Below are 115,343 nucleotides of genomic sequence, written 5' to 3'. Positions count from 1 at the left end.
GCGGCGGGTGAATGTTCCGGCGGTATGCACGGCTCGAACCGGCTCGGCGGCAACTCGCTGTCGGACCTGTTGGTCTTCGGACGCAGGGCCGGACTCGGCGCCGCCGCCTATGTGGAGGGTCTGCGGGACCGGCCGTCGGTGGCCGATGCCGATATCGCCGCGGCGGCGAAAACCGCGCTCGCGCCGTTCGATCCGCCCGCCACGGGCACCGGGGAGAACCCCTACACCCTGCACACCGATCTCCAGCAGACCATGAACGATCTGGTCGGCATCATCCGCAAGGAACACGAGGTGCGCGAGGCCATCGACACACTGGCCGAGCTGCGCACCCGGTACCGGGCGGTGACCGTGGAGGGGCACCGCCAGTTCAATCCCGGCTGGCACCTCGCCCTCGACCTGCGCAATATGTTGCTGGTCAGCGAATGTGTCGCCGATGCGGCGCTGCTGCGCACCGAGAGCCGCGGCGGACACACCCGCGACGATCATCCGGCCATGGATCCACAATGGCGCAACAAACTGCTCGTCTGCACGCTGGATCCGGCGCGGTCCGACGCCGCCGTGCCAGGTGTGGCGGTGACCGTCGAGGATCAACCGCCGATGCGGCCCGAACTGCTGGCGCTGTTCGACCTGGCCGAACTCGAGAAGTATTACACCCGAGCCGAACTCGCCGGGCACCCGGCGACCGGTGTTTCCACCGACGGAGAGGCCTGACCATGGGTTACGACGCCAGGTTCCGCATCTGGCGCGGCGATATCGACGGCGGCGAGCTGCACGACTTCACCGTGCCCGTGCACGAAGGCGAGGTGGTGCTCGACATCATCCACCGGTTGCAGGCCACCCAGGCGCCCGACCTCGCGGTGCGCTGGAATTGCAAGGCGGGTAAATGCGGTTCGTGCTCGGCCGAGGTGAACGGCAGGCCACGGCTGCTGTGCATGACCAGGATGTCGACCTTCACCCAGGACGAACTCATCACGGTGACGCCGATGCGGTCGTTCCCCGTCATCAAGGATTTGGTGGCCGATGTGTCGTTCAATTACGAGAAGGCCAGGCAGATACCGTCGTTCACACCGCCCCCGGATCTGAAGCCGGGCGATTATCGGATGAAACAGGTCGATGTGGAGCGCTCACAGGAGTTCCGCAAATGCATCGAATGTTTTCTGTGCCAGAACACCTGTCATGTCGTGCGCGATCACGAAGAGAACAAGCAGGCGTTTTCCGGTCCGCGTTTCCTCATGCGAATCGCGGAACTGGAGATGCATCCGCTCGATGTCGCCGACCGTCGCGATATGGCCCAGGATGAACACGGACTCGGCTACTGCAATATCACCAAATGCTGTACCGAAGTGTGCCCGGAACACATCAAGATCACCGACAATGCGCTCATCCCGATGAAGGAGCGGGTGGTCGATCGGAAGTACGATCCACTGGTCTGGCTGGGTAACAAGCTGTTTCGCCGCTGAGCCGACCTCAGAGCAGGGCTACCACGCCCGCTGCCACCAGCCATACCAGGCCGCCGACGAACAATGCCGACGCCAAAGAGCCGGTGAGTACATAGATACCCACCGCCGACACCGCGAAAAGCAGCGCGATGATGAGCCATTCGACCCAATCGTGCGGCCGCAATCTGCGGTACAGGAGGTGGGAGTTTTTCAGCCCACGGTCCACAAGTTGTTGTCTACCCGTTATCTGAACGGTCAAACCCCAGGCAGACCGTGGGCTCTCGGTGCGGCAGAGTCAGGAACGACCCGGCCGGTCGAATTCGCCGTCCAGCACGCCCGCGGTGAACGCGGCCCATTCACCCGGCGTGAAGATCAAGGCCGGGCCGTCGGGATCTTTGCCATCGCGCATGCCGACATGGCCGTCGGCCAGCAGCGCGATCTCGACACTGTCGCCGCCCTCCCCTTCACCGGCCCGCAACCAGGTGGCGCCGGTCAGGTCGATGTCGGCGCCCTTGTCGATACTCATGCCAGGAACTCCTTCGCAAGCTGCCGCAGCAGGTGCCTACTGGATTGACCGTCCAGCGCACATTGCTGGAGGTTCTCGTGCGCACGATGGTACCGGCGCACATCGACCGGCCGTTCCAGATACAGATCCCCGGTCAGCCCCTCGGCGTGCACGACCGGCGGTTCCAGTGGCCGACCCGCGCGGTCGGTACCGAAGTCGAGGATGGTGAACGCGCCGACGCCCACCCCGAGCGGGGCACCGGCGGCGAACGGTAGCACCCGAACGGTGACATTGTCCCTGGTGCCGATGTCGGCAAGATGGCGCAGTTGGGCCGCCATCACCTTGGCGCCACCGACCATCCGGCGCAGCACCGACTCCGGCAAGACCACGTCCACCGTCGCGGGTGCGACCCGGCGGGTGATCAGCGCCTGACGTTGTAGCCGCAGCTGCACCCGCTGCTCCAGCGCGGCCTCGGTTTCGCCCGGATGGGCGAGGCGGTACAGCGCACGCGCGTAGTCCGCGGTCTGCAACAGCCCGGGAACGATCTCGGGGTGATAGGCGGCGACGCGTTCGGCGGCGGCCTCCAAACCCACATAGACGTCGAAGGTTTCGGGGATGACATCGCCGAAGGCATGCCACCAGCTCGGGGTGTCGGCCTGCTGGGCCAGTCCGGCCAGGCCTTCGGCCAGTCGATCGGGAACACCGTAGATCCGGCACAGCTCCCGGATATCGATGGTGCGAATCCGGTCGGCCTGCCCCTTCTCCAGCCGTTGCAGGGTGCTGGCGCCCCATTCCATCAGGCGAGCCGCCTGCGCGATGGTCAATCCCGACTGGGTGCGCATATCGCGCAGATACCGGCCGAGCTGACGCCGCGGCAGACTCGTGGTCTTACTTCCCGAACTCACCGAACCAGCTGGCACCGCATGCTCCGTTCTGCTCTGGGATGGCCCCGCGCCGTCGATCAGGGGGAGCCACGAGCGCGGTCCCCCGTCACACTTCGCCTGGGCTTATGGATCTTTCGTCCACTATGGGCAATCCTGCACTCCAGAACGGATCTTGTGCTGGGAATTCGCGCGAAAAGTGAGCAGATCCGAAAACTGCCCCTACGGGGGCGGTCCGCGGTGGTGTGCTGGAAGTGTGCCAGGCCGTAAGGTCGCCTCGCGCAAGGGATATCACGAAGGACAGGTAGTCGAGCACCAGGTATCGCACGCAGAACGGGGAGAGTCATGACCGTACACCTCACCGAGTCGTCGCCGATGTCAGGCGATCCAGCCGCCCCCGGCGCCCGCCGCGCCGCGCGGACGGAGGTCGCGTAAATGCAACTGACCAACCTCAACATGCACGTCGCATCACTACTCGCGTGCCGCAACGATCCCGGCGTCATGACATCCGAACAGGCCCACGCGGCAATGCAGTTACATCTGGACTGCACCGTCGACGAATGCCGGGTGCGACGGCGCGCGCGGGCGACACTGGTCGAGGCGGGCCGGTGCGTCCTCGATGATCGAGCGCTGCGGTAGTGAGGGGGCAGCGCTCGTTCGCCGCTCGGTGAATCAGTGCCAGGAATGGTCGGTGATCGGGGTGCGCGGGCCGAATTTCGGCTTGCGGGCCTGACCACTGACCGACAGCAGCCGCACCGAGCGATAACGGTGCGGCCGTAGCGGTTCCAGATATTCCACCATCGCGGCATCGTCGAGTGGACGCCCGAGCAGGGTCCATCCGACGATCGCCGCGAGATGGAAATCTCCGACCGACAGGGCATCGGCATCACCGAAAGCCCGCTGCGCGATCTCGGCGACCGTCCACTCGCCGATCCCCGGCACGCTGCGCAACAGCCGGGCCGCCGCAGCGGGCTCCAGCTCGGCGCCACGCTCGAGCGATTCGGCCATCCGGGCCGCCCGCACGATGGTCTGTGACCGCTGCGGGCCCACATTCGCGCGGTGGAAGGTCCAGGACGGGATGCGGCGCCAACCATCGGCGTCCGGGGCCACCCGCATACCCTCGGGCGCCGGGCCCGGCGGTGTCGCGCCGAACTGATGCACCAGCCGCCGCCACGACGCATGCGCCGAGACAGTGTGCACCTTCTGTTCCAGCACCGCGGGAACCAACGCCTCGAACACCAACCCGGTGCGCAGCATGCGCAGGCCAGGATGGCGGCGATGGGCTTCGGCGATCTTGGGATGGGTCGGCGCGAAGTCGGACAGATCCTCGTCCAGGCACAGCATCCACGGCAGGCGATCGAGGAATTCGACCGCGCCCGGACCCCAGGCTCGGGCATCGACGGCACCGGGACCTGCCTGAACGAGCCGATAGGTCACCGGGCCGGTGGGCATGCGGGCGGTGCACCAGTGCGCGCCGTCGCGGGTCACCTGATAGCAGGGGTCGCCGGGCCCACGGCGCAGCGGCGCGAGGGTGTGCGCGAGATCGACCGACCGGTCGGAGGTGACGGTGCGGGTCGAGCCGGAGTCTGCTTCCTTTTCCACCGTCGCGTCGCGCACGGGTTCATTGTGCGCTCCGGGACACGGCTGTCCGCGATAAGGGTGGTCGGACGGCGTGGCCGGACCGCGCGCCACCCCTGCCCACCTGGCGACCGCAACGTACTCGCAGGTCAGGGGGCATTTGTAACAGTTTCGGAATATTCGGCGATATGAACCCGAATTGGCAAACAGCCGGCAGTCACCACTACGGAGGTTTTCGACAATGATCACCAATGCGCTCAACTGGTTGCTCAACGCCTGGGGCGGGGTCTCCGCGGGCAGCTCCGGCTACCAGATTCCGCCGGGCACCCTGCCCTTCGGCAGCTGAGCCACACTGACCCTCTTCACGCACTCGGGCCCACGAACCCGGGTGCGTGAAAGCGTCAGTCGTCCAGCAGGAACTGGACCAGATGCCTGCTCCGACGCCCGGCCAGCTGCGTGGCCTGGGTGCGGCAGGAGAAGCCGTCGGCGATCAGGGTCGAATCGTCCTCCGCGCGGTCGAGCGCTGGTAGCAGTCCGTTGCCTGCCACCGCGACCGATATGTCGTAATGGTCCTTCTGCATTCCGAAGTTTCCGGCCAGTCCACAGCAGCCGGTGATTTCAGTCATTCGGACGCCGGTGCTGGCTAATATCCGGCGATCGGAATCGAAGCCGAGAACCGAATGCTGGTGACAATGCGGCTGCACCACCACCGCCCGGCCCGCGCGGTCGGGCGGAGTCCAGTCCGGATGCTCGGTCAGAAACTCCGCGAGGGTGCGCACCGCGGCAGCCGTCGACGCGGCGCGTGGATCGTCGGGCAGTAGTTCCGGCAGATCGGCGCGCAATGCGGCGGTGCACGACGGTTCGAGGCCGATCACGACGCCACCGGCTCGGATATGCGCGTCGAGCGTGTCGAGCGTCGCGCGCAGTCGAGCGCGGGCGCCGTCGAGCTGACCGGTACTGATCCAGGTCAGCCCGCAGCAGACCCGCTCACCGGGGATGCGGACGCGATAGCCGAGCGTCTCCAGCAGCCGCACCGCGGCCAGCGCGATCTCGGGATCGAACGCATCGGTGAAGGTGTCCACCCACAGCATCACCTCGGGCGCATCGGCCGGGCCAGCGGGCGGTGTCGAGTCCCGCCAGATCCGGCGGAAACTCCGCGGCGCCAGCGGCGGCACCTCGCGGCGCGGATCCAGGCCACCGGCGCGCAGACCGAGACGACGCAGCGGCGCGATCCCGGCGGCCGCGTTGACCAGCCGCGGCGCACGCCCCACCAGCGCGAGCCAGCGTGGCAGCCAGCCGAGGGTGTAGTGATCGATCGGGCGCGGCCGATGCCGGTACCGGCGATACAGCGCCTCGGATTTATAGGTGGCGATATCGACACCGGCCGGACAATCCGAACGGCAGGCCCGGCACGACAGACAGAGGTCGAGCGATTCCGCCACCGCGGGCGACGACCACGGCAGCGCACCACGCACCACCTCCTGGAGCACCCTGGCGCGGCCGCGGGTGCTGTCCTTCTCATCGGCGGTCGCCAGATAGGACGGGCACATGAATCCGCCCGCGCTTCTGGTGTCGGCGCGGCACTTTCCGACGCCGACGCAGCGGTGCACGGCCGTGCCGAGATCGCCGCCGTCGTGCGGATAGGCGAAACCTTCGGCGGTGATCAGCGGTAGTCCGGTCAGGCGCAGGTCACGGTCGATCGGCGCGGGATCGACGAGCACACCCGGATTCAGTACGCCGTCCGGATCGAACAGCGCTTTGAAACCGGCGAACGCGTCGAGGACGGCGGGGGAGTACATCAGGGGGAGCAGTTCCGAGCGGGCGCGGCCGTCGCCGTGTTCGCCGGACAACGATCCGCCATAGCGCACCACCAGTTCGGCGGCATCGAACAGGAAGTCGCGAAACCGTTGCGGCGCATCGGCTATCGGCAGATCGAGTCGTACGTGGATGCAACCGTCGCCGATATGCCCGTAGAGCAGCCCGTCGACCCGGTGCTCGGCGGTGAGGTCGGCGAAATCACGGAGATAGGCGCCGAGGTGTTGTGGCGGGACCGCGGCGTCTTCCCAGCCGGGCCAGGCCGGGCGGCCGTCGGGGGTGCGGCCCGCGAGGCCGGCTCCGTCGGCACGGATCCGCCAGAGTGCCGCGGCGGCAGCGGGATCGGTGACGATGGTGGTGTCGAGGGCGTCCGCCGAACGGCACAGCGCTCGCGCCGCCGCATGGGCCTGTTCCGGTGTCTCGCCCGCGAGTTCGACGAACAGCCAGCCATCGCCGCGGGGTAGGTCGGGCACGGTGCCGCGGTGGGTGCGGACGATATCGACCAGCCGGGCGTCGATGCCTTCGACCGCGATCGGGGCGCAGGCGGTGATGGCGGCGATATCGTCTGCGGCGGTGGCCATATCGGGGTATCCGAGTACCGCGAGGACCGTCGCCGCCGGTATCGGAACCAGCTCGACCGTCGCCTCCAGCAGCAGGCCACAGGTGCCTTCGGTGCCCCCGAACGCCTTGGCGACCGACGAACCGCGTTCGGGCAGTAGATGTTCCAGACCGTAACCGGACGCCTGCCGATCGAAGCGGCCGAGATCGGTGCGCAGTACGGCCAATGCGTCCCTGGTGAATTCGGGGAGTCCGGGGACGGCGGCCGGATCGGCGGCGAGGTGTCGTTCAGTACCGGTGCCGTCGATGATGCGCAGCTCACGGACGGTATCGGAGGTGCGACCCCACGACAGTGCGTGCGGACCGCAGGCATTGTTGCCGATCATGCCGCCGAGGGTGCAGCGGTTCTGGGTGGACGGGTCGGGGCCGAATCGGAGTCCGTGCGCGGCGGCACGGCGTTGCAGCGCGGACAATACGAGCCCCGGTTGCACCTTCGCCGTGCGCTGATCGGGATCCAGTGCGACGACGGCGTGCAGATACCTGCTGAAGTCCAGCACGATGCCAGGACCGATCGCATTGCCCGCCACCGATGTTCCCGCACCGCGCGCGGTGACCGGCACGCCCTCCGCCCGCGCGAAGTCGAGCACACCCGCGACATCGGCCTCCGCACGCGGAAACACCACCGCCGCGGGCAACACCCGATAGTTCGACGCATCCGAGGAGTACTCGGCGCGCCGCCGATCCGATACGTCGACCTCACCGTCGATCCGGCGGCGCAACGCCCGCGCCAACCGAACCCGCCCGTCGTGCTCGTCGGTCACACCGCTCAGCCTAGGCGGATACCGCGCTGTCGCTCGACCGGGCGCCGCGGAAACAACTTGATCTCAACCTTTGTTCAGGTCTTAGTGTCGGTGGCCTGAGGTTGACTGGCGGGGAGTGGAAGGACGTGTCGAGGTGAGCATCGAATCGGTGGCCTGGAACCAGATGTATCGGCGGATGAACGCGCCGGACGAGCAGCGGCCGTTCAGCATGGCCACAGCACGGCGGATCCTGCGCTTCGCGGCGCCGCATAAGCGCCGATTGGGTGCGTTCCTGCTGTTCAGCGTGGTGTCGTCGTTCCTGGCGGTGGCGACGCCGCTGCTGGCGGGGCGGGTGGTGAACGGCATCGTCGACGGTGCCGCGCCGCGGGTGGTGCTCATCTTGGCGGTGGCCATCGGGGCGCTGGCCATCGTCGACGCCGCGCTCGGGCTGGCCATCCGCTGGCTGTCGTCCCGCATCGGTGAGGGCCTGATCCTGGATCTGCGTACCGCCGTCTTCGACCATGTGCAGAAGATGCCCATCGCGTTCTTCACCCGCACCCGCACCGGCGCGTTGGTCAGCCGGTTGAACAATGACGTGATCGGCGCTCAGCGCGCCTTCAGCGACACCCTCTCCGGCGTGGTCGCCAATCTGGTGACGGTCCTGCTGACGCTGGTGGTGATGATCCAGCTGTCCTGGCAGATCACCCTGCTCGCGCTGCTCCTGCTTCCGGTGTTCGTCATCCCGGCACGGCGGATGGGTGATCGACTGGCCGATATCCAACGCGAGGCCGCCGGGCTGAACTCGGCGATGAGCACCCAGATGACCGAACGGTTCTCCGCGCCGGGTGCGACGCTGGTCAAACTCTTCGGCAGGCCGCATCAGGAATCCGATGAGTTCGCGCTGCGCGCGCGGCGCGTACGCGATATCGGGGTGCGCACGGCCATGTTGCAGACCGTCTTCGTCACCTCGCTCACGCTGGTCTCGGCGCTGGCCATCGCGCTGGTCTACGGGCTCGGCGGCTGGTACGCGCTGGTCGGTCGGCTGGATGCGGGTGCGGTGGTGGCGCTGTCGCTGCTGCTCACTCGCCTGTACTCGCCGCTGACGGCGCTGGCCAGTGCGCGGATGGAGATCATGTCCGCGCTGGTGAGCTTCGAGCGGGTCTTCGAGGTGCTGGATCTGAAGCCGCTGATCGAGGACGCGCCGGATGCGGTCGCGGTGCCCGAGGGCCCGGTGACGGTCGAACTCGACGGTGTGCGGTTCGGCTACCCCTCGGCGGACAAGGTGTCGCTGGCCTCGCTGGAAGAAGTGGCGACCCTCGACACCCGTGGCGGAGTCGAGGTGCTGCACGGTATTTCGCTGCGTGCCGAACCAGGTCAGGTGGTGGCGCTGGTCGGATCGTCCGGTGCCGGTAAGTCGACCATCGCCCAGCTGGTGTCGCGGCTGTACGACGCGGACGACGGCGCGGTCCTGATCAATGGCGTCGATGTGCGTCAGCTGAGCACACGGTCGATTCAGCAGACCGTCGGCCTGGTCACCCAGGACGGACACCTGTTCCACGACACCATCCGCGCCAACCTGCTGTTGGCCCGGCCCGAGGCCACCGAGGCCGAACTGTGGGACGCACTCGAACGGGCACGGCTGCGGGATCTGATCGCCTCGCTGGCCGATGGGCTGGACACGGTGGTCGGCGAGCGCGGGTACCGGCTGTCCGGCGGTGAACGTCAGCGGCTGACCATCGCCCGGCTGCTGCTCAAACAGCCACGCGTGGTGATCCTCGACGAGGCAACCGCCTCACTGGATTCCACCTCGGAGGCCGCGGTCCAGGAGGCGCTGACGGAGGCCTTGGAGGGCCGCACCGCGCTTGTCATCGCGCACCGGCTGTCCACGGTCCGCGCCGCCGATCAGATCGTGGTGCTGGAAGACGGACGCATTGTCGAACGCGGTACCCATCCGCAATTGCTGGCCGCCGGTGGCCGGTACGCGGAGCTGTACCGTACGCAGTTCGCCGAGGAACCGGCGCCGGTTGCCGCCTGACCCGGTTCCGCCGGTCAGAATTCCCCGGCGACGCCGAAGACCGTCCGACCCGAGTGGGTGCCGTCTCCGAGGGAGCGCAGCACCCGCTCGGCGTCGGTGATCGGGGCGAAGTTCTCGATATCGGACAGATGGCGCGGACGCAGTTCATTGGCCAGCCTGGTCCACAGCGCGCGACGCTTGTCGATGGGGTGGTTGACCGAGTCGATACCGAGCAACGCCACATTGCGCAGGATGAACGGCATAACGGTGGTCGGCACCTCGGTGCCGCCGGTGAGTCCGCTGGCCGCGACGGCGCCCCCGTATCCGATCGCGCTCAGCACATAGGCGAGGGAGGCGCCGCCGACGCTGTCGACCGCACCGGCCCACCGGGCCTTGGACAGCGGACGCACCTTCGCATCCGGTTCGGGCAGCCGTCCGATCACCTCGTTGGCACCGAGTTCGGCCAGCTGGTCGGCGGCGTCGGTCTTACCCGTGGAGGCGATGACCTCATAGCCGAGACCGGACAGGATGTCGATGGCCACGCTGCCGACCCCGCCGGTCGCTCCGGTTACCAGGATGGCGCCGTCGTCGGGGGTGAGACCGCGGTCGAGCAGGGCCTGCACGCTCAGCGCAGCGGTGAATCCGGCGGTGCCGAGGGCAGCGGCGTCGCGGGTGGACAGACCATCCAGCCGCACCACCCATTCGGCGGGCACCCTGGCGTATTCCGCGAAACCGCCGTTATGCGAGACGCCGATCTCGTAGCCGTGGGCGACCACCTGATCACCGGGTGCGAAATCGTCGGATTCGGATTCCACGACCTCGCCGGTGATATCGATGCCAGGAACGATCGGATAGTTGCGCACCACCCCACCACCCGGGGTGATCGCCAGCCCGTCCTTGAAGTTGGCGCTCGAATAGTGCACCTTGATCGTCACCGCACCCGGTCCGAGGAACTCCGCCCCGACCTGCTGTCGCGCGAGCACGACGCCACTGTCCGATTCGTGTGCCACCATCGCCCAGAATTCCATGTGCCCGAGCATACGAGCGTGCGCCGGGGCCTGCGGTCAGACCGGGACCAATTCGAGCCGCACCCCGAGCAGCCGGACCGGGCGATCCAGCTCGAAGCGGTCGATGATGCGCAGCGCGGTGTCGATGATGGCGACACGGTCGGTGGTGGGCTCCGGCAGCTTCGACTGTTTGCTGCGGGTATAGAAGGTATTGGTGCGCACCGTCACCGACACCCGGATGGTGACGCGGCCCGCGTCGGCCATCTCATCGGCCACCGCACCGGCGATCCGCTCGACCTGGGCACGGATCTCCTCGCGTTCGGTGAGGTCGTGCGGGAAGGTCTCGGATTTACTGCGGCCCACCGGAATTCGCGGTTCGGTGACGACCTCGGTATCGCCCGCGCCTTTACCGAGAACCCACAGGTAGGGGCCGGTATTCGGGCCGAACGCGGCGGCGAGGCGATGCCGGTCGGCGGCCATCAGATCGCCGACCGTATTGATATCCAGTTCGGCCAGCCGGGCGGCGATCCTGCTGCCGATACCCCACAGCGCACTGGTCGGTCGATGTGCCATCACCTCGGTCCAGTTGGCCGCGGTGAGCCGGAACATACCCGCCGCCGCACCCGCGCCCGGTTGCGCGGAATCCTTACCGGAGGATTTGGCGAATCCGGTGGCGAGTTTGGCCGTGAGCTTGTTGTCGCCGATGCCGACCGAGCAGGTCAGGTCCAGTTCGGCGATGGCGGCGCGGATCTCGCGGGCCATGGCCTCCGGATCGTCGGTATCGGCGGCCACGAACGCCTCGTCCCACCCCCACACCTCCACCGGGCCGAAGGTCCGCAAAACGGCCATCACCTCGTCGGACGCCTCCTCGTAGGTGGTCATATCCAGCGGCATGAACACCGCGTCCGGACATTTCCGCGCCGCCGTGCGCAACGCCATCCCCGCCCGCACCCCATAGGCGCGCGCCGGATACGAGGCGCAGGTGACCACCTTCCGCGGCTCCTCCGGATCACCGTTCCCACCCACGATCACCGGCAGCCCACGCAGTTCGGGATGACGACGGAACTCCACCGCCGCCTGAAACTGATCGAGATCGACATGCAACAGCCACCTGGGCATATGTCCGTCTTACCGCACAGCACCGATGCCTGACCGCATTCCGCGCCGTACACGCGGTATTACATTGGTGGCCGAGCAGGCTTGCTGTGATCACCGACGGCCGCAAGGAGATCCGCTGATGACCACCACCGAACTCGATATCGAACAAGCTCGCCAGGTGCTGGCTGCGCAGCCGTTCGCGCAGTTGGTCGGGACCGAACTCACGGCGTTCGGGGGTGGGGCGGCGACGCTGGTTATTCCGTTGCGGGCCGAGTTGGGGCAGCAGTTCGGGTTCGTGCACGGGGGAGTGCTGGCGTATGCGGCCGATAATGCGATCACCTTCGCGGCGGGCACGGTGCTCGGGGCGAATGTGCTGACGGGTGGGTTCTCGGTGACCTATCTGCGGCCCGCGAGCGGAAGACTGTTGCGCGCCGAGGCGAAGGTGACCGGGTCTACGCGGCGGCAGGCGGTGGTGAGCTGCGAGATCTATGCCGAAGGCGATGACGGTGTGGCGGTGCTGTGCGCCGTCGCGCAGGGCACCACGCGCAGTGTGGAACGGGAGCTGAACAACGGCGGGTGACTGCCGGGCTTGCTGTCAGCGCTCGCACGGATGATCTGGTCTCGTACTTGCGCTGCGGGCAGCAACGACAACGAGCTGTGCCCATGGACCACGGGCACAGCTCGTTCGGTCTCCGGCCGTGGGGGCCACGAGCAGGTCGCGACCCCCACCACCGATCAGGCCGTCGCCGCCAACGGCCGCCCGTCCAGTGCGGGTTCGGCGACCGGCTCGATGGCGTAGGCCAGGATGTCGGCCACATCGGCGACGGGACGGACATCGAGTGCGGCGAGCACCTCGGCCGGGACATCGTCCAGGTCCGGCTCGTTGCGGGCCGGGATGAACACCGTCTTCAGGCCGGCCCGTTGGGCGGCCAGCAGCTTCTGCTTGACGCCGCCGATGGGCAGCACCCGGCCGTTCAACGTGACCTCACCGGTCATACCGACATCCGAGCGCACCTGCCTACCGAGAGCCAGCGAGACCAGTGCGGTGACCATCGTGACGCCGGCCGACGGACCGTCCTTCGGCACCGCGCCCGCCGGGAAGTGCACGTGGATATTGCGGTCGAGCACCGAGGGTTCGATGCCGATCTCGGCCAGATGCGAGCGCACGTAGGTGAGCGCGATCTGCGCGGATTCCTTCATGACATCGCCCAACTGGCCGGTGAGGGTCAGCGCGCGCTCACCGTCTACGGCATTGGTCTCGATGTAGAGCACATCGCCGCCGAGGCCGGTCACCGCCAATCCGGTCGCCACACCGGGGACGGCGGTGCGTTCCACCGAATCCGGGGTGAACCGTGGACGGCCGAGGTAGTCCTTCAGATCGCTGACGCCGATGGTCAGCGATTCACCGGAACGCCCTGCGGCCTCGCCCTTTTCGATCACCACATCGTCGTAGCCGAGTTCGGTGTCATAACCGAGTCCGATCGATGGCACGGAGTCGGCGGCCGCCGAACCACCCTCCGACAGTGTGGTGGCCGCCTTGCGCAATGCCTTGGCGATCAGCCGCTCCATCTGCCGGACACCGGCTTCCCTGGTGTAGTTCGCCGCGATCTCGCGCAGCGCCGCATCGGTGACGGTGACCTCCTCGGCGGTCAGCGCATTGCGTTCGAGCTGGCGCGGGACCAGGAAGTCGCGGGCGATGGCGACCTTGTCGTCCTCGGTGTAGCCGTCGACGGTGATCAACTCCATCCGGTCCAGCAGCGGGCCGGGGATGGTCTCCATGACATTGGCCGTGGCGATGAACAACACATCGGACAGGTCCAGATCCAGGTCCAGGTAGTGATCGCGGAAGGTGTGGTTCTGCGCGGGATCGAGCACCTCGAGCAGCGCCGCGGCTGGATCACCACGGAAATCGGAGCCGACCTTGTCGATCTCGTCGAGCAGCACCACCGGATTCATCGATCCGGCTTCCTTCATGGCCCGCACGATCCGACCGGGTAGCGCCCCGACGTAGGTGCGCCGGTGACCGCGGATCTCGGCCTCATCGCGCACACCGCCGAGCGCGACGCGTACGAACTCGCGACCGAGCGCCCGCGCGACGCTCTCACCCAGCGATGTCTTACCGACACCGGGCGGTCCGACCAGGACCAACACCGCGCCGGACCCACGACCACCAACGACCTCGAGACCGCGGGCGGCCCGCCGCGAACGCACCGCCAGGTACTCGACCATCCGGTCCTTGACCTCGTCGAGGCCGTGGTGATCGGCGTCGAGCACGGCGCGGGCGGTCGCGACATCGGTGCTGTCGGTGGTTTTCACCGTCCACGGCAGCTCGAGGACGGTATCGAGCCAGGTGCGGATCCAACCCGATTCCGGGCTCTGATCGCTGGCGCGTTCGAGCCGTCCGACCTCGCGCAGCGCGGCCTCGCGGACCGAATCGGGCAGATCGGCCTGTTCCACGCGGGTGCGGTAGTCGTCGGCGCCGTCGGGTTCGTCCTCGCCGAGTTCCTTGCGGATGGCATTGAGCTGCTGGCGCAGCAGGAATTCGCGCTGGCTCTTCTCCATACCCTCGCGGACGTCTTCGCTGATCTTCTCCGACACCTCGGTCTCGGCGATATGCGCCTTCGTCCATTCGATCAGTGAAGCCAGCCGCGCGGCCGGTTCGGGAGTCTCCAGCAGCTGTCGCTTCTGCTCGATGCTCAGGTACGGGGCGTAACCGGCGGTATCGGCGATCGCGGACGGCTCGCTGAGCTGGTTGACCGCGTCGATGACCTGCCAGGCTTCGCGGCGTTGCAGCACCGAGACGACGAGCTTCTTGTATTCGGCGGCGAGTTCTCTGGTCCGGCCGTCGACGGGGGCGTCATCGACCGGTTCGGCCTCCACCCACAGCGCGGCGCCCGGTCCGGTGACACCATGACCGATCTTGGCCCGCCGCTCGGCCTTCAATACCGCGGCCGGTGCGCCGCCACGCATCCGACCGACCTGTTCGATGGTGGCGACGACGCCGTAGGCGGCGTAACCCTCATCGAGCCGGGGCGCGACCAGGACCTGATCGGTGTTCGCTGCGCGCGCGGCGTCGATGGCCGCCTGCGCCGATTCGTCGAGTTCGATGGGCACGACCATGCCCGGCAGCACGATCGGATCGGTCAGGAACAGCACCGGCAAGTTCTGAGCTGTAGTCACTTGTTCGACCCTTTCAAAGTTGAGCGATGCCTACTCAACCCCGGGGTATTCGGGTTTGTTCCAGCCGAGTGGCGACGTTCACTCACAGCGAATCGCGATGAGCGATACGGCTCGACAACAACGCCGCTCGCAGCTACGGTGACGGCAGTTCGTTTTTACGGAATTACAGAATTCAGGAGAACAGCTGTGGTGCGTAGGGTGGCGATGGTCGTGGCCACAATGATTCCGCTGATCGCGGGATGCTCGAGCGAGGGTGCGTCCGATGAGTCGTGTGGGCCGCTACCCGCGGCGGGCGTCACTTCGGCCGAGGAATGGCTCGGCCGGATACACGAGAGCCCGGACGACATCTCGGTCGCGGTCGACGACGGGCAGGGGCACAGCATCGAACGCCGGGCCGATGATCAGCAGCCCATCGCATCGGCGGTGAAGGTCGTATCGCTCGCGGCCTACGCGCGTGCGGTCGCGGCAGGCACGCTCGATCCACAGCAGCAGGTGCCGGTCGACGAATGGGAGCGCTGGTACCTGCCTGGAACCGACGGCGGCGCACATCCGGCGGCACGCGCTCGCCTCACCGGCGAGACCGTCACCCTCGATCAGATGGTGAGCGCGATGATCAGAGAAAGCGATAACGCCGTCCCCGACTATCTGCGCGACCGCCTCGGCGACCACGCGCTGATCGCCGCTGCCGAAGCGGGCGGATGGCGCGACTACACGCCCTCCACCCAGCTCGGCCAGATGATCCGCCTGCTCGACTCCGACACCGGCGACGATTGGGCGCTGGCCAGGCGTTACGCCGTCGACGACGCCTACCGAGCCACCATCGGATCGAAGACGATGCCGCCGTTCGACCGGCAAATGGCGTGGACCGAAACGACCGCGACCGCCTCGGCCCACCAGTTGGCGTCGATGCATCGCGCTATCGCGAGCGGCAGCTTCGGGCCGGGCACCGACGTGGCGCGCGCACACTTGGAATGGCAGCAACCGCCCGCCGGATTCGCCGCGATCGGATTCAAGGGCGGTTCCTATCCCGGCGTCCTGAGCGATGCCATCTACCTGCGCCGCGCCGACGGCACCGTCGCGACCGCCGTACTGCTGAACCGGCGCATGCCCGAGGCCACCTGGGCATCCGCGGTGACGACGCTGCGCGAACAGGAGGTACTGGTCAGGGCCATGACCGAACCGGCGATGTGGCGCCGGTTAGCATGCGCCACATGACCGATGTCGCTGCCAAACTGGCCGAGCTGGAGGCACGGATCGAGGCGCTGGAAGGCAAACCACCCGCCATGGAAGGCGAGCCGCGCACCGATGACTCCGCACGCGGCTATCTCGAATACGGCGGCAGCGTCGATTTCGGCGGTCCCATCGAATGGACCATCCGCTACAGCGCTGCCGCCGTACCGCGGCTCCCCGCACAGGCCCGCGTCGATGTGCTCGCGGCCCTCGGCCACCCCGTCCGCCGGGCCCTCGTCGAAACTCTGCTCGACGGCCCACGCACCGGCGCCGAACTGGCAGAAGCGGTTTCACTCACCTCCGCAGGCCAGCTCTACCACCACATCCGCGCCCTGACCTCGGCCAAGGTCATCGAGCAACACAGCCGCGGGGCCTACCGGATACCCGCCGAAAAGGTCGTCCCGCTACTGATCATGATGACCGCCGCCGCCGATATCGGCGAAGTGCTCCGATAGATGAGCCGAAGCGACTACCGGCCCACCCGGCTCGGATGCGCCGCGCACACGTGACGGCGCTACTTACCAGCCGAACAGCAGCAGATGTACGCCGCCGACGAAAATGCCGAGCAGACCGCCATGAACGTAGAGCAGCCAGGCGTCCTGTTCGACGGAGGCGTAGAACATCTCCATGAACTCGCCCGGGGTGAGTTGTTTGAGTTTGCGGGCGGCGAATTCGTCGATCTTCTTGGCTTGTTCCTCGGTGAACTCGGCGTCCTCGACGAGTGTCGGGGCCAAGCCGACCGCGGCACCGGCGGCGCCGACCTTCAGGTTGTCGAACTGACGACGGCCGAAAGCCGCGCGGACCATGGAGGTGGTGCGGCCGAGCTGGCGGTGGATCTCATCGGAGATCAGCCGTTCCAGCAGCTGACGGGTCTTGTCGCCATTGGGACCGTCGAGCAGTTCCTTCGACAGATTGGGCAGGGTGAGCACCTGATAGGCCAGGATGTGCGCCAGATCGACCGCGGCCTGCGGCTGGCGTTTGGCCAGCAGAGCCTGGCGCCACAGGTATTTGTAGCGCGGCTGCGGATCGCCCGGTTCGAACACCATCTTGATCGCGATCACATTGACCAGCACGCCGATGCCCGCCGATACCAGCAGCACGATCACCCAGGCCGGCACCCAGCCGAACACCGGAATACTGCTGTGCACATGCAGATACAGCGCGAGCAGCAGGCCGAACGGTGCGCCGAGCAGGCCGATTCGGACCATGAACTTCAGCTCGGGCGCGGCGATGGTGGTGGTCAGATCCTTCAGGATGATCGGATTGTCCTGGAGGTACCGGATGACGAAGCCCTTGACGTCGATCAGCTGGTCGACGTTGTCGCCGAGCGATTCGAACGCGCGCCGGCACAGCGTGGGCAGCTCCCGATCCACACGCTGATAGACCAGCTGCTTCATCGCCCGCGGTAGCGACCCCCACAGCTCCGGGTTCTCCCGGTACATCACATCGTCGACCATGCCGCGCACCTGTTTATGCGCCATCTCGGCGATATAGTCGGCGATCCCGTCGAGATCGAGTTCATGGATGAAATCGCGGGGGCTGCCGATCCGCATCAGCGCCTTGTCGACGCAGATGCTGGCCATCTTCTCCGCGCGGGCCGGGATGAATCCCTGGAATCCGAACCGCGAACCGTCCCCGGAGAAGATCGGCAGCACCTGCACCCGGCGCGGCAGATAGGGATAGAGCACCTTCAGACCGGGGATGCGGACACCGCGGAACTGAAGCGGCCAGAACAGCATCAGCACGCCGGTCCAGTTGGTGAGCCAGCCCGCGATTCCGGCGAAGATCGGGAAGCTGATCAGGTCGACCACGAACTTCGACTGCCCGGTCATCTGCTCCCAGTCGATGAACACACCGGATGCGAGTGTGACCACGCGGGCTCTCCCTAGGCCGGCCGGTACGAATGCCCGGAATGGTTGTCTGAGACATCGAATGAGACTCGAAGTCCCAACATTCTCATTGCCCCGTAGAGGTGTCAACGATTCCGGGCATCGCCTCGGGTCACCCACCCGAAATACAAGCACGCGTGCTTGCTTCTTTAATTCGAAGCTGCGATGCTGAATCGCGGCGTCACATCCCGTGGCACTCGGCGAAGACGATGCGTGCGCAAGGAAAATCATGGCTGACCTCGAAGGATTGCTCGGCGATCTGGCCGATGAGAGCAACGACCTGGAACGGCTGGTCACCCCGCTGACCCGCGAGCAGTGGGCCACCGCGACACCGGCCGAGGGGTGGTCCATCGCGCATCAGATCGGGCACCTGGCCTGGACCGACGAGATCGCCACGATCTCGGCCAGCGATGAAGAGCAGTTCGCGAAGCTGGTCGCCGAGGCCGGACCACGGGTGCTGACCTTCGTCGACGACGCCGCCGAGGAAGCCGCAGCCGAACCGCCCGCACAACTGTTGCAGCGGTGGCGACGCGGCCGGGCCGCATTGGCGGATGCCCTGCGCGCGGTGCCCGACGGCGCCAAAGTGCCATGGTTCGGTCCGCCGATGAGCGCCGCGTCGATGGTCACCGCGCGCACCATGGAGACCTGGGCACACGGACAGGATGTGGCCGATGCGCTCGGCATCACCCGCACCCCGACCGCCCGGTTGCGGACCGTCGCCCATATCGGCGCGCGGACCAGGAACTTCGCCTATATGGTTCGCGGCAGACAAGCGCCGAAGGAGGAGTTCCGCATCGAACTCACCGCGCCCGACGGGAGCCTGTGGACCTGGGGTCCAGCGGATGCGGCGCAACGCGTCACCGGGCCCGCCGTGGACTTCTGCCTGCTGGTCACCCAACGCAGACATCGTGACGATCTGGCGCTGACGGCGGTCGGCGCGGCCGCGGCCGAATGGCTGACGATCGCGCAGGCGTTCGCCGGTCCGAGCGGGAAGGGCCGGGCGGCGGGCCAATTCGCCTGATCCGGGCGGCCCACATCGCGACGCGAGGCGGGCGAGCGCCAGTCTTGGGTGCGTCGTGACGACGATCGGACGTCGTTGGCCGGGTGTCTCGATGTGGCAGTCGAGAATGACGCTCGCCAGCGGCTACGGAATACCCGCTCCTCGACGCCTCGAAACCTCGCCGACGCGGGCAGTTCACCACCGTGTCACACCGGCGAGGCCGACGACGCGTACCTGCTGTGATGCTGCTCTCAGCAATGCGACACACCAACCTTCCACACCGTAACCTGGACGGGCGTACGGCTTTCAACGATGCGGGCCGTCGACCCCAGGGAAACCAGGGCGGAGGGAAAGGAACGCATCGTGTCAGTATTCAAATCTGCTCAGATCGCCCGCCATACCGCCATCGTGCTCGCGGGCGCCGCCAGCCTCAGCCTCACCGTCGTCTCCGGTGCCTACATCGCCGCCAATATGCCCGGCCTGGAGCGTCCGGGACAGCTCGCCGCGCCATCGGCGCCGATCGACCGAGACGGCTCACCGCATATCGCACCGGCCCTGCGCACCGGGACCGTACTGCCAGGCGAGGGCTCGAGCCAGGCCGCCGTCTATCGCGACCGCCCCGCCACAGCGCCCGCCGCTCCCGCAGCCACCTCGCTGCCCGCCGACATCGCCCCCACCGACCGCTCCGCTGACGACCGCGCCGGCGTCGGCGGCCGAGTGGGAATCGGCACCACCTACGTCGGCGCCCGGGTGGCCCCGGCTCAGACCAACACCGTCTCCATCACCGTCGACACCAACGCCCTGACGGTGCTGAGCGGATTCCTGATGTCGGAGCCGATCCGCGAGCGACTCGGAGTCTCGACCGACCCATCCGGCGTCACCCAGATGCGCACCGACGTAGACACCCGCCGCGGCGAGGTGACACTGGTGTTCTCCGACCCCACCCTCGGCGAACACGCCCTCGAACTGGACCGCAACCCGGCACCGGGTGACGCGGGAAGAGCCGACACCGAAGCGGACAGCGGCGTCCGAGCCGCCGAGCCAACTCCCGCCGCGCCGGGAGCCCCGACCACCGGAAACGACGTCGTCACAACCTGATCGACGATCCGGTGCTCGCCTGGCATTCCCGACGTGGTCTGCATCGGGGGTGGGAAGCCCACAACGAATCGCCGTTCGTATCGCCTTGTTCGCAGCCGTCGGCGAATGAGCCGATGCCGACCGTTGGCAGAGTTCCGAGGACCGAGGACGCGGGACGGCGGGTATCGCGAATATCGTGCTCTGCATGTGGACAACGACCATCGCCCTGGCCCACCTCTGACCCCGCATGTACGACTTCTGTGTGATCGGTGGCGGGATTGTCGGTGTGGCTACCGCGTATCGGATGCTGCGGCGGTGGCCGGGGGCGAGGTTGGTGTTGGTGGAAAAGGCGGATGCGCTCGGCGTCCATCAGACCGGGCACAACAGTGGGGTCATCCATTCGGGCATCTACTATCCGCCGGGGAGTTTGAAGGCGACGTTGTGCAGGCGGGGCGCGCGGGCGACCAAGGAGTTCGCGGCCGCGCAGGGGATCGCGTTCGAGGAATGCGGCAAGTTGCTGGTGGCCACCGATGCCGCCGAGAAGGCCAGGATGCTCGCGCTCTATGAGCGTTCGACGGTGAACGGGGTGGTGGTCGAGCTGATCGATGCCGCGGAGCTGGCTCGGCGTGAGCCGCGTGTGCGCGGTGTCGGCGCGCTGTTCGTTCCGGATACCGGCATCGTCGACTACCGGCGGATCACCGCGGCTCTGGCCGATGAGGTGCGGGCGGCAGGTGGTGAGATCGTGCTCGGTGCGCGGATCGAGTCGGTCACCGAGACCGATACCGGTGTCACGGTGGCCGGTCCGGCAGGGAGCTGGACCGCGCGCGCGTTGGTCGCCTGCGCCGGGTTGCAGGCCGATCGGCTGGCCCGGCTCGCCGGACTGCGCACCGATACCAGGATCGTGCCGTTCCGTGGGGAGTACTACCAGCTACCGGAGTCGAGGGCCGGGCTGGTGCGCACGCTGATCTATCCGATCCCGGACCCGGAGCTGCCGTTTCTCGGCGTGCATCTGAGCCCGACCATCGACGGTGCGCTCACCGTCGGCCCGAACGCCGTGCTCGGCCTGGCGCGGGAGGGCTATCGCAAAGGCAGCGTCGATCTGCGCGACGCCCGCGAGATCCTCGGCTATCCGGGATTGCATCGGGTGGCGAAAGCCAATATCCGCACCGGGCTGCGGGAGCTGCGCAATTCGCTGTTCAAGCGCGGATACCTGGCCGAATGCCGTCGCTACTGCCCGGAGCTGACCATGGCCGATCTGCGGCCGCGGGAGGCGGGCATTCGCGCGCAGGCCGTCGCCCGCGACGGCACCCTGATCCACGACTTCCTGATCGAACGGACCCCGCGGATGGTGCATGTGCTCAATGCGCCCTCACCCGCGGCCACCTCGGCACTGCCGATCGCCGAGCACATCGTCGACCAGCTCGCGCCACCCGGCGACCAAGCGACCAATCGGTAGCAATCTGGAAATCCCCCTCGCCAAATCTGTCCACAACACTCCAATAAAGAGGAATGCTGTAGTACTTTTGTCGGAGCCGTGGAGGGAGGGCCCATGGGCCGCATCAGATACGCCAGCGACGTCGGCGCACCGGTCGAGGTCGCCTTCACCTACACGGACAACCATCTGTTCGTCCCGGACTGGATGTTCGGCATCGCCGAGTTCGTACCCAACGGTGAAGTCGACCGTGGTCTCGGCGCCCGCTTCCACACCGGCGCCAGACTCGCCCTGCTGCGCACCACACTCACCTGCGAGATCACCGAGTACCGGCGTAACGCCGTGATCGGGTATACGCTGCGTGGACGCTTATCCGGCACTCTGACACTGCGATTCGATCCCCTCGGCTACGGCCGCTCGGTGCTCACCTCGGAAGTAGAGTACGCACCACCGCGCGGGATCACCGGGCGCATGCTGGCCCGCCCGATCGAATCCGGTGTCCGCTCGGCCCTGCGCCGCACGGAGTCCCGGTTACGAAGGGAGATAGAGCAATTCCACGGTACCGATCTTGTCGGCCGGATTGCGTAGGGTGCGAGGCATGATCATCGTGAGCACCGACGGATCCTGCCTGCGTAATCCCGGCGGCGCCATCGGCTGGGCATGGGTCAATCATCAGGGGCCCGCCGACAGCGGGGGAGCCACGTCGGGCACGAATCAGATCGCGGAGCTGCGCGCTCTGTTCGAGGCGATCCTCGCCCATCCCGGCGAAGAGCCACTGCTGATCGAAAGCGATTCGCTCTACGCCATCAAATGCGCCTCGGAGTGGATCGCGGGCTGGCGGCGCAACGGCTGGCGTACCTCCACCGGCGGCGCGGTCAAGAACGCCGAACTCATCCAGCAGATCGACCGCGCCATCGCCTCCCGGCCCGGCCCCGTCCGATTCCGCTGGGTGCGCGGACACGTGGGCAACTACTTCAACGAACAGGCCGATACGCTGGCCGGTCAGGCCGCCCGCCGCGTCGCCGCCGATCCCGCTGCCGCCGCCGAGCCGCCGACGGTCGAGATCCCGACGACGATCCCCGCGCCAGCGGTGCGCGTGGACAAGCCCGTACGAACCGAAAAACCGGCTGCCTCGCGAAAGATCGCGAAGCAGCCGGTCGCTGGAACACTGACGCTGTTCTGAGCGCCGCACCGACCACCTGAATAGACCTCCGGCGGTGGTGGCTCGACCCACCGCCGGGGGTCGCTTTCCGTTATCGGATCAGTTGCCGGGTTCCGGGGCAGGCTGATCGGCCGGTGGTACCGGCTGATCACCCGGCGGAACGGGCTGATCGCCGGGCGGAAGGGCGTTCGGGTCGATGCCGGGCATCATGGCCAGCTCCCACTTGTTGACCAGCCACTTGTCACCCGATTTCTCCATGCCCGCGATGACGGCGATGTCCTGGCGCCGTGGTTCGGTGGTGACGGCGTTGGTCTTCATCAGGCTGATGTTCACCAGCACCTGGGTGTTCTCGGTGTCACCGGAACGGTAACCGCAGGTCGCCTCGTCCACCCAGGCCTTCACCTTGGATTCGACCAGGATCTGCCGCAGCGTCTCCCAGTTCTGCTCCAGGTCCGAGACCACATTGTCGGTGGCCCTCGCCTTCAGTTCGACGATGAAGTTGTCCAGATTGCCCGCGTAGTCGTAGGTATTGGTCGCGCGCGCGAAATCGCAGGCGGCCCGGCTCGAATCGTCCTGCGCGGACAGTTCATCGCCGTGCTGCTGCGCCTGCCGGAAGAACACGACGGCGGTGACGACCAGCGCCACCAGCACCACACCCGCCACGAACGCGAGGACGACGGGTAGCAGGCCGCGCTCATCGCCGCTGTTGTTGGCGTCTTCGACCATAGGTCCGGTCCCACTCTCTTTCATCACGCCGGTCGGCTACTGCATTGTCGGGAAGTCGAACTTCGCCACGAGCCAACGCCCGTCGACGTTTTCCATCTCGACATTGGCCGCCACCCGGACCTGGCCAGGGGTGGAGTTCGGAACATCCGCGGTGGAGAAGGTCTGGTCGATGATCAGGACCACGGTCGCCTTGGCGTCATCACCGGAGGAGAAACCGCACATCACCTCATCGGCCCTGGAGTCGACCTGCCTGCCCGAGAACCGGGCCTTCAGATCCGGGCCGAGCTGAGCGACCATCTGCTTCCACTCACCGGTGGCGCTGTCGTTCAACCGGCCGAGATAGTCGTCGACCTTGTCGCCGCTGTAGGTGGCGAACTGATTACCGAAATCGCAGGCCGCCTTGGTGGCGGCGGCGCGGGTGTCCAGCTCGTCCTGGCGGCTGCCCGATTGCAGGAAGAACACCACACCCGCGATCGCGGCGGCGATCGCCAGCACGAGTGCCACGCCCGCGGCGATGAACATCGGGTTGCGGCGGTTGGCGGCGTCGGCGGCCTTGGCGGCGGCCGGGGTGCGAACCTTGACGGTAGCGGCGTCATCAGCCTTCGCGGATTTGGCGGTCTTGCCGACCTTCACCGTCTTGTCGGCATCGCCCGCGTCGGCCTCGACCGTCTTATCGGCCCCGTCCGCATCGGCCTTCTCTACCTCGGCCTTTGCGTCCGCATCGGAGGCTTCGGCAGCCTTTGCGGTGGCATCCGCATCGGTCTCCGACTCTGCCTCGGTAGTCTCGGCCGTCACCGTCGTCCCGGCCCCGGACTCACCGTCGCCGGCCTCGGTCGCAGACGAACCGGCACCACTGTCAGTAGCGTCCGTGGACTCGGCGTCGACGTCACCGGCCGTTGTGGCGGCCTCGGCGGGTTCGGCGTCGCCCGCCGATCCCGTCGTCGCGCCATCCTGCACGGCGTCCGCGTCGGAAGCGGCGTCATCTTTGGACATGAGTACTGTTCACACCTTCCCGGCACACCCTTCGAGTGCGCCGTGTATTTCGTCCGGCCACGCGCGCGCCGGAGCCGCAGGCATTCATCTGCGAGTATGCCCCGGCGCACGCGGCACCGATCAGCCGGTCGGGGTTACCGCACCGGCGGCATGGTCCGTTCGTTCGGATCCACACCAGGCGGCATATGCGAGCCGTTGTTCGGAATGTTCGGCCGCGGCGCGTTCACCGCACCACGGACCTGCTGGCCCGGCGGCGGATTCTCACAGTAGTTCCACATCGGCATGGTGCCGTCGGAGACGACCTGCGGGCTCGCCGGAGTGGACTGGTACTGGCAGTAGGGCCGCAGCCAGATATCGAGGATGGTGTGGAATTCGTTGTCGTGCGCGGGCACGCCGAGCGCCGCACCACCGAGTTCGAGCGCCGGGAACAGCGCCTGCATGGCGGGCACCCGCAACTGCGCGGCCTTGGTGATGGCCACGAAGTTGTTGACCAGCCCGGTGATCGGATCGGTGGTGGTGTCGAGCACCGCGCCGAGGCTGGCGAACTGGCCGGGCGCCTGCGCGAGCACCGATTGCAGTTCGGCATTGGCATTGTTGAACTGTTCGAACAGCACACCGGAGTTGTGGGTCAGCGTGCCGAGGTCGGGCTGGGCGTTCGATGTGGTCGAGGCGATGGTGCGCAGATTCGCGATCAGGTTCGCGGTCTGCGGCAGCAGCGAATCCAGGCCGGCGACCACCAGGCTGACACCGTCGATCAACGACCGCAGCTGATCCGGGCCACCACTGAGCGCGATATCCAGCTCGTTCAGGATGACGTCGAAATGCTTCGGATCGATCTGCGCGATCAGCGCACTGGTGTCATCGAGCACCGCCCACACCGGAGTGGGGGTCTGCACGGTGTCCGGGTTGTACTCGATCACCGAACCGTTGGTCAGGAACGGAGCCTGATCGGTATCGGGTCGGAAGTCGATGTACTGCTCACCGGCCGCCGACAGCGCCTGCACCGCGACCACGGTGTCCACCGCGATGTCGTAGCGGTCATCGATCTCGGCGGTGGCCGCGATGGCCGAGCCGCCGTCGATCAGCTTGATCGAATCGACCTTGCCGACGCGGAAGCCGCGCAGGGTGACATCGTTGCCCGGTTGCAGACCACCGGAGCGGTCGAGCGTCACGGTGACCGAATAGGTCCCGCGGAACGGGTTGATCCGCATGACGTTGACCATCAGGTACGCGACGCCGATGATCAGGACGAGTACCAGGCCAGCGGTCGAGTAGAGGATCTTGTGGTTTTTCACCGGTGGCCTCCCGTCACCCGGCCGTAGACGACCTGGAGCACCTGGATCAGGCTGCCCGCGAAATCGTTCAGATCGTTGAGGTCGTAGAACTTGCTGGTGCCGGGTGCGGTGAGCAGGGCGATATCGAGGTTGGTGACGTTGACCTGCGCGGCAAGGCTGTTGCCGCGGAAGGTCGCGTTGACGCCGGGACGGATCTCGCGCAGGGCGTCGAGTACCGCACCGAAGTTGTCCCCGGTGGCGGCCAGCGCCCCCATCAACTTGTCCAGGTTGTCGAGCAGACCGGCCAGCTCGCCGCCCGAGGTATTGGCATAGTCACCGAGGGCCGCGCTCGCGGTGCTGATCTTGGTGAGTAGATCGCCGATGGCGCGGTTGTTCTCGGCGACCGCGCCGATCATGTTCGGCAGGGTGTCGGCCACCTGGCCGAGGTCCGAACGCCTGGACTCCAGGGTGGTGGCCAGTGCGCCGAATTCCGACAGCACGCTGTCGATCCGGGCCGAGTTGTCGTTCATGCTGGTGACGACGCCGGTCATCTCGTTGACCAGATGCACGACCTGGTCGCTGCGCCCGCCGACGATGGAATCGAGTTCGGCGCCGAGCTTGGCGAGATGGGCGATACCGCCGCCGTTGAACATCAGCGACACCGACAGCAGCAGCTCCTCGACGGTGGCGCCCGCCGAGGTCTGCTCCAAGGGCAGGGTGTCGCCGCTCTGCATCATCTGGGTGCCGGGCTCGGCGGGCGGCATCGACAGCGCGACGAATACGTCACCGAGTGGCGTGGCCTGGCGCAGTTCCGCGGTGCTGCCGACCGGGAGTTGGATATCGGTGCTGATATCCATATCCACGATCGCCTGGAAGTTCGAGGTCTTGATCCCGGTGACCACACCGACATCCGAACCGCCGACCTTCACCTTCGCCTGATCGGGCAGGTTCAGCGCATTGTCGAACACCGCGGTCAGGGAGTAGGTGTCGCCGGAGGCGCCCGGCTTGGGCAGCGGCAGTTTCTCGACTGTGAGGCCACAGCCTGAGGTCACCGACATGGCGCCGACCGCCGCGACCGCAACCATGGAGCGGCGGGCTCGTCTGCTGATTCGATTCATCATTTCGTCAGTCCAAGCAGTGCGGCGGTGAGTCCGAAGTCGGGACCGAAGTCCTCCATCCGGCCGGTGCGGCAACCATCGGCTCGCATCTGGATGCGCTCACAGAACAGGCTGATCTGCTCGCCGGCGAGGGTGGTGCCGACGATGCCGTGCAGCCGGATGTAGCCGAGTTCGTGGTTCATCGACTTATCGATGCTCTGCAACAGCATCGGCGCGACGTCGATGACCTCGGTGAGCCCGCGTGCGTTCTGGCGCAGCTGATCGGTGACCGCGGTCATCCGGGTGAGGGTGTCGGAGATCTGATCCTGATGGTCGGCGAAGATCGAGCTCGTATTGGTGAGGAAGCTGTTGAGCTGGTTCAGCGTGGCCTGAAGACCCGGCGCCTGCTCGGCGAGCAGCGTTGTCATCTGGGTGGCCTGATTGCTGAAATCCCGCACCGACTGATCGTTTTCGGCCAGCATCGTGGTGAGCTCGTTGAGCTTGATGATGATGGTCGAGATCGCGTCCTTGTTGTCCAGACCGACCTTGAGCGCACTCGACAGCGCGTTCAGCGTGTCGCGGATGTTCTCACCGTTGCCGTCGAGCATCGGATACAGCACCCGGCCCGACAGCGGGCCGAGACCTTCCTGGCCCTCCTCCGGTTTGAGCGCAGCGGCGAACTGATCGATGGTCTTGATCATCGTGTCGAGTTCGACCGGGACGTCGGTACGTTCCAGCGGCAGATGATCGCCGTCGGACAAGGTCTCGCCCTCGGTGAACGGCGGAGTGATCTCGATATGGCGGTCGGTCACGATCGACGGCGAGATCACCACGGCCATGGCGTCCTTGGGGAACTTCACATCACCGTCGAGGGTCATATGCACCTCGACGAAGGTGCCGCGCGGCACGATCTTGTCGACCTTGCCGACATCGATGCCGAGCACCTGGATGCTGTTGCCCTCGTACATACCCGCGATGTTCTCGAAATCCGCGGTGATCTTGATGTCGTTGTTCAACGGCCCTGGCAGCAGCGAGCAGCTGCCGACCATGAGCGCGCTGGCACCGACGAACAAGGATTGGGCGATCGTCCTGAGTCTCATCACGCGCACCCCTCGGCGACTTGGGCGAAGCACAACCAGTTGTCCGGGAACAGCCACGGGATGCCGACCTCGGCGTAGTTGCCGTTACCCCAGGCATTGGCCAGATACCGCACCGCAGGCGGCATGATCGACAGCAGCCGGTCCAGGTTGTCCTTGTTCTTCTGTAGGCCCGCGGCCATGGTGTTGAGCTGATCGAGCGTGCCGGAGAACTGATTGTCGTTCTGTGCGCCGATCTGCTGGAGCTGCGCGGTCAGGGTGGCGACATTGTCGAGCAGCTGACGCAGCAGCCCCTGTCGCTCCATCACCCGGCTGGCGATCGCCTCACCCTGGGTGACCACGAGCAGCACACTGTTGCGGTTGTCGGCCAGGATGGTGGTGACCCGATCCAGATCCTTGAGCAGCGAATCGACCTGGGTCTTACGCGAGTCGATGGTCTTGGCCAGGGCACCGACGCTGTTGAGCGCCTGCGCGATCAGCTCTGGTGAACCGCCGAGCTGCTGGTTGAACAGGTTCAGCGATTCGGCCAGCTTGGCGGTGTCGAGTTCCTCGAACTTCGGGGTGCCGCGCTGTACGACATCGGCGAGGTTGTAGGGAACGGTGGTGTTGGTCTTGGGAATCCGGTCGCCGTCGAGACCGGAGCCGTCGCCCGGCTCCAGATCCACATAGCGGGCGCCGAGCAGCGTTGCCATCTTGATGGAGGCGTGCGCATCCGGGCCGAGCTTCACATCGTCGTTGATCTGCAAGGTGATCACCACGTGATCGCCCTCGAGTTCGGCGGCCGCGACCCGGCCGACCGGGACACCGGCGACGTCGACCTTGTCGCCGACCTTGATACCGGCGGCCTGGACGAACTCCGCTTCGATCTTCTGCTCACCGATGCCGAGGCTCTGGAAGCCGGAGGACACGATCACCAGCAGCGCGACCAATGCGGCGCCGATGATGCCGAGCCCGAAGTAGCGGTTGGCGTTGAACCAGGTTTTGATCTTGGTCATGGGCGGCACACCGCCGACTGTCCGTTGCCGCCGATCTGCGAGAACAGCCCGCGCGGGAAGAGGATTCCGTACAGCGAGACGTCGAGGCGGCAGATGTAGGCGTTGGCGTAGGCGCCCTCGGAGGTGAACCGGCCCACATCGGCGAGCACCGACGGCAGGTCGATCGCGGCCTGGTCGAGTTTGGCGCCATTGGCCAGCAGCAGCGTCAGCGCGTCGCGGGTCGAGTTCTGCGCGGCATCGAGCTTGGGCTGGATGGTGCCGACCATATCGACCAGTGCGGTGGTGGCGTCGGCGATCTGCACGGTGGACTGTTGCAGCGACTGGCCCTGTTCATAGAGCCCGCCGATCAGCGCTCGGGTCTGGGTTACCAGCGTCTCCAATTCGTCCCCTCGTTTTGCCAACCCCGACATGACACTGCTGAGGTTGGTGATCACATCGCTGAGAATCGCGTCTCGGCGCTCGAAATCGGTGGCCAGCGTCGCGGCCTGGGTGATGAACGCGCTCAGCGAGAGCCGATCACCCTGCAATGCCAGCACGAACGTCTCCGACAGGCGGTTGACCTGCTCGGGCTCGAGCGCCTGGAACAACGGCTGGAATCCGTTGAGCAGCGCCGAGATGTCGAACGACGGCTCGGTGCGCTCGAGCGGGATGGTGGCGTTGTTCTCCATCGGAGTGGCGTCACCGCCGGTGCCGGGCGCCAGCGCGATATAGCGCTGACCGATCAGGTTCTGGTAGCGCACCAGAGCCTTGGTGTTGCCGTACAGGGTCTGCTCGTCCTGGACGATGAACGAGACGTGGGCGTCGTTGTTGTCGTCGAGTTCGATCTTCTCGACCTTGCCGACCCGGACGCCGGCCATGCGCACATCGTCACCCTCGCGCAGACCGAGCACATCGGTGAAGGTCGCCGAATAGGTCTTGGTATCGCCGTCGACGGTGCGGGCCAGCGTGTTCCAGATGACCACGGTGACCAGAATCGATACCACGGCGAAGAGACTGAAACCGATCAGCGGTCTACGAATGCTCATCGGCGGGCCCCCTCTTCGGTGACCTGCAACGTTCCGCCTTCCAGGCTCGTGCTCAACATCATGTACTCGAGGGTGGAGGCCTTACGGCCGAGCAGCGCGGTCAACGCCTGATCGTCGGTGTAGGCGATCGGCCGGGCCGCGGGCTTCACACCGGGACGCTGGGTGTCGCCCGCCGGCGCCGGTGCGCCCTGCTCGGGCTGCGCCGCGGGCGCGGCTCCCGGCTGCGGCGCGGCCGGTGCGGGCGCACCTGGCGGCACCAGATTCGGGAACAGACCCTCGAGCGGGGTACCGGCGAACGGGTTCGGCAGTGCCGCCGTGGGCGCGGCCGGCGCGGGCGCGGTGACCTGGGTGGTCACCCCGGGGATGGCGGGCATACCCGGCAGTGGTGGCAGCACGGGCAGTCCGTCGGCCGACTTCAACCGGCCGGGCCGCATCGATTCCGGGAGCACACCCGGATCGGCGACCGCGGGCGCGGTGCCACAGCTCGGACCGGCGAGACTGCCGTAGCGCGGGCAATCCTCGATGGTGTTCGGCTTCCACGGGGTGAAGGTGACGCCCGCGTTCCACACCATCTGCCGCTGCGGACCCCAGGTGAAGACCGTGTTCAGCTTCCGGGTGGAGCTGTTCAGATTGGCGATCGAGTTGGTGATCGCGCTCGGGTCGGAGGCGAGCGCACCGATGGTGGCGTTCAGACCCGCGGTGACCTCTTTACCCGAGTTCGGGTTGGCCGCGAACAACGCGTTGACCTTGTCCGCCGTGCTCGACGCACCGCTGATCAGGGCGGCGAGTTCGGACCGACGGTCGGCGATGGTGCGCGCGGTGGTGACCGAGCTGGCGAGCACGTCCATCAGTTCGGGCGCGGACTGGTTGAGCGCGTTCGCCGAGGCGGAGAAATCGCCGAGCAACGCACCGAGATCCGGGATGGACTCGTCGACCGTGGTCAGCCAGCGGTCCAGACGTTCGATGGTGGAGCCGGGCACCCGGCCGCTGCCGTCGAGCGCGTAGGACAGTGTGCCGAGCACTCGCCCGAACTGCATCGGGTCGATCTGGTCGAGGATGTTCTGCACCGTGGTGAGGGTGTCCTGCAATGCGACGGTGCCCTTGCTCCGGTCCTCCTCGATGACCGAGCCCTCTTCCAGGTGCCCGTCGGAGGTGCCGTTGAAGACCAGTTCCACCGAGGTCACCGCGAACAGGTTGCTCGGCACCACGCGTGCGGTGACCGTGTCCGGGATGCCGTCGACGAACTCCGGCTTCAACTCGATATGGACCTGCTGTAGTTCACCTTTCGCGGCGACCGAGACATCGTCGACGGCCCCGACCAGCACACCGCGGAATTTGACGTCGGCGTCCTGCGGCAGCCCGTCACCGGTGGTGGTCAGATTCGCGGTGACCTTCACCTTGGGCACGAAGTACCCCTGATAGCGCGCCATCAGGAAGCCGAGGATGACGGCGAAGACGACGAGCCCACACGTACCCGCGATGAGCAGTTGCCGCATGGTGGGCCCGCGCCCACTCGGATCGATGATCATTGCCTACCCCGAGATCCTGATGCCGGGGTTGACACCCCAGATGGCCAAGGTCATGAACAGGTCGGCGAACACGACGATGATGATGCACATCTTGATCGCGCGGCCCGCTGCCACACCGACACCCTCGGGTCCACCCGAGGCGAAGAAGCCGTAGTAGCACTGGATGAACGTGGTGATCGCGACGAAGATGATCGCTTTGAGCAGCGAATACAACACGTCGGTCGGTATCAGGAATTGGTAGAAGTAGTGCATGTAGGTACCGCTGTCGGTACCGCCGATCGCCTGCACGGTGAGCGCGCAGGAGATGTAGGCCATGGCAAGGCCGAGGCAGTAGAGCGGGACGATGGTGATCATCGCCGCGATCATCCTGGTGCTGACCAGATAGGGCAGCGGGCGGATCGCGACCGATTCGAGCGCGTCGATCTCCTCCGAGATACGCATGGCGCCGAGCTGGGCGGTGAAACGGCAGCCAGCCTGCGCCGCGAACGCCAGCGCCGCGAGCAGCGGGCCGAGTTCACGGGTGGTGGCGAAGGCCGAGATGGCACCGGTGATCGGGCTGAGCCCGAGCAGGTTGAGCGAGGTGTGGCCCTGGATGCCGACGGTCATACCGCCGAAGGCGGACAGGATCAGGATGACGCCGATCGTGCCGCCGCCGACGACGAGATTGCCGTTGCCCCAGGTGACATCGGACAGCAGCCGCCAGACTTCTTTCGGGTACTGCTTGAACGCCAACGGCATCGAGCCGATCGAGCGCAGGAAGAAGAACACCTGGTGGCCGAGGCGGGCCAGCATGTCTTTCGGCGCGTTGGCGGCGGACTTGAGCTTCTGGAAGGGCCGCAGCAGGGGCGGCACATAGGTCGCGGACACCGGCTACACCACCGTCGGGGGGAAGAGGGTGTTGTAGACCTGCGTAAAGATCACGTTCACGCCGAACAACATCACCGCGGACATGACGACGGCCGTGTTCACCGAGTTCGCGACACCGCCGGGGCCGCCGCGGGTGTTGAGCCCGGTATCGCAGGCGATGATCGCCGCGAGCAGACCGAACAGCAGCGATTTGATCAGTGCCACCAGCAGATCCATGGTCACCGCGAACGAGGAGAAGGTCGCGATATAGGAACCGGGGGTCCCGCCCTGGGCGAAGATGTTGAAGATGTAGCCGGTCAGGAAGCCGACGAAGACGACGAAGCCGCACAGCAGCACGCTGACGATCATCGCGGCGCCGAGCCGGGGGGCGACCAGCCGCCGCATCGGATCGACGCCCATCACCTTCATGGCGTCGATTTCCTCACGAATGGTGCGGGAACCGAGGTCGGCGCAGATGGCCGAACCGACGGCTCCGGCGATCATCAGCACGGTGACCAGTGGCGCGCCCTGCTGGATGATGCCGAGGCCATTGGCCGCGCCGATGAAGGAGGTGGCGCCGACCTGGCTGGCGACCGCACCGACCTGAATCGAAACGATGACGCCGATCGGGATGGCGACCAGCAAGGTCGGCGCGGCGGCGACACTGGCCATGAACGCGCACTGCCGGATGAACTCGTCGAACGGAAACCGACGGCGGAAGATGGCGACGACGAGTTCCGTGATCGCCTGCGCGCCCATGGTCATCTGACGACCGAGCGTTTCCAGCGACTTTTTGGGATGGTCGCGCCAGTAGTCCTTCGTCCACTCGACCGCATCGCTCAACCGCGAACCTGCTGGTGGACTCTTGGTCGACTGCACTGACTAACCCCTCTCGACGTCGGTTTACCTGCCCCGACGACTTGTTTGCTTGACGCACCTTACTACGGAGTAGCGCAGAACACACCATAGACATGTGATTGCGGTCATAGACGGTTGTCACTATCCATCGCGACCACTGAGTTATCGCTCTCTGGTTGGTATTGGTCCCAATCTTTCACGAAAATGAACTGGAACGAGTTACAGCTCACCAGCGCGAACGCCGATCCCGACGCGGAGGCTGTTCCTAATTAATAGGGAAACTATTCATTCAAAATTGCTGGATTCAATTCTGGACGACCGACCATGACCGAACGCGGTTTGTAAAGTTCGATCCGAATAATGCGAGCACTGATAGCGAATTGCTATTCCAGGCGAATGGGACGCGCACGCTGATATGTATCGAAACCGTCGTGTGGCCGGAGACCGCGCGGCCGATGACGCGCCCGAGCACAAATACTGACACGATGGGTGCCACAGATTGATATCGTGCGGGCTTCCGACGTCTGGAGGGACATGTTCAGCAAACTCGCCAAGGCGGCCAACGCCGTCCTCGCCGTCGCCATCGGAGCGGCGCTGCTCGGGACCGGCACCGGCGCCGCGGGCGCCGCACCAGGCGCGCCGGTCATCGGCGGTGGATCTGGAATCGTGATCGACAATCAGTTCGAGTGCACGGTGACCACGGTCGGCCACGATGGGGCGGGACGCCTGGTCGGGCTGACCGCTGGGCACTGCGGCGACGCGGGCGCGCAGGTGTACTCCGAGGTGGACCGCGGTTACGGCCCGATCGGCAAGTTCGTCTTCTCCAATCACGAACTCGACTACGCCGTCATCCAGTTCGATCCGAACCGGATCACCCCGGTGAACCGGATCGGCAATGTCACCATCACCGGGATCGGCGCACCGCCGCAGTTCCCGACCATCGTCTGCAAGGAAGGCCGGACCACCGGCAATACCTGCGGCGTCACCTGGGGCGATATCTTCCAGACCAATTACGAGACCTGGTCCCAGATGTGCGTGGTCGAAGGTGATTCCGGTGCACCGGTCGTGGTGGGATCCACCCTGGTCGGCATGGTCAACGCGTACCTGGCCATCGCCTGCTTCGGCCCCGAGGTCGGCACCAACCTGACCGCGATCATGGACGACGTCAACGGGCGTGGCGGGGTGGGCTCCGGCTTCCGGCCGATCTGAGTTCCTCCGGACGGATACTTCGAATGAGCGGGCAGAAATGCCCGCTCATTCGGCATTTCAGGGCAGGTGACCGCAGCCGCCGCTCCAGCCGGGCTACGTGCCGCGATCGATGGCGGGCGACAGCGCGGGCGCGGCCACACCGCACTGTGGCAGACAATCCACGGTGTCCAGCGTCGGCGCGCGGCGACGCGGCGCGCGCAACAACACCGCGGCCAGCAGCGCGCCGACCAGCAGCAGCCCGGCACAGATCCACATGGCCACCCCGAAACCGGAATCGAACTGCTCCGGATCGCCGAGCGCACCGGAGATTCCGGCCAGACCGGGCAGCGCGGCCACCGAGAGCAGTTGCGCCGTACGAGCCACGGCATTATTGACCCCGGAGGCGATCCCCGCCTCGCTCGGTGCGACCGCGCCGAGGACGGCCCCGGTGAGCGGGGCGACCAGCACCGCGAGCCCGAGACCGAACAGCAGCACTCCCGGCAGTACATCCACCGGATATGCGGAGCCGGGACCGATGCCGAGCAGCAGTACCAACCCGAATGCGGCCAGCACCGGACCGAACGTCATCGGCAGACGCGGCCCGTGCCGCTGTGCCCACCGGCCCGCTGGCGCGGACAGCAGCAGCATCAGAATGGTGACCGGCACCGTCGCCATCCCCGCCTGCAACGGTGAATACCCGGCGACCACTTGTAGTTCCAGTACCAGCAGGAAGAACACTCCGCCCAGCGCCGCGTACACGGCCAGCGTCACCAGATTCGCCACGGTGAACACCCTGGAGGCGAACAAGGAGGGCGGTACCAGCGGATGATCGCTGCGCAGTTCGATCACCACGAACGCGCCGAGCAGCGCCACACCGGCCACCACCAGCCACGGCATGGCATCGATCAAGCCGAGCGTGAGTGCGGCCAGCGCCACCGCGACGACGAACGCGCCGGGTATGTCGAGCCTGGCGTCCGCCTGTGGATCGCGGCTCTCCGGCACATGCCGTACGGCCACCAGCACCACGATCACCGTCAGCGGGACATTGAGGAAGAAGATCGACCGCCATCCGGCCAGCTCGATCAACCAGCCGCCGAGCAGCGGGCCGAAGGCACCGGCCACCCCACCGAAACCGGACCACAAACCGATCGCCGCGCCCTGATCGCGGGAATCGATGGACGAGGAGATCAACGCCAGACTGCCCGGCGTGAGCATCGCGCCCGCCACACCCTGGAGGACCCGCGCGGCGACCAGCATCTCGATGCTGGTGGCGGCACCGCACAGCACCGAGGTGATCGCGAATCCGATGGCGCCCCAGACGAACACCTTGCGTCGACCGAGCCGGTCACCGAGCGAACCGCCGAGCAGGATGAACGAGGCGAGGGTCAGGGTGTAGCCGTTGAGCGTCCATTGCAGGCCCGCGACATCGGTGTCGAGCGATTCGCCGATGCGCGGCAGGGCGATATTGACGACGGTCGCGTCCAGCGACGCGACCGACGACCCGAGCACGGTGGCCAACAGAATCCAGCGACCGGTACCCGAGCGCAGACGTGGCAGCTCAGCGGTGCTCACCGCTCCACGATACGGGTGTCGCTACAGCTGTTCGACGCACACCACGAAGCGGCGTTCCGGGTAGACGTAGCCGCTGCCGCCGTCACCGCAGGCGTTCGCGTCGTCGGCGTTCTGTTCGATCGAGAGCACCTTCACCCCGTCGATGGTGGGTTCGGTGCAGTCCACCCGCTTGGGGTCCTCGCCGCCGACATCCATGCACCCGCCGACGACCCAGTCGATATCGAGGCACAGCGCACCCTGATCGATACCATCGGCGGTCTCGGCGTAGTAGCTGTCGGCGTCGCTGACACATTCGGATCGGCTGGCCACCTTGCCGATGACCTTGTAGTTGGCGGCGCGGCTGCCGCAGGAGGCCTTGTTGATCTCGGCGGCGGTGGTGGTGCCGCCGAGGGTCACGCAATCGCCGATCTCGGCCTCGAATTCGGTATTGCCCCCGGTGGGTGCGGCGCTCGTGGTCGAACGGGGCGTCCGGGTGCTCGTCGGCTCCGAACCCGACGATCCTGGGCTGTTCGTGCTCGATACGGCGTTGTCCAGCGCGGGCTGCGCAGTGCCGGAAATGGTGGTGCTACACCCTGCGGCGAACGGTACGACGAGCGCCGCCGCGACGGCGCAGGCCGCGAGCGCACGATGAGCGAGGGTCGATCGACCAGACACGAAAAGTCCTCCCGAGCAGCAACGCCGAACTCCCACCCCCGGCAGAATCCGAAGTCCACAACAGTGCATGAAATACCTCGAAATGAATACACCACAGCTGGGGCCAGGTCGAGTCGAAGGGCACGGCGCGCGTCGTCGACAGGCGCGGAACCGCCCCCGCAGCAACAATCTCGCCTATGGTGAGAAGGCCGGTGCGAGAGGAGTCGGACATGAAGCTGATCAGCGCGATCACCTGCGCCACCGCCGCGGCCGGTGCCTGCCTCGCGGCACCGGCGGTGGCCTCGGCAAACACTGTGCAATGCGTCGCGGACAATGGCGCAGACATCATGATCCTCGACGGCGACCACGGATGCCGCGCGCGCACCGGCGAACTCGGCAGTGCGCGATCGGCGGGCGTCGACGGCATCGGTTACGCCGTGGCGACATCCGGCGCCACGGCAGTCGGGATCGGCGCGGCCGGTGGCCTCGGCGCGAGCGAGGGGGTCGGTGGGATGCCGATCGCGGTCGGCCTCGGACCGGATGCGGTGGCATTGACCTCGCTGCTGCCCGCCGGCGGCGCGTCGACCGCCTCGGCGGTGGCGGTATCGCTGGCGTTGGACGGATCGCGCGCCCAGGTGCTCTCCGGTGAGGACGCCGTGGTGTGCCTCGGTGTCGCGGCGTTCGCCTGGAACGCCGGTACGGGGGATGCCTGCCTGGCGACTCCGGTGGGCCGCTGGCAGCGGTCGTGAACGCGGCGGAACCGGCGCGCGGGCTCGCGGCACCGCGCGCGATGGTCGTCGATCCGCGTTTCATCCGGTTGGCCGACCATTTCTTCGCCATGTTCGCCCAGCCCAGCCGGGGCGGTGGTGCGTTGGCGATCTATCTGGACGGTGCTCCGGTCGTCGATATCTGGGCAGGCTGGGCCGCCAAGGACAAACGCTGGACCGGCGAGAATGTGGCGCTCACCTTCTCCACCGGTAAGGGCGTCGCCTCGACGGTGCTGCACCGGATCGCCGAACGCGGGCTCATCGATTACGAGACGCCGGTGGCCGAATACTGGCCGGAGTTCGCCGCGCACGGCAAGGACGACATCACCGTGCGCGATGTGCTCTCCCATCGCGCGGGCCTGCACCGGGTGCGCGGACTCGTCCCCGGCCGCGAGGGCATCCTCGACTACGACTCGGTGGTGCGCGCGCTCGCCGACAGCCCACCGGATCCGCGGCGCATCCGCACCTCGGGCTATCACGCCATCACCTTCGGCTGGCTGGTCGCCGAGCTCGTGCAGCGGGTGACCGGTGATCCGTTCACCGAGGTACTGCGCCGCGAGATCGCGATTCCACTCGGGATGGACGAATTCTGGTTCCGGGTACCGGAGTCCGAGCGATACCGGATCGCCAAGACCTTCCCGCATCTCGCGCCCCCCGGCATCCGCTGGAACACCGCGTCGTCGGTGCTGTCCTGGGTGCGGCCGGTGCGCGGGCTGGCCGAGGCCGGGATGCCGGAGAGTTTCGATGAATTGGTGCGTGATCCGCGCGTGCACGATGCGGTGATGCCCGGCTGGAACGGGGTGTTCTCGGCGCGGGCGCTGGCCAGGATGTACGGCGCGCTGGCCAATGGCGGACAGGTCGCCGGGCTCGGCGCCGACAGCGGCGACACGGTCCAGTTCCTGCGACCGGAGACCATCGACAAGATCAACCGGGTGCAGCCGACCGAGAGCCGCGACTATGTGCTCGGCTTCCCGTTGCGCTTCACCCTCGGCTATCACCGTCCTGTGCTGATGACCAAACAGCAGCCGCGAAAGGCGTTCGGGCACTACGGTGTCGGCGGCTCCGGCGCATACGCCGATCCGTTGCTCGGGATGTCGGTCGCCTTCGTCACCAACCGGCTCGGCAATGCGGTCACCGCGCTGGGTGATGCTCGGCTGGCTCGACTGGCTGCGATGGCACGAAGTACGGTCCAAAAGATTCGGCCGGTCGACGACCTCGACGCCATCGGCGAACACTGAACCGCCACCGGCGCAGGTCCGTATCCAGCGGTATGGAACCGACGGTCCGCGGCGGCGCGGTCGCGTTACGGCGCCCACGCCCGGCGCTGGCGCATGCCGCGGCCGCGGGAATCGGTTTCGAACGGTATTTCCGCAGGCGGCGCGACCGCGACGGTGATCCGTTCCTGCTGCCCTTTCCCGGACTCGGGGAAGCGGTGTTCACCGGAACCCCGGAGGGCGTGCAGGAACTGTTCCGCGCCCCGGTCCGCGCGCTCGAACCGCCGCGACCGAACCCGATCGAACCGCTGGTCGGCACCGCATCGCTCATTCTCACCGGCGGTGAACGGCACCGCCGTGACCGCGCCCTGCTCGCACCGGCGCTACACGGGTCGCGGGTCCGCGCCTACAGCGCGCTCATCGAGGACTCGGTGCGCTACGAAATCGACCGGTGGCGGCCGGGAACCGTGATCGACGCGCGATCGGCCGCCACCGCCATCACGCTGCGGGTGATCCTGGACGCCGTGTTCGGCGTCGGCGGCGAACGTCGCGCCGAGTACACCGCCGCCATCGGCGCGTTCCTCGGCGGCTTCACCGGTCCGCTGATGCTGCTGCCCGCCCTGCGCCACGGCCTGTTCGGTCGGGCGCCATGGGATCGGTTCGTCGCGGCCCGCGACCGGCTGGACCGGCTGCTGCTCGCCGATATCGCCGAGCGGCGCCGCGGTGGTGGTGGCGGCGCCGACATCCTGTCGACACTGCTCGACGTCCGCTACGACGACGGCACCGCGGTCTCCGACCGCGACCTGTGCGATCAACTGCGCACGCTGCTCGTCGCCGGACATGAGACAACCGCGAACACGCTGGTGTGGGCGCTGCTGCGGCTGCACCGCGAACCCGTCGTATTGGACCGGCTGCGTACCGAATTGCGAACCGCGGGCCCGGACGCGGCATGGTCGGACCCCGCGCGGCTGCCTTACCTCGACGCGGTCTGCCAGGAAACCCTGCGCCTGCATCCGGCGGTGCCGATCGTGCTGCGCAGGCTCACCGAGCCGTTCACCCTGCGCGGCGTGGCGCTGACGGCCGGGGACGTCATGGGTATCGCATTACCGCTGTTGCATTCGGATCCGGCAGTCTGGACCGAACCGGACCGGTTCCGACCCGAACGGTTCCTCGACCGCCGCTACACCCCGTTCGAATTCGCACCGTTCGGCGGCGGTCACCGCCGCTGTGTCGGGGCCGCATTGGCCGACCTCGAACTGCGCATCGCCGTGGCAACGATCGTCGCCGACACCGAACTGCGGCTCGTATCGCCGCCGTTGGGCGGCGAGTTGCCGCGCGCCGTCCCGCGCGGAATCGCCACCGGGCCGAGCCGCCGCATCCGCTTCGAGGTCCTCGCGTGATTTAGCTCACCAACAAGTTTGGCGACGTGGATCACCGACCGAACGGCACGATTTCCGCACCGAGTGCGACTCACCGTTGTGAGCGGGGCGTTTCGCCACGGACCCACCCGCCGATGCCGGGCATGCGCGATCGAACAACCGGTGGCCGCCGCCTATCACCGGCCGACCCGGCTGGAAACGTCGGCGTAGGACCGGTAGGAATGGTCGGCGGAGCGGTAGGTGTAGCCGCCAGGGTCGCCGTCGCCATCGACGGCGGATCCGCGACTACCCGGTCGGGGCCGCTCCGGGCTCCACGAACCCGTCGGTGCGCCGAGAACGATGCGCACGCCGCGGGTGCCGCGCATGTTCGATGCCGATCCGTGGGGTGCTCCGCAGGTTCGGTGAGTATTCACCGAACCGCTCCGCAGGTCGCGCAGGACCGTGCCGTGCAATCCACGGTGCGTCGGGTGCGACCGAGAGATGGAATGGACGAAGAACATATGTATGCCGCCAAGACCACCGAGTCGACCTCGCGCCGCCGTGGCGCGCACCGGCTCCGCCAGGGCGTCCTGTTGACCGCGGCGATCGCCGCCGCAAGCGCTGTGCTCATCGCTCCTGCCCAGGCCGCGCCCCACCTGCCCTCGGGTTCGGCGGAGCTGGCCACCGAACCGGTGCCGCCGAAGGCGAACTTCGCACCGCCGAGCCTCAACCCCGGTGAGGGCGAGGTCGTCGGTGTCGCACAGCCGATCATCATCAACTTCAAGGAGCCGGTGGGCGATCGCGCGGCCGCCGAGCGGGCCATCAAGATCACCTCGTCCAATCCGGCCGAAGGCCACTTCTACTGGATCAGCGATAAGCAGGTGCGCTGGCGGCCCAACGAGTTCTGGCCCGCCGAGACCGATGTGGTGGTGGAGGCCGGCGGCAGCCGCAGCGCCTTCCGGATCGGTGAAGCGCTGGTCGCCACCGCCGACGACAACACCAAGACCATCACCGTCACCCGCAACGGTGAGGTGGTCAAGACCATGCCGACCTCGATGGGCAAGACCGACCACGAGACCCCCAACGGCACCTACATCGTGGGTGAGAAGCGCCGCGAGATGGTGATGGACTCCTCCACCTACGGTGTGCCGATCGATGATCCCGAGGGCTACAAGCTCGACGTGGAGTACGCCACCCGCATCTCCTACAGCGGTATCTTCGTGCACGCCGCGCCGTGGTCGGTGGGTCAGCAGGGCGTGGCGAATGTCAGCCACGGCTGCCTCAACGTCAGCACCGAAGACGCCAAATGGTTCTTCGAGAACGTGAAGAAGGGCGATGCGGTGGTCGTGCAGAACACCGCGGGCGGCACCCTCAACAAGGGTGACGGCCTGGGCGACTGGAACTGACCTTCCCTGATCACAACAGCGGCGGCGCGTCCTGGATGGACGCGCCGCCGTTGTCATGACCGGGTACTACCAGATCTTCACGCGCTCTTCCGGTTCCAGATACAGGGCATCGCCAGGCTGGATGTCGAAGGCCTCGTGGAAGGCGTCGATATTGCGGACCACCGCATTGCAGCGGAACTCCGGCGGTGAATGCGGATCGGTGGCCAGCCTGCGCAGGGCTTCCTCCGGCCGGGCCTTGGTGCGCCACACCTGCGCCCAGCCGTAGAACACCCGCTGCAAACCGGACAGCCCATCGATGACGGGCGGTTCGGCGCCGTTCAGCGAGATCCGGTACGCCGCCAACGCGATCGAGAGCCCACCGAGATCACCGATGTTCTCGCCGATGGTGAACTCACCGTTGACGGTGTGCTCGTCGGGCAGATCCTTCGGTGACAGCACACCGTACTGATCGATCAATGCCTTTGTGCGCTTGGCGAATTCGGAACGGTCGGCATCGGTCCACCAGTCGACCATATTGCCGTCACCATCGTATTTGGCGCCCTGATCGTCGAAGCCGTGGCCGATCTCATGCCCGATCACCGCGCCGATGCCGCCGTAGTTGGCGGCGTCGTCGGCGTTCATATCGAAGAATGGCGGCTGGAGAATCGCTGCGGGGAACACGATTTCGTTCATGCCGGGGTTGTAGTAGGCGTTGACGGTCTGCGGCGTCATATGCCATTCGTCCCGGTCGACCGGGCCGCCGAGCTTGTTCAGATCACGGTCCACCTCGAAGGCGTATCCGCGTCGATAGTTGCCCACGAGATCGTCGGCGGCGATATCGAGCGCCGAATAGTCGCGCCAGCGATCGGGATAGCCGATCTTCGGGGTGAACTTGTCCAGTTTGGCCAGCGCGGCGGTCCTGGTGTCGGGGCCCATCCACTCGAGTTCGGAGATATTGCGGCGGTAGGCCTCACGCAGATTCTCCACCAGCTCGACCATGCGTTCCTTGGCCGCGGGCGGAAAGTGCTGCTCCACATACAGTTTGCCGACCGCCTCGCCGAGCAGATCCTGCACCAGCGAGACCGCCCGCTTCCAACGCTCCCGGTTCTCCTGCGCACCGGTGAGGGTGCGGCCGTAGAAGTCGAAGCTCTCATCCACCAGCGCATCGGTGAGATAGGGTGCGCGCGAACGCACTACCCGCCACATCGCCCATGCCTGCCAATCGGCCAGTGACTCCTGTTCCCAGGTGGTGGCGAAGGCGCCGAGGTAGTCGGGCTGACGGACGACCACCTCGGCGAACAGTTCGCTCGCATCCTTGGTCGCCGACTCCGCCAGCGCCGCCGACCAGGCCTGCCAATCGAATGCGGGATGCTCGGCGGCCAGTTCGGCGAAGGTGCGCAGGTTGTAGCTCAGCTCCGCCTCGCGGCGGCGCACGACATCCCAGTGCCCGGCGGCGAGCTTGCGTTCGAGTTCGAACACCCGCTGGCCGACCGGCGCGGCGGGCAGCAGCCCGGCAAGGGCGTCGTCGGCGGCGGCGAGCGCGAACATCCGGTCGATATGGGCGATATAGGCGGTGCGGATCGCGTCGAATTCGTCCTGGCGGTAATAGGACTCGTCGGGCAGTCCGATACCCGACTGGGTGAGGTTCACCAGGTAGCGCTGGGAATCCTTGTCGTCGGTATCGACGTAGACCGCGAGCGCGCCACCGACGCCGGTGCGTTGCAGACGGCCCAGCAGTGCGGCGAAGGCAGCCCGATCGGCAATCTCGGCGATGGCCGACAGTTCGCCCGCGATCGGCGCGAGCCCGGCCGCGGACACCCGATCGGTATCCATGAAGCTCGCGTACAGGTCGGCCACCTTGCGGCCCTCGGTGCCCGGTGCGCCGCCTGCCTGCTGGATGATGGCCTTGACATCGAGTTCGGCCTGGTCGTAGAGCGTGCGGAAGGCGCCGTCGACGGCCCGATCGGCCGGAATCTCATACGATTGCAGCCAGGCGCCGTTGACGTGCGCGAACAGGTCGTCCTGCACCCGAACGCCCGGGTCGAGGTGGGACAGATCGATACCGGAGGGACTGGTCGATGCGGAGGTCACGACCACCAGTATGCCGGTGGCCGCGAACTCCGTGGGGTGATGTTCAAGCGGGCAGGGCGATGCGGTCGAACTCGCCGACGATGGCGCCCGCGCGGAATGCCGCCCACTCCTGCGGGGTGTAGACGAGCGTGGTGGCGCCGTGACCGAGCCGGATGTGGCCGTCTTCGGCGGTGTGCACGGTCAAGACGCTCGTGGCGGGCCCGCGCTCGGTGAGGGAGTCGATGAATACGGTCCATTCCCGTGCGGTGACGGTGATGACGGGCTCTTCGTCGGGGCGATTTGCCGGGTTGCGGCGATATTTGCTGTCACGGATGAGCACCGCATCACCATCGAACCGAACCTCGACACATTGGTTCCCGTTGTTGGATCTGCTCGATGTGAACCAGCCGCGGGCATGCGGCCGGTACTTCGCGGTGGTGGCCATACGCCGCATTTTACCCGACCGCATACCGCCTGAGCAGGGATAATGACTCCTCCCGTGGTAAGGATTGCTCCAGTGCGCGCACATAGGCGAAGCTCAGATCCCGCACCTGCTCGGGATCGTCGACAGCGCCGCCGAACACCGCGCCCTCGGCCCATCCGAAGGTGGGCACCTGTTCACCGGCGAAATCGATCAGATGGAAGCTCGATCCGCCGAGCACCGCACCCGCCGGGGCGGTGAACGGGATGACGCGCACCTCCACGGTGTCGAGTTCGGACATCAGATCGACCAGATGATGCAGCTGAGCGCGCAGCACATCCGGGCCGCCGGTCTGCTGGCGCAGCGTGCCCTCGCCGACGACGGCGGTCAATTCCACCGGATCGGGCCCGCGCAACCGCTGCTGCCGATGCATCCGTATTGCCACCAACTGCTCCACCTGCACCGGCCGGATCATGACATCGGCGCTGATCAGCGCCCTGGCATAGTCCTCGGTCTGCAACAGGCCCGGCACCACCGAACTGTCGTAGCTGCGGATGCTCTGCGCGCCGTATTCCATACCGTAGAGCCGCTGCAATTCCGGCCCGATCAGCGCCGAAGATTTCGCCCACCAGCCGCGCTGTTTACTGGCGTGCAGCAGATCGAGTAGTTCGCCGCGTTCCTCGGCGTCCACCTCGAGCAAATCGAGCACCGGGCCGATGGTGTTGGTGGTCAGGACCCGTCTGCCCTTCTCCACATGCGACCAGTTGGCGGGGGTGAAGCCGACCTGTTTGGCGAACCCGGCCGAATCGAAGCCACGCTGTGCGCGTAGCTCACGTAGCCGCAGCACCAATTCCCAGCGGGCAACTGTCGGCGAAACGGGTGCCATGGCTGCCGATGCTACGCCCGCGGAAGTCATCGGCGTGTGACTATTGTCAGGGCTGGTGGTCGGGTCTACTGTCGGACTCAGCGGTCGATCCCTTCCTGTACGAGATCCACCAGCGCCGAGGCGAGGTTCGTCATGAGTACGTCCCGCACTGATTCCGAGCCGGGCAGTTATCCCACGTCCGATCCGCCACAGCATTTCCTCGCGGTTCAGGACGCCATTGCCCGCTGTCGCAGCTACCGCAAAGAACACGGTTTGTTCGCCATCGTCGACCAGACACTCGGGCGCATCATGCTCGAGATCGGGGCGGTCGGCGCTGTCGCCATGCCCGCCGTCCTCGGCAGGCAGGTGCACGAGCGGCTCGACAGCCGAGGTATGCGCAACGGGCCGATCGTCGCCCATCCGCGCTCCTCGCGCTGGACCTTCCTGACCGAGCCGATCGATAATTCGTATCTGGACACCGAACTGTTCGCCGATCTGTTCCGCGAATGCGCCTCGGTGGCATTGCCCGGCAGCCAGATCGTGCTGCCCTCACCGGCCGATGAGCACAGTGGCTACCGGGTCTGGATCAATCCCCCCGAACACGACTACCGGCCCGAGTTCGGCGATGTCGTCGCCGCGACCAGGGCCGTCGCGATCAAGGCGCGGGAGTCGGGGTGACCCCGAGCTTATCCTCGAGCCGCTGGTTGAATTCCGATTCACACCGGTCGATCTCGGCCTGATCATTGCCCGCGTTGGTCACGCAGTCGTAGAAGTCGGTGACACCGGCCTCTTCGGCGATGCCCCAGTAGATGATTCCGGCGATGACAGCGCCGATGATCGCGAGCACACCGAGGATCAGCCCGATCCAGGCCATCACGGCGCCGCCCGCGGTTTTGCGCATGGCTTTGATCACCGCGATGACACCGAAGATCACCGCGAATACGCCGAACAGCCCACCGCCGAACACCGTCCAGAACGTCAGGGCGGCCAGGATGCCGAGCACGAGCGCTGTGATCGCCAGACCTTTACGCTGCGGCGACTCCTGCCAATACTCCGGCTTCCCCGGATACTGACCCGGCGGCGGAGGCGGGTAATCGCCGGGAGGAGGCGGATACTGCGACATGGGAGTCCTCTCGGTCGGTGGCCGCTGATCGGTCGGGTACGACATGGGTTGATCGCGTCTGCCGACCTCAGATGTTAATGGCGCACCGGCTCGCGGCGGCGGGGCGCGCAGACCGTCCGGCGGGGCCGCTACGGTCCGCCCAGGCGCGCGTGCATCTCCCAGACCAGCACCTCAGCGGGCATCCGCGCGGTGATGCGCTGCCCGCCCGAGCGGGTCATCCGCACCGCGTCACCCTCGTACAGCGGGCCGACGCCCTCCATCTCGACCTCACCGCGCGCGATGAAGACATGCAGATACAGCGCATCGGGCAGTTCGACGACCGAATCCGGGCCGCCCGGCTCGATGGCCGCGAGCCTGGCCACGTGCAATGCCGAATGGCTGCTGTTGATGGCGATGGCGGTGCGGTCGCGATAGCGGGGCAGGCCGGAGGCGACGGTGACCAGCCCGCCCGCCGCCAGCTGATCGTCGATCTCGAGCTGCTGGTAGCCGGGGTCGACGCCCGGCTCGTCGGGCAGCACCCACATCTGGACGAAATGGACCGGCTCATCGTGTTCGGCGCGGTTGCCGTCCAGCCGCCAGGAATCGTTCTTCTCCGAATGCATAATTCCGGTGCCCGCGCTCATCCGCTGCGCGAGACCCGGATAGATGATTCCGCTGTGACCGAGCGAATCCTGGTGGACAAGGCTGCCGCCGAGCACCCAGGTGACGATCTCCATATCCCGATGCGGATGCGTTTCGAAGCCCTGACCTGGCAGAACTATATCCTCGTTATTCACCAGCAACAGCCCGTGATGGGTGTTATCGGGATCGTAGTGCTGTCCGAACGAGAACGAGTGTTTCGAATCGAGCCACGAGATACGCGTTTTCATGCGATCACCGCCGCGATGGACATCAATATGCGGAGTCGTGAGTGTGGACATCGCGGTCCTCCTCTCGGGCTCGGGCACCATCGCCTTTCCGGTTGAAGTACCCCGCCGCTACCGTGGCGCGCGATACTCCACATTCCTTGTAAATTGTCTGCACCCGGCATTTTACGCGAGCGACCAGCGGATGAACGGTAGGTGAGCAGTACCGGCCGATCTGTCGAATCAGTGCGACGACGTAACAGAATGTGCCCCAATGGAACCGGAGGGATGGGCGGATGCGACCGGAAACACTCGCCCGCGTCGAGCGGCAGCTCCGCACCGAGGCGCGCCGCGACGGGATCACCGACTTCGTGGTCGGCGTCGCGGTATTTCGCGAACGAAAACTGCTGGTGGTGCGGCGCGTGCCGGACGACTATCACGGTGGCATGTACGAACTGCCCGGCGGTGGGGTCGAATCCGGGGAAAGCTTCGCCGACAGCGTCGCCAGAGAACTGCATGAGGAAACCGGCCTGCGGGTGCGCGCCGTCACCGATTTCCTCGGCAGCTTCGATTACGCCACCAGAACCAAGCCGCGGGTCCGCAAATTCGCATTCGTGGTGGAAGCCGAACCGGGCGAGGTCGAACTGGCGCCGGGTGAACACGACGCCTACGCCTGGATCGATGCCGCCGACCTGGCCGATCTCCCCATGGCGCCCGATATGCGTCAAACAGTGAGTTCGCTGGTCAGCACCGGAATTCGCTGACGGCGACGGACACCACACCTGCTCGGAAATATACGAACGGCGCGCGCCGGGTAGCCTCACGGCCGTGTCCAGTGCTCGGCCCGACAATCGCCACGCGGCGGACGGCTCCGGCGAACCACCGGCCTCCGGCACCGAGCCGACGATGACCGCGCGGGAGAAGATCCGGGCGTTCCGCATCGCGCTGCGAGAGAGCCCCGGTGTGGCGCGGCTGGCGCTGGTGCGGTTCACCGGACAGTTCGGTGACGGCATGTTCCAGGCGGCGCTGTCGGGCGCGATCCTGTTCAACCCCGAACGTGAAACCGATCCGCTGGCCATCGCGGCCGGGTTCGCGGTGCTGCTGCTGCCCTATTCCTTCATCGGCCCATACGCGGGCGCGCTCCTGGACCGCTGGGATCGCCGGGCAGTGTTGCTGGTGGCGAATGTGCTGCGTGCGGTGCTGATCGCGGCGGTGAGCCTCGGGCTGCTGGCCGGTATCGGCGAGAGTCCGCTGCTGTTGCTCGCACTGGCCGTGGTCGGCATCAGCCGCTTCGTGATGGCCGGGGTGTCGGCCGCACTGCCGCGGGTGCTCGCCCAACGCTGGCTGGTGCCGACCAACTCGGTGCTCGCCACCGTCGCCTCCGGTTGCGCCGGGGTCGGGGCGGCGGCCTCGGTCGCGGTGATCGGATTGATAGGCGCGGGGGATACCGGATCGGCGGTCGCGGTGGCGGTCAGTGCGGTCGGGTCCGTGGCGGGCGCGCTCCTGGCGACGGGTTTCGCGCCGCGGGCGCTCGGGCCCGAAGCAGATGCCGCCGCGCGGACGGGCACCGTGCGCGCGATCGCGACGGGTCTACGCACCGGCGCCCTCGCCGTATGGGAATCGGTGCAGGTCACCACCGCGATGATCGGGATCGGCACGCATCGGATCGTGTTCGGCGTGAACACGCTGATCATGGTGCTGGTGCTGCGGCAGGCGCCGTCGGACGGTTCCGGGGTGGACAGCGGGCTGATCGGCTTCGGGGTCGCGATCGCGGCGACGGCGAGCGGGATGCTGGTGGCGGCGGCGGTCGCGCCGATTCTCATTCCGCGGCTCGGCCGACCGCGCACGGTGGTCGCCGGTCTGGTGACCGCGACGACGGTGCAGTTGCTGCTGGTCACGCCCATCGCGGTGGCCGAATCCGGTGCCGCCGCGCACCGGGCGCATCAACTGCTGCTCATCGGGGCGTTTCTGTTCGGGCTGGCCGGTCAGACCATCAAACTCACCGGCGATGCGGCCATGCAGATCGATATCGACGACACTCGCCGCGGCCAGGTGTTCGCCCTCCAGGACACCGTGTTCAATGTGGCGTTCGTACTGGCCATCGCGCTGGCGGCACTCGTGGTCCCCGCGAACGGCCGATCGCTGCCGATGGTGGCGGCGGGCGCGGCCATCTATGGCGCCGGGATCGTGGCCATCGCACTGAACACCCGCCGCGGGCGCGTCGGCCGAACCGGATAGCCGCGGTCCAGGCGGATCGGGACCCCGCGCATCGACCCCTCGAAACGTCGGCGAAGTCCCCGATCCGGCCCGGCCGGACGAGGAGGAGCGCTCAGCCCTGCCCGTCCTCCGCGAACCCGGGCACCGGATCCCCGAGTGTGGCGCTCACCTGCACCCCCAGATCCACCTGCACCACCAGCCCCGCCGGATGGCCGGGCTGCACATCCGGCCGCACGAACGGGTCCACCGGCGGCATGAGCTGCGGCGGTGTCAGCAGCCCGCCCGGCGGCACGGGCAGCGGCGCAGCGCTGTGTTCGATGGGCGGCACCGGATGCGGTCCGGCGTACGCGCCGGACGGGTCGGCCAGGGGCGACTGGCTGCCGGGTGGCGGCTCGGACGGCGCCGCAGGGTGCGACGGAGCACTGTGACCGGTGGGCGGATCGATGGGCGGCACCGGATCCGGCCCGACGTGCGCGCCGGATGGATCGGCCAGGGGCGGCTGGGCGGTGGGTGGCGGCATCTGCTCGGCGGCAAAGGGATCCGCGGGCGGCGCGTGGTGCCCACCGAGCGGATCCGGCGGGGCACCGTGCCCGACGGACGCGTCGGTCGGAGGCACCAGCGGCGGCGCGGCGGGGCCGCCGGGGTGTGCCGGAGGTGGCAGGTGCTGCCCGGCGAACGGGTCCGCGGGTGGCGGCGCGTGATGCGGGGCGGTATGCCCACCGGGTGGGTCCATGGGGTGCGATGGGGTGCCGTACCCGGCGACCGGGTCGGCCGGGGGCTCGAACCCGCTGGTGGCGGTGGGGGTGGCCGGGTCGGGTGGTGGGGCCTCGCCGCGGACCACCCAGTCCAAGGGCTCGCTGGCGGCGTCGGCGGGGGTGCCGGTGATCTGGTGGTCCCAGACGCCGGTGCCGGACGGGTCGGTGAAGAAGGCGTCGAGTACGCCGTCGTCGTTCAGGTCGAGGGCGGCCACGTCGGCGACGCCGTCGCCCTTGGTGTCCCACATGGCGTCGTCGGCCAGTCCGTCGCCGTCGAAGTCCAGTTGTACGGCGTCCGGTGTACCGGCCAACTCCAGATTCGCCTGCGTCGACCAGACGTCGACGGCGCCGTCGCCGGTTCCGAAGGCGTACTCGATCTCGTTCATATCTGCTTGGACGCGGGCCGCGCCGATCCGGTTCCACCGCGCCGCAACATTCCTCGAGACGCCGCATTCATCCCCTGGCTGCGCCGCGCGCGGTAAGTTGATCTTCGCCTGATCCGGTCGGGCCACGGCGGCGGAAGCGTTACGTCACCACGGAGGGCCGGGAGATCAGGCCTCCGCCCGATCCGATCCGACCCGGGAGCCGCCGCGCCATGGGACTTCTGCCGAACCCGCTCGGTGCTCGCTCCCACTCCGCCACCCCCTATCGCCCCGCATTGTTCGGCGTGCTGATCACCGGGGTGCTCGCGGTTCCCGCGCCGGTGCAGGCGATACCGCATCCATGGGCGCCGCCGCCGGTGAACAGTTGCGGTGAGGTCGGTTTCGATCCGCTTGCGCGCGAACCCGACCCGTCGCAGCCACCAGCACCGCCGCTGCCACCGCAGATCGATATTCCGATCCCGGTCCCGCAGCTCACCCCGGTCCCGGTGCCGGATCCACCGCACGACAACACCAGGATCGCGCCGGAGCCGTTGCCCACCGACCCGTGCCACAATCCGTGCCCGGACATCCGCGATACCGACAAACCCACGGAATCCGCGCCAGGACCGCAGGCGCCCGATTCGGGTTCGGGTAGCGGTTCGGGCTCGGGCAGCGCCTCCGGTTCGGCCGAACCGATCAAACTGCCGAAGATCCAGATCAAACCCGAAATCGAGCCCATCCCGATTCCGGTACCAGGCGAGCCGGGTGATCCGCCGCAGCCCGCGCCGCCACACGTCTCGCATCCCGCCGAACCCGGACCGCTGACCCAGGCGGTCGCGCCCGCCCGTGTGGAATCGGTGCGGCTGGTGGAGCAGGTCACCGGCCCCGGCTCCGAGAACCGCACCGATATGCGCTGGCAGGTCGACGGCACCGACCTCGGCCTCATGTGGGAGAACAAGCCGGGTGAGGTCGCGGTGGTTTTCGGTGACACCTTCGGTAAGGGCTGGACTCCGGGCGGCGCGGGCGGCGAGGACGAGGACTGGCGCAGTAACGTGCTCGGTTACAGCACCGACCGCGATCTGTCCGACGGTCTGACGCTCGACACGATGGTCCAGGACAGTCGCTGCCACGCCGCCGAACTGCTCGGCAGCCGCAAACTGAAGAACTGGGAGACCACCACCATCCCGACCTCCGGGTTCGCCATCGGCGACCGGCAGTACCTGAGCTATATGTCGGTGAACCGTTGGAGCCGCATCCCCGGTCTGTGGTGGACCAACTACGGCGGTATCGCCTACTCCGACGACAACGGCAGCACCTGGGTCAAGGACCAGCACGCCAAGTGGGACAACCTGTTCGGACTCGGCCGGTTCCAGGTGGCGGCGATGGTGCCGCAGGGCGAATACGTCTACATGTTCGGCACACCCAACGGACGCATCGGCGTGATCGGTCTGGCCAGGGTGCCCAAGGACGAGGTGCTCAACAAGTCCGCCTACCAGTACTGGGTGGGCGGCACCTGGGCGCCGGCCCTCGAAAACCTCGCCACACCACTGGTTCCCGGTATCGCCTCGGAACTCTCGGTCCGCTATGACGCGGAATCGGATCGGTGGCAGATGGTGTACCTGGATTCGGCGCGCGGCGCGATCGTCCTGCGCACCGCCGCAGCACCGCAGGGCGCGTGGACCGATGCCGTGCCGCTGGTCTCGACCACCGAATACCCGAAGTCCTACGGCGGATTCATCCATCCGTGGTCGACCGCACAGGATCTGTACTTCACCATCTCGGCCTGGGACAGCTACAACGTCTACCTCATGCACGCCCGCCTCGATCAGCCCTGACCACGACTCATTCGCGACGAAGCGCGCTGTTCGACCGGGCCGACGAATACTCAGCAGCGGCGAAACCGCACCGTGCGACCGGGCCGCGCCTGCGCCATCGAATCGATATCGGCGTCGACGACCACACCGATCACCGGGTACCCACCGGTGATCGGATGATCGGCGAGGAAGACCACCGGCTGCCCGGACGGCGGCACCTGGATGGCGCCGAGCGCGACACCCTCGGTCGGGAGTTCTTGTCCGAGGCGGCGTTCCAATGCCGGGCCGGATTTTCGCTGTAGTCGCGCGCCGATCCGGTCGACGTCGGCGCTCACGGTCCAATCACCCGCGAACAACGCACCGGCATCGACGAACCAATCGTCACGCGGCCCCGGAATGACTCGAATGTCCAGCACAGCAGGCAGATCCGGCAATGGCGCCTGGTCGATGATCGGAAACGACCGTGGCACAGGACCGATGGGAAGTTCATCGCCGGGATGCACCGGCTCCGGCCCGATGCCGGACATCGTATCGCGGCTGCGCGAGCCGAGCGTGGATACGACGTCGACGCCGCCGCGGACCGCGACGTAGCTGCGCAATCCTGTCGCGGCCAGACCCAGTGACAGCACCTGATCGGGTTCGAGTTCGAGCACGCTCGCATGCCCGACCGGACGACCGTCGACCGCGGCCTGCGCGGGCGCACCGGTGACGGCCAGCGTGGTGTGTCGCAGCGTCCGCACTGTCAATCCGCCGAGCAGCACTTCGATTCCGGCATGACCCTCGGGATTGCCGACGAGCCGGTTGGCCAGCCGTAACGCACCACGATCGGCCGCACCCGATACCCCGACCCCGGAATCGAACCAGCCGGGGCGGCCGAGATCCTGGATGGTCGCCAACGGACCCACGCGCTCGACCAGCAGTTTCGCATCGCCGCCGGTCATTGCCGCACTCATCGGTCCGCCCGCGCGTCGACGAATCGGACCGCGGTACCGGCACGGATCAGCGCGGGTGGATCGCGCTCGACGTCCCACAGGATCTGCTCGGTATGTCCGAGCAGCTGCCAGCCGCCCGGCGATTTGCGTGGGTAGACAGCCGAATAGCCGCCCGCCAGGGCCACGCTTCCCGCCGGGATAGCGGTGCGCGCCTCGGCGCGGCGCGGGACGGTGAGGCGGTCGTCGGGGGAGCGTAGGTAGCCGAATCCGGGGGCGAAACCGACGAAGGCGCAATGCCATACGGTCCCGGTGTGCGCGTCGATGACCTCTCGGGTGGACATGCCGAGCATGCGGGCGATATCGGCCAGATCAGCGCCGTCGTAGTGCACGGGGATCACCACCGGGTCGGTATCAGGGAATGTTCCACGGGAAACCTCGCCGGATTCGGCGAGTTCGTCGACCACCGTGTGCAATTGCCGCCGTACCTGCTCGGCATCCCGGGTCGAGTCCAGCGTGACCAGCACGGTTTCCGCGGCGGGCAAAACATCCTGAACGCCGTCGATCCGCCGGTCGCGCAGGATCGCCGCCAGATCGGCCGCCGCCGCGGTCGGCGGAGTGAGCAGGAACGCGCGATCACCGGCCGCGCGAATGAGCCGGTCGCCCGCGTCCGTCCCCGACCGAGCACCGCCCCCGTGCGGCGCCGAACCTGTCGATATCATCATCAGCGCCTCCCTCCAGGCCAACGATGGTACGGCTCCGACGCGATGTGTACCGGCGAACGAGCGCACCCGACTCGCCTACACCGCATCGACTTTCGCGTCGTGCGCGGGCACACGACCCACCTCCGTACCCCGGCGAACTCACCGCATCCGGCGCACCGTGGGCGGCGGATGGGCCGATGCGATCGCATCTCAGCCGAAGGCGATCGCATCTCAACTGAACGCCGCGACCGCCACCCCGACCTCGTCGAGGGTTTCCCGGATCAGCCGCGCCATCCCCACCGCCTCCGGTGTATCGCCGTGCACGCAGATGCTGGCCGCACGCACGGTGACCTCGCCCGACCCGCCGACGGTACGGGCGGTACCGGACATGGCGATCGAGACCGCTTGCGCGACCGCCTCGTTCATCCCGAGTAACGCGCCGGGCGTGCCGCGCGCGGCCAGCTCACCCGACGGGGTGTAGCCGCGATCGGCGAACCCCTCGCCGATGAACCGCACCCCGATATGACCGGCGGCGTGTTCGAGCTGGGTGCCCGCCGGGCCGAGCAGCGCGAGTTCGGGATCGTATTCGGCGACCGCGGCCAGCACCGCGTCGGCGACCTTCCGGTCCCGCGCCGCCGCGTGATAGAGCGCGCCGTGCGGTTTCACATAGCGCACCCGGTCACCCTCGGCGCGGGCGAAACCGTCCAGGCCACCGATCTGGTACAGCACCTCGTCGCGCAGTTGCCCCGGCGCCACCTCGATCACCCGGCGGCCGAACCCCGCCAGATCGCGGTAGCCGACATGCGCGCCGATGCGCACACCCTTCTCGACGGCCGATACGCAGGTCCGGCGCATGATCGAGGGATCACCGGCATGGAAGCCGCAGGCAATGTTGGCGCTGGTGACGATATCGAGCATCGCCTCGTCGTCGCCCATCGTCCACGGGCCGAAGCCCTCGCCGAGATCGCCGTTCAGATCCAGCGCCATCCGCGTCCTTCCCATTCGGTACCCATTGTCCTCGTGGTGTGATCCCCGAGACAAGGATCGCAGTTCGGCGCCGGTCACCGGGTACCGGCGGCCCGCGATACCGGATCGGACCGTGGTCGCGGCGCGGGCCGCCCAGTACGCTCAGAGCAATCATGGCCACCTATTTCGACCCGAAGTCCTGGTCACCGCTGTGGGCAGTGGATATCGGCAAGCGGCTGTTCGAGCAATCCTGGCTGGAGCAGTGGGTTTCCTACACCACCGCATGGGTGGATCCGGTGGCCGATCTCGGGGCGGGCACGGTGACCGCGCTCATGCCCGATGTGCTGATGACGGTCCTCAGCGAGGGCATTCTCAGCCGGTTCGGCGGCCAGGAGGTCAGCGCCACCCTGCTCGGCCATGATCTGACCGCGACACTCGACGTGTTGAAGGTTCGCCGCCGCGGCGCGCATTTCCAGACCAAGACCGTGCTGACCGAACTGAACTGGGATCAGCATCCGATCCGCGAGATGACCGTGATCGCGCACGGCGTCCGGCTCATTCCTGGCGTGCCGACGAAGGTGCGCAGCGCGCAGCTCGATATCGAGGGCACCGTCACCACGGCGGCGCTGATCGACTGGCTCAATGATCAGCAGCTGGATTGGAAGCTGTCGGTCGCGCCGAACGGGCTGATCAAGGCCGTGCACCGGCAGCGAAGGATCACCGCCATCGCCGATGCCGCGGTGCAGGACGACATGCTCACTCTCGAGGTGCACCGCGCGGGTTGGTTCGGCATACCGATCCCGCGCCGAATGCGTACCGTCCGCCCGATCCGGTTACCGGAACTGCCCAACAACGCGCGCGTCGTGCACGCCACCCGAGACGGCGAAGTGGTGCGGTTCCGCGTCGAACTACCCGAGGTCAGCGGTTCGTTCGATCTGGCGCAGATGCGTGCGGCGATCGTCGCGGGGACCACGCTGATCGTGTTCTGATCGGCGATCAGTTCTGGGTCTTCCACCATTCGACGAGCGCCGCCTCGGCTTCGTCCCTGGTCAGCGGCCCGCGGTCGAGACGAAGCTCCTTCAGATACCGCCACGCCTTGCCGACATCGGGGCCGGGTGACAGATCGAGCAGTTCCATGATGGCGTTGCCGTCCAGGTCCGGGCGGACCCGGGCGAGATCCTCCTGCTCCTGCAAGCGCGCGATCCGGGTCTCCAGATCGTCGTAGGTGGCGCGCAGGGCGGCGGCGCGGCGCTTGTTACGGGTGGTGCAATCCGCGCGCACCAGTTTGTGCAGCCGGGGCAGCAGGTCACCGGCATCGGTGACGTAGCGGCGCACCGCCGAATCGGTCCACTGGCCCTTGCCGTAGCCGTGGAACCGCAGATGCAGGAACACCAGCCGGGCCACGTCCTCGGTGAACTGCTTCGGATACTTCAGCGCCCGCATCCGTTTGCGCACCATCTTGGCCCCGACCACCTCGTGGTGATGGAAGCTGACGCCGCCGCCCGGCTCGTTGCGTTTGGTGTCGGGCTTGCCGATGTCGTGCAGCAGCGCCGCCCAGCGCAGCACCAGGTCGGGGTCGCCCTCCTCCTGGTCGATGGCCTGCTCGAGGACGGTCAGCGAATGCCAGTACACATCCTTGTGCTGATGGTGCTCGTCGATCTCGAGCTTCATCGCGGGTACTTCGGGCAGCACCAGCTGGGCGAGCCCGGTCTCGCACATGATGTTGATGCCGTCGATGGGATGCGCACCGCCGATGAGTTTGTCCAGTTCGGTGCGGACCCGTTCGGCGGTGATGCGTTCGATCTCGCCCGCCATCTCGGAGATCGCCGCGCGCACCCGCGGATGCAGTTCGAAACCGAGTTGGGAGACGAAACGGGCGGCGCGCAACATCCGCAGCGGATCGTCGCCGAAGGATTCCTGTGGCGTCGACGGAGTGTCGAGCAGGCCCTCCAGCAGGGCGTCCATCCCGCCGAGCGGGTCGACGAACTCCAGCGATCCGTCCGCGGCGATCTTCACCGCCATCGCGTTGACGGTGAAATCGCGGCGCACCAGATCGCCCTCGAGCGAATCGCCGAAGGTGACCTCGGGATTGCGGGAGACCCGGTCGTAGCTGTCGCTGCGGAAGGTGGTGATCTCCAACTGCTGATCGCCCTTGGCCGCACTGACCGTGCCGAACGCCAGACCGCCGGTGTCCCACAGATGGTCGGCCCAACCGCGCAGGATCTCCTGCACCTGCTCTGGCCTGGCGTCGGTGGTGAAATCGAGATCGGTGCCGAGTCTGCCGAGCACCGCGTCACGGACACTGCCGCCCACCAGATACAGATGGAAACCGCGGGCGGCGAACAACTCACCGAGCGGGGTCAGCACATCATCGAGCCTGCCGAGGGTCACCGCCGCCGCGGCAAGCAGCCGGGTGCGGCGCTCTTCGGGCGCGAGCTGCGCGTGATCGGACTGCGCTGGCAGCTGGGCGGGGTCGGGGCCGGTCGAAACCACGAACGTGAACCTTACCCAGCGCGGCGGTGGGACGGACACCGCCGTCGGGCACCGCCGCGGCCCCGGGTCGCGCGCGGACTATGGACGGCAGGACCGACCGCGTCGATTAGGATTGCTTGGTGTCCCCGGCCGATCGCGCGAACAGTCGACGCCGCCAGCCCCGGCGCCATGGTTCGGCCGGAAACGCGGCGAGACCACGCATGCGCACGGTCAAGGAGACCTCGGCGGGCGGACTCGTCGTCGACGGCCTCGACGGCCCGCGTGAACAGCGCAGCGCGGCACTGATCGGGCGCACCGATCGGCGCGGACGGCTGCTGTGGTCGCTGCCGAAGGGCCATATCGAAGAGGGCGAGACCTCCGAGCAGACCGCGATCCGGGAAGTCGCCGAGGAAACCGGCATCGAGGGCGTGGTGGTCGCCGAACTCGGCAGCATCGATTACTGGTTCGTCACCGACGGTCGGCGGGTACACAAAACGGTGCACCATTTCCTTTTGCGTTCGGTCGGTGGTGAACTGTCGGATGCGGATATCGAAGTCACCCAGGTGGCGTGGGTCCCATTGAGTGAACTGGATTCCCGCCTCGCCTACGCCGATGAGCGGCGTCTGGCCGAAGTGGCGAACCGGCTGATCGACCGGATGGAGACCGGCAAGCAATGACGCGTGGACTGCGGATCATCGTGGCGGTCCTGACGATCCTCGGCGCGGTGGCGGCGCTGCCGATACTGAGCCAACCGCCAGCGGACGCACAGCCGAGCGAGTCCGGTGAAGCCTCGTCGCCGAAATTCCTCAAGCTCTCGCTGGATTCGGTGACCCCGACCACCGTGACCACGACCAGCGATCCGGTGCTGACCGTGTCGGGCACCGTCACCAATATCGGCGACCGGGTGGTCGACGATGTGAGCGTCCGGGTGCAGCGCGCGCGTGCGGTGTCCGAACCGAGCGGGTTGCGTACGGCCCTGCGGCTGGACCAGGCCAATTACGATATGGCGGGCCCGTTCGAGGATGTCGCCGAGCGGCTGAGCCCCGGCCAACGCCGTCAGTTCACCCTGAGTATCGCGCTGCGCGCCGATGACGCCGGTGCCTCGTTGGATATCACCGAGCCCGGGGTGTATCCGCTGCTGCTGAACGTCAACGGGGAGCCCGCCTACGGCACTCAGGCCCGCCTCGACGACGCTCGCTTCCTGCTCCCGGTGCTCGGTCTGCCGCCCGCCTCCTCCGGCGCGACCCAACCGGTGCCCGCGCCACCGGCGCCGCCGGTCGCGACCACCCTGGTGTGGCCGCTGGCGGATCGGCCGCGGCTGGTGGCCGGACGGCCGGGCGCTGTGGACGAGATCCCCGAACTGACCGATGACGAACTGGCCTCCTCACTGGGCAAGGGCGGCAGGCTCGAACAGCTGCTCGACGCCCTCGAGACCGCGCTCGGCACCGACGCGGGCCGGGACAAGCGGCTGGCCTCCGCGGTCTGTGTGGCCGTCGACCCGGATCTGCTGCTCACCGTGCAGGCGATGACCGAGGACTATCGGGTCCTGGCCAGCCCGTCGGATCCGAGCGGTGCGACCAGGGCGGGTACCGGATCGGAGCAGGCGCAGGCCTGGTTGGACCGGTTGCGCACGCTCGCCTCCTCGGTGTGTACGGTCGCGCTGCCGTTCGCGCAGGTCGACGTGTCCGCATTGGCCGCGGTGGACGATCCGCAGCTCACCGCCCGGGCCTTGCGCGCACCGGCCGACGTCATCGACTCCATCCTGTCCACCCGCTCGGTCCGCGGGGTGAGCCTGCCCGATTCCGGCAGTATCGACGCGGGCGCCGGTGCACTGCTGCGCGGCAATGGTTTCAGCACGGCGGTGCTGGCCGACAACGCCGTCGCACCGGCCGACAATCCCGATATCTCCTCGGCCCGCACCGGCGTCACCGGACGGACCGCCGCCACCCGCACCGTGCGCACCGAGCCCGAACCCGGCACACCCGATGTGGTCCGGCTGCCCGGCGTCACCGCGCCCGCTCCACAGACGCCCGCTCCGCCGGCCGCCGCGCCGCCGTCGGCCGCACCGACCCCGGCCCCGCGCGGTTCGGAGCCGGCCGCCGATCCCGCCCTGCGCGCGGCCACCTTCGATATCTGGTCGGCGACGGCGCTGGCGGCGATGGGCTCCAACCCGCCGACGCCCTCGTTCACCCCCGATCAGGTGCGCTACGAGGTCACCAAGGACTCCAGGACCGCCAGGCTCCAGGACGCGCTCGGCGCGGTGTCGTGGACCGCCCTCAACCCGCGCCCGGATCGGCCGCGCTCGGCGCTGCTGGTGCCGCCGCAACAGTGGGGCGCCAACCGGGAAGAGGCCGTCGCGATCCTGCGGCAGCTCGATCTGCTGCTGGAGAACAATCTCGCGTCCCCGCGCACCTTCACCCAGCTGCTGGCCCAGCCCGCCGACGCCGCCCCGTACCAGGTCGACTACCTCCCGCAGGCGAGCCAGGACGCGGCGCCCGCGCAGTTCATCGGGCCCGTGCGCGATCAGGGACATCGGATCAGCGAGCTGATGCGCGCGTTGGTCGAGGTGCCGCAATCGGAGCCGACGCCACAGGAGTTCCTGACCCCGCTGCGCGATGATCTGCTGCGCACGCTGAGCCTGTCCGATCGCCGCGGCGAGACCGCGCTGGCGGACACCTTCGCCGGGCGGCGATTGGAACAGACCACGGCCGCGCTCGACACCATGTTCGGTTCGGTCACCGTGCTGCCGCCGGGCGGGGTGTACACGCTGGCCTCCGAGCAGAGCCCGCTGCTACTGGTCGCCCGCAACGATCTGCCGGTCGCGGTGCGGATCCGGTTCCGTATCGACGCACCCGCCGAGACGAAGATCACCGACCTCGGTGAACAGCAGCTACCGCCCCGCGGCACCCGCTCCTTCCAGATCCCCACCGAGGTCAGCGACTCCCGTAACCTGGTCATTCCGATTTCGCTTACCACGCCGGAGGGGGTGCCGCTCGGCAACGCCACGTCGGTGTCGGTGCGTTCGAACGCGTACGGTCAAACGCTGGCGATAATTACCGCATGTGCCGGGATACTGCTGTTCCTGTTGGCCGGACGCCGCCTGTGGCGCCGGTTCCACGGAGAGCCGGATCCCGCCGACAAGGGCGTCGATCCGGGCATCCGGCGACGGGTGAACAGGTACCGGCGGGCGCGTAAGCGCGTACTTCGGCAGCAGGGACAGCAACAGGAGGTGTAGATGAGCGGGTTCCCGCGCGACGTGCTCCGGCGCGACGCAGCTCATCGCAACCGCCTGGTTCCGCTGCCCGGCGAAGCACAGGAGGCATGATGGGCGACGATGATCAATTCGCTCATCAGCGACCTGACGACCGTCCCGGCGGACCGCCTGCCCGCCGGGCGCCTGCGGCGCCGTGGGAACGCGGACCGCATGCGGAGCCGGAGATGACCGGCGATACCCATGGCGGTCCGCCGCCGGGGGTGCCGCGCATCAGCCGTCCGGCCGAACCGCCCGCTCCGGGCCGTCGGATGCCGCCGCCACCACCGCAGCGGCCGGGACCGCATCCCGGTCAGCAGAGCTATCCGGCCCAACCGCAGCGGCCGGGCCCACCGCCCGGCCAGCACGGACAACCGGGGCAGCCCAACCACATGCCCCCGCCGCAGCGGATTCCGCCGCAGGGCCGGCCACCGCAGGGCGGCGGATATCCGCGCAGCGGGGAATTCCCCCAGCAGCGCCCGCCCGCGCCGCAGCCACCCGGTCGACATCAGCGGCCTGCTCCGCCGCAACAACCCGGCCAGCCGCCACACCCCGGACGTCCACCGCGGCCCGAACCGCCACAAGGCCAAGGGCGGCCGCCGCAGCACGGACAACCCCAACACCCTGGACAACCGCAGCGCGCGGGTGGACCACCGCCGGGCCAGGGACGTCCACCCCGGCACCGCCAGGCGCCTCCGGGTGAACAAGCCCCCAACCGACCGCCGACCCAGCCGCAACCACAGGTTCGGCGACCGGCACCGCCCGAGCGGATCGCCTCCCGCGCCGAATCCGGCAGCAGGCCGAGCACCAAGGGCATGCCCGCCGTGGTGGTCGAGAAGCCCGAATCGAAGGAAAGCGCCAACGCTCGCCTGCTACGCGACTCCGGCTCCATCGCCTTCGCCACCCTGATCAGCCGTATCACCGGTTTCGGTAAGCAACTGCTGTTGCTCACCATTCTTGGCCCGGCCATCGCCAGTGCGTTCCTGTCGGCGAGCCTTATCCCGAACATGGTCGCGGAACTGGTGCTCGGCGCCGTACTCACCGCGATCGTGGTGCCGACCCTGGTGCGCGCCGAACAGGAGGACCCCGACGGTGGCGCCGCTTTCGTACGGCGACTCGTCACCGCGGCGTTCGTGGTCCTCGCCACGGCGGCCCTGTTGGCGACGGCGACGGCGCCGGTCCTGGCCACCCATCTGTTCGTCGCCGCCGACGGTGAGGTCAATACCGAGCTGACCACCGCGCTGACGTTCCTGCTGGTACCGGCCATCCTCTTCTACGGGATGTCGGCCCTGTTCACGGCGATTCTGAACACCAGGCAGAACTTCAAGCCCGGTGCGTGGGCGCCGGTGTTCAACAACGTGGTCGTACTGGTCACGCTCGGGCTGTACGCGGTGAGTCCGGGCGAGATCTCGCTGGACCCGGTGCGGATGGGCGATCCCAAACTGCTGATCCTCGGCGTCGGTGTGACGCTCGGCGTCGTCACCCAGGCCATGGTGCTGATCCCGGCCATCCGGCGCGAAGGTATCGACCTCCGTCCACTGTGGGGCGTCGACGAGCGGCTCAAACAGTTCGGCACCATGGGTGCGGCGATCATCCTCTACGTGCTGATCAGCCAGATCGGCACCATCTTCGCCAACCACATCTCCTCCCAGGCCGATGCGGCCGGCCCGGCGATCTACAACAATGCCTGGGCCCTGTTGCAGCTGCCCTACGGCGTGCTCGGCGTCACCCTGCTCACCGCGATCATGCCGCGGTTGAGCCGCAATGCCGCCAACGACGACACCCCGGCGGTGGTGGACGATCTGTCGGCCGCGACCAGGCTGACGATGATCGCGCTGATCCCCATCGTCGTCTTCCTGACCCTTGCGGGCCCGCAGGTCGGTGACGCGCTGTTCGGTTACGCCCGTTTCGCCGAGGACGCCGAACGCCTCGGCCAGGCGGTCAGCTGGTCGGCGTTCACGCTCATCCCGTATTCACTGGTGCTGATCCATCTGCGCGTCTTCTATGCGCGGGAGCAGGCCTGGACGCCGACCTGGATCATTCTCGGTATCGTCACGGTCAAGATCATCGGCTCCGCGCTGGCGCCGGTGCTGGCCGATAACGGCGATCAGGTCGTAATGGTGCTCGGCGCGGCCACCGGTATCGGTTTCACCGCTGGCGCCTTCATCGGCGGCTATCTGCTGCACCGCAGCCTCGGCGATCTGCGCATGGCCAATGTCGGGCACACCATCACCCGAGTGGTGCTGGCCTCGGCCGCGGGCGGTGCGGTGATGCTGATCGTGGACAAGGTGCTCGGCCTGTACCGGCTCTCCGATGCGCTGCACGGGCCCGGTTCGTTCATCCGGGTGACCATCCTCTCGCTGGTGATGTTCGGCGTGGCGTTCGGGCTCATGCGGCTCGCGGGCATCCCGGAGATCGTGGCGATCACCGTCGCGGTCTCGCGCAAGCTCGGCATCACACCGCCGGCCCCCGATCTCGGGCTGGACGAGCCGGTCGAAGAGGACTACGCCACCACCATTCTGCGCAGGCCGGACCCGTACCTGGCCTACTCTCATTACGACCCGATGGACGCGCAGACCATGGTGCTGCCCGTTATCCGCTCGAATGCTGTTGACATCACCGGGGTCGGCGAGTTCCCGTACCCTGTTCGGCAGAGAAGCACAAGTGGCGAATTCGCCGGGGTTGCGACACATCAGGGCGAAGGAGGACCGAGGGTGAGCGACGACGCGGTGGGCGGCGTCCCAGCCGCCGAATCAGCTGCGAACACGGCGGGCGGGCTCTCCACCGACGTTCCGCTCGCCGCGGGGGAGCAGTCCGATTCCGTATCCGCGCACCAGCCGGGCGATACCGACCCGCAGGCCGCGGAATCGGAATCCGGTCACGGCGACGACCGAACCGAGCGTCATGCGCCGCCACGCGATCCGATGTACGACACCGGAATGCTGCCGGTCATGCCGCCCGTCGGCGGCGGTGACGGCCCGCGCCGGGTTCCGCGCGGTCCGAAGCTGCTGCCCGGTGCCTCCGTCGCGGGTGGCCGCTACCGGCTGCTCGCCAGCCACGGCGGCGCGCGCGGGCTGAAGTTCTGGCAGGCGCTCGATATCAAGCTCGATCGCGAGGTCGCGCTGACCTTCGTCGATGCCGATCAGCAGTCCGCCGACAACTCCGGGCACGACGGTCCGCAGGCCATCCTGTCGCGCACGCTGCGCCTCGGCCGGATCAACTCGCCCGGCCTGGCCCGCGTCCTTGATGTGGTGCGCGGCAGTTCCGGCGGCATCGTGGTGGCCGAATGGACCCCCGGCCGGTCGCTGCGGGAGATGGCCGATACCGTGCCGTCCCCGATCGGTGCCGCCCGCGCCATCCGGGCGCTGGCCTCGGCCGCCGAGATGGCGCACCGCGGCGGCGGCTCGCTGTCGATCGACCATCCGGACCGGGTGCGCATCAGCGCCTCCGGTGACGCTGTCCTCGCGTTCCCCGGAACGCTGGCCGATTCCGACGCCCAGTCCGATGTCCGTGGTCTCGGCGCCATGCTCTACGCCCTGATCACCGCGCGCTGGCCGCTGCGCGCTGGTGGAGTCACCGGTAGCGCCGCCACCGTCGGCGGGCTGCGGCTGGCCGATTTCGGCCCCGACGGCACTCCGGTCGAACCGCGCCAGATCCGGCCGGAGGTGCCGTTCGAGATCTCCGCCGTCGCGGTCAGATCACTGGAACCCAATAAGGGCGTGCGTACCGCGGCGACCGTGCAGCATGTGCTCGAACAGGCCTCGGTGGTCGATCAGAAGACCGATTTCATCCCGGTGCTGCGTCTGGGCCAGCGTGCCACCGCACCGTCCGACGACTCCCTCGCCGATCCCGAACTGCTTGCGGCGGAACGGGAGAAGTCGCAGCGGATGATGTGGATCATGGTGGGTCTCGGCATTCTCACCGCACTGGTGGTCGGCATCATCATCTGGTGGATGGTGAGCATCTTCGCTCCGGGATCCTCCGATGAGCCGCTCAACGAACAGCGCAATATCGGTCTCACCACCGCCAATTCGGTGCCCGCCGAATCCGCCGCGCCGCCGAGCGGTCCGGCCGCGGAGGCCGGCGTTCCGGTCCCGGTGACGGGCGTGACGGTGTTCTCGCCCGAGGGCACCCCCGACAATGTCGGCGGGGTCGGCTCGGTACTGGACAACAACGGCTCGACCGTATGGCGCACCGATCAGTACTTCCAGCAGTTCCCCGCGCTGAAGAAGGGTGTCGGCCTGCTGGCGACACTGCCGAGCCCGGCCAAGCTCACCAACGTCGCGATCACCTCGCCGAGCCCGGGCACCACCGTGGAGATCCGCACCTCGCCGACCACCTCGCCGACGCTCGATCAGACGCAACTCATCGGCACCGCGACCCTCGCCGACGGCGTCACCCAGATTCCGGTGGAAGCCGATCAGGCCGCCCGATATGTCCTGGTCTGGATCACCGGACTCGGCAATACCGATGGCCGGTTCCAGTCCTCTATCGCCGATATCCGTTTCGACGCCGCGCGCTGATCACACCGACCGCACCCGCTCTCACCAGGCATAACGCCTAACAGATCACGGAGAGATCGCGGTGCGGCCACGCTGACGGATCGGTTGCTACCGAATCGTTACCCACGTTATGATTCTGCTCGCGCTCTCAGCAGGGGAGCCTCTCGGGATCAGGCGTTTCGATCCCTGCATGCTGCGATTTCTTCGGTGCCCGGCCATCTCGGTCGGGCACTCCGGTGAGCGCGTCCAAGGGGTTGGCATTGTCGTCCGAAGTGAACGAGGGCTCCCGCAGAGGGAGGCCACCATCCGTCGCCGCGCGCGCGGACGCGTTCATTCTCGCCGAAGCCACCGACGCCCAACTGCTGCGAGCCCACGCCGATGGAACCCCGCACGCCTTCGCCGAACTGCTGCGCAGGCATAACGACCACCTCTGGCAGACCGCGGTACGCACCTCCTACACCCGTGAGGACGCCGCCGACTCGCTCCAGGACGCGCTGCTGTCGGCGCACCGCACCGCTGGCTCGTTCCGCGCCGAATCCGAGGTGCGCAGCTGGCTGCACGCGATCGTGGTCAATGCCTGCCTCGACCGCATCCGGCGCAACAAGACCAGACGCGCGTTCTCGCTGACGCCGGAGAACATGCCGGAACCCGCCGACGACCGTGATGACATCGCCAGGCTGGAGATGTCGATGGTGGTCGACCGCGCCCTGTTCTCGCTACCACCGGATCAACGCACCGCCATCGTCGCCGTCGATCTGGAGGGGTATAGCGTGTCGGACGCGGCCGCGATGCTCGGCGTTCCGGAGGGGACCATCAAAAGTCGCTGTGCCCGCGCCAGACAGCGGCTCGGCGAACGTTTGGAATTTCTGCGGGATCCAGGGAACCGGATGTGACCCTGTTGCGTCAGTAATAGTGACGAACCACGAGACGATGTAACCGCCGCCTGGCATTCACCGGGCTGCGTGCAAGGTCAAATGTAGGAACACTTGGAGGTGGGATGGCGACCCGATCCGTTCCGCAGCCTCCGTTTTCGGCGGAGCTGCTCGCCGACCTGCACGCCGACAACCTCTCGCGCGAACAGAGCGAACAGTTGTGGCCCGCGGTCCATGGCGATCCGGAGGCCCAGCAGTACCTACGGTCACTCGACGAGGTCAGCGCGCAGCTACGCGCCCTCGGTCGCGACGACCGGATCATCCACCCGATGCCCGACGAGGTATCGGCGCGCCTGTGGCAATGGGCCGAGGAACTGGGCCCCGCCGAACCGGATGCGGAACCGACCGCGCGGATAACCGAACTACCCGGGCTCTCCGACGCGACGCGGTACGAGGCCGAATCACCCGGTATACCAACGAGTCCGGCTGCTCCGGTGGTTTCGCTCGACGAGCGCCGTCGACGCCGGATGCGCATGCTCACCGCGGCCGCGGCGGCCGTCGCGGTCATCGCCTGCGCGGCGATCGTGGTCGCCACCGTGCGCGACAATGGCACCGTCAGCCCCACCGCGGGTCCGACCACCGTCGACACCTCGCCGGGTGAAGATCTCGACGCCACGGTCGCGCTCGGTGCGCTCGGGCGCCACGACGTCGCCGGACCGCTCGCCGATTCCGCCGAACTGGCCGGCTGCGTCGCGGCCGCCGGATACGACCGCACGGTCCTCGGCTCCACCGATATGACCTTCCGTGGCGCCGACGCGGTACTGATCCTGGTCGCGGGCACCACCCCCGGAGGCATCACCGCGCTGGTGGTCGAGCCCGGCTGCCGCACGGGCGAGCCGGGAGTGTTGGCCGTCACCGACATCGGATAGCCCGCCCACCCGGGGGAACAAGTGCGTTTACGCTGTTGTTGACCGACACGTCCCGTTGATGTCTTTCGGAAGGGCCCCATGAGCACGCCAGTTCGCGACCTGATCATCGTCGGCTCCGGCCCCGCCGGCTACACCGCCGCCGTCTACGCGGCCCGCGCCGAACTCCAGCCGCTGCTGTTCGAGGGAACGCAGTTCGGTGGCGCCCTGATGACCACCACCGAGGTGGAGAACTTCCCCGGTTTCCGCGACGGCATCATGGGCCCCGACCTGATGGAGCAGATGCGTGACCAGGCCAAGCGCTTCGGCGCCGAGATCCGCACCGAAGACGTCGACGCCATCGATCTGAGCGGTCCGGTCAAGAAGGTCACCGTCGGTGACGAGACCTTCGAGGCCTACGCCGTGATCCTCGCCATGGGCTCGGCCGCCCGTTACCTCGACGTCCCCGGTGAGCAGAAGCTGCTCGGCCGCGGTGTCAGCGCGTGCGCCACCTGCGACGGCTTCTTCTTCAAGGGCCAGGACATCGTCGTGGTCGGCGGCGGCGATTCGGCCATGGAGGAAGCGACCTTCCTCACCAAGTTCGCCTCCAGCGTCACCATCGTGCACCGGCGCGAGGAGTTCCGGGCCTCGCGCATCATGCTGGAGCGCGCCAAGGCCAACGAGAAGATCCGCTTCGTCACCAATGCCGAAGTCGCTTCCGTCAACGGCGATACGAGCGTGACCAGCCTCACCCTGCGCGACACCCGCACCGGCGAAACCTCCGAACTCGCCGCCACCGGCATGTTCGTCGCGATCGGCCACGATCCGCGCAGTGAACTCGTGCGCGGCCAGGTCGAACTCGACGACGAGGGCTATGTGAAGGTGTCCGACCCGTCCACCGCCACCGCTGTGCCCGGCGTCTTCGCCGCGGGCGATCTGGTCGATCACACCTACCGGCAGGCCATCACCGCCGCGGGCACCGGCTGCCGCGCCGCGATCGACGCCGAGCGCTGGCTCGCCGACCAGGGCGATATCACCAGCAACACCCTCGACCACGCCGATCGCCCGGTCGCGGTCCCCGCCAACTGATCCGAACCATCCGGCAGGCGCGGGTCAGCGCCTGGAGCCGGGCGGCCCGGTAAGCACCGGGCGCCCGCCGTACCGACAATCACCACCGCTGCCGTACGAGGAGAAACCCCATGTCCGAGAGCACCATCACCGTCACCGACGCCACCTTCGCCGATGACGTCCTGCTCAGCGAGAAGCCGGTTCTGGTCGACTTCTGGGCGGACTGGTGCGGTCCATGCAAGATGGTCGCGCCGGTGCTGGAGGAGATCGCGGGCACCCATGCCGATAAGCTGACCGTCGCCAAGCTGGACGTGGACGCCAACCCGGTCACCGCCAAGGATTATCAGATCCTGTCGCTGCCAACTATGATGCTGTTCGCCGGTGGCAAGCCGGTCAAGCAGATCGTCGGGGCAAAGGGCAAAGCCGCCCTGCTGCGCGAACTCGACGGCGTCATCTGACTCCCTCGACGATCACTACGGCGAACTCCGCCGTATGGCATCGCACACCGGCGACGCGCCGTAGTATGCCCAGACCCGGAATTGTCGAAATTCGGTCCGGGTCTGAGACAATCGACGCGACGCTCCGGTGGTGCGAGGGTGTAACCCATCGCATTGGTGGGTACCCGGGCTGACGGAAGGGAAAGGGCTCTCACGCATGCACCGACTTCGTCACGGCGATACCGGTCCAGCCGTCGCAGAGGTTCGGAGCACCCTGGCAAGTCTGGGTTTCCTACACGCGCACAACCTCGATGGCGAGGACGCGCGTGAATACTGGAAAGACACCGACGCCACCTTCGATCACCAGCTCGACTCCGCGGTGCGCGCGTTCCAACAGCATCGTGGGCTGCTCGTGGACGGTGTTGTGGGCCCGGCGACGTATCGGGCTCTCAAAGAGGCCTCCTACCGGCTCGGCGCACGCACGCTGATCTATCAGCTGTCCGCGCCGCTCTATGGTGATGATGTGGCGACGCTCCAGCGGCGGCTCCAGGACCTCGGCTTCTATGTGCACCGTGTCGACGGCTACTTCGGTCCGCACACCCACGACGGGCTCACCGCGTTCCAGCGCGAGATCGGGCTCTCGGCCGACGGTATCTGTGGCCCGGACACCCTGCGTTCGCTCGAACTGCTCGGCGCCAGGGTGACCGGCGGTAATCCGCATCGCATCGCCGAGGAAGAGGTGGTGCACCGCGCGGGTCCGCAGCTGACCGGTAAGCGGATCGTCATCGACCCGGGCCTCGGCGGGCCGGACAAAGGGCATGCCGTACCCACCGAATTCGGCGAGGTCTACGAATCGGAGATCCTGTGGGATCTGGCCAGTCGGCTCGAGGGCCGGATGGCGGCGACCGGGATGGAGACGTTCCTGTCCCGTCCATGGGGCGCCAACCCCACCGACGCCGAACGTGCCGACACCTCCAACGCGTTCGACGCCGACCTGATGATCTCGCTGCGCTGCGCCAACAACCCCAGCTCCTCGGCCAACGGTGTCGCGGGCTTCTACTTCGGCAATTCGCACGGCTCGGTCTCGATGATCGGACAGGTGCTGGCCGGGTTCATCCAGCGTGAAGTGGTCGCACGGACCTCCTTGCAGGACTGCCGCACCCATCAGCGCACCTGGGATCTGCTGCGGCTCACCAAAATGCCGACGGTTCAGGTCGATATCGGTTATCTGACAAACGAATACGACGCGTCGGTGCTCACCAATCCACGGATGCGCGATGTCATCGCCGAGGCGATCCTGGTGTCGGTGAAGCGGCTGTATCTGCTGGGTCAGGACGATCAGCCCACCGGCACCTACACCTTCGCCGAACTGCTCGCCGAGGAACTGGCCGCCGCCGATCGCGGATAGCCGCCCCACACACGAATCTGCCCCGCCGCACACAGTGTCGGCGGGGCAGTGTCGTTCGGTGGCTGTCAGAGGCTGAGAACGCGCGTCGGCACCGTCATCGAGGCGGCCGCGAGCAGTTGATCCAGCGCACGCTCCACATCTTCCTTCCAACCGTGATCGGAATCGAGTTCCAATCGCAGCCGAGGGAACCGGTGATGCGCTGCGACGACCTCGAACCCGGCCTCCTCGAGGAAGTCGGCATCGATCATGCAGGTTTCCGGTGAGCAGCGTGCGGTCGCCCGGCCGGAGCTGCGCAAACGGTCGCGTACCGGCGTCGCGATGCGTTCCATCAACGTCATGGACCCCATGGACCGATCCGAGAGCGCGGTGCTCGGCGGATCGGCGCGCAGGCCGAAGACTTCCAGCGCTCGGACACCGCGACGCATCAGATCGGTCACTGCGGCCTGAATCAGCCGGTAGGCAATGTCGGAGTCCTGGTTCGGCTGCTCGACCCGCAGCGTGGTCAGCAGGATGGCGTCCGGGCTGACGGGGGAGGTGGGGAACAGCGTGGCCCGCGGAACGGCGCTCGGTGGCGCGTACAGCGCGCACCCGGCCGAATTCCCGTCGACGGTGGCGACCTGTCCGCAGGAACCCCATTCCAGCATGACCGTCGACAGCCAGGCCTCCTTCTCGAAGACCGGATCGCTGAACTCCTGCGAGTCGGCCGCGACGGCCGGATCGATCTCCCAGAACACACAGCGCCGGGCGTGTGCGGGCAGTTGGTCCAGCCCGTCCAGGGTCAATGCTGTGACGCTGGTCGACACCGCTCTGCTCAGCCTCCAGCTGTCCGATTCATCCACGCTCACGCCGCATCACTGTCTTCTCGCCAGCAAGAATATGCGATCAAAGCGAACCCGCCTCATTCCACGTCACTGTGCTGTTCGGTCAGGGGCTCTGTGCGATATCCCATTCGCCGTCACAGTGACGTTTCGGCGGCAGGGTTGTGTTCACAGCTGCACAGGCTCGATTTCGTTAGGTTCCGATGTCGTTCTGCTGCATCAGACCGACAATGCGCTCGAGATCATCGACCGAGCCGAACTCGACGACGATCTTGCCCTTGCGCTTGCCCAAACTCACCGTCACGCGAGTGTCGAACGATTCCGATAGTCGCTCGGCCACATCCTGTAATCCCGGCGCGTGCAATGGCTTACGCCGAGGAGCCGGGGGAGCGGCGTTCTCGGGTTCGCGGTTCGCCAGTGTGACGGCCTCCTCGGTGGCACGCACCGACATCCCCTCGGCGACGATGCGGGCCGCGAGCACCTCTTGGGCATCGGGACCCGCTTCCAAACCGAGGACGGCACGCGCGTGTCCGGCGGACAACACACCGGCAGCGACCCGCCGCTGCACCGGCACCGGCAGCTTCAGTAGCCGGATCATATTCGTCACCGCCGAACGTGAGCGACCGATCCGATCCGCCAGTTCCTCGTGGGTGACGTCGAACTCCTCGAGCAGCTGCTGATACGCGGCGGCCTCTTCGAGGGGATTGAGCTGCACGCGGTGGATGTTCTCCAACAGCGCGTCACGCAGCATCGAACCGTCGTCGGTCTCCCGGACGATGGCCGGAATGGTGGTCAGCCCGGCCTCCTGACAGGCCCGCCAGCGGCGCTCACCCATGACGAGCTGATAGCGGTCGGGGTTGGTGTCGAGCCGTCGCACCACGATCGGTTGCATGAGCCCGAACTCACGAATCGAATGCACCAGCTCGGCGAGCGCATCCTCTTGGAAGACCTGACGTGGCTGCTTGGGGTTCGGCTCGATGGCATCCGGCGGGATCTCGCGGTACACCGCATCGCCGGGGGAGTCGAGTTCGGCGGTGTCGGGGGAGTCGGGCACCCGATGCAGGAACGCCGTGGCGGGCTGGAGTGGTCCGGGGTCGACCCCGATGACCACACTCGCGGCGGCGTCACCGAGACCGGTCGACGTCGGTCCGGTCGGGATCAACGCTGCGAGACCGCGTCCGAGCCCACCCTTTTTAGCCTGACTCATCGGGCCTACCCCTTTCTCGTTTCACCGCCGCCGCAGGTCGGCACGACCTGCGTCACTCCGCACCTTCGGTGACCGCCGCGCGTTTCGCCGCCGCGCGAGCCGACATTTCCCGACCGGCATCAAGGTAGCTCATCGCCCCTCGGGAACCCGGATCGTAATCCAGCACCGTCATGCCGTAGCCGGGCGCCTCGGAAACCTTCACGCTGCGTGGGATGACCGATCGCAGTACGACGTCACCGAAGTGGCCGCGCACCTCCTCGGCCACCTGATCGGCCAGCTTCGTCCGACCGTCGTACATCGTGAGAATCACGGTGGAGACATGCAATTCGGGGTTCAGATGCGATTGCACGAGACCGATATTGCGGATCAGCTGCCCGACACCCTCGAGTGCGTAGTACTCGCACTGGATCGGGATCAGCACCTCCTTGGCGGCCACCATCGCGTTCACCGTCAGCAGACCCAGCGACGGCGGGCAGTCGATCATCACGTAATCGATGTCGTAGCCAGCGATATTGGCTTCTTGAATCGCTGCCTTCAGCCTGCCCTCCCGAGCAACCATGGACACCAATTCGATCTCGGCACCGGCGAGGTCGATCGTGGCCGGAATGCAGAGCAGCCGTTCGCTGTGCGGGCTCTGCTGAATCGCGTCCTTGACCGAGATCTCGCCGATCAGCAGTTCATAACTCGAGGGCACACCCGAGTGGTGCTCGACTCCCAGCGCGGTACTGGCATTGCCCTGTGGGTCGAGATCGATCACGAGCACCTTCATCCCCTGATGTGCCAGGGCCGCCGCCAGATTGACCGCGGTGGTCGTCTTACCGACCCCGCCCTTCTGGTTGGCGATCGTGATGATCCGTTGCTCATGCGGTTTCGGCACTGTCACCTTTCCTGGATGCAGTATCTGGCTCGCGCGATGCGCCTCCGCCGCAATCGGGGTCTCGCTGGGGGAGATGTTCCCGAACGGTGTGCTTCCGAATGCTTCCGGACCGGTATTGCTGGAATCCAGCATTCCCGGAACTCGCGATGTTTCCCGTGAAACATTCGCTGAACCGCTCGACATAGACAGCTCCTAACGCGAGAACTCCAGATCACGTGCCCCGACCGCGTCGGCGCCGTGTCGTCAAACAAGCCGTGTCGGATCGAACTCGATGCTCAACCGGGATCGCGGCGCCCGATCGACCGAGCGGAGCTCCTGCCGCTGTGACATCCACATCCCTCCGTGGCACCAACGCTCACGCCCGACGCCCATTAGCTTGCCAGCACCGAGCGCGATTAGAAAGCTGAATCGCGGTGACGCGCGCACGACACGCGGATCCGTGACCATTCGCATGCGCCGGTCCATGTTTCCCGTGAAACATCGACCACGGAAAGCTACTGATTTGCCTTCCGGGCGGCCCTGGCCGTCCGGCGCGCGGACTTGCCGGCGCGCGGCTTGGGTGCGCGCTCCGAGCGGGGGAGTCGCTCGGCGCTGATGACGAGGGTCGGCGTCTCCACGATCCCGACACCGCACTCCACCACCTCCGCCAAGCCCGCTCCGGCGCGGGCGAGCGCCTCCGCATCGCGCTCCAGCTCCTCGGCCGCACTGACGCCCTTGAGGGCCAGCATCCGGCCGTGGTCACGAACCAGGGGAAGCGACCACTGTGCGAGCTTCGCCAGCGGCGCCACTGCACGCGAGGTGACCACGTCCGCGCCACCCGCCTCGTGGATTACGCCGGACTGCTCCGCCCGGCCACGAACGACGGCCACCTCGAGCCCCGCCGCTTCGATGAACTCACTCAGAAAGACCGTGCGTCGCAACAGTGGCTCCACCAATGTGATCCGCAGATCGGGTCGAGCGATGGCGAGCGGGATACCGGGCAGGCCCGCACCGCTACCGATATCGACGACCGAGGCGCCCTCGGGAATCAGCTCACCGATCACAGCGCAATTCAGAATGTGGCGATCCCATAGTCGGGGGACCTCACGCGGCCCGATCAGCCCGCGCTCCACCCCGGCCGTCGCCAGCGCGGCACAGTAGCGGCGGGCGAGATCGAGACGGTCACCGAAGACCGTGACGGCTACCGTCGGCGGCTCCCACTCGGTCGCTCCGCCGAGATCTCGTTCCACGTGAAACATCCTTCCGAACACTCGTCGATTATCGGAATGGGCACCGGCACCCCAGATATGGAGAAGGGCCCCGGTCCGAAGACCCGAGGCCCTATCCAACCATTGCCCGCCCCGTCAGCGCACGGGGCGTGCCGCACTACCCGTCAAGCCGGAACGACAACCACATGCCGGTTCGGCTCCACGCCCTCGCTCTCGCTCGCGACACCATCGACGGCCGCGACCGCGTCGTGCACGATCTTGCGCTCGAACGGCGTCATCGGCGCCAGCGATTCGGGGGCGCCCGATTCCTGCACCCGCTTCGCGGCGGCAGTACCGAGCGCGCTCAGTTCCTCGCGACGCTTGGCCCGCCAACCCGCGACGTCCAGCATGAGGCGGCTACGCACACCGGTGGCCTGCTGCACCGCGAGGCGGGTCAGCTCCTGCAACGCGTCGAGCACCTCGCCATTGCGGCCAACGAGCTTCGACAGGTCCCGGCCGCCGTCGATGCTCACCACCGCGCGGTCGCCCTCGACGTCCAGATCGATATCGCCGTCGAAGTCGAGCACGTCGAGCAACTGCTCCAGGTAGTCGCCGGCGATCTCGCCCTCTTCGATCAACGCCTCCTCGGCGTCGCCCGTTTCGGTGTCGGCATCAACCATCGTCGTCGCCACAGTGGCGTCCCCTCCGTCGGTCTCAACAGTCATGTGATTTTCCTTCATCTGCTCGTCGCCGCGACCGGCTGTCCGGATGCGCCGCGATCAAGGGGTTGCTCGGCGATCGGGGTTTCCCACCGATCGGATGGGTCAGCGGCGTCGCTTCTGATTGGCGCGGCCGCGATTACCCGACTTCTTCTGACCACCCGGCCGCTTCTGGCCCGACTGTTTACCCGAGGCCTTCGCGACGGGGGCGGCCCCATTCGTGGTGGCGGCTTCCTCGCCCTCGACGGCAGCGGGGGACTGCTTCTTACGAGTGTCGACCGGCTTGGCTCCCGGCTTCGGGGCGTTCTGCGCCCGCTGCTCGAGCTTGGCCGCCTTCTTGGCTTCTTCTTCCTTCGCCATTCGACCGAAGACGAGATGCTGCTGCCCGTAGGTCCAGATGTTGTTGGAGACCCAGTACAGCAGGATGGCGATCGGCAGGAACGGACCACCGACGAGCACACCGAGCGGGAACACCCACAGCGCCAGTTTGTTCATCAGCGCGGCCTGCGGGTTGGCGGCGGCTTCCGGCGTCTGCCGCGCCACCGAGGCGCGGGCATTGAAGTGGGTGGCGACCGAGGCGATGATCATCAGCGGGATGGCGACGGCGGCGATGGAGATCCGGCTCGGAATGCCGCCGTAGTCCTCGAAGGCCAGCAGTTCGTTCGCGGGGGTGGTGATGAACGCCGAGATCGGCGCACCGAAGATGCGGGCGCTCAGGAACGACTGGACATCGGCCGCGCTGAAGACATAGTTCGGGGTGTTGGCATTGGTGACCGGATCCATGCCGAGCTGCCCGAGCCCGTGGCCCGTCCGGTTGAACGAGCGCAGCACATGGAACAGACCGAGGAATACCGGCACCTGCGCCAGGATCGGCAGGCAGCCCATGAGCGGGTTGAAGCCGTTCTCCTTCTGGAGCTTCTGCATCTCCAGCGCCATCTTCTGGCGGTCGTTCTTGTACTTCTTCTGCAACTCCTTGATCTGGGGTTGCAGCTCCTGCATCTGCTTGGTGGTGCGCACCTGCTTCACGAACGGCTTGTAGAGCACCAGCCGCAGTGTGAACACCAGGAACACCACGGCCAGTGCCCATGTGATGCCGTTGTCCGCGCCGAACGCGAACCCGAAGACCCGGTGCCAGAACCAAAGGATCCAGGACACCGGATAGTAAATGAAGTCGAGCACGGCTCTATGCACTCCCGTCGTTCGTATCGCCGACCACCGCGGACGGTGATCCTGTACAAGCCTTGGCCGCCGGCTCCGAGTCGGCCGGAGGGGTCGTATCCCGTGACGATTCGGCGGTTGCCTCGTTCCCGTGCTCGTCGCGGCGCTTCCGCTCCGGAACGGGGTCCCACCCACCAGGGTGCCAGGGCGCGCATTTGGCCAGACGCACGACCGTCAGTCCGAGGCCGATGAACAGCCCTCGGGTGCGTAACGCGGTGACCGCGTACTCGCTACAGGTCGGGGTGAAACGGCAGACCGGCATGCGGGTGGGGGATACATAGGTCCGGTAGAGCTCGATCAGGAAGATCAGAATATTGGCAGGCCATCGGCGCAGAACCGCGAGCGATCTCATACGGGTTCACCCGCGCGCACGCCGGGCCGGACGGCCTCGCCGAGGCCGAGCTTGCGGGCCGCGCTACGCAGCTGGCGCAGCAGCTCCACCGGGTCGGCGGTGGCGGCGCCGGGCAGCGCGCGGATGACGATATCGGCCTCGACCGGAATCTCGGCACTCAACTCGGCGCAGATATGACGCAGGCGGCGGGCGACCCGGTGACGAATCACCGCGTTACCCACCGCCTTGCTGACGATCAATCCGAAGCGCGGACCGCCGACGCGTACGAGTACGTCCTCGGTCGGTTCGACGGCCGGATCCACGGTGTGCACGAATGCGTGCACGACCAGATCACGCCTCCCGGTTCGCTGGCCGCGACGCACCGTCCTGGAGAAGTCGGCACGACGATGCAGCCGATACGACTCAGGCAGCACCCGAGAGTCCGGGGGCTGGTGAGCGATCAGGGACGAGGAGCGCAGCGTTCGGCGAACCGGGCATCCGACACCGAAACCGGAGGATCAGGCCGTCAGGCTGCCGCGGCCCTTACGGCGACGCGCGGAAACGATGGCGCGGCCCGCACGGGTCCGCATCCGGAGACGGAAGCCGTGAACCCGCGCCCGACGACGGTTGTTCGGCTGGAACGTCCGCTTGCCCTTGGCCACGGTCAACACTCCTCGAGTTGGTGGGCGCCTGTCGCGCCCGAAGCTTTTCGGTGATTCGCCCATCCTCGGCGCGCGGCGATCCTGGCGAACAGTCAGCACAGGGCAGCCACCGCACCGAGGGGTGACTGTACGAGGGTACTCAGCGGCCACGAACGGGTCAAACTCGCCCATATCAGGGCTGTGTGGCCGTGACCTCGTCCACACCCCTGACCGGTCGGCGGATCGGGAGGGCGGCGGCATAGCCGGGCGATTGCCGGACCCGCTGCTGGTCGCGGCCATTCGGCTGGTCACGGCCGCCATACTCCCCAATCCACAGGAGTTCTCCACATCTGTGGATAATTGTGTGGAAAGACCCCGTGAGTGGCATATTCGTGAGGCCGACGGTGCCGCGCCGCCACCGGGAACACCGCGATTCCGGGATGCGACCGAACCGGTCACGGACCCGCGGGATCGGATCGAACCACCACGGTAGACGTCTTGCATACCCCGGCCGTCTGCTCCCATCGACCAATTTCCGGGGAGGACACTGCATGGACGACGAGCAGAACGTGTTGGCTACCGTCTGGCCGGAGGTTGTCGCCGAACTCACCACCGGCTCTCCCGATGGTGCCATCCCGTCGGTCTCCCGCGCACAGCAGGCGTGGTTGAAGCTCGTCAAACCGTTGACGGTTGCGCAGGGTTTCGCACTGCTCTCGGTCCCGTCGTCGCTGGCCCAGGAGGCGATCGAACGCGATCTGCGTGAACCGATCCTGCGTTCGCTCGCGCGGCGGCTCGGCCCGCAGGTCGAAGGTCTCGGGGTGCGCATCGCGGCACCGGCCACGCCGGGCGCCGAACGTCCGAGCGCACCGCCCCGGCACGCCAGGATGACCAGCCGCCCGGAACGTCCGCGCGAACAGGCCCGCAGGCCCGAGTATCCGAATGCGGAGTTCGCCGACCGCGGCGAGTTCAGCCCGCCGCGCTATGCCGCGGGCAACGATTACGCCCCCGACTATCCCAGCGCCGACTACGCGGCCGGACGTACCTACCCGCCCGGCCAGGATTATCCACAGGGCCAGGAATTCGATCGGCCCGATAGCTACGGGCGCGCCGAGACCGGTGGCTACGGCGCGGGGGAGGGTTACGAACAGCGGGAGAACTACGGCAGGCCCGAGTACGGTTCGGACTTCGGTGAGGCGGTCGAGCGCCGATCCGATCAGGAATACCGGCCCGCCGACGACTACCGCCGTCCCGAATACGCCCCGCGCGGCGAATACCCGGCGCCGAACACCGAACGTGACGATTCGGCCGCGGCCGAGAACGCACCCGCGCCCCGCCGTGAGCCCGCGCCCGCCGCCCGCCGCGAGTCGGTGCCGCCGGGACAGGAATCACTGTTCACGCCGGAGCCCGCGCCACGCGCACCTGTCACCGCCGACCTGCGCGAGCCCGGCCCGGCCGAGGAGCAGGTGTCCGCCGCCGCGCACGAGCCGATCCGCGATACCGCGCACGACACCATCCGCGAACCGGTCGGCGACGGTCAGCGCGATCACGACGACGAACCCGTGGTCAACGTGCGTGACTCCTGGCCGACCTATTTCGCCAAATCGCAGGAATCGCCGGCGCCGCAGACGTCATCGGCGAGCTTGAACGCCAAGTACACCTTCGAGACGTTCGTCATCGGTGCGTCCAACCGTTTCGCGCACGCCGCGGCGGTCGCCATCGCGGAGGCTCCGGCGCGGGCCTACAACCCGCTGTTCGTATGGGGCGCCTCCGGCCTGGGCAAAACCCATCTGCTGCACGCGGCCGGGCACTACGCACAGCGGCTGTTTCCGGGGATGCGGGTCAAATACGTCTCCACCGAGGAATTCACCAACGACTTCATCAACAGCCTGCGCGACGACCGGAAGGTGGCGTTCAAACGTCGCTACCGCGAGACCGACATCCTGCTGGTGGACGACATCCAGTTCATCGAGGGCAAGGAAGGTATCCAGGAAGAGTTCTTCCACACCTTCAACACCCTGCACAACGCCAACAAGCAGATCGTGGTGTCCTCGGACCGGCCGCCCAAGCAGCTGGCCACGCTGGAGGAGCGGCTGCGGACCAGGTTCGAATGGGGCCTGATCACCGATGTGCAGCCACCGGAGCTGGAGACCAGGATCGCGATCCTGCGCAAGAAGGCACGGATGGATCGCCTCGACGTTCCACACGATGTGCTCGAACTCATCGCCAGCCGGGTCGAACGCAATATCCGTGAACTGGAGGGTGCGCTGATCCGGGTGACGGCGTTCGCCTCGCTCAACGGTCAACCGCTGGATCTGCCGTTGGCCGAGGTGGTGCTGCGCGATCTGATGCCCGATACCGCGGCCCTCGAGATCACCGCGGCCACGATCATGGCCGTCACCGCGGAGTACTTCAACACCACCCTCGAAGAGCTGACCGGCCCCGGTAAGGCCCGTCCGCTGGCTCAGGCCCGACAGATCGCCATGTATCTGTGCCGCGAGCTGACCGATCTGTCGCTACCGAAGATCGGGCAGGCGTTCGGGCGCGATCACACCACGGTCATGTACGCGGAGAAGAAGGTCCGCAAGGAGATGACCGAACGGCGCCGGGTCTACGACCAGGTCCAAGAACTCACAGCCCGAATCAAACAGCGTTCGCGCTGATCTGCATCCACAGCCTGTGAAAGTCGCTGACCTGGGCTGACCCATGTCCAGGGGCTGTGGATTCCTCGAGGAATTCCTGTGGACTCCTCGAGGAATCCCATGGTTATCCACCGTTTTGTGCACAGCCCGGCGGGGTGGGTGCCGCGCGTTCGCACACAGGCAAGCTATCCACAGAGTCCACAGGGTGTTGCCTCCACAGCCACTGACCAGGCGATCTGCGAAGTTGTCCCTGTGGATTCCTCGAGGAATCCTTGTGGACTCCTCGAGGAATCCACCGGTTGTCCACCGTCCGGTGCACATGTGTGAACAACTCGGTGAATCCGGTGGAACAACTCGAGGATCAACGGTGGATAGATGTGGGACAAACTTCGGCCGTCCACAGGCACCCGCTGTTCATCCTCGAGGCACTCAACACTCATCCCCACCCCACCACGCCCTGTGACCTGCGAAAACGTTCACATTCCACAGAATCCACAGGGCCTATTACTACTTCAGTTCTTCTTCTCATAGATCTCTCTTCAAAACAGGGTGTGTGGAAAGTCGGTCGGGCAGGCTCGGCTTCCGCATCGGGTCCGGCACACCAGCAAGGAGAAGCAGAGAAAGGCAGAGCCGGACAGCAGAGCGCACGAGTCGGACCGGAGGGTCGGGCCCGGCGCCCGGCTCGCACGCGGTACCGTTTGGTTGTCGGTCGTCTGTGCCACACTTTCGAAGGCGGCCGCGACAGCACGTCTTTCGAGAACCAACGCTGACCAGCCGACAGGGGGCCGACGACATCGTCGGGCCGCTGCTAGATCACGGAACCGGGAGAGGACAGATCGGGCGATGGAGCTTTCGAGCATGAAGTTTCGGGTCGCCCGTGAGGATTTCGCGGAATCCGTCGCCTGGGTGGCACGCAGCCTCCCGTCCCGGCCTCCGGTCCCGGTGCTCGGCGGTGTGCTGCTGGTCGCCGACGAGGACGGGCTGACGGTGTCCGGCTTCGATTACGAGGTCTCCGCGCAGATGCGGGTCGCTGCCGAGGTCGCAGGGCCGGGCCAGGTGCTCGTCTCCGGGCGGCTGCTGGCCGATATCACCAAGGCGCTGTCCAACAAGCCGGTCGATGTCTCCGTCGACGGCACCCGCGTGCTGATCAGCTGCGGTAGCGCCAAGTTCTCCCTGCCAACGATGCCGGTCGAGGACTATCCACAGCTTCCCGAGGTGCCGCAGCAGAGCGGTGAACTCAACGCCGATGTTTTCGCCGAGGCGGTCGGCCAGGTCGCCGTCGCCGCTGGCCGCGACGACACGCTGCCGATGCTCACCGGCATCCGCGTGGAGATCGAAGGCCCCCAGGTGGTGTTGGCGGCCACCGACCGCTTCCGGCTCGCCGTACGGCATATCGAATGGCAGCCCGGCCGCACCGATATCGAAACCGCCGTGCTGATCCCGGCGCGCACCCTGTCGGAGTCGGCCAAGACGCTCGGCGCCACCGATGCGCCGGTGCAACTGTCGCTCGGCACCGGAGCGGGCGCCGACGGTCTGCTCGGCATCGTCAATGCGGGCAGGCGCACCACCACGCGCCTGCTGGACGCGGAATTCCCCAAGTTCCGTCAGTTGCTGCCCAAGGAGCACACCTCGCTCGCGACATTGCAGGTCGCCGCCCTCACCGATGCCATCAAGCGCGTGGCCCTCGTCGCCGAGCGCGGCGCTCAGGTGCGGCTGGAGTTCTCCGGTGAGGGGCTGCTGCTGTCCGCGGGTGGCGACGATGCGGGCCGCGCCGAGGAATGGCTGGAGGCCGATTTCCGTGGTGAACCGCTGACCATCGCCTTCAACCCCGGCTATCTGATCGACGGGCTCTCGGCGCTGCATTCGGATCGGGTCACCTTCGGGTTCACCACCCCGAGTCGTCCCGCGGTGCTGCTGCCCGCGGCCGAGGAGGAGCCGCAGGCGCTGGACTCCGGTTCGTTCGCCGCCCTGGACAGCTCCTACATCTACCTGTTGATGCCGGTCCGGCTCCCGGGCTGAGCACGGGCGTGACCGTCGGTGCCAGCAGGAGCCCGAAACCTGCCGTGCGATGCGACGTTTCGGTTCATCGGAACGGATCGGTATCGAAACACGGTGCGGCACAAGCACAGTTGTCCACAGGTGTGGATACGGCTGTGACATACCATCCGGCGAGCTGAGCCCATGTTCATCCGAACTCTGACCGCGCGCGACTTCCGGTCCTGGGAGCACGCCGATATCGAGTTATCCACAGGCGGAACGGTTTTCCTGGGGGCAAACGGCAACGGTAAAACCAATCTGCTCGAGGCAGCGGGCTATCTGTCCACACTCGGCTCCCATCGCGTCTCCGGTGATGCGCCGCTGCTGCGGATCGGCACCGAACGGGCCAGGATCGGCGCCACCGTGGTGAACACCGGTCGCGAACTGCGCATCGACCTCGAACTCAATCAGGGCGCCGCCAACCGCGCACAGATCAACCGTTCGCCGGTGCGCCGGCCACGGGAGATCCTCGGGATTCTGCACACGGTGTTGTTCGCGCCGGAGGATCTGGCCCTGGTGCGTGGCGATCCGGGGGAACGGCGGCGGTTCCTCGACGAGTTGTGCACAGCCAGACTCCCACGCCTGGCCGCGGTCCGCGCCGACTACGACCGGGTGTTGCGGCAGCGATCGGCACTGTTGAAGAGTGCGGGCAGACAGGCCCGCTCGCGCGCGGATCTCGGCACCCTCGACGTCTGGGATGGCCATCTGGCCGCGCACGCCTCGGTGCTGCTGGCCGAGCGGTTGCGGTTGGTGCACGATCTGTCGCCGCATCTGACCGAGTCCTATGCCTCGATCGCGCCGGAATCGCGGCCCGCCGCCATCGGCTATCGCAGTGCCGCGCTGCCGGAGGAGTTCGTCGACCCGGCGCGTCCACCGGCTCCCGGTGATGCGGGGGAGCTGGAGGCGATCCTGCTGGCCGAACTCGCCGCCGCCCGGCCGCGCGAATTGGAGCGTGGGGTGTGCCTGGTGGGCCCGCACCGTGACGATCTCGAGCTGATGCTCGGCGCCGCGCCCGCGAAGGGGTTCGCCAGCCACGGCGAATCCTGGTCGTTCGCCCTCGCCCTTCGGCTCGCCTCGTTCGAACTGCTGCGTGCGGGCGGCACCGATCCGGTCCTGCTGCTCGATGACGTCTTCGCCGAACTCGACCGCCGCCGCCGCACCGCGCTGGCCTCGGTCGCCGCCGGTGCCGAGCAGGTGCTGATCACCGCTGCGGTGCCGGAGGACGTCCCGGCGGAGTTGTCGGCGACCACACTGCGGGTCGAGACCACCGGTGCGGCCGACCACCGCACCTCCCGGATCATCCACACCGTCGACTCCTCGGCCGCGGGCTGATCGATGCGCCGCTCACCGCTCGCCATCCGGCCCGCCACAGGCCCGCTGCCGTACAGTTCTCCCATGTTCGCGAAGCTCCGCACCTGGTCGCTCGCATCGATCCCAAGTTGTCAACAGCCTGTGGATAACTTGGGGGAATCGGGTGACACGCCGAGCTTCCACAACTTCACGAATGGCGCGACCGGCGTCCGCGCGGAGATCGAAAAAGTGGCATCTAGCTGGGGATATGACCTACTCCGATGTGCTACTTCATCTCGGGACCGCCATGGAACAGCTTGTTGCACAGTGCGTGTCGACCCCTGGGGACAACTATCCATAACTGGGGACAACTCGACCAGGCGAACGGAGCAGCGATGACCGATCAGCCGGAAGCATCGGGCGCCACGAACCCCGCACCGGAACCCGAATTGCGTGGCATCGACCTGGCCCGCCGGGCGCTGGAGGAAGCGCGGGCCGCCGCCAAGGCCAGCGGGAAATCGGTCGGTCAGGGCCGCTCCTCGCCGCGTCGCGGGCTGCGGACCGGGGCGCGGCGCCGCACCGGATGGTCGGGTGCGCGGCCCGATGAGCGCGATCCACAGATGCTGTCCAAGCTGACCGGTTCGATCGCGAAGAGTCGGGGCTGGTCGACCAAGGTGGCCGAGGGCATGGTGTTCGGCCGCTGGGCCGGGGTGGTCGGTGAGGACATCGCCAGCCACGCCACGCCGGTCAAACTGGAGAACGGTGTGCTCAGCATCGCCGCCGAATCGACCGCGTGGGCGACGCAGCTGCGCATGTTGCAGGCGCAGATCCTGGCCAAGATCAATGCCGCGGTGGGGCAGGGCGCGGTGACCTCGGTGCGGATCTCCGGTCCGGCCGCGCCCAGTTGGCGTAAGGGCGAGCGGCATATCAAAGGTCGCGGACCGCGCGACACCTACGGCTGAGCCGGAATCTGGCCAGTATGTGGTACTCGGTGTTACGTTGAACCGGCTTGCCGGTCGCTGACGTCCGACCATCGCTGCGAACAGCGGTTTCACGTGGAACAGTGTGCCGATCCCGGTCCACCGGGCCGCCCCCTGTCGAAAGGTGAAGTCGATGACCGCCGCCACCGAGCCATTCCCCGCCCAGCCGACCCGAACGGTCCGCCGCGGTGATATCGAACTCGCGGTATTCGAATGCGGCGACCCGTCCGGTCCGCCGATCATCCTGGTGCACGGCTGGCCGGATACCCACACCCTGTGGAACGGCGTCGCCACCACGCTCGCCGCGCGGTACCGGGTGATCTCGTTCGACAACCGCGGCGCGGGGGCGAGCACTGTCCCGACCGAGGTGGCCGCCTATCGGATCGAGGAGTTGGCCGCCGATGTGCGCGCGGTCGCCGCCGCGGTCGCGCCCGGTGAACGAGTGCATGTCCTCGGGCACGACTGGGGTTCGGTGATCGGCTGGGAGCTGGCATCGATGCCCGACGCCGCCGCGGCCATCGCGTCGTTCACCTCGGTCTCGGGTCCGAATCTCGATTTCCTCGGCGCGTACCTGCGCGGTCCGTTCTCTTTCGCCCGGCTGCGCAACTCGATCGCCCAGGGCGTGGCCTCGGCTTATACCGTCGCCTTCCAGATCCCCGGCCTGCCCGATCCGGTGCTGCGCGGTTTGTCCGGCCGCTGGCCGCGCTTCCTGGCCTTCTTCGACGGTATCGATCCCGCGCTGGTGCGTCCCGCGCCGACGTTGCGGGCCGACATGATCAACAACCTGAAGCTCTACCGTGCCAATATCCGGCCGCGGCTCGGCAATCCGCGCCCACGTCCGATCGATCTCCCGGTCCAGGTGATCGTTGCGACAGGCGACCGCGCGGTGCGTCCGGTGGTGCACGCGGAGGCGGATAATTGGGTGTCGGACCTGACGATGCGTGAGATCGCCGCCCGGCATTGGTCGCCGCTGTCGCATCCGGCCGATCTGGCTCGGCTCACCGCGGAGTTCGTCGATCGGGTCGGCGCCCCGGCACGGGCCTGAAGGTCCAGCGGCGGGGCGAACCGCAACACAACTCTCACGCCAACCCTGATGGATCGAAACCGTCGGACGGCGGATCGGACCCGTCGTGATCCGATTTCTTGCATTCTCGTAGCCGTCAGGGGTGTCGTAGGTGCACTGTAGTTTGGGCGTACCAGTAGGATGGTGACGTAACTAGCGGCGATACCTTCGGCGCGTTCCGCACAGCCCGCGCGGTGGACCGTGAATCTCGACCAGCTCAGGATCCGGCCCTTCCGTGTGCTTGGCGACGCCGCGCCGAGGATCAGCAAGTAAGGAGAGCTACCGACCAGTGGCTGCCAACGACTCCAATGCATCGGGCTCGACCAAGGCGTCTTCGGGTAAGGCGGGCAACAAGGACTACGGTGCCTCCTCCATCACGGTTCTCGAGGGGCTCGAAGCCGTCCGTAAACGTCCCGGCATGTACATCGGCTCCACCGGCGAGCGCGGTCTGCACCACCTGATCTGGGAGGTGGTCGACAACTCCGTCGACGAGGCGATGGCCGGTTACGCCAGCCGGGTCGAGGTGACCATGCTCGCCGACGGCGGCGTCCAGGTCGTCGACGACGGCCGTGGTATCCCGGTCGCCATGCACGCGCAGGGCGTACCGACCATCGAGGTCGTCATGACCCAGCTGCACGCGGGCGGCAAGTTCGACTCCGATTCCTATGCCGTCTCCGGTGGTCTGCACGGCGTCGGCATCTCGGTGGTCAACGCACTGTCGACGCGGCTCGAGGCCGAGGTCGACCGGGACGGTTTCCACTGGAGCCAGCACTACAAGGACGCCACACCCGGCAAGCTCACCCAGGGCGAGGCGACCAAGCGCACCGGTACCACCATCCGCTTCTGGCCGGACCCGGACATCTTCGAGACCACGTCGTTCAACTTCGAGACCGTCGCGCGCCGGTTGCAGGAGATGGCGTTCCTGAACAAGGGCCTGACCATTGTCCTCACCGACGAGCGGGTCAGCGATGCCGAGATCACCGATGAGGTGGTCAGCGAGACCGCGGAGGCGCCGAAGCACGCCGAAGACGGTGCCGAGCCGCAGCACAAGGTGAAGTCGCGCACCTACCATTACCCCGGCGGCCTGGAGGACTTCGTCCGCCACATCAACCGGACCAAGCAGGCGATCCACAACTCGGTCGTCGCGTTCACCGGTAAGGGCACCGGGCATGAGCTCGAGGTCGCGATGCAGTGGAACTCCGGTTACTCGGAGTCGGTGCACACCTTCGCCAACACCATCAACACCCATGAGGGCGGCACCCACGAGGAAGGCTTCCGCGCGGCGCTGACCACCGTGGTCAACCGGTACGCCAAGGAAAAGAAGCTGCTCAAGGACAAGGACGGCAACCTCACCGGTGACGATATCCGTGAGGGCCTTGCCGCCATCGTCAGCGTGAAGGTCAGCGAACCGCAGTTCGAGGGCCAGACCAAGACCAAGCTGGGCAATACCGAGGTCAAATCGTTCGTGCAGCGCACCTGCAACGAACATCTCGCGCACTGGTTCGAGGCCAATCCGGCCGATGCGAAGACCATCGTGAACAAGGCGGTGTCCTCGGCGCAGGCGCGGGTCGCCGCGCGTAAGGCCAGGGAGCTGGTGCGCCGCAAGAGCGCGACCGATCTGGGTGGTCTGCCCGGCAAGCTGGCCGACTGCCGGTCCAAGGATCCGAGCAAGTCCGAGATCTACATCGTGGAGGGTGACTCCGCCGGTGGCTCGGCCAAATCCGGCCGCGACTCGATGTACCAGGCGATCCTGCCGCTGCGCGGCAAGATCATCAATGTCGAGAAGGCGCGTATCGACAAGGTCCTCAAGAACAACGAGGTCCAGGCGATCATCACCGCGTTCGGCACCGGTATCCACGACGAGTTCGATATCGCCAAGCTGCGCTATCACAAGATCGTGCTGATGGCCGACGCCGACGTCGACGGCCAGCACATCTCCACCCTGCTGCTGACCCTGCTGTTCCGGTTCATGCGACCGCTGATCGAGCACGGGCACGTCTATCTGGCGCAGCCGCCGCTGTACAAGCTGAAGTGGCAGCGCGCCGATCCGGAATTCGCCTACTCCGACCGCGAGCGCGACGGTCTGCTCGAGGCCGGTCTCGCCGCGGGCAAGAAGATCAACAAGGACGACGGCGTCCAGCGCTACAAGGGTCTGGGCGAGATGAACGCCAAGGAACTGTGGGAGACCACCATGGACCCGGCGGTCCGGGTGCTGCGTCAGGTCACCCTCGACGACGCGGCGGCGGCCGACGAGTTGTTCTCCATTCTGATGGGCGAAGACGTCGAGGCGCGTCGTAGTTTCATCACCCGCAATGCCAAGGACGTTCGCTTCCTCGACGTGTAGCCCGGCGTGTGATCACCGCCCCTCCACGCCAGGCCCTTTGAAGGAGACCGCATGACTGAGACAACGCTGCCCCCGAACGGTGGGGCGGGCGACCGGATCGAACCGGTCGACATCCAGAACGAAATGCAGAGCAGCTACATCGATTACGCGATGAGCGTGATCGTCGGCCGCGCGCTGCCGGATGTGCGCGACGGCCTCAAGCCGGTGCACCGGCGCGTGCTCTACGCGATGTACGACAACGGTTACCGGCCCGACCGTGGCTATGTGAAGTCGGCCCGCCCGGTCGCCGAGACCATGGGTAACTATCACCCGCACGGCGACTCGTCGATCTACGACACCCTCGTGCGCATGGCCCAGCCGTGGTCGCTGCGCTATCCGCTGGTCGACGGCCAGGGCAACTTCGGTTCCCGCGGCAACGACGGCGCGGCCGCCATGCGATACACCGAGTGCCGTCTCACGCCGCTGGCGATGGAGATGCTGCGCGAGATCGACCACGAGACGGTCGATTTCGTCCCCAACTACGACGGCCGCTCGCAGGAGCCGACCGTACTGCCCGCGCGCGTGCCCGCCCTGCTGATGAACGGCAGCAATGGCATCGCGGTCGGTATGGCGACCAATATCCCGCCGCACAACCTCAACGAGCTGGCCGAGGCGATCTACTGGGCGCTGGACAACCACGACGCCGATGAGGAGTCGACCCTCGCCGCCTGCATGGAGCGGGTCAAGGGCCCCGACTTCCCGACCGCCGGGTTGATCGTCGGCGGGCAGGGTATCCATGACGCCTACACCACCGGCCGCGGTTCGATCCGCATGCGCGGTGTGGTGGAGATCGAGGAAGACAGCCGCGGCCGCACCACGATCGTCATCACCGAGCTGCCCTACCAGGTCAATACCGACAACTTCATCAACTCGATCGCCGAGCAGGTCAAGGACGGCAAGATCGGCGGCATCTCCGATATCCACGACGAGTCCTCCGACCGCGCGGGTATGCGGATCGTGGTGACGGTCAAGCGTGACGCCGTCGCCAAGGTCGTGCTGAACAATCTCTACAAGCACACCCAGTTGCAGACCAGCTTCGGCGCCAACATGCTCTCCATCGTCGATGGTGTGCCGCGCACGCTGCGCCTGGATCAGATGATCCGGTTCTACGTAGCGCACCAGTTGGAAGTCATCGTCCGGCGCACCCGCTACCTGCTGCGCAAGGCCGAGGAGCGGGCCCACATCCTGCGCGGTCTGGTCAAGGCGCTCGACGCGCTCGACGAGGTCATCGCGCTGATCCGGCGGTCGGCCAATACCGACACCGCGCGCACCGGCCTGATGCAGCTGCTCGACATCGATGAGATCCAGGCGACCGCCATCCTCGATATGCAGCTGCGCAGGCTCTCGGCGCTGGAGCGGCAGAAGATCGTCGATGAACTGGCCAAGATCGAAGCCGAGATCGCCGACCTCAAAGACATTCTGGAGAAGCCGGAGCGGCAGCGCGCCATCGTGCGCGACGAACTGGCCGAGATCGTCGGGAAGTACGGCGACGAACGACGCACCAAGATCATCGCTGCCGACGGCGACGTGGCCGACGAGGATCTGATCGCCCGCGAGGACGTGGTCGTCACCATCACCGAAACCGGCTACGCCAAGCGCACCAAGACCGACCTCTACCGCAGTCAGAAGCGCGGCGGCAAGGGCGTACAGGGTGCGGGTCTCAAGCAGGACGACCTGGTCAGGCACTTCTTCATCACCTCGACCCACGATTGGCTGCTGTTCTTCACCAACAAGGGCCGGGTGTACCGGGCCAAGGCATACGAGCTGCCCGAGGCCAGCCGGACCGCGCGCGGTCAGCATGTGGCGAACCTGCTGGCCTTCCAGCCGGATGAGAAGATCGCCCAGATCATTCGGATCAAATCCTACGAAGACGCCCCGTATCTGGTGCTCGCCACCAAGAATGGCCTCGTGAAGAAGTCGCGGCTGTCGGATTTCGACTCCAACCGCAGCGGAGGCATCGTCGCGGTGAACCTGCGCGACAATGACGAATTGGTCGGTGCCGTGCTGTGCTCGGCGGCCGAGGATCTGCTGTTGGTCTCGGCGCAGGGGCAGTCGATCCGCTTCTCGGCCACCGATGAGGCGCTGCGCCCGATGGGTCGCGCCACCTCGGGTGTGCAGGGTATGCGGTTCAACGCCGATGACGAGCTGCTCTCGCTCAATGTGGTCCGCGAGGGGACGTATCTGCTGGTCGCGACGTCCGGCGGCTATGCGAAGCGGACCGCGATCGAGGAGTACACCGCGCAGGGCCGCGGCGGTAAGGGTGTGTTGACCATCCAGTACGACATCCGGCGTGGCACGCTGGTCGGTGCGCTCATCGTCGACGACGACGACGAGCTGTACGCGATCACCTCCGGGGGTGGTGTCATCCGGACGGCAGCCAGGCAGGTTCGCAAGGCAGGCCGCCAGACCAAGGGCGTGCGATTGATGAACCTCGGCGAGGGCGATACCTTGCTTGCGATCGCGCGTAACGCCGATGAGCCCGATATCGTCGGCGACGACACCAGCGATTCTTCCGAGCAATAGACACAGCGGCGGCAACGAACGGATCTGAGGATTGCATTGACCACTCCGAATCAGCCGAATGACGAGCGGCAGCAGACGAACGGCGTGACCGAACGGATCGCGCCGTCACCGATTCCGCCCCGGCCGATCCAACGACCGGAGTCCGAACCTCCCGCGGGTGCGCCCGCTGGCGCGAATCAGCCCGAATCCGCCGCCGCGTCGCGCGAGAAGACTGACAAGCAGGGCGAATTCGGCTCCGAGGGCGCGGCGAAGGCCGCGCCCGCCCAGGGCGGTAACCCCGTCGACCCGACGGTGCGGATGAACGGCTCCGGTGAAGCGCCGCACGGCGATTCGGGCGCGCCGGGCGGCAATGGCGGCGGTCAGTCGCGCTACCAGGACGGCTGGTCGCAGCTACCGCAGCGTGAACCACAGTCCAATCTGCCGCGGCCCGGCCATACGCCGGTGTCGTCCGGGCGACCGGCGCAAGCTCCCTCCGGCGGGCTCGGCGGCGGGGTGAGCAATGCCCGCACCACCGCGGATCTCGCAGCCAAGGCGGCCCGCAAGGAAGCCGCGATGGTGAAGTCGGTCGGCCTCGACGGGCCGACCCGCAGCATCTCCCGCCCCGAGCTGACCAAGGACATGCCGGATCTGTCCGAGATCCGGCATCCGCTGCCACCCGAGCACCAGGCTCCGCCGAAGGCGGGCCCAACGGCCGTCTCACCCGCGGTTCCGGTGGCGGTCGCCCAGGCGGTGGCGGGTGAGCCGCTGCGCGCGACCGTGCAGATCCGCCGCATCGACCCGTGGTCGACGCTGAAGATCACCCTCGTCATCAGCGTGGCGCTGTTCTTCGTGTGGATGCTCGCGGTCGGGCTGCTCTACATCGTGCTCGAGGGCATGGGCGTGTGGGAGCGGCTCAACGACACCTTCACCGAGATGGTGTCGCAGGACAACGGCAGCTCCAGCGGGCTGATCGACGCGGGCACCGTCTTCGGATACGCGGGCGTCATCGGGTTGATCAACGTGGTGCTGTTCACCGCGCTGGCCACCATCGGCACGTTCATCTACAACCAGTGCTGCGATCTGGTGGGCGGTATCCAGGTCACCCTGGCCGACCCGGACTAGCGGACTACCCAGCGGCCGGTACCGAACCCTTCGCGGGGTCGGTGTCGGCCGCTGTGGTCTGCTGCGGCCGCCGCGAATCGATGTCGGGAGCTGCGTGGGGCGTACTGGATACGTATGCTGCCCGCAGCGCTTCTACCAGCCGTTTTGGTCGTAGTCGGCGCGTCGGGTAGTCTCTGTTCTCGGTTGTTGCGTTGCGTGTCAGTGATAGCGGAACACAACAGCAAGTACACACGGGCCTATAGCTCAGGCGGTTAGAGCGCTTCGCTGATAACGAAGAGGTCGGAGGTTCAAGTCCTCCTAGGCCCACTCCCGAACATCACAGTAGGGTGGGAACCATGAAACTTCTCCTCACACTCGGTGTCGTGGTCGCGGTTCTCATCGGTATCACCAAACTGCGCCAGCGTAACGACGCGGATCTGTGGCACGAGGTCACCTCCCGCTGACTGCTCGGGCAGCCACCCGGGGCCTTAGCTCAATTGGCAGAGCACTGCCTTTGCAAGGCAGGGGTTAGGGGTTCGATTCCCCTAGGCTCCACCAAAATATCGGCGTGTGCTCGCGGAGAGCGCTCGCCGTTTTTTGGTTCCGCGTGTTTTTTGGGGGGCGAAGCCCCCAAACCCCGCCCGGAGGGCTGTGCCCCCGGACCCCCTTTCAGGTCTACTTGTTCCAGTGTTGCTGCTGCGTCTATTGCTCGACAGGGGTCCTCAGCTCGACGGTGTGCGGGTCGGGATTGCAGGTTTGGATTCCGGGGGTAGCGATCATTCGCGCAGCGCACTCCGCCGCCAGGCCGAAACTGTCGCGTGCATCGAAAGTCGGCGCAGCACAGCTTGTTCCGTATCGGAAAGCCGGTTCTGGCTCCAGCGATCTGTTCACCGCACGCCGACCACTCCGTTCCGTTGCCGCATCCCTGTGGGCGGCACAGCACCTCGGTACGGGACTTGTTCCAGAGCCTGTAAGGCGACTGTAGGAGCGGTGTAGGCCGCACCGGCGAAGGTCATGACGACAATGTCCCCGGAAGACGGACCGATGCCGCAGCCGACCTCTTGTGCGTGGGGCCGGTACCGGCCGTCACCATCATCTTCGACGAACTCGACGCTCATCGACCACCTCGACACAGGAGAACTTCATGAAGAAGAACATCATCGCGGCAGCGCGGCTCGCGGCCGCCGGTATCTCGGGCCTGGCCTTCGTCGCGATCATCGGCTCCGGCACGGCCCAGGCCGCGCCACAGGACTGCGTCGTGGAACGTGACCTCTTCGGCGCCTCGGCGATCTGCCGACCCGACGGTGGCAGCAACTACGTCCTGCGCGTCGAATGCCTCGGCCTCTACGCCAACGGTCCGTTCCCGCTCTACGCCATCGGCCAGTACCACACCCTCAGCTACCCCTTCACGCCCTCCGGCGAGCGCGTCACCGCCGGCTGCACCGGCACCGGCCCCGGCGTGGTCGCGGTGACCACCAACGCCTACGTCGAGATCTACCAGCGCTGACGCACCCGGACCCGAGTCCCGCCGCCCGCTGTGAGCACCGGGCGGCGATCTCGGGTCCGGTGTCGTCCGCGGGCGGCCATGGCCCGCTCACCGTCGGCCGGATGGGATCGGCGGGCACTATTGCCTACGCACGCACGCGGGCTTACCGTTACTGCACTCGATCACGGGGTGGGTGGGGGAGACGGAGGGGACGATGCGGATATCGCTGCGTGGGGATGGGGAGGGAATTCGGGTTCGGGTGCGGCTCGATATCGATCGGCGGCGGTGGTTGGCTACGCGAATCATCTTGTGGATCTTGGCGATCCAAGGGCTGATCGTCGGGGCGTGGGCTACCTTCGCACCGCATTCCTGGTACACCGGCTTTCCCGGGTTCGGGATGCGGTGGGTGGGGGTGGACGGGCCGTACAACCATCACCTGGCCGGAGATGTGGGGGCGTTCTTCCTGGCGCTGGCCGCGGTGACGGGGGCGGCGCTGTACTACAGCGACAGTCTGCTGGCCCGGGTGGCCGGGCTCGGGTGGCTGGTCTTCGGAGTGCCGCACCTGATCTACCACCTCTTCCACCAGCCCGCCGCCATGGGCGCCGCCGAATTCGTGCTCAGCGTCATCGCGGCCGCGCTGCTGCCGATACTCGGTCTCGCGGCGATACTGGTCGCGCCCGCCGAACGCATACAGGTGCGGGATCCGGCGCCGCTGCACATCCGGTTCAGGCGACGCCGGAAACGATGACCCGGATTCAGCCGGCGGCCGCCGCCTGCTCGATTCGACGCAGCACCTCGGACTCGGGCCAGCTCCTGATCTCGTAGCGGGTCGGCGCGAGGCCGGGCACCGGAGTCAGCCCGAGCATGTCGACGACAAGGGGGAAAGGCGCGTCGAACAGGGTGCGTATCTCACCGTCGTCATCGGTATCGCAGAAGACGATGACATCCGACTCGGGCAGCAGATAGTCCACACCCTCACCCCAGGTGGTGATGGTGCGCGGACCGTCGCCCGGATCGTGGTACATCAGCGAGGCGACGAAGGCCGTGGACGAATCGGCGAGATCGGCGTCCAGCGCCTCGAAATCGAGGTCCACTTCGAGCATTTCGTTCAACCACTCCGACTGGGCGGCGTACTCGGTGACGGCGAGACCGCAGCGGGCACGCTGCGCGGCGGGCAACTGCTCATGCGCGCCCGCCTGATCGAAGGGCACCACACGGCCGTCGCCGTCGACGGTGTAGGCCTGCGGTGTGAGCGGGCGCTCGGACTCCCCGTACTGCCCCTCGACCATCGCGAACATATCGCCGATCAATTCCGGATCGTCCGGCGCGACCAACAGGGTATCGACATCGGGCAGGAATGCGACGGGGCGGCGACCGTAACCGGAGCGGAAGCTGTCCAACCAGCCCGGCACCAGAATCCAGGACGCGAAATAGCTGTCACCATCGTCCTCGAAATGCAGGATGGTGTCTTCGGCGACCTCCGGCGGCTGCGCCATCTCGGAGATATTCGCGCGAGCGGCGGCGAACACCTCCTCGTCGGATACGCCCCACGCCGCGCGATGGTCGTCGTGGACCATGAGGCGGCGGTCGGGCAGATCGACAGCCACCAGCTCTTCCACGAACGGGAACACCGCGCGTCCGAGCGGCTGATCAGCGGCGGGCACGGTGGAGCGGTAGGTCACGGGGCGCAGCACCGGCCGCAGCAGCGGGCGGGCATCGGGCCAGTCGGTGGGAACCTCGAAGTCGGTCACGGCGCCACCGTAACGGCCCGGTACGACGTTTCCTGGTACTGGCGACAACCGCCGGGTATCAGGCGATTTCGGCTCTGGCGTCGTAGTCGGTGCGGGCCACCGCGATCTCGCGCTGATGTGTTTCGGTCCAGCTGACCAGCGCCTGAATCGTCTCGTGCAGACTCGCGCCGAGGGGAGTCAGCGCATAGTCGACACGCGGCGGAACCACCGGGTACACCGTGCGGTGCACCAGCCCGTCGCGTTCGAGATGACGCAATGTGCGGGTGAGCATGCGCTGGCTGACGCCATCGATCTCGCGTCGCAGTTCGGTGAACCGCATGGTCCGCCCGGCGAGCAACGCGATGGTGAGCAGCGACCATTTGTCGGCAATCCGGTCCAGGATCTGGCGGACATCGCAATCCTCGCGGGCGTCCCACTGTTTGGCCGTGTAGTCGTCGGTATCCGCGCAGTAACCGAGTGACTCGAAAGTGCCTTCTTCCATGAATACCGATAGTGACCGATGATGCTCTCAGTTACAAGAAGTAACCGACAGTTGTTTCGGGAACCAGTGTGGAGGTGGCGTGATGAGCGGCAAGGTGAGGTCTTTCGGGGAGATCGAATCCGAGTTCGACGCCTATGTGGGGCGCATCGTGTACGCGACGATGGTGACGGTGGACAGTAAGAACCGGCCGCGCACCCGGGTGCTGATCCCGGTGTGGGAGAACGTCGACGGTACGCCGATCGGCTGGCTGGCGACCTATCGGACACCGATCAAATCGGCGCATATCGCGCGCAATCCGCATGTGAACTTCTCGTATTGGGCCCAGGGCAGCAACAATTCGGTCGCCGTCGACGCGACGGCGGAATGGATCGACGACCCGGCCAACGGTGTGCACGATCCACGGACCAGACAGCGGATCTGGCAGATGTACGCGCGCACCAGCCCCCGTGGCGCGGGATATCAGCTCGGGCAGTTCTGGAGTTCACCCGACGATCCCTCACTGCACATCATGCGGTTGGAGCCCTGGCGGATCCAGGTGATCCGAGGCCGGGATCTGCGCAGTCGGATCTGGCAGGCGCCGGCCGAGATAACGGCCGGGCCCGCTCCGGTCGGCCGATAATCGTTCAGATCGGGCGCTTGGCGATCACCCGGTGCAGGCGCGCGCGGTCGCGTTCGAGTTTGCGTGCCTCATAGGCGATGGGGAAATAGCGCACTCGTTCGGGCAGCAGCGGCACGATCCGGGCGATCATCCAGCCGATCGCGCGCAGCTTGCGTTCGTCGGCGGGCGACCAGGTCAGACCGAGTGCGCGACGGGCGGGCTCGGGCGTGGTGCCGACGGTGACGAAATATTGCAGCGCCCCGATCGGCGATACCAGCCGCCGCCATACCGGATGCAGGAACCGGGGCAGCTGATGTGGTGCGCCGACCGATCGGATGACCCGCAGGTAGTCGTGTGCGGTCTGGGTGGCGACGAGATGGTTTTCCACTCGATCGGCGAAGAACTTCTCGAAATCGGCGTAGGTGGCGGGCAGTTCCTTGGGCGGGACCGAGAAGTTGCGCATCAATTGCAGCGTCTCCCGGTAGTACTCCTCTTTCTCCTGCGCCGTCAGCGGGCGCTTGGCAAAATACCTCGCGTTCTCATTGAACGCGTAGGTGCCCGTGTGCAGGACCCAGGCCCACGGGCCGCTCGCCAATGCGCGGTGTTTGACGCCCGCCGTGTCGGTGGTGTTGAGCGAAGCATGCATGGCGCGTAGTCGTTCGGTCTCGGCCAGCGCTTCGGGTCCGCCGTAGGTCCAGGTCATCACCGCCGAGAGACTGCGCACCGCGCGGCCGACCGGATCGGTGCGAAAGGTGGAGTGGGCGTCGACCACTGCCGAGATCGTCGGCTCCATGGTCTGCAACAGAAACGCCGATCCCGCGGTGAGTGAGAAGGTGATCAGCCCGGTCTCCTCCCACATCCTGGTGCCGGGGCCGAAGGCGCGGCGTTCGGGAAGTGCTGTGGTCCTGGACTCGACCTCGACGGACGCTGTCATGGCGATCTCCCTTGATCGACGTATGAGCGAGTGTGAGAAAATAATACTCTAACCCTCTCACGCTCGCAGGGTGCGTGGCCGAGCCGAAACGGGTCGGCACCATTAGCGTGCAGGGGTGGATTCCGTACTCGATTACCTGCTCACCGCGCCTACCGAGGTCACCGCGCTCACCGGGGTGCGGCAGGCCTGGCAGCGGCATCAGCAGACCGCCGAGCGATTCGACGTACCGGTGGACGCGGCCCTGGCCTGCGGATTCGGTGCGGACCGGCTCGGCTACGCGTTCCTGTCCGGCTATCAGACGGCGCTGCGGGCCCTGTTGCCACAGCTGCCGCCGGGGGAATTGGTGTCGTTGTGCGCGACCGAGCGGGGCGGTGGACATCCTGGCGCCATCGAGACCGTCGTGACCGAGCGCGCGGGTGAATGGTTCGTCGACGGGACGAAGACCTTCGCGACCCTCGGCGGTCTCGCCGACTGTCTGGTGGTGATCGGCAGCGTGGGCGCGGGTGAGGATGGCCGCAACCGGTTGTGCGCGACGCTCGTGGCGGCCGATCAACCGTCGGTCGTGCGGACCGCGCTGCCCGAAACGCCGTTCATCCCGGAAATCCCGCATGTGACGGTGACATTCACCGGAGCACGGGCCCGGACGCTGCCCGGCGACGGCTATTCCGGCTATCTGAAACCGTTCCGCACCATCGAGGACATCCATGTGCTCGCGGCCGCGCTCGGCTGGCTGATCCGGATGGGCAGGCGCGCCGAGGTCGCGCGATCACTGCTGGAACAGTTGCTGGCGACCGCGGCGACCCTGCGGGATCTCGGCCGGGCGTCGGCGAACTCACCCGGCGCGCATATCGCGCTCGGCGGTGTGCTGAATCTGTTCGACGAACTGCCGCGATCCACCGCACCGATCTGGGAGCGGGTGGAGCCGGCGGATCGGGTGCGTTGGGAGCGCGATCTGCCGCTGCTGCGGGTTGCCGGGAAGGTGCGGGGCCTGCGTCTGGAGGCAGCGTGGCGCACGGTGCGCGGCGCGGCTGGTTAGTGCCGGAAACGAGGTTCCGCCAATCCGTTCCGGTCGACCGGGTCCGGACATGAGAGCGGGCCTCGGCGAAGGGGGGGAGTTAGCCGAGGCCCGCGTAAGGTCGGCCCGGGGGGGAGGGGCCGACGTGAACGATCCTACGCGAAGATCCGCGTTTTTGTGTGCTCGAAGACAGTCGGTTTCGAAGTTTTTTCGGGGCAATTCACAGACTTACCGCCCGACCTTTGGTGAAACCGACACCGGCGGGGTGTCGGGATGATCACCGCGATGGCTCCATAGTTGCCAAAATCACTGGGACGCATCGTCTTACGGGGTTGTATACCCGGTTTTCCAGGACATCCGAGGCGAAGGAGAAAACATGCCGACCGGTCGCTGTAGCAGCGTGGGCAGCGGATAACGATCGAACGCGGGCCCGCGTGTCGGGATCAGCAGGACGCGAGTGCGGACGCCCGCTGTGGCGACAACGGAAATGTGTCGTACCCCCGTGGCAGCATTCCGCGCGTGGACGACTTCGGACCGGAAAACCGGTCGCCGTTCGAGCGTTTCCCTGTCGGATCGCACGACCGGGAGACTCGCGTGGGCGCGAACGAGTACCGGCCGAGGACGATTCGAGTAGTCCGGTACGCACGACCGGTGACGGCCGCCAGGGGCATCATCGAATCGGTCGCACCCCGATCCGGAACCCCCGAGCACCGCCCGGATCGAGGTGCGGCCGTTCTTTGTTGCCCGTCGGTAACCGAACAGCCGGACAAATCGGATGAAATCGACGGCGCGAGGGGTGATACTCACACCGGAGCGGGTCGATCGTCCGGTAGGTGCGGTCCGCGCGGTCCGCTGTCGCAGCGATTAGTTTCGGCAGCGCCGATCGTCATATCAGCAGGTCGCCGAGAACTCGGCCGTCCGACACCGCATGTCATCGAGCTCAACGAACTTCAGGAGAATCATGGGTGACGCAATAGTCGCCGAGGGGCTGGTCAAGCGCTACGGCCCACTGGTCGCCCTCGATGGACTAGACCTGACGGTGCCCGAGGGTACTGTCACCGCACTGCTCGGCCCGAACGGAGCGGGTAAGACCACCACCGTCCGCGTGCTGACCACACTGCTGATCCCCGATGGCGGCCGGGCCACCGTCGCGGGTATCGACGTACTGCGCGATCCGCGGGCATTGCGGCGCCATATCGGGGCATCGGGCCAGTACGCCGCGGTAGACGAGTACCTCACCGGCTTCGAGAATCTCGAGATGGTGGGACGCCTGTACCACATGGGCGTCCAGCGAAGTAAAGAGCGCGCGCGCGAACTGCTCGAACGGTTCCGGCTCAGCGATGCCGCCGATCGGCCGGTCAAGGGCTATTCCGGCGGTATGCGCAGGCGGCTGGACCTGGCGGGTGCGCTGGTCGCCGAGCCGCCGGTGCTTTTCCTCGACGAACCGACCACCGGCCTCGACCCGCGGGCCCGCCTGGATCTGTGGGATGTGATCGAAGAACTCGTCGCGGGCGGCACCACGCTGCTGCTGACCACCCAGTATATGGAGGAGGCCGATCGACTCGCCGATTCCATCGCGGTGATCGATCGCGGCAAGGTGATCGCCAAGGGCACCGCCGACGAGTTGAAGACGATGGTCGGCGGCGACCGCATCGAGCTGACCGTCGACCATGTGGACAATCTCGCGATCGCCCAGCAGGCGCTCGCCGGTCTCGCCGACGGCGAGATCCACCTGGAGCCGGGCCTGCGGCGCATCATCGTCCCGGTCAGCAACGGGTCACAAGCGCTGGTCGAGGCGGTCGGCAAGTTGAACGATCACAGCGTGAAAATCCACGACGTCGGCCTGCGACGCCCCTCGCTCGACGATGTCTTCCTCACTCTCACCGGGCACGAGGCCGAGGAATCGGTCGGCGCCGACGATGCGGCCGAGGAACTGGCCGAGCTGGAAGCAACGGAAGGAAAGACCCGATGACCGCGGTCACCACCTCGACGGTCGTGCCCGATCACGGCCAAGGACTCGGCGAACGACTCGCCACCGTCCTGTCCGACACCATCACCATCACCAAGCGCAATGTCATCAAGATCAAGCGCGTCCCCGATGTGCTGATCTTCAGCACCTTGTCACCGATCATGTTCGTGCTGCTGTTCGCCTATATCTTCGGCACGGCGATCAAGGTGCCCGGCCTCGAAGGCGGCTACCGAGAGTTCCTCATCGCTGGCATCTTCGCCCAGACCTGCGTCTTCGGCGCGACCTTCACCGGGCTCAGTCTGGTCGAGGACATGCAGAAAGGCATCATCGACCGGTTCCGGTCGTTGCCGATGGAACCGGTCGCGGTGCTCATCGGGCGCACGATCAGTGATGTCGTGATCAATGTGGTGAGCCTGGTCGTCATGTCGCTGACCGGTTTGATCGTCGGCTGGCGGATCCGCGGCTCGTTCGTGGACGCGGTGCTGGCCTACGTGCTGCTGCTGCTGTTCGCCTACGCGATCTCCTGGATCATGGCCTTCGTCGGGCTCATCGTGCGGGCGCCCGAGGTGTTCAACAACGCCAGCTTCATGGTGATCTTCCCGCTGACGTTCCTGGCCAACACCTTCGTGCCGATCGAGGAACTGCCCACCGTGCTGCGCGTCTTCGCCGAATGGAACCCGGTATCGGCGGTGACCCAGGCGATCCGCGAGCTGTTCGGCAACACCTCGCCGGTCCAGCCGCCGCCGGACACCTGGCCGATGGAGAATCCGGTCGCGACGACCCTCATCTGGGTGGTGGTGATCCTCGGGATCTTCATTCCACTGACCCTCTGGCGGTACAAGCGCAGCGTCAGCCGCTGAGCCTCAGCCCTGCGATTCCGCGTCGGCTCCCGTATCGGGAGTCGGCGCGGACCCGTTTCGGGAGTAGCCGATGCGCGGCGGAGCCGGGGCGGGTGCGGGCGGTGACGGACGCTTGGCGCGGGCCAGCCAGGCGGCACCGCCCGCGGCCGCGACTGCGGCGGCGGTCAGAAGCCGATTACGGGAACGCGAAGACAGGTGCATGGACCTCGAGCTCATGCGTCAACTCTGACACAGACCCCGGGTTCGTGCATCGAACCCCAGGTCAGCGCCCTGTGGATGGGGTCATGGCACGATGGTCGGGTGACCATGACCGCGTCGGCGACCCCGGCACGATTCGAATGAGCCGATGAATCCCCAACCTCCCGCGACGACGTGTGTCCGGCACCCGGACCGAGTGACCGGCCTGTCCTGCACCAGATGCGGACGCCCCGCCTGCCCCGAATGCCTGCGCCCGGCCTCGGTCGGCCAACACTGCGTGGACTGTTTGCGGACCGATCAGCGCAGCACGCCGCAGGTGCGCACGGTATCGACGGCCGCCGCGCCGCGGGTGACGACTCCGTATGTCACCTATGCGCTGATCGCGGTGAATGTCGCGGTATTCGCCGTGACGGCGGCGCAGGCGCGCAGCGTGATCGACAACTACAACGGTTCAGCGCTGTTCTTTCGCTGGGTGATGTTCCCCCCCGCGGTCGCCGATGGCGATTGGGTTCGGGTGATCGGGTCCGGCTTCCTGCACTACGGCCCGATCCATCTGCTGCTCAATATGTTCGCGCTGTATGTGGTCGGGCGCGATATCGAGCTGGTGCTCGGCAGGCTGCGCTATCTCGCGGTCTATCTGGTCTCGCTGCTCGGCGGTTCCGCCGCGGTCATGGTGTTCTCGCAGGACAGTCTCACCGCGGGTGCCTCCGGTGCGGTCTACGGCCTGTTCGGCGCGATCACGGTGATCTTGATCCGGCTGCGGCAGAACGCCAACAGCATGTTGATACTCATCGGCATCAATGTGTTCATCAGCTTCTCGCTGCCCGGGATCTCGCTGTTCGGGCATCTCGGCGGTCTGGCCGCCGGCACCCTCGCCACCCTCGGCATCCTGTTCCTGCCCACTTGGCTGCGGGCCGGTTCGACGCGGAACGCGCAGATCATCGGCTGGTCGGCGCTCGCCTCGATCACGGTGATCTCGCTGGCGGTGATCGGTGTGGCGGCGGCGTCGCTGATGCCGTGAGATGAGGCCAGGTGCGGATAGCTATCGGACAGGATCGGGTGGCCATAGCGCCGATGGATGGGCAGTCGCGATGGCCACACGGCGGTTTCGAGCTCGGTCGGCGAAACCGCCGCGGACCAGAATGTTTCACGCGAAACAACGACCGCCGCGGACGACCCGGCCCGTGATGCCGCCGCAGCGGAGTGGGACCACGCCTCAGGGGCGGCTGATGTCTCCGCTCAGCCCCAGCTGTTCGACTAACACGTCATAGACGTCTTCGGGATGGGTGCCCAGATCCCAGCGGCCGAAGATGAGCAGTCGCTCGGTATCGCCGTGCAGGATCTCGATCTCCAGCATCGGCATCCGGCGGCCGAGACGGCGGTAGTAGACGATGCGCGCCCGCAGAATCTGCTCGGGACGGTATTCGGTGGGGCCGGTCAGCGACCGGACCACCAGGCGTGGGTCTGCACCAGGAATGACCGCCAGCCGGGGCCGCTGCCGGAACCCGAGCCCGGCCAGTCCGAGCAGCAGTACGGCGGCGAGGCCGACCAGCAGACGTCCGGGCGGATCGCTGTTCAGCACGGCGACCACGGCCAGGACGATCCCGCCTCCGGTCGCCGCGATCAGCGCGGACAGCGGTGTGGTCCACGAGAGGCGCGGCTCAGGATTCACAGTTTCCTCGAGTTGTCCACAGGTTCATCCACAGGTGTGTATGAATGACACGTCTGTAATACGGCCGGTGGAAACCGCGCTCAGCGCCACCTCATGGTCATGATCAGGCCGATCACCATCAAGCCGAAGCCGATGAGGAAGTTCCAGGCATCGAGGTCGCTCATCCAGCTGATCTGATCGCCCGCGAGGTAGTACACAAGCAGCCACACCAGACCGGCGAGCATGAACCCGAGCATGATGGCGACATACCAGACCGGCGACGGTCCGACGGCCTTCACCTTCACCGGGGTCCGGCTGGCGGGAGAGCTGGAGTAGTCGGTCTTCTTACGGACCTTGGACTTGGGCATGACGTCCTCGAATTCGGCGAACAGGGCAATACCGGCGTCCTCCGGTTCCCTCTAGGCTATCCCAACTGGTAATGGATGCGACGCCCTGTGGGTCGGCCACGTAATCTCATGCCATGCGAGTTCTGGTCGTCGACAATTACGACAGCTTCGTCTACAACCTGGTGCAGTATCTGGGGCAGCTGGGTGCCGATGCCGAAGTCTGGCGCAACGACGATCCTCGCCTCGTCGACCTCGATGCCGTCGCCACCGAATACGACGGTATTCTCATCAGCCCCGGCCCCGGTACCCCCGATCGCGCCGGTGTCAGCATCGAGCTGGTCCATGCGGCGGCCCGCCAGCGCACTCCGCTGCTCGGGGTGTGCCTCGGCCACCAGTCCATCGGCGCGGCCTTCGGCGCGACCGTCACCAGGGCGCCGGAGCTACTGCACGGCAAGACCAGTTCGGTATTCCACATCGGCGCCGGTGTACTGGCCGGGCTGCCCGATCCGTTCACCGCCACCCGCTATCACTCGCTCACCGTCCTCGAGGACACGCTGCCCGCCGAGATCGAGGTGCTGGGCCGCACCGAGAGCGGCATCGTGATGGCCATGCGCCACCACGATCTGCCCATCCACGGGGTGCAGTTCCATCCGGAATCGGTGCTCACCCAGGGCGGGCATCGGATGCTGGCGAACTGGCTCGAGGTCTGCGGTGCCCGGCCCGCCGAGGGGCTGGTGGAGATGCTGGAGGCGGAGGTCGCGGCGCTGGCGATCTCGTGACCAGGCCCTATGTATTGCTGTCGGTCGCGACGAGCGTCGACGGCTATATCGATGACGCGAGCCCGGATCGCCTACTGCTGTCCGGGCCCGCCGATTTCGACCGGGTCGATCAGGTGCGCGCCGACTCCGACGCCCTGCTGATCGGCGCGCAGACATTGCGCCGCGACAATCCACGGCTGCTGGTGAACGATGCGGGCCGCCGCGCCGCACGGGTCGCGGCCGGAAAGCCCGAGTACCCGCTCAAGATCACGGTCAGCGCCAGCGGCGATCTCGACCCGGAACTGCGGTTCTGGCATCACGGCGGCGAGAAGCTCGTCTACACCACCACCGCCGGTGCGGCGCGGCTCGGTGCTCGGCTGGGCGCTGCCGAGATCGTGTCGCTCGGCGCGGAGATCGATCTCGGTCTGCTGCTCGACGATCTGGGCCGCCGCGGTATCGGCAGGCTCATGGTGGAGGGCGGCACCCGGATCCTGACCGGCTTCCTGGCCGCCGATCTCGCCGATGAACTGCATCTGGCCGTCGCGCCGCTGATCGTCGGTGACACCGCCGCACCGCGCGTACTCGGCCCGGCCGCCTATCCAGGGGGTGCGCGGCGGCGAATGACGCTGGTGGATGTCGAGCGGGTCGACGATGTCGCGGTCCTGCGTTATCTGCCGAAGGCGAGCGGACCGGGAAACGAGTCGGCGACCGTCCGGTGATCTCGGATCGCTGACAGGGAGATCGCCGACAAGGAGAAGGAGGCCACGGTGAGCGATGCTTCGACCGCGGACCGTGCGTGGATGACGCGGGCGATCGAATTGGCCCGGATGTCGCCACCGAGTGAGTCCGCATTCTCTGTTGGCGCCGTCATCGTCGTCGACGGTGCCGAGATCGCCACCGGCTACTCCCGTGAAACGGACGCGAAGGTACATGCCGAGGAATCCGCGCTGAACAAATTGGCCGCCGACGACCCTCGGTTGGCTGGCGCCACGATCTACAGCACCCTCGAACCGTGTTCGCGCCGGGCCACCGCGACTCGGCTGCCGTGCACCGAGCGGATTCTGCGCGCCGGAATTCCCCGAGTCGTCATCGCCTGGCGGGAGCCGTCGACGTTCGTCACGAATTGTGTGGGTGTGCAGCGGTTGCGGGAGCACGGCGTCGAGGTGGTCGAGCTACCGGAACTGGCCGAGGCGGCGATGTCGATGAACCGCCACCTCGACCTGTCCTGACTCCGGTCGTGCCTCAGGGCCTGCCGTAGACCGCGGTGACGAACTCGCCGAGCTGATTATCGTCGAGATGTCTGGCCAGATCGGCTTCGCTGATCATGCCGACCAGGCGTTTGTCCTCGATCACCGGCATGCGTTTGATCTGGCGGGTCTCCATTTCGTCGAGCACCTCGTCGATATCGGCGTCGGCGGAGACCCAGCGTGGGGTGGCCTCGCAGAGTTCGGCGGCGCGGGTGCCCGATGGGGAGAGCCCCTGGGCGATGCATTTCACCACGATGTCGCGGTCGGTGATGATGCCGCACATCCGTTCGTTCTCGTCGGCGATGACGAGTGAGCCGACTCCGAGTTCGGCCATGACGCGGGCCGCCTGGGCGACCGTCTGGTCTCTGGAAATCCACTGAGCGCCGGGTTTCATGATGTCCCTGGCAGTGGTCATCTGGGCTACCTCCTCATTGCTCAGCTGTGCTGATCGGGATGGAGCCCATCAATTGTCGCACCGTACAGACCGGCCGGTTCGCCGAATCGGCATCCGGTTCGCCCGAATTCGGGGTTCCGGCCGGGTCCATCACGTCCGATCACGGCGGGCCGAGCGGCAGCACTCCGGTGTAGATGACGATGGAACTGTTGCGCCCCACCGCACTGCCTGCGGCGGGCTGCTGATTGAGCACCTTGCCCACACTCGCCGAATCCAGCGTGACCTGCGTGTTCTGCACGATCTGGGTGGTCGATCCGGCCCAGCCCGCCTGCCGCAGCCGGTCGATGGCCTGCGAGGCGTTGAGCCCGAGCAGGCTCGGCATGGTGAACTCGGCGCCGAGCGAGACCTGCACCGTTACGGTGGATCCCTTCTCGGCATTCGAACCGCCCGAGGGACTGGTCGCGATGACCTCACCCTTCGGCCGCGAGGACGCGACCTCCTGGACGACGATCTTGAACTTGGCGCCCTCCACCAGATTCGGCTCGGCGACCTCGATGTCCTGGCCGACCACATTGGGAACCCGGACCTGTTCCGGGCCACTGCCGATGGTGATCTTGACCGCCCGGTCCACCTCGACGCTCGCGCCCTCGGCCGGATTCTGGCCGATGACCTTGTCCAACTCGGCCTCACTCGAGGCTTCCTTGTCCACCTGGCCATCGAGACGAAGACCGATGGCGTTGAGCTTCTGCTCGGCTTCCTGCTGGGTCAGCCCGGTCAGACGAGGCACCTGCACCTGCGCGGGACCGGTGGATACCTGCAAGGTGATGGTGCTGCCCTCGTCCACCCGGGAACCACCGAGCGGCTGGGTGGCGATCACATTGCCGGTGTCGACCTTGCCGTCGGGCTTGTCCTGAATGGCGACGCTGAACCCGAGGCCTTCGAGTTTGCGCTGGGCCTCCTCGGCGGAACTGTTGGACAGATCGGGTACCGCCACCTGGTCGGGTTTGCTACCCGGTCCGATCAACACCCAGAACAGCGCGATGGCCACGATCACCGCGGCCAGCGCACCGAGAGCCATGTACGCGGTGCGCCGTGGATTGTCCGGCTCCACGGCCTCCTGTTCGCCGGTGTGCCCGGTGTCGCGGCCGCCGCGGTCGTTGCCGCCGCGATCGTGGTGGTCGACGGTGTGGAACGAGCGCGGGGCCGGTTCCTCGGAGCCGAGGATGGTGGTGCGGTCCTCATCGGTCATCACCATCGGCGCGCTCGGCTTCTGCCCGCCGAGTACCCGGATCAGATCCGCGCGCATCTCGGCCGCGGTCTGGTACCGGTTGGCCGGGTTCTTGCTCATCGCCTTGAGCACCACCGAATCCAGTTCGCGTGGTACGCCGTTGTGCACATGTGAGGGCAGCCGCGGGTCCTCGCGCACATGTTGATAGGCCACCGCGATCGGCGAGTCACCGGTGAAAGGCGGCTCACCGGTCAGGATCTCGAAGAGCACACAGCCCACCGAGTACACATCCGAGCGGGCGTCGACCGATTCGCCGCGCGCCTGCTCCGGCGAGAGGTACTGCGCGGTACCGATGACGGCGGCGGTCTGCGTCATCGGATTGGCGGCATCGGCGATGGCGCGGGCGATGCCGAAGTCCATCACCTTCACCGCACCGGACCGGTTGATCATGATGTTGGCCGGCTTCATATCGCGGTGCACGATCCCGGCCTTATGGCTGAAATCCAATGCGGCGCAGACATCGGCGATGATCTCCATCGCCCGGCGCGGCGGCAGCGGGCCCTTACCGCGCACGATATCGCGCAGCGTATCGCCGTCGACGTACTCCATCACGATGTAGGGCAGCGGCCCGCCGTCGATCTCGGCCTCACCGGTGTCGTACACCGCGACGATGGCCGGATGATTCAACGCGGCCGCGTTCTGCGCTTCACGTTTGAAGCGCAGATAGAACGTGGGGTCGCGAGCCAGATCGGCCCGCAGCACCTTGATCGCCACATCCCGGCTCAGTCGTACGTCGCGCGCCTTGTGGACCTCCGACATCCCGCCGAACCCGATGATCTCACCCAGCTCGTAGCGGGAGGAGAGATTCTTCGGGGTCGTCATGGCATTCCTTGCTCAGAAGTAGCCGGTGCGCTGCTGTCGGTGACGACGGGACGCCGGGCACCGGGAATCTCGGGCAATGGTATGTCGATGGTCGGCACCCGCCCACGGGTGGTGGTCGTCCGTGTCGTGGTGGGTTCGGTGGTGGTCGGTTCGGTCGTCGTCGGTTCGGTGGTGGTGGTCGTCGTCGAGGTCGGCGCCTCGGTGGTCGTCGTCGGCGCTTCGGTGGTCGTGGTCGGTTCCTCGGTGGTCTCCACCGGGGGCGGCACCGGCCGGACGGTCGTGGTGACCGGTGCGGGCAGCGGGTTCGTGGTGTGCGGCGCGACCGTCGTCGACACGGGCGACCTGGTCGGGTCGGGGTTGGTGTCGCCGCCGAACAGCAGCCAGATCACCAGACCGCCGAGCAGCACGGCGCCGACACCGAGCCCGGCCATCCACTTCTGCGTGGAGGTCAGACCACGCTTGTGGTTCTCGGGCGGCAGTGGGGCATGGCCCGAGGTAGGGGTCGCGCCGACGGTGGTCGGGGCGGCCGTACCGGTCGACGGCGAGGTGGGATAGCGCACGGTCGCGCTGTTGTCGTAGGCGGGCTGTGCCGAGGGCAGCGCGACGGTCGGACCCGGCGGCAGCACCCGGGTGGCGCCGGTCGGCGCGGGTCCGGTGCCAAGACCGCGCGGCGGTGGTGGCCTGCGGCCCGCGCGCACCGCGGCGACCGCATCGGCGAACTCGCCGCCGTCGGCATAGCGCTGGGCGGGGTCCTTGCCGATGGTGATATCGATCAGTTCCCGCACGTTCGGGGGCAGATCGCCGGGCATCGGCGGCGGCGTCTCCCTGACATGTTTCATCGCGACGGTGATCGCGCCGTCACCACTGAACGGGCGCTGACCGGCCAGGGCCTCGTAGCCGACGATGCCGAGGGAGTACACATCGCTGGCCGCGGTGGCGTCCTCGCCGACCGCCTGCTCCGGGGCGATGTACTGGGCGGTGCCCATCACCATGCCGGTCTTGGTCACCGGTGAGGCGTCCACGGCCTTGGCGATACCGAAGTCGGTGATCTTGACCTGACCCGCGGGGGTAACCAGAATATTGCCCGGCTTCACATCCCGGTGCACAACACCGGCGGCATGCGCCACCTGTAGCGCCCGGCCGGTCTGCTCGAGCATGTCGAGGCCCTGCGCCACCGACAGCCTGCCGAGCCGGTTGAGCACCGTATTGAGCGGTTCACCCTGGACCAGCTCCATGACCAGATAGGCCACCTCCCCGCCCTGCGGGTCGACGGTCTCGCCGTAGTCGTAGATGCCCGCGATGCCCGAATGGTTGAGCTGCGCGGTGGTCTTGGCCTCGGTGCGGAACCGATGCCGGAAGGTGGGGTCGGCCGAGAACTCGGCCTTGAGCACCTTGACCGCCACCCGCCGGTCGAGACGGGTGTCGAGGGCCTCCCAGACCTGACCCATCCCACCGGTGGCGATCAGCCGCTGCAGCCGGTACCGGTCCGCGATCATCGCGCCGTTGTTCAGCATCGGTTTCCCCGCAGATTCACTCGCACATCCATCTCGTTCAGCGCCCTTGCAGGCCCGCGTCCAGTACCGCACGGGCTACCGGCGCGGCGACCGATCCACCGGTTGCCGCCTCCCCGCGGTCACCACCGTTCTCCACGATGACCGCGATGGCGATCTTCGGGTTCTGGGCGGGCGCGAAGGCGATATACCAGGCGTGTGGTGGCGTGTTACGCGGATCGGAGCCGTGTTCGGCCGTTCCGGTCTTGGACGCGATCTGATACGGCGTCCCGCCACCGCCCTTGGTGTTCTGTTCGGAGGCGACCATCAGGTTGGTCACGGTCGACGCTACCTGGGCGCTGACCGCCTGCCCGACCGACACCGGTGTGGTTTCCGACAGCACGCTCAGATCCGGGCCCTGCAACTGGTCCACCAGATACGGCTCCATCCGCACCCCGCCATTGGCGATGGTCGCCGCGATCACCGCGTTGTCGAGCGGGGTGAGCGCGACATCGCGCTGACCGATGCTGGTCTGGCCGAGAGCGGCATCATCGGGGATCGGCCCGACGGTGCTCTCGGCGACCGGGATCGGCACCCCGCGATGCGGACCGATACCGAACGCGGCGGCCTCGTCCTTGAGATTCGAGGCACCGACATCGATGCCGAGTTCGACGAACGCGGTATTGCACGACATCCGGAACGCGTCGTAGAGCGAGGCGGTCGGGCCGGGACCGCAGGTGGTGCCGTTGTAGTTCTCCAGCCTGGTTCTGGTGTTGGGCAATTCGATGTTCGGCGCCGCGGTGAACTGCGATTCCGGGGTGGCCACACCATTGGACAGCGCCGCGGCGGTGGTGATCACCTTGAAGGTCGAACCGGGCGGATAGGTCTGTGAGACGGCGCGATTGAGCATCGGCTGCTCTGGGTCGGAGCTGAGCTGCTCCCAGGCCTGGGTGCCCTGGGCGCCGTCATGGCCCGACAGCAGATTCGGGTCGTAGCTCGGGGTGGAGACCATCGTGAGGATCTTGCCCGTGCTCGGCTCGATCGCGACCACCGAACCGGTGTAGCCCTTGCTGGTCAGCTCGTCGTAGGCGACCTGCTGCATGACCGGGTCGATGGTGGTGACCACATTGCCGCCGCGCGGATCGCGGCCGGAGAACAGGTCGACGATGCGGCTGCCGAACAGCTGATTGTCCGAGCCGTTGAGTACCGGATCCTCCGCCCGCTCGAGCCCGGTGCTGCCGTACTGCATCGAGTAGAAGCCGGTGACCGGCGCGAACGCCGACGGCGCGGTGGGATAGGTGCGCAGGTACTTGTAGCGATCATCGGTGGCGACCGAGCTGGCGAGCACGGTACCGCCCGCCGAGATCTGGCCGCGCTGGCGCGAGTACTCGTCGAGCAGCACTCGGGAGTTGCGTGGATCGGCCCGCAGATCGTCGGCCTTGATGACCTGGACATAGGTGATGTTGGCCAGTAGCGCGACGACCATGACCATCACCGCGACCGCGACCCGGCGCAGGGGAGTGTTCACTGTCTGGGCCCCCCTTCCTGGCGGTTCTGGTCACGGCGCATCATCTCCGTCGGCGCCTCGGCGATCGGCGGCGGCGCGGTCTCCTTCTTGCGTACCGGCGCGGGCGCGCGGGCGGCGTCGGAGATCTTGATCAGCAGCGCGAGCAGTGCGTAGTTGGCCAGCAGCGAGGAACCACCGTAGGACATGAACGGGGTGGTGAGGCCGGTCAGCGGGATGAGCTTGGTGACACCGCCGACCACGACGAACAACTGCACCGCGATGGTGAACGACAGACCAGCGGCCAGCAGCTTGCCGAAGCTGTCGCGCACCGCGAGTGCTGTACGCATACCGCGCATCACGAACATCAGGAACAGGATCAGCACCGCGGTCAGGCCGATCAGGCCGAGTTCCTCGCCGATGGTGGTGACGATGAAGTCGGTCTTGGCGAAGGGCACCTGCGAGGGCCGGCCACTACCGAGTCCGGTGCCCGCGAGCCCGCCGGTGGCCAGCCCGAACAGCGACTGCGAGATCTGATAGCCGGTGTTGTTGTAGTCGTCGAACGGATGCAGCCAGGTCTCCACCCGCACCCGCACGTGCCCGAACATCTGATAGGCGAAGACGAATCCGAGCGCGAGCAGTCCGCCGCCGATGATCAACCAGCCGACCCGTTCGGTGGCGATGTAGAGCATCACCAGGACCGTGCTGAAGATCAGCAGTGAGGTGCCGAGATCCTTCTCGAACACCAGCACGCCGATGCAGACGATCCACACCGCGAGGATCGGGCCGAGATCGCGCGCCCGCGGAAACTCCATGCCGAGGAAATGCCTACCCGCGGCGGTGAACAGATCGCGCTTGGCGACCAGCACCGAGGCGAAGAAGATGATCAGCAGGATCTTGGCGAACTCGCCCGGTTGCATGCTGAAACCCGGCAGCCGAATCCAGATCTTGGCGCCGTTGGTCTCGGAGAAGCGGCTCGGCAACAGGGCCGGGATCGCCAGCGCGACCAGCCCGATCAGGCCGAGGGTGTAGCTGTAGCGAGCCAGCGTCCGGTAATCGCGCAGCACGATCAACAAGGTGATGAACACGATGGTGCCGAGCGCGGTCCACAGGATCTGCTGGGTGGCGTCGGGGGAGGGGACCGGCCAGTCGTTGTAGGCGGCGGCCTGCTGATCGGCCAGATCGAGGCGGTGGATCAGGACCAGGCCGAGCCCGTTGAGCAGGGCAACGATCGGCAGCAGCAGCGGATCGGCGAAGGGGGCGAACCGGCGGATCGCCAGATGCGCGATGGCGAAGAGTGCGAGATAGGCCAGACCGTACTTGGCGATATCCCAGGTGATCGACTGCTCCTGGCTGGCCTCGACCAGGAACAGCGATGCGGTGGTGACCACTGCCGCGAAGCCGAGCAACAACAATTCGGTGTTGCGTCTTGTGCTCGGCGCAGGCGCGGGAGCGAAACCGCCCGGGGGACTCGGATAGGCCCCGGCGGACGGTGGTGCCGGTGCGGACATCAGTCCGTCACCCGGCAGTTCTCCCCCGCGGTCTGGGGCTGGGTCGGCGGAGCCGTGGTGGTGGGCGCGGCGGGGGTGGCGGTGGCCGGTGCCCCGTCACCGTTGGGCGCCGGAACCGGTGCCGGTGGGGCCGTCGTGGTCGGCGCCGCCGGGCCGGGAGTCGGCCCGGCGGGCGGAACGACGACGCCGGGCTGCGGCACCGAACTCTTGTCGTCGCACGGCGGCAACAGCTCCCGCTCGGCCAGCACCTTCATCTGGTCCTCGGCCTTGTCCAGCGATCCTGGCGGCAGGCCCTTGTCGACCTGATCGCGCCCGGTCTGCTTCAGATCGTCGACCTTCAGCTCGCGGCAATCCGCTGGCATCTCGGCGTCGGCGCCGACCAGGGTGAGTTCGCCGCCGGAATCGACACAGCCGACCAGATCGACCTCGTGGATCGAATAGCCGAGGATCGAGCCCGGCAATCCACGCATCACCACGACGCGATCGTTGTCCGCACCGACGTAATAGTTGGACCGGATCATCTTGTAGCCGACCAGCAGACCGACTCCGACCGCGACTACGAGTGCGACGGCCAGCAGAATCCAGCGCAGCTTATGTGATTTCGCCGCGGGCGGCGGTTCCGGCGCGGAGGCGGCCCGGCGCGGTGCGGCCCGCGGCGGGCGCATGGCGGCGGCCCGCCCGGCGGCGGTGTTCGGCGGCGGGGTGTCCTCGTCCTGGCCGGACGCGGCGCCCGCGACGATCGGATGGCTCTGCCCGTAGTCGAGATCGATGACGTCGGCGACGACGACGGTGACGTTATCGGGTCCGCCGCTGCGCAAGGCCAGCTCGATGAGCCGGTCGGCGCATTCGTCGGTGCTGCCCTCGCGCATGGTGTTGGCGATGGTCTCATCGCTGACAACATCCGAGAGGCCGTCCGAACACAGCAGATACCGGTCGCCCGCGCGCGCCTCACGCATGATGAGGGTCGGCTCGATCTCGTTACCGGTCAGCGCGCGCATGATCAGCGAACGCTGCGGATGGGTATGCGCCTGCTCGGGGGTGATCCTGCCCTCGTCGACCAGTGATTGGACGAAGGTGTCGTCCCTGGTGATCTGGGCCAGTTCGCCCTCGCGCAGCATGTAGGCGCGGGAATCGCCGATATGGACGAGGCCGAGTTTCTTACCCGCGAACAGGATGGCGGTGAGCGTGGTGCCCATACCGTCGAGTTCGGGTTCCTCCTCGACCTGATCGGCGATGGCCGCATTGCCCTCACGGGTGGCGCGGTCGAGTTTGCCGAGGAGATCGTCGCCCGGTTCGTCGTCGTCGAGATGGGCGAGGGCGGCGATCATCAGTTGTGATGCCACCTCGCCCGCCGCGTGTCCGCCCATACCATCGGCGAGGGCGAGCAGGCGGGCGCCCGCATAGACGGAATCTTCGTTGTTGGCCCGGACCAGACCGCGGTCGCTGCGCGCTGCGTAGCGGAGAACAAGTGTCACGATCGGAGCTCGATCACAGTTTTGCCGACCCGGACGGGAGCGCCGAGCGGAACACGGACAGCGGTGGTGACCTTGGCGCGGTCGAGATAAGTGCCGTTCGTCGAGCCGAGATCCTCGACGTACCAGTCGTCACCACGCTGTGACAGCCGCGCATGTCTGGTCGAAGCGTAGTCGTCGGTGAGTACCAGTGTTGAATCATCCGCACGGCCGATCAGCACCGGTTGGGTGCCGAGGGTGATGCGGGTACCCGCTAGTGAACCTTGAGTCACCACAAGATATTTGGCGCCCTTCTGGCCTCGGCGCAGGGACGGCAGTACCGCGGGACCGCGAACGGCCTTTGGCTGGACCCGGATGCCGGAGGCCGCGTAGATGTCGCTGCGCAAGGTTCGCAGCACTGCCCAGACGAACAGCCACAACAGCAGCAGGAAGCCCGCACGGGTCAATTGCAGAATCAGTCCCTGCACGGCGCTCCACCTCCTGTTCGACCGTGTGTCGGTGCCGTAGGTGTGGTTCGACCCACCCCCACCGCTGTGCTGGTCTTGCGGGCTCCGTATGCGGTGCCTCGCGTGTGTTGGCACATCATAGGGCCGTCAGCCGATACGGACACGCCACGACCGTCCATTTCCGGCCAGTCATGTCGTGACCTGCATCGCGAGCTTACGGGATCAGACGATCCGGATCAGGATCTCGGAATGCCCGGCGCGGATCACATCACCGTCGGCGAGCTGCCAGTCCTGCACGGGGGAGCCGTTCACCAGGGTGCCGTTGGTGGACCCGAGGTCCGACAGCATGGCGGTCTGGCCGTCCCAGCGCACCTCGATATGCCTGCGCGAGACACCGGTGTCGGGCAGGCGGAAGTGGGCGTCCTGACCGCGACCGATGATGTTGCTGCCCTCACGCAGCTGGTACGTGCGGCCGCTGCCGTCGTCGAGCTGGAGAGTTGCCGAATATCCCGAGCCCGCCGCGGCGGGTGGTGCGTATCCGCCGCCGCCGTAGCCGCCCGGTGCGGCGTAACCGGGCTGCTGGGAGTACGCCTGACCGTAGTTCTGGTCCTCGCCGTACCCGGCCTGGTCGCCGTAGCCCTGATCCGCATAACCCTGATCGGCATAGCCCTGCTGGCCGTAGCCCTGCTGACCGGCCGGTGCGCCGTAGCCCTGCTGGCCGCCGTATCCCTGGTCGGCATAACCCTGATCGGCATAGCCGGGTTGTCCCTGGCTTTGCTGGCCACCGGCTGGCGGCGCATAGCCCTGATCGGCGTAACCCTGCTGGCCGTAGCCCTGATCGGGGTAGCCGCTACCTTGCTGGCCGTAACCCTGGTCGGCGTAGCCCTGCTGCTGATAGCCCTGATCGGCATAGCCCTGCTGACCGTAGGCCTGATCGGCCTGGCCGTAGCCCTGGTCGGGGTAGCCGGCCTGCTGGCCGTAGCCCTGCTGACCACCCTGCTGGTAGTCGTAGCCGTTCTGGTAGTCGCCGCCCTGCTGGTAATCGCCATAGCCCGGCGACTCCGGCGCGCGGTACTCGGCGCCGCCACCGTAGGGCGCGCCCGAGCCGTAGTCCTCGGGGTACGCGCCGTTCTGCGGCCCGCGTCCCGCGGGCGGGGGTGCGTACCCGCGGTTGCGTGGATCGGACTCCGCGGGCTCACGGCTCGGGTCGTAGCCAGAGTTCTGCGTCATGGGGCCAGCTCCTGGTTGCGGGTGTGCGGGTCGTTGTGGCGGGGGTTCCGGGCTGCGAGCTGCGGGAGCCGCACGGCCGACGTCGGGATCGACCCGGCCGCTCGCCCTGAACTGTCCGGTGTGCAGCGTAGGGGATGCCTCGAACGCCACGTGTACTTCGCCGTAGGTCTGCCACCCTTGATCGCGGATGAAGTCCTGTAGATGCTTGGCGAACGCGCGCGTCGTGAGGTCGTGATCGGCGTCGAGCTGTTGATGGTCCGACGAGTTGATCGTGATCACATAACTGTTGGGTGCGAGCAGATGCCCGCCGCCGAGTTCCTGGACGTGATCGGTGGCCTCGCGCTGCAAGGCCGCCTCCACCTCCTGTGGCACGACGCTCCCACCGAAGACCCTGGCGAACACGTCACCGACGGCGCCTTGCAGACGTCGCTCGAATCTCGAAACGATGCCCATTCCCGGCCTCCCTTCGGTGAGATGTCTCCTCATTCGCAACGACGACACGCGGACGTGGCGTGTCGTTCAACGAGCACGTTCACTGCATGATATCCACGATCGTCCACACCTGTAACTGATGGAAGCCGTGCCGGGTTCCCACGGGTGGTACCGGGGCGGCGACCGCGATTTCGTTTCCGGGTCCGCCCCGTGATACTGTCACCCAGTCGCTCGGGCGAGTGGCGGAATGGCAGACGCGCTGGCTTCAGGTGCCAGTGTCCTTCGGGACGTGGGGGTTCAAGTCCCCCTTCGCCCACCAGATGCGGAAAAGCCGCAGATCAGAGCCATCTGATCTGCGGCTTTTCTCGTTTCCGAACCGGGTGCGGCGCCGCCGGCTTCCCGACGGAACAGCCCGAACAGGGTTGATTCGCAATGAGAACCTGTTCTAATTCTCGGCATGCGCAGATATGACGGCCGCCGGGTGGCGGTGACAGGTGCCGGATCGGGTATCGGACAGGGCATCGCATTGCGACTGCTCGACGAGGGCGCCACGCTGGTGGCCGTCGACATCGACGAGCCCGGCCTCGCCTCGACCGCGGACAAAGCCGGCGATGCGGCGGACCGGCTGCGGACGATCCGAGTGGATATCGCCGACCCCGAATCGGTGCGCACCGGCACCGATGCCGCGCTGGAATACCTCGGCGGGCTCGATGTCCTGGTGAACGCCGCCGGCATCCTGCGACCCGCCCGCACCCACGAGATGCCGCTCGATGCGTGGGAGACCGTGATCCGGGTGAACCTCACCGGCACCTTCCTGATGACGCAGGCCGCGCTGCCCGCCCTGCTGGACTCCGGGCACGGCGTGGTGGTGAACCTGTCGTCCACCGCCGCATTCCAGGGTTCGCCCTATCTCGCGGCCTACGCGGCGTCCAAAGGTGGTGTGGCCAGCTTCACCCACGCCATCGCGCTCGAATACGCCAAACAGGGTCTGCGTGCGGTGAACATCGTGCCCGCCGGGATCACCAGTGGAATCACCACGAAATCGATCCTGGAACAGCCGGAAGGCTTCGACCCGAGCCTGTTCGCCCGACTCACCGGCTGGCTCAACGGTGGCGCGCTCGGCAGCCCCGAGGACATCGCCGGTGTGGTCGCCATGGTCGCCTCCGACGACGGCCGCTATATGACGGGTACCGAGATCCGGGTCGACGGCGGCGCACTGATGTAAACGGTTGTGCGGCCGAGACATCAGCGGCCGCGCG

General features: G+C 67.0%; 105 protein-coding genes and 3 tRNA genes (1 of these 108 cut by a window edge). 53 read left to right on the top strand and 55 right to left on the bottom strand.

All coding sequences use genetic code 11. The annotated features are described in order from the left end of the window. On the top strand, nucleotides 1–711 hold the 3' end of the coding sequence (locus tag QH168_RS26970) for a fumarate reductase/succinate dehydrogenase flavoprotein subunit (RefSeq protein WP_280468766.1). Its footprint begins 1,227 nt before the window's first position; the window shows 711 of its 1,938 coding nt (coding positions 1,228–1,938); its start codon lies off the left edge, out of view; it ends in the stop codon at nucleotides 709–711. Between the two features lie 2 nt (nucleotides 712–713). After that, nucleotides 714–1,460 carry a succinate dehydrogenase/fumarate reductase iron-sulfur subunit gene (locus QH168_RS26965; protein WP_280468765.1) on the top strand — a complete coding sequence of 249 codons (747 nt, stop codon included), beginning with the start codon at nucleotides 714–716 and terminating at the stop codon, nucleotides 1,458–1,460. Between the two features lie 7 nt (nucleotides 1,461–1,467). Here QH168_RS26965 and QH168_RS26960 read toward each other — a convergent pair whose 3' ends face one another. The 3 genes from QH168_RS26960 to QH168_RS26950 all read right to left on the bottom strand — a co-directional run bounded on the left by QH168_RS26960 (nucleotide 1,468) and on the right by QH168_RS26950 (nucleotide 2,864). Beyond that, nucleotides 1,468–1,665, bottom strand: a complete 198-nt coding sequence (locus QH168_RS26960; protein WP_280468763.1) for a hypothetical protein — start codon at nucleotides 1,663–1,665, stop codon at nucleotides 1,468–1,470. Between the two features lie 69 nt (nucleotides 1,666–1,734). Next, nucleotides 1,735–1,965, bottom strand: coding sequence for a DUF397 domain-containing protein (locus QH168_RS26955; RefSeq protein ID WP_280468762.1), 231 nt, complete (start codon nucleotides 1,963–1,965; stop codon nucleotides 1,735–1,737). Beyond that, the gene (locus tag QH168_RS26950; RefSeq protein ID WP_280468760.1) at nucleotides 1,962–2,864 is read right to left on the bottom strand and encodes a helix-turn-helix domain-containing protein; all 903 of its coding nucleotides are present in this window, start codon (nucleotides 2,862–2,864) and stop codon (nucleotides 1,962–1,964) included. Before QH168_RS26950 ends, QH168_RS26955 begins: the two co-directional genes overlap by 4 nt. 396 nt (nucleotides 2,865–3,260) lie before the next feature. Here QH168_RS26950 and QH168_RS26945 point away from each other — a divergent pair, with 396 nt between their 5' ends. Beyond that, a complete protein-coding gene (locus tag QH168_RS26945) occupies nucleotides 3,261–3,464 on the top strand; it encodes a hypothetical protein (protein ID WP_280468758.1) in 204 nt (67 codons plus the stop codon). 33 nt (nucleotides 3,465–3,497) lie between these two features. Here QH168_RS26945 and QH168_RS26940 read toward each other — a convergent pair whose 3' ends face one another. Further along, nucleotides 3,498–4,442 (bottom strand): DNA-3-methyladenine glycosylase family protein, encoded by a 945-nt coding sequence (locus tag QH168_RS26940; RefSeq protein ID WP_280468756.1) that lies wholly within the window; start codon nucleotides 4,440–4,442, stop codon nucleotides 3,498–3,500. 362 nt (nucleotides 4,443–4,804) lie between these two features. After that, a complete protein-coding gene (locus QH168_RS26935) occupies nucleotides 4,805–7,597 on the bottom strand; it encodes an FAD-binding and (Fe-S)-binding domain-containing protein (RefSeq protein ID WP_280468754.1) in 2,793 nt (930 codons plus the stop codon). A gap of 133 nt (nucleotides 7,598–7,730) precedes the next feature. On the opposite strand from QH168_RS26935, the gene QH168_RS26930 reads away from it, so the two are divergent. Continuing rightward, the gene (locus QH168_RS26930; protein ID WP_280468753.1) at nucleotides 7,731–9,611 is read left to right on the top strand and encodes an ABC transporter ATP-binding protein; all 1,881 of its coding nucleotides are present in this window, start codon (nucleotides 7,731–7,733) and stop codon (nucleotides 9,609–9,611) included. Between the two features lie 14 nt (nucleotides 9,612–9,625). On the opposite strand, the gene QH168_RS26925 is transcribed toward QH168_RS26930, so the two are convergent. Beyond that, complete coding sequence (locus QH168_RS26925; protein WP_280468752.1) at nucleotides 9,626–10,618, bottom strand: oxidoreductase; 993 nt, start codon at nucleotides 10,616–10,618, stop codon at nucleotides 9,626–9,628. A gap of 36 nt (nucleotides 10,619–10,654) precedes the next feature. Continuing rightward, on the bottom strand, nucleotides 10,655–11,716 hold the full coding sequence (locus tag QH168_RS26920) for a DNA polymerase IV (protein WP_280468750.1): 1,062 nt from the start codon (nucleotides 11,714–11,716) through the stop codon (nucleotides 10,655–10,657). 118 nt (nucleotides 11,717–11,834) lie between these two features. On the opposite strand from QH168_RS26920, the gene QH168_RS26915 reads away from it, so the two are divergent. Continuing rightward, nucleotides 11,835–12,275, top strand: coding sequence for a PaaI family thioesterase (locus QH168_RS26915; RefSeq protein WP_280468749.1), 441 nt, complete (start codon nucleotides 11,835–11,837; stop codon nucleotides 12,273–12,275). A 155-nt stretch (nucleotides 12,276–12,430) separates the two neighbouring features. On the opposite strand, the gene lon is transcribed toward QH168_RS26915, so the two are convergent. Beyond that, the gene (gene lon, locus QH168_RS26910; RefSeq protein ID WP_432421189.1) at nucleotides 12,431–14,815 is read right to left on the bottom strand and encodes an endopeptidase La; all 2,385 of its coding nucleotides are present in this window, start codon (nucleotides 14,813–14,815) and stop codon (nucleotides 12,431–12,433) included. A 246-nt stretch (nucleotides 14,816–15,061) separates the two neighbouring features. Here lon and QH168_RS26905 point away from each other — a divergent pair, with 246 nt between their 5' ends. Both QH168_RS26905 and QH168_RS26900 read left to right on the top strand, forming a co-directional pair. After that, the gene (locus QH168_RS26905) at nucleotides 15,062–16,090 is read left to right on the top strand and encodes a serine hydrolase (RefSeq protein WP_280468746.1); all 1,029 of its coding nucleotides are present in this window, start codon (nucleotides 15,062–15,064) and stop codon (nucleotides 16,088–16,090) included. Continuing rightward, on the top strand, nucleotides 16,087–16,560 hold the full coding sequence (locus tag QH168_RS26900; protein ID WP_280468745.1) for an ArsR/SmtB family transcription factor: 474 nt from the start codon (nucleotides 16,087–16,089) through the stop codon (nucleotides 16,558–16,560). The genes QH168_RS26905 and QH168_RS26900 overlap by 4 nt, the downstream gene beginning before the upstream one ends. 63 nt (nucleotides 16,561–16,623) lie before the next feature. Here the strand turns inward: QH168_RS26900 and QH168_RS26895 are convergent, their stop codons facing one another. Continuing rightward, a complete protein-coding gene (locus tag QH168_RS26895) occupies nucleotides 16,624–17,979 on the bottom strand; it encodes a hypothetical protein (RefSeq protein WP_280468743.1) in 1,356 nt (451 codons plus the stop codon). 244 nt (nucleotides 17,980–18,223) lie between these two features. Here QH168_RS26895 and QH168_RS26890 point away from each other — a divergent pair, with 244 nt between their 5' ends. The 5 genes from QH168_RS26890 (at nucleotide 18,224) to QH168_RS26870 (ending at nucleotide 22,686) form a co-directional block, all read left to right on the top strand. Continuing rightward, complete coding sequence (locus tag QH168_RS26890) at nucleotides 18,224–19,015, top strand: TIGR03084 family metal-binding protein (protein WP_280468742.1); 792 nt, start codon at nucleotides 18,224–18,226, stop codon at nucleotides 19,013–19,015. A 342-nt stretch (nucleotides 19,016–19,357) separates the two neighbouring features. Then, nucleotides 19,358–20,092: a hypothetical protein gene (locus QH168_RS26885; protein ID WP_280468741.1), complete on the top strand. Its 735-nt coding sequence runs from the start codon at nucleotides 19,358–19,360 to the stop codon at nucleotides 20,090–20,092. 226 nt (nucleotides 20,093–20,318) lie between these two features. Then, a complete protein-coding gene (gene lhgO, locus QH168_RS26880) occupies nucleotides 20,319–21,527 on the top strand; it encodes an L-2-hydroxyglutarate oxidase (protein WP_280468739.1) in 1,209 nt (402 codons plus the stop codon). A 93-nt stretch (nucleotides 21,528–21,620) separates the two neighbouring features. Beyond that, nucleotides 21,621–22,091: an SRPBCC family protein gene (locus QH168_RS26875; protein ID WP_280468737.1), complete on the top strand. Its 471-nt coding sequence runs from the start codon at nucleotides 21,621–21,623 to the stop codon at nucleotides 22,089–22,091. Nucleotides 22,092–22,101: 10 nt separating this feature from the next. Then, the gene (locus tag QH168_RS26870) at nucleotides 22,102–22,686 is read left to right on the top strand and encodes a ribonuclease H family protein (RefSeq protein ID WP_280468735.1); all 585 of its coding nucleotides are present in this window, start codon (nucleotides 22,102–22,104) and stop codon (nucleotides 22,684–22,686) included. Nucleotides 22,687–22,764: 78 nt separating this feature from the next. On the opposite strand, the gene QH168_RS26865 is transcribed toward QH168_RS26870, so the two are convergent. The 10 genes from QH168_RS26865 to QH168_RS26820 all read right to left on the bottom strand — a co-directional run bounded on the left by QH168_RS26865 (nucleotide 22,765) and on the right by QH168_RS26820 (nucleotide 33,090). Next, on the bottom strand, nucleotides 22,765–23,391 hold the full coding sequence (locus tag QH168_RS26865) for a hypothetical protein (RefSeq protein WP_280468733.1): 627 nt from the start codon (nucleotides 23,389–23,391) through the stop codon (nucleotides 22,765–22,767). Nucleotides 23,392–23,427: 36 nt separating this feature from the next. Next, a complete protein-coding gene (locus QH168_RS26860; protein ID WP_280468732.1) occupies nucleotides 23,428–24,384 on the bottom strand; it encodes a hypothetical protein in 957 nt (318 codons plus the stop codon). 134 nt (nucleotides 24,385–24,518) lie between these two features. Next, nucleotides 24,519–25,679, bottom strand: a complete 1,161-nt coding sequence (locus tag QH168_RS26855; protein WP_280468730.1) for an MlaD family protein — start codon at nucleotides 25,677–25,679, stop codon at nucleotides 24,519–24,521. Continuing rightward, complete coding sequence (locus QH168_RS26850; RefSeq protein WP_280468728.1) at nucleotides 25,676–26,779, bottom strand: MCE family protein; 1,104 nt, start codon at nucleotides 26,777–26,779, stop codon at nucleotides 25,676–25,678. Before QH168_RS26850 ends, QH168_RS26855 begins: the two co-directional genes overlap by 4 nt. Continuing rightward, nucleotides 26,776–27,855: an MCE family protein gene (locus QH168_RS26845; RefSeq protein ID WP_280468726.1), complete on the bottom strand. Its 1,080-nt coding sequence runs from the start codon at nucleotides 27,853–27,855 to the stop codon at nucleotides 26,776–26,778. The genes QH168_RS26850 and QH168_RS26845 overlap by 4 nt, the downstream gene beginning before the upstream one ends. Then, the gene (locus QH168_RS26840) at nucleotides 27,855–28,847 is read right to left on the bottom strand and encodes an MCE family protein (RefSeq protein ID WP_280468724.1); all 993 of its coding nucleotides are present in this window, start codon (nucleotides 28,845–28,847) and stop codon (nucleotides 27,855–27,857) included. The genes QH168_RS26845 and QH168_RS26840 overlap by 1 nt, the downstream gene beginning before the upstream one ends. Continuing rightward, nucleotides 28,844–29,872, bottom strand: a complete 1,029-nt coding sequence (locus tag QH168_RS26835) for an MCE family protein (RefSeq protein WP_280468722.1) — start codon at nucleotides 29,870–29,872, stop codon at nucleotides 28,844–28,846. Before QH168_RS26835 ends, QH168_RS26840 begins: the two co-directional genes overlap by 4 nt. After that, a complete protein-coding gene (locus QH168_RS26830; RefSeq protein ID WP_280468721.1) occupies nucleotides 29,869–31,401 on the bottom strand; it encodes an MlaD family protein in 1,533 nt (510 codons plus the stop codon). The genes QH168_RS26835 and QH168_RS26830 overlap by 4 nt, the downstream gene beginning before the upstream one ends. A gap of 3 nt (nucleotides 31,402–31,404) precedes the next feature. Next, complete coding sequence (locus tag QH168_RS26825; protein WP_280468719.1) at nucleotides 31,405–32,268, bottom strand: MlaE family ABC transporter permease; 864 nt, start codon at nucleotides 32,266–32,268, stop codon at nucleotides 31,405–31,407. 3 nt (nucleotides 32,269–32,271) lie between these two features. After that, a complete protein-coding gene (locus QH168_RS26820) occupies nucleotides 32,272–33,090 on the bottom strand; it encodes an MlaE family ABC transporter permease (protein ID WP_280468717.1) in 819 nt (272 codons plus the stop codon). Nucleotides 33,091–33,639: 549 nt separating this feature from the next. Here QH168_RS26820 and QH168_RS26815 point away from each other — a divergent pair. Continuing rightward, entirely contained in the window at nucleotides 33,640–34,314 is a 675-nt protein-coding gene (locus QH168_RS26815; protein WP_280468716.1) for a S1 family peptidase, read from the top strand. Nucleotides 34,315–34,407: 93 nt separating this feature from the next. Here QH168_RS26815 and QH168_RS26810 read toward each other — a convergent pair whose 3' ends face one another. Further along, a complete protein-coding gene (locus QH168_RS26810; RefSeq protein WP_280468714.1) occupies nucleotides 34,408–35,865 on the bottom strand; it encodes an MFS transporter in 1,458 nt (485 codons plus the stop codon). Nucleotides 35,866–35,886: 21 nt separating this feature from the next. Further along, a complete protein-coding gene (gene lppU, locus QH168_RS26805; RefSeq protein WP_280468713.1) occupies nucleotides 35,887–36,519 on the bottom strand; it encodes an LppU family putative lipoprotein in 633 nt (210 codons plus the stop codon). Between the two features lie 209 nt (nucleotides 36,520–36,728). On the opposite strand from lppU, the gene QH168_RS26800 reads away from it, so the two are divergent. From QH168_RS26800 to QH168_RS26790, 3 genes are read left to right on the top strand one after another with little or no spacing between them, the layout of a single operon-like run. After that, the gene (locus tag QH168_RS26800; protein ID WP_280468712.1) at nucleotides 36,729–37,247 is read left to right on the top strand and encodes a DUF6764 family protein; all 519 of its coding nucleotides are present in this window, start codon (nucleotides 36,729–36,731) and stop codon (nucleotides 37,245–37,247) included. Nucleotides 37,248–37,288: 41 nt separating this feature from the next. Beyond that, complete coding sequence (locus tag QH168_RS26795) at nucleotides 37,289–38,503, top strand: serine hydrolase domain-containing protein (RefSeq protein WP_280468937.1); 1,215 nt, start codon at nucleotides 37,289–37,291, stop codon at nucleotides 38,501–38,503. A 32-nt stretch (nucleotides 38,504–38,535) separates the two neighbouring features. Next, the gene (locus QH168_RS26790; protein WP_280468710.1) at nucleotides 38,536–39,879 is read left to right on the top strand and encodes a cytochrome P450; all 1,344 of its coding nucleotides are present in this window, start codon (nucleotides 38,536–38,538) and stop codon (nucleotides 39,877–39,879) included. 155 nt (nucleotides 39,880–40,034) lie between these two features. On the opposite strand, the gene QH168_RS26785 is transcribed toward QH168_RS26790, so the two are convergent. Beyond that, the gene (locus tag QH168_RS26785; RefSeq protein ID WP_280468709.1) at nucleotides 40,035–40,223 is read right to left on the bottom strand and encodes a hypothetical protein; all 189 of its coding nucleotides are present in this window, start codon (nucleotides 40,221–40,223) and stop codon (nucleotides 40,035–40,037) included. A 135-nt stretch (nucleotides 40,224–40,358) separates the two neighbouring features. Here QH168_RS26785 and QH168_RS26780 point away from each other — a divergent pair, with 135 nt between their 5' ends. Beyond that, on the top strand, nucleotides 40,359–41,243 hold the full coding sequence (locus tag QH168_RS26780; protein ID WP_432421188.1) for a L,D-transpeptidase: 885 nt from the start codon (nucleotides 40,359–40,361) through the stop codon (nucleotides 41,241–41,243). 66 nt (nucleotides 41,244–41,309) lie between these two features. Here the strand turns inward: QH168_RS26780 and QH168_RS26775 are convergent, their stop codons facing one another. Genes QH168_RS26775 through QH168_RS26765 form a run of 3 tightly spaced genes read right to left on the bottom strand, consistent with a single transcriptional unit; the run spans nucleotide 41,310 to nucleotide 44,599 of the window. Further along, on the bottom strand, nucleotides 41,310–43,322 hold the full coding sequence (locus QH168_RS26775) for a M13 family metallopeptidase (protein ID WP_432421187.1): 2,013 nt from the start codon (nucleotides 43,320–43,322) through the stop codon (nucleotides 41,310–41,312). Between the two features lie 34 nt (nucleotides 43,323–43,356). Beyond that, on the bottom strand, nucleotides 43,357–43,737 hold the full coding sequence (locus tag QH168_RS26770) for a DUF397 domain-containing protein (protein ID WP_280468703.1): 381 nt from the start codon (nucleotides 43,735–43,737) through the stop codon (nucleotides 43,357–43,359). A 10-nt stretch (nucleotides 43,738–43,747) separates the two neighbouring features. Then, nucleotides 43,748–44,599, bottom strand: coding sequence for a helix-turn-helix domain-containing protein (locus QH168_RS26765; RefSeq protein WP_280468701.1), 852 nt, complete (start codon nucleotides 44,597–44,599; stop codon nucleotides 43,748–43,750). Nucleotides 44,600–44,731: 132 nt separating this feature from the next. Here QH168_RS26765 and QH168_RS26760 point away from each other — a divergent pair, with 132 nt between their 5' ends. Continuing rightward, nucleotides 44,732–45,256, top strand: coding sequence for a hypothetical protein (locus QH168_RS26760; protein ID WP_280468700.1), 525 nt, complete (start codon nucleotides 44,732–44,734; stop codon nucleotides 45,254–45,256). Here QH168_RS26760 and QH168_RS26755 read toward each other — a convergent pair. Further along, nucleotides 45,234–45,701, bottom strand: a complete 468-nt coding sequence (locus QH168_RS26755) for a DUF4190 domain-containing protein (protein WP_280468699.1) — start codon at nucleotides 45,699–45,701, stop codon at nucleotides 45,234–45,236. The two genes, QH168_RS26760 and QH168_RS26755, sit on opposite strands and share 23 nt — an antisense overlap. A gap of 128 nt (nucleotides 45,702–45,829) precedes the next feature. After that, nucleotides 45,830–46,621, bottom strand: a complete 792-nt coding sequence (locus QH168_RS26750; RefSeq protein ID WP_280468697.1) for a pirin family protein — start codon at nucleotides 46,619–46,621, stop codon at nucleotides 45,830–45,832. A gap of 221 nt (nucleotides 46,622–46,842) precedes the next feature. Here QH168_RS26750 and QH168_RS26745 point away from each other — a divergent pair, with 221 nt between their 5' ends. Continuing rightward, nucleotides 46,843–47,310 (top strand): NUDIX hydrolase, encoded by a 468-nt coding sequence (locus tag QH168_RS26745; protein WP_280468695.1) that lies wholly within the window; start codon nucleotides 46,843–46,845, stop codon nucleotides 47,308–47,310. Between the two features lie 142 nt (nucleotides 47,311–47,452). Next, nucleotides 47,453–48,784, top strand: a complete 1,332-nt coding sequence (locus tag QH168_RS26740; protein WP_280468935.1) for a hypothetical protein — start codon at nucleotides 47,453–47,455, stop codon at nucleotides 48,782–48,784. A 91-nt stretch (nucleotides 48,785–48,875) separates the two neighbouring features. On the opposite strand, the gene QH168_RS27625 is transcribed toward QH168_RS26740, so the two are convergent. Continuing rightward, nucleotides 48,876–49,904: a hypothetical protein gene (locus QH168_RS27625; RefSeq protein ID WP_348537616.1), complete on the bottom strand. Its 1,029-nt coding sequence runs from the start codon at nucleotides 49,902–49,904 to the stop codon at nucleotides 48,876–48,878. Between the two features lie 209 nt (nucleotides 49,905–50,113). Here QH168_RS27625 and QH168_RS26730 point away from each other — a divergent pair, with 209 nt between their 5' ends. After that, nucleotides 50,114–51,715 (top strand): DUF4185 domain-containing protein, encoded by a 1,602-nt coding sequence (locus QH168_RS26730; RefSeq protein WP_280468694.1) that lies wholly within the window; start codon nucleotides 50,114–50,116, stop codon nucleotides 51,713–51,715. Between the two features lie 50 nt (nucleotides 51,716–51,765). On the opposite strand, the gene QH168_RS26725 is transcribed toward QH168_RS26730, so the two are convergent. The 3 genes from QH168_RS26725 to QH168_RS26715 all read right to left on the bottom strand — a co-directional run bounded on the left by QH168_RS26725 (nucleotide 51,766) and on the right by QH168_RS26715 (nucleotide 54,314). Next, complete coding sequence (locus tag QH168_RS26725) at nucleotides 51,766–52,635, bottom strand: biotin-dependent carboxyltransferase family protein (protein ID WP_280468693.1); 870 nt, start codon at nucleotides 52,633–52,635, stop codon at nucleotides 51,766–51,768. A gap of 8 nt (nucleotides 52,636–52,643) precedes the next feature. After that, on the bottom strand, nucleotides 52,644–53,348 hold the full coding sequence (locus QH168_RS26720; protein WP_280468691.1) for a 5-oxoprolinase subunit B family protein: 705 nt from the start codon (nucleotides 53,346–53,348) through the stop codon (nucleotides 52,644–52,646). Nucleotides 53,349–53,558: 210 nt separating this feature from the next. Next, a complete protein-coding gene (locus tag QH168_RS26715) occupies nucleotides 53,559–54,314 on the bottom strand; it encodes a LamB/YcsF family protein (RefSeq protein ID WP_280468934.1) in 756 nt (251 codons plus the stop codon). Nucleotides 54,315–54,466: 152 nt separating this feature from the next. Here QH168_RS26715 and QH168_RS26710 point away from each other — a divergent pair, with 152 nt between their 5' ends. Next, nucleotides 54,467–55,282 (top strand): hypothetical protein, encoded by an 816-nt coding sequence (locus tag QH168_RS26710; protein ID WP_280468690.1) that lies wholly within the window; start codon nucleotides 54,467–54,469, stop codon nucleotides 55,280–55,282. A gap of 7 nt (nucleotides 55,283–55,289) precedes the next feature. Here QH168_RS26710 and QH168_RS26705 read toward each other — a convergent pair whose 3' ends face one another. Continuing rightward, on the bottom strand, nucleotides 55,290–56,756 hold the full coding sequence (locus QH168_RS26705; protein WP_280468933.1) for a CCA tRNA nucleotidyltransferase: 1,467 nt from the start codon (nucleotides 56,754–56,756) through the stop codon (nucleotides 55,290–55,292). Nucleotides 56,757–56,905: 149 nt separating this feature from the next. Between QH168_RS26705 and QH168_RS26700 the strand changes: the two genes are divergently transcribed. The 8 genes from QH168_RS26700 to QH168_RS26665 all read left to right on the top strand — a co-directional run bounded on the left by QH168_RS26700 (nucleotide 56,906) and on the right by QH168_RS26665 (nucleotide 69,207). Next, complete coding sequence (locus QH168_RS26700; RefSeq protein WP_280468688.1) at nucleotides 56,906–57,442, top strand: NUDIX hydrolase; 537 nt, start codon at nucleotides 56,906–56,908, stop codon at nucleotides 57,440–57,442. After that, nucleotides 57,439–60,000 (top strand): DUF6049 family protein, encoded by a 2,562-nt coding sequence (locus QH168_RS26695; RefSeq protein WP_280468687.1) that lies wholly within the window; start codon nucleotides 57,439–57,441, stop codon nucleotides 59,998–60,000. Before QH168_RS26700 ends, QH168_RS26695 begins: the two co-directional genes overlap by 4 nt. 830 nt (nucleotides 60,001–60,830) lie before the next feature. Further along, nucleotides 60,831–64,538, top strand: coding sequence for a murein biosynthesis integral membrane protein MurJ (locus QH168_RS26690; protein ID WP_280468932.1), 3,708 nt, complete (start codon nucleotides 60,831–60,833; stop codon nucleotides 64,536–64,538). 311 nt (nucleotides 64,539–64,849) lie between these two features. Beyond that, entirely contained in the window at nucleotides 64,850–65,410 is a 561-nt protein-coding gene (sigM, locus tag QH168_RS26685) for an RNA polymerase sigma factor SigM (protein ID WP_280468931.1), read from the top strand. Between the two features lie 104 nt (nucleotides 65,411–65,514). Beyond that, nucleotides 65,515–66,318 carry a hypothetical protein gene (locus tag QH168_RS26680; RefSeq protein ID WP_280468685.1) on the top strand — a complete coding sequence of 268 codons (804 nt, stop codon included), beginning with the start codon at nucleotides 65,515–65,517 and terminating at the stop codon, nucleotides 66,316–66,318. Between the two features lie 78 nt (nucleotides 66,319–66,396). After that, nucleotides 66,397–67,383, top strand: coding sequence for a thioredoxin-disulfide reductase (gene trxB, locus QH168_RS26675; RefSeq protein ID WP_280468683.1), 987 nt, complete (start codon nucleotides 66,397–66,399; stop codon nucleotides 67,381–67,383). 110 nt (nucleotides 67,384–67,493) lie between these two features. Beyond that, the gene (trxA, locus tag QH168_RS26670) at nucleotides 67,494–67,820 is read left to right on the top strand and encodes a thioredoxin (RefSeq protein ID WP_014353750.1); all 327 of its coding nucleotides are present in this window, start codon (nucleotides 67,494–67,496) and stop codon (nucleotides 67,818–67,820) included. Between the two features lie 196 nt (nucleotides 67,821–68,016). Next, nucleotides 68,017–69,207, top strand: a complete 1,191-nt coding sequence (locus QH168_RS26665) for an N-acetylmuramoyl-L-alanine amidase (RefSeq protein ID WP_280468682.1) — start codon at nucleotides 68,017–68,019, stop codon at nucleotides 69,205–69,207. Between the two features lie 65 nt (nucleotides 69,208–69,272). Here the strand turns inward: QH168_RS26665 and QH168_RS26660 are convergent, their stop codons facing one another. From QH168_RS26660 to rpmH, 9 genes are all read right to left on the bottom strand, one after another. Then, nucleotides 69,273–70,010, bottom strand: coding sequence for a GNAT family N-acetyltransferase (locus QH168_RS26660; protein ID WP_280468930.1), 738 nt, complete (start codon nucleotides 70,008–70,010; stop codon nucleotides 69,273–69,275). A gap of 208 nt (nucleotides 70,011–70,218) precedes the next feature. Beyond that, nucleotides 70,219–71,232: a ParB/RepB/Spo0J family partition protein gene (locus QH168_RS26655; protein WP_280468680.1), complete on the bottom strand. Its 1,014-nt coding sequence runs from the start codon at nucleotides 71,230–71,232 to the stop codon at nucleotides 70,219–70,221. 52 nt (nucleotides 71,233–71,284) lie between these two features. Continuing rightward, the gene (locus QH168_RS26650) at nucleotides 71,285–72,241 is read right to left on the bottom strand and encodes a ParA family protein (protein WP_432421186.1); all 957 of its coding nucleotides are present in this window, start codon (nucleotides 72,239–72,241) and stop codon (nucleotides 71,285–71,287) included. Between the two features lie 362 nt (nucleotides 72,242–72,603). Further along, nucleotides 72,604–73,347 carry a 16S rRNA (guanine(527)-N(7))-methyltransferase RsmG gene (rsmG, locus tag QH168_RS26645; RefSeq protein WP_280468929.1) on the bottom strand — a complete coding sequence of 248 codons (744 nt, stop codon included), beginning with the start codon at nucleotides 73,345–73,347 and terminating at the stop codon, nucleotides 72,604–72,606. Between the two features lie 134 nt (nucleotides 73,348–73,481). Further along, nucleotides 73,482–74,021 carry a protein jag gene (locus QH168_RS26640; protein ID WP_432421175.1) on the bottom strand — a complete coding sequence of 180 codons (540 nt, stop codon included), beginning with the start codon at nucleotides 74,019–74,021 and terminating at the stop codon, nucleotides 73,482–73,484. Nucleotides 74,022–74,120: 99 nt separating this feature from the next. After that, entirely contained in the window at nucleotides 74,121–75,194 is a 1,074-nt protein-coding gene (gene yidC / locus QH168_RS26635; RefSeq protein WP_280468676.1) for a membrane protein insertase YidC, read from the bottom strand. Between the two features lie 4 nt (nucleotides 75,195–75,198). Beyond that, nucleotides 75,199–75,585 carry a membrane protein insertion efficiency factor YidD gene (gene yidD / locus QH168_RS26630; protein WP_280468674.1) on the bottom strand — a complete coding sequence of 129 codons (387 nt, stop codon included), beginning with the start codon at nucleotides 75,583–75,585 and terminating at the stop codon, nucleotides 75,199–75,201. Continuing rightward, nucleotides 75,582–75,998, bottom strand: coding sequence for a ribonuclease P protein component (gene rnpA / locus QH168_RS26625; protein WP_280468672.1), 417 nt, complete (start codon nucleotides 75,996–75,998; stop codon nucleotides 75,582–75,584). The genes yidD and rnpA overlap by 4 nt, the downstream gene beginning before the upstream one ends. Before the next feature lie 84 nt (nucleotides 75,999–76,082). Further along, nucleotides 76,083–76,226 carry a 50S ribosomal protein L34 gene (gene rpmH / locus QH168_RS26620; RefSeq protein WP_280468670.1) on the bottom strand — a complete coding sequence of 48 codons (144 nt, stop codon included), beginning with the start codon at nucleotides 76,224–76,226 and terminating at the stop codon, nucleotides 76,083–76,085. A 419-nt stretch (nucleotides 76,227–76,645) separates the two neighbouring features. Between rpmH and dnaA the strand changes: the two genes are divergently transcribed. The 13 genes from dnaA (at nucleotide 76,646) to QH168_RS26555 (ending at nucleotide 92,434) form a co-directional block, all read left to right on the top strand. Further along, nucleotides 76,646–78,865 (top strand): chromosomal replication initiator protein DnaA, encoded by a 2,220-nt coding sequence (gene dnaA, locus QH168_RS26615; protein WP_432421174.1) that lies wholly within the window; start codon nucleotides 76,646–76,648, stop codon nucleotides 78,863–78,865. An 822-nt stretch (nucleotides 78,866–79,687) separates the two neighbouring features. Continuing rightward, nucleotides 79,688–80,863: a DNA polymerase III subunit beta gene (gene dnaN, locus QH168_RS26610; protein WP_280468668.1), complete on the top strand. Its 1,176-nt coding sequence runs from the start codon at nucleotides 79,688–79,690 to the stop codon at nucleotides 80,861–80,863. Nucleotides 80,864–81,025: 162 nt separating this feature from the next. Then, nucleotides 81,026–82,213: a DNA replication/repair protein RecF gene (gene recF, locus QH168_RS26605; protein ID WP_280468666.1), complete on the top strand. Its 1,188-nt coding sequence runs from the start codon at nucleotides 81,026–81,028 to the stop codon at nucleotides 82,211–82,213. Between the two features lie 353 nt (nucleotides 82,214–82,566). Then, nucleotides 82,567–83,133 carry a DUF721 family protein gene (locus QH168_RS26600; RefSeq protein ID WP_280468664.1) on the top strand — a complete coding sequence of 189 codons (567 nt, stop codon included), beginning with the start codon at nucleotides 82,567–82,569 and terminating at the stop codon, nucleotides 83,131–83,133. A 151-nt stretch (nucleotides 83,134–83,284) separates the two neighbouring features. After that, the gene (locus tag QH168_RS26595; RefSeq protein ID WP_280468662.1) at nucleotides 83,285–84,196 is read left to right on the top strand and encodes an alpha/beta fold hydrolase; all 912 of its coding nucleotides are present in this window, start codon (nucleotides 83,285–83,287) and stop codon (nucleotides 84,194–84,196) included. A 307-nt stretch (nucleotides 84,197–84,503) separates the two neighbouring features. Beyond that, nucleotides 84,504–86,558 (top strand): DNA topoisomerase (ATP-hydrolyzing) subunit B, encoded by a 2,055-nt coding sequence (gene gyrB, locus QH168_RS26590; protein WP_280468660.1) that lies wholly within the window; start codon nucleotides 84,504–84,506, stop codon nucleotides 86,556–86,558. A 51-nt stretch (nucleotides 86,559–86,609) separates the two neighbouring features. Next, a complete protein-coding gene (gyrA, locus tag QH168_RS26585; RefSeq protein ID WP_280468659.1) occupies nucleotides 86,610–89,120 on the top strand; it encodes a DNA gyrase subunit A in 2,511 nt (836 codons plus the stop codon). 36 nt (nucleotides 89,121–89,156) lie between these two features. After that, complete coding sequence (locus QH168_RS26580; protein ID WP_280468657.1) at nucleotides 89,157–90,221, top strand: DUF3566 domain-containing protein; 1,065 nt, start codon at nucleotides 89,157–89,159, stop codon at nucleotides 90,219–90,221. A 232-nt stretch (nucleotides 90,222–90,453) separates the two neighbouring features. Beyond that, nucleotides 90,454–90,527: transfer RNA gene (locus tag QH168_RS26575), tRNA-Ile, on the top strand. Nucleotides 90,528–90,556: 29 nt separating this feature from the next. Next, nucleotides 90,557–90,664, top strand: coding sequence for a DLW-39 family protein (locus QH168_RS26570; RefSeq protein WP_280468655.1), 108 nt, complete (start codon nucleotides 90,557–90,559; stop codon nucleotides 90,662–90,664). Nucleotides 90,665–90,682: 18 nt separating this feature from the next. Further along, nucleotides 90,683–90,758, top strand: a tRNA-Ala gene (locus tag QH168_RS26565). A 586-nt stretch (nucleotides 90,759–91,344) separates the two neighbouring features. Continuing rightward, the gene (locus QH168_RS26560; protein ID WP_280468654.1) at nucleotides 91,345–91,707 is read left to right on the top strand and encodes a hypothetical protein; all 363 of its coding nucleotides are present in this window, start codon (nucleotides 91,345–91,347) and stop codon (nucleotides 91,705–91,707) included. Between the two features lie 295 nt (nucleotides 91,708–92,002). Then, complete coding sequence (locus QH168_RS26555) at nucleotides 92,003–92,434, top strand: hypothetical protein (RefSeq protein ID WP_280468652.1); 432 nt, start codon at nucleotides 92,003–92,005, stop codon at nucleotides 92,432–92,434. 7 nt (nucleotides 92,435–92,441) lie between these two features. Here the strand turns inward: QH168_RS26555 and QH168_RS26550 are convergent, their stop codons facing one another. Together QH168_RS26550 and QH168_RS26545 are read right to left on the bottom strand one after the other, a co-directional pair. Continuing rightward, nucleotides 92,442–93,437, bottom strand: a complete 996-nt coding sequence (locus tag QH168_RS26550) for a hypothetical protein (RefSeq protein ID WP_280468650.1) — start codon at nucleotides 93,435–93,437, stop codon at nucleotides 92,442–92,444. A gap of 58 nt (nucleotides 93,438–93,495) precedes the next feature. Beyond that, entirely contained in the window at nucleotides 93,496–93,918 is a 423-nt protein-coding gene (locus tag QH168_RS26545; protein WP_280468648.1) for a winged helix-turn-helix transcriptional regulator, read from the bottom strand. Nucleotides 93,919–94,000: 82 nt separating this feature from the next. On the opposite strand from QH168_RS26545, the gene QH168_RS26540 reads away from it, so the two are divergent. Continuing rightward, nucleotides 94,001–94,537, top strand: coding sequence for a pyridoxamine 5'-phosphate oxidase family protein (locus QH168_RS26540; RefSeq protein ID WP_280468647.1), 537 nt, complete (start codon nucleotides 94,001–94,003; stop codon nucleotides 94,535–94,537). Nucleotides 94,538–94,541: 4 nt separating this feature from the next. Here QH168_RS26540 and QH168_RS26535 read toward each other — a convergent pair whose 3' ends face one another. Next, complete coding sequence (locus QH168_RS26535; protein WP_280468645.1) at nucleotides 94,542–95,450, bottom strand: oxygenase MpaB family protein; 909 nt, start codon at nucleotides 95,448–95,450, stop codon at nucleotides 94,542–94,544. Between the two features lie 115 nt (nucleotides 95,451–95,565). Between QH168_RS26535 and QH168_RS26530 the strand changes: the two genes are divergently transcribed. The 3 genes from QH168_RS26530 (at nucleotide 95,566) to QH168_RS26520 (ending at nucleotide 99,294) form a co-directional block, all read left to right on the top strand. Then, nucleotides 95,566–96,486: an acyl-CoA dehydrogenase family protein gene (locus QH168_RS26530; protein WP_280468643.1), complete on the top strand. Its 921-nt coding sequence runs from the start codon at nucleotides 95,566–95,568 to the stop codon at nucleotides 96,484–96,486. A gap of 940 nt (nucleotides 96,487–97,426) precedes the next feature. Further along, a complete protein-coding gene (locus QH168_RS26525) occupies nucleotides 97,427–98,437 on the top strand; it encodes an ATP-binding cassette domain-containing protein (protein ID WP_280468641.1) in 1,011 nt (336 codons plus the stop codon). After that, the gene (locus QH168_RS26520) at nucleotides 98,434–99,294 is read left to right on the top strand and encodes an ABC transporter permease (protein ID WP_280468640.1); all 861 of its coding nucleotides are present in this window, start codon (nucleotides 98,434–98,436) and stop codon (nucleotides 99,292–99,294) included. The genes QH168_RS26525 and QH168_RS26520 overlap by 4 nt, the downstream gene beginning before the upstream one ends. A gap of 3 nt (nucleotides 99,295–99,297) precedes the next feature. On the opposite strand, the gene QH168_RS26515 is transcribed toward QH168_RS26520, so the two are convergent. Then, entirely contained in the window at nucleotides 99,298–99,510 is a 213-nt protein-coding gene (locus QH168_RS26515) for a hypothetical protein (RefSeq protein WP_280468638.1), read from the bottom strand. 130 nt (nucleotides 99,511–99,640) lie between these two features. On the opposite strand from QH168_RS26515, the gene QH168_RS26510 reads away from it, so the two are divergent. Then, on the top strand, nucleotides 99,641–100,513 hold the full coding sequence (locus tag QH168_RS26510) for a rhomboid family intramembrane serine protease (RefSeq protein WP_280468637.1): 873 nt from the start codon (nucleotides 99,641–99,643) through the stop codon (nucleotides 100,511–100,513). 195 nt (nucleotides 100,514–100,708) lie between these two features. On the opposite strand, the gene QH168_RS26505 is transcribed toward QH168_RS26510, so the two are convergent. Both QH168_RS26505 and crgA read right to left on the bottom strand, forming a co-directional pair. Further along, nucleotides 100,709–101,164, bottom strand: a complete 456-nt coding sequence (locus tag QH168_RS26505; RefSeq protein ID WP_280468635.1) for a PH domain-containing protein — start codon at nucleotides 101,162–101,164, stop codon at nucleotides 100,709–100,711. A gap of 80 nt (nucleotides 101,165–101,244) precedes the next feature. Then, on the bottom strand, nucleotides 101,245–101,511 hold the full coding sequence (crgA, locus tag QH168_RS26500; RefSeq protein ID WP_280468633.1) for a cell division protein CrgA: 267 nt from the start codon (nucleotides 101,509–101,511) through the stop codon (nucleotides 101,245–101,247). Between the two features lie 113 nt (nucleotides 101,512–101,624). On the opposite strand from crgA, the gene QH168_RS26495 reads away from it, so the two are divergent. The 3 genes from QH168_RS26495 to QH168_RS26485 are packed head-to-tail and all read left to right on the top strand — an operon-like array spanning nucleotide 101,625 to nucleotide 103,477. Then, the gene (locus QH168_RS26495) at nucleotides 101,625–102,269 is read left to right on the top strand and encodes an aminodeoxychorismate/anthranilate synthase component II (protein ID WP_280468632.1); all 645 of its coding nucleotides are present in this window, start codon (nucleotides 101,625–101,627) and stop codon (nucleotides 102,267–102,269) included. Further along, a complete protein-coding gene (locus QH168_RS26490) occupies nucleotides 102,266–102,967 on the top strand; it encodes a RibD family protein (protein ID WP_280468630.1) in 702 nt (233 codons plus the stop codon). Before QH168_RS26495 ends, QH168_RS26490 begins: the two co-directional genes overlap by 4 nt. 48 nt (nucleotides 102,968–103,015) lie before the next feature. Beyond that, nucleotides 103,016–103,477, top strand: a complete 462-nt coding sequence (locus QH168_RS26485) for a deaminase (RefSeq protein WP_280468629.1) — start codon at nucleotides 103,016–103,018, stop codon at nucleotides 103,475–103,477. A gap of 13 nt (nucleotides 103,478–103,490) precedes the next feature. On the opposite strand, the gene QH168_RS26480 is transcribed toward QH168_RS26485, so the two are convergent. From QH168_RS26480 to QH168_RS26445, 8 genes are all read right to left on the bottom strand, one after another. Continuing rightward, complete coding sequence (locus QH168_RS26480; RefSeq protein ID WP_280468628.1) at nucleotides 103,491–103,910, bottom strand: CBS domain-containing protein; 420 nt, start codon at nucleotides 103,908–103,910, stop codon at nucleotides 103,491–103,493. 139 nt (nucleotides 103,911–104,049) lie between these two features. After that, nucleotides 104,050–105,999 (bottom strand): Stk1 family PASTA domain-containing Ser/Thr kinase, encoded by a 1,950-nt coding sequence (gene pknB / locus QH168_RS26475; protein ID WP_280468627.1) that lies wholly within the window; start codon nucleotides 105,997–105,999, stop codon nucleotides 104,050–104,052. After that, complete coding sequence (locus tag QH168_RS26470; RefSeq protein ID WP_280468625.1) at nucleotides 105,996–107,513, bottom strand: protein kinase domain-containing protein; 1,518 nt, start codon at nucleotides 107,511–107,513, stop codon at nucleotides 105,996–105,998. The genes pknB and QH168_RS26470 overlap by 4 nt, the downstream gene beginning before the upstream one ends. Nucleotides 107,514–107,550: 37 nt before the next feature. Next, nucleotides 107,551–109,017 (bottom strand): peptidoglycan D,D-transpeptidase FtsI family protein, encoded by a 1,467-nt coding sequence (locus tag QH168_RS26465; RefSeq protein WP_280468623.1) that lies wholly within the window; start codon nucleotides 109,015–109,017, stop codon nucleotides 107,551–107,553. Continuing rightward, complete coding sequence (locus tag QH168_RS26460; protein ID WP_280468621.1) at nucleotides 109,014–110,504, bottom strand: FtsW/RodA/SpoVE family cell cycle protein; 1,491 nt, start codon at nucleotides 110,502–110,504, stop codon at nucleotides 109,014–109,016. The genes QH168_RS26465 and QH168_RS26460 overlap by 4 nt, the downstream gene beginning before the upstream one ends. After that, nucleotides 110,504–111,979 (bottom strand): PP2C family protein-serine/threonine phosphatase, encoded by a 1,476-nt coding sequence (locus QH168_RS26455; protein WP_280468620.1) that lies wholly within the window; start codon nucleotides 111,977–111,979, stop codon nucleotides 110,504–110,506. The genes QH168_RS26460 and QH168_RS26455 overlap by 1 nt, the downstream gene beginning before the upstream one ends. Continuing rightward, on the bottom strand, nucleotides 111,976–112,443 hold the full coding sequence (locus tag QH168_RS26450; protein ID WP_280468619.1) for an FHA domain-containing protein FhaB/FipA: 468 nt from the start codon (nucleotides 112,441–112,443) through the stop codon (nucleotides 111,976–111,978). The genes QH168_RS26455 and QH168_RS26450 overlap by 4 nt, the downstream gene beginning before the upstream one ends. A gap of 201 nt (nucleotides 112,444–112,644) precedes the next feature. Then, nucleotides 112,645–114,105 carry a DUF3662 and FHA domain-containing protein gene (locus QH168_RS26445; protein WP_280468618.1) on the bottom strand — a complete coding sequence of 487 codons (1,461 nt, stop codon included), beginning with the start codon at nucleotides 114,103–114,105 and terminating at the stop codon, nucleotides 112,645–112,647. 212 nt (nucleotides 114,106–114,317) lie between these two features. Between QH168_RS26445 and QH168_RS26440 the strand changes: the two genes are divergently transcribed. Continuing rightward, nucleotides 114,318–114,403, top strand: a tRNA-Leu gene (locus QH168_RS26440). Between the two features lie 138 nt (nucleotides 114,404–114,541). After that, a complete protein-coding gene (locus QH168_RS26435) occupies nucleotides 114,542–115,309 on the top strand; it encodes an SDR family NAD(P)-dependent oxidoreductase (RefSeq protein WP_280468616.1) in 768 nt (255 codons plus the stop codon). Nucleotides 115,310–115,343 lie beyond the last annotated feature (34 nt).

Origin of the sequence: Nocardia cyriacigeorgica (genome assembly GCF_029868385.1) — a bacterium.
Classification (GTDB): domain Bacteria; phylum Actinomycetota; class Actinomycetes; order Mycobacteriales; family Mycobacteriaceae; genus Nocardia; species Nocardia cyriacigeorgica_F.
Note: the sequence above shows the minus strand (reverse complement) of the source record. Positions and strands in the feature narration are given on the sequence as shown.

Excerpts from the sequence above, each read along its gene's own strand:
- QH168_RS26965 (WP_280468765.1), top strand. The coding sequence starts at position 714 with ATGGGTTACGACGCCAGGTTCCGCATCTGGCGCGGCGATATCGACGGC.
- QH168_RS26955 (WP_280468762.1), bottom strand. The coding sequence starts at position 1,965 with ATGAGTATCGACAAGGGCGCCGACATCGACCTGACCGGCGCCACCTGG.
- QH168_RS26945 (WP_280468758.1), top strand. The coding sequence starts at position 3,261 with ATGCAACTGACCAACCTCAACATGCACGTCGCATCACTACTCGCGTGC.
- QH168_RS26925 (WP_280468752.1), bottom strand. The coding sequence starts at position 10,618 with ATGGAATTCTGGGCGATGGTGGCACACGAATCGGACAGTGGCGTCGTG.
- QH168_RS26920 (WP_280468750.1), bottom strand. The coding sequence starts at position 11,716 with ATGCCCAGGTGGCTGTTGCATGTCGATCTCGATCAGTTTCAGGCGGCG.
- QH168_RS26915 (WP_280468749.1), top strand. The coding sequence starts at position 11,835 with ATGACCACCACCGAACTCGATATCGAACAAGCTCGCCAGGTGCTGGCT.
- lon (WP_432421189.1), bottom strand. The coding sequence starts at position 14,815 with ATGGTCGTGCCCATCGAACTCGACGAATCGGCGCAGGCGGCCATCGAC.
- QH168_RS26900 (WP_280468745.1), top strand. The coding sequence starts at position 16,087 with ATGACCGATGTCGCTGCCAAACTGGCCGAGCTGGAGGCACGGATCGAG.
- QH168_RS26890 (WP_280468742.1), top strand. The coding sequence starts at position 18,224 with ATGGCTGACCTCGAAGGATTGCTCGGCGATCTGGCCGATGAGAGCAAC.
- lhgO (WP_280468739.1), top strand. The coding sequence starts at position 20,319 with ATGTACGACTTCTGTGTGATCGGTGGCGGGATTGTCGGTGTGGCTACC.
- QH168_RS26875 (WP_280468737.1), top strand. The coding sequence starts at position 21,621 with ATGGGCCGCATCAGATACGCCAGCGACGTCGGCGCACCGGTCGAGGTC.
- QH168_RS26870 (WP_280468735.1), top strand. The coding sequence starts at position 22,102 with ATGATCATCGTGAGCACCGACGGATCCTGCCTGCGTAATCCCGGCGGC.
- QH168_RS26865 (WP_280468733.1), bottom strand. The coding sequence starts at position 23,391 with ATGGTCGAAGACGCCAACAACAGCGGCGATGAGCGCGGCCTGCTACCC.
- QH168_RS26860 (WP_280468732.1), bottom strand. The coding sequence starts at position 24,384 with ATGTCCAAAGATGACGCCGCTTCCGACGCGGACGCCGTGCAGGATGGC.
- QH168_RS26850 (WP_280468728.1), bottom strand. The coding sequence starts at position 26,779 with ATGATGAATCGAATCAGCAGACGAGCCCGCCGCTCCATGGTTGCGGTC.
- QH168_RS26845 (WP_280468726.1), bottom strand. The coding sequence starts at position 27,855 with ATGAGACTCAGGACGATCGCCCAATCCTTGTTCGTCGGTGCCAGCGCG.
- QH168_RS26840 (WP_280468724.1), bottom strand. The coding sequence starts at position 28,847 with ATGACCAAGATCAAAACCTGGTTCAACGCCAACCGCTACTTCGGGCTC.
- QH168_RS26835 (WP_280468722.1), bottom strand. The coding sequence starts at position 29,872 with ATGAGCATTCGTAGACCGCTGATCGGTTTCAGTCTCTTCGCCGTGGTA.
- QH168_RS26830 (WP_280468721.1), bottom strand. The coding sequence starts at position 31,401 with ATGATCATCGATCCGAGTGGGCGCGGGCCCACCATGCGGCAACTGCTC.
- QH168_RS26815 (WP_280468716.1), top strand. The coding sequence starts at position 33,640 with ATGTTCAGCAAACTCGCCAAGGCGGCCAACGCCGTCCTCGCCGTCGCC.
- QH168_RS26800 (WP_280468712.1), top strand. The coding sequence starts at position 36,729 with ATGAAGCTGATCAGCGCGATCACCTGCGCCACCGCCGCGGCCGGTGCC.
- QH168_RS26795 (WP_280468937.1), top strand. The coding sequence starts at position 37,289 with ATGGTCGTCGATCCGCGTTTCATCCGGTTGGCCGACCATTTCTTCGCC.
- QH168_RS26790 (WP_280468710.1), top strand. The coding sequence starts at position 38,536 with ATGGAACCGACGGTCCGCGGCGGCGCGGTCGCGTTACGGCGCCCACGC.
- QH168_RS26785 (WP_280468709.1), bottom strand. The coding sequence starts at position 40,223 with ATGCGCGGCACCCGCGGCGTGCGCATCGTTCTCGGCGCACCGACGGGT.
- QH168_RS26780 (WP_432421188.1), top strand. The coding sequence starts at position 40,359 with ATGTATGCCGCCAAGACCACCGAGTCGACCTCGCGCCGCCGTGGCGCG.
- QH168_RS26770 (WP_280468703.1), bottom strand. The coding sequence starts at position 43,737 with ATGGCCACCACCGCGAAGTACCGGCCGCATGCCCGCGGCTGGTTCACA.
- QH168_RS26765 (WP_280468701.1), bottom strand. The coding sequence starts at position 44,599 with ATGGCACCCGTTTCGCCGACAGTTGCCCGCTGGGAATTGGTGCTGCGG.
- QH168_RS26760 (WP_280468700.1), top strand. The coding sequence starts at position 44,732 with ATGAGTACGTCCCGCACTGATTCCGAGCCGGGCAGTTATCCCACGTCC.
- QH168_RS26755 (WP_280468699.1), bottom strand. The coding sequence starts at position 45,701 with ATGTCGCAGTATCCGCCTCCTCCCGGCGATTACCCGCCTCCGCCGCCG.
- QH168_RS26750 (WP_280468697.1), bottom strand. The coding sequence starts at position 46,621 with ATGTCCACACTCACGACTCCGCATATTGATGTCCATCGCGGCGGTGAT.
- QH168_RS26745 (WP_280468695.1), top strand. The coding sequence starts at position 46,843 with ATGCGACCGGAAACACTCGCCCGCGTCGAGCGGCAGCTCCGCACCGAG.
- QH168_RS26740 (WP_280468935.1), top strand. The coding sequence starts at position 47,453 with ATGACCGCGCGGGAGAAGATCCGGGCGTTCCGCATCGCGCTGCGAGAG.
- QH168_RS27625 (WP_348537616.1), bottom strand. The coding sequence starts at position 49,904 with ATGAACGAGATCGAGTACGCCTTCGGAACCGGCGACGGCGCCGTCGAC.
- QH168_RS26730 (WP_280468694.1), top strand. The coding sequence starts at position 50,114 with ATGGGACTTCTGCCGAACCCGCTCGGTGCTCGCTCCCACTCCGCCACC.
- QH168_RS26725 (WP_280468693.1), bottom strand. The coding sequence starts at position 52,635 with ATGACCGGCGGCGATGCGAAACTGCTGGTCGAGCGCGTGGGTCCGTTG.
- QH168_RS26720 (WP_280468691.1), bottom strand. The coding sequence starts at position 53,348 with ATGATGATATCGACAGGTTCGGCGCCGCACGGGGGCGGTGCTCGGTCG.
- QH168_RS26715 (WP_280468934.1), bottom strand. The coding sequence starts at position 54,314 with ATGGCGCTGGATCTGAACGGCGATCTCGGCGAGGGCTTCGGCCCGTGG.
- QH168_RS26710 (WP_280468690.1), top strand. The coding sequence starts at position 54,467 with ATGGCCACCTATTTCGACCCGAAGTCCTGGTCACCGCTGTGGGCAGTG.
- QH168_RS26695 (WP_280468687.1), top strand. The coding sequence starts at position 57,439 with ATGACGCGTGGACTGCGGATCATCGTGGCGGTCCTGACGATCCTCGGC.
- QH168_RS26690 (WP_280468932.1), top strand. The coding sequence starts at position 60,831 with ATGCCCGCCGTGGTGGTCGAGAAGCCCGAATCGAAGGAAAGCGCCAAC.
- QH168_RS26680 (WP_280468685.1), top strand. The coding sequence starts at position 65,515 with ATGGCGACCCGATCCGTTCCGCAGCCTCCGTTTTCGGCGGAGCTGCTC.
- trxB (WP_280468683.1), top strand. The coding sequence starts at position 66,397 with ATGAGCACGCCAGTTCGCGACCTGATCATCGTCGGCTCCGGCCCCGCC.
- trxA (WP_014353750.1), top strand. The coding sequence starts at position 67,494 with ATGTCCGAGAGCACCATCACCGTCACCGACGCCACCTTCGCCGATGAC.
- QH168_RS26665 (WP_280468682.1), top strand. The coding sequence starts at position 68,017 with ATGCACCGACTTCGTCACGGCGATACCGGTCCAGCCGTCGCAGAGGTT.
- QH168_RS26655 (WP_280468680.1), bottom strand. The coding sequence starts at position 71,232 with ATGAGTCAGGCTAAAAAGGGTGGGCTCGGACGCGGTCTCGCAGCGTTG.
- QH168_RS26650 (WP_432421186.1), bottom strand. The coding sequence starts at position 72,241 with ATGCTGGATTCCAGCAATACCGGTCCGGAAGCATTCGGAAGCACACCG.
- rsmG (WP_280468929.1), bottom strand. The coding sequence starts at position 73,347 with ATGTTTCACGTGGAACGAGATCTCGGCGGAGCGACCGAGTGGGAGCCG.
- QH168_RS26640 (WP_432421175.1), bottom strand. The coding sequence starts at position 74,021 with ATGACTGTTGAGACCGACGGAGGGGACGCCACTGTGGCGACGACGATG.
- yidD (WP_280468674.1), bottom strand. The coding sequence starts at position 75,585 with ATGAGATCGCTCGCGGTTCTGCGCCGATGGCCTGCCAATATTCTGATC.
- dnaA (WP_432421174.1), top strand. The coding sequence starts at position 76,646 with ATGCGACCGAACCGGTCACGGACCCGCGGGATCGGATCGAACCACCAC.
- dnaN (WP_280468668.1), top strand. The coding sequence starts at position 79,688 with ATGGAGCTTTCGAGCATGAAGTTTCGGGTCGCCCGTGAGGATTTCGCG.
- recF (WP_280468666.1), top strand. The coding sequence starts at position 81,026 with ATGTTCATCCGAACTCTGACCGCGCGCGACTTCCGGTCCTGGGAGCAC.
- QH168_RS26600 (WP_280468664.1), top strand. The coding sequence starts at position 82,567 with ATGACCGATCAGCCGGAAGCATCGGGCGCCACGAACCCCGCACCGGAA.
- QH168_RS26595 (WP_280468662.1), top strand. The coding sequence starts at position 83,285 with ATGACCGCCGCCACCGAGCCATTCCCCGCCCAGCCGACCCGAACGGTC.
- gyrA (WP_280468659.1), top strand. The coding sequence starts at position 86,610 with ATGACTGAGACAACGCTGCCCCCGAACGGTGGGGCGGGCGACCGGATC.
- QH168_RS26570 (WP_280468655.1), top strand. The coding sequence starts at position 90,557 with ATGAAACTTCTCCTCACACTCGGTGTCGTGGTCGCGGTTCTCATCGGT.
- QH168_RS26560 (WP_280468654.1), top strand. The coding sequence starts at position 91,345 with ATGAAGAAGAACATCATCGCGGCAGCGCGGCTCGCGGCCGCCGGTATC.
- QH168_RS26545 (WP_280468648.1), bottom strand. The coding sequence starts at position 93,918 with ATGGAAGAAGGCACTTTCGAGTCACTCGGTTACTGCGCGGATACCGAC.
- QH168_RS26540 (WP_280468647.1), top strand. The coding sequence starts at position 94,001 with ATGAGCGGCAAGGTGAGGTCTTTCGGGGAGATCGAATCCGAGTTCGAC.
- QH168_RS26535 (WP_280468645.1), bottom strand. The coding sequence starts at position 95,450 with ATGACAGCGTCCGTCGAGGTCGAGTCCAGGACCACAGCACTTCCCGAA.
- QH168_RS26525 (WP_280468641.1), top strand. The coding sequence starts at position 97,427 with ATGGGTGACGCAATAGTCGCCGAGGGGCTGGTCAAGCGCTACGGCCCA.
- QH168_RS26520 (WP_280468640.1), top strand. The coding sequence starts at position 98,434 with ATGACCGCGGTCACCACCTCGACGGTCGTGCCCGATCACGGCCAAGGA.
- QH168_RS26515 (WP_280468638.1), bottom strand. The coding sequence starts at position 99,510 with ATGAGCTCGAGGTCCATGCACCTGTCTTCGCGTTCCCGTAATCGGCTT.
- QH168_RS26510 (WP_280468637.1), top strand. The coding sequence starts at position 99,641 with ATGAATCCCCAACCTCCCGCGACGACGTGTGTCCGGCACCCGGACCGA.
- crgA (WP_280468633.1), bottom strand. The coding sequence starts at position 101,511 with ATGCCCAAGTCCAAGGTCCGTAAGAAGACCGACTACTCCAGCTCTCCC.
- QH168_RS26495 (WP_280468632.1), top strand. The coding sequence starts at position 101,625 with ATGCGAGTTCTGGTCGTCGACAATTACGACAGCTTCGTCTACAACCTG.
- QH168_RS26480 (WP_280468628.1), bottom strand. The coding sequence starts at position 103,910 with ATGACCACTGCCAGGGACATCATGAAACCCGGCGCTCAGTGGATTTCC.
- pknB (WP_280468627.1), bottom strand. The coding sequence starts at position 105,999 with ATGACGACCCCGAAGAATCTCTCCTCCCGCTACGAGCTGGGTGAGATC.
- QH168_RS26470 (WP_280468625.1), bottom strand. The coding sequence starts at position 107,513 with ATGCTGAACAACGGCGCGATGATCGCGGACCGGTACCGGCTGCAGCGG.
- QH168_RS26460 (WP_280468621.1), bottom strand. The coding sequence starts at position 110,504 with ATGTCCGCACCGGCACCACCGTCCGCCGGGGCCTATCCGAGTCCCCCG.
- QH168_RS26445 (WP_280468618.1), bottom strand. The coding sequence starts at position 114,105 with ATGGGCATCGTTTCGAGATTCGAGCGACGTCTGCAAGGCGCCGTCGGT.
- QH168_RS26435 (WP_280468616.1), top strand. The coding sequence starts at position 114,542 with ATGCGCAGATATGACGGCCGCCGGGTGGCGGTGACAGGTGCCGGATCG.